The 93219-nt window shown below is 70.5% G+C and carries 89 protein-coding genes and 2 tRNA genes (1 of these 91 running past the window's edge); 44 read left to right on the forward strand and 47 right to left on the reverse strand.

Annotated elements, in window-relative coordinates; genetic code table 11:
- The 6 genes from ABD419_RS11865 to ABD419_RS11890 form a co-directional block, all read right to left on the reverse strand.
- Window positions 1-165: the 5' end (the start) of a SulP family inorganic anion transporter gene (locus ABD419_RS11865; RefSeq protein WP_344486384.1), read on the reverse strand. It extends 1542 nt beyond the left edge of the window; 165 of the gene's 1707 nt are visible here — the first part of the coding sequence; it begins with the start codon at window positions 163-165; its stop codon lies off the left edge, out of view.
- Window positions 166-256: 91 nt separating this feature from the next.
- On the reverse strand, window positions 257-859 hold the full coding sequence (locus tag ABD419_RS11870; RefSeq protein WP_344486387.1) for a hypothetical protein: 603 nt from the start codon (window positions 857-859) through the stop codon (window positions 257-259).
- Between the two features lie 94 nt (window positions 860-953).
- A complete protein-coding gene (locus tag ABD419_RS11875) occupies window positions 954-1358 on the reverse strand; it encodes a hypothetical protein (RefSeq protein ID WP_344486390.1) in 405 nt (134 codons plus the stop codon).
- 109 nt (window positions 1359-1467) lie between these two features.
- Window positions 1468-2655 carry a sulfotransferase family protein gene (locus ABD419_RS11880; RefSeq protein WP_344486393.1) on the reverse strand — a complete coding sequence of 396 codons (1188 nt, stop codon included), beginning with the start codon at window positions 2653-2655 and terminating at the stop codon, window positions 1468-1470.
- A 325-nt stretch (window positions 2656-2980) separates the two neighbouring features.
- Window positions 2981-3844, reverse strand: coding sequence for a haloalkane dehalogenase (locus ABD419_RS11885; protein WP_344486396.1), 864 nt, complete (start codon window positions 3842-3844; stop codon window positions 2981-2983).
- 29 nt (window positions 3845-3873) lie between these two features.
- A complete protein-coding gene (locus ABD419_RS11890) occupies window positions 3874-4311 on the reverse strand; it encodes a nuclear transport factor 2 family protein (RefSeq protein ID WP_344486398.1) in 438 nt (145 codons plus the stop codon).
- Between the two features lie 96 nt (window positions 4312-4407).
- Between ABD419_RS11890 and ABD419_RS11895 the strand changes: the two genes are divergently transcribed.
- Window positions 4408-4881 carry a MarR family winged helix-turn-helix transcriptional regulator gene (locus ABD419_RS11895; RefSeq protein WP_344486401.1) on the forward strand — a complete coding sequence of 158 codons (474 nt, stop codon included), beginning with the start codon at window positions 4408-4410 and terminating at the stop codon, window positions 4879-4881.
- A 12-nt stretch (window positions 4882-4893) separates the two neighbouring features.
- Here ABD419_RS11895 and ABD419_RS11900 read toward each other — a convergent pair whose 3' ends face one another.
- Window positions 4894-6285, reverse strand: coding sequence for an aldehyde dehydrogenase family protein (locus ABD419_RS11900; RefSeq protein ID WP_344486404.1), 1392 nt, complete (start codon window positions 6283-6285; stop codon window positions 4894-4896).
- Window positions 6286-6433: 148 nt separating this feature from the next.
- Between ABD419_RS11900 and ABD419_RS11905 the strand changes: the two genes are divergently transcribed.
- Entirely contained in the window at window positions 6434-7531 is a 1098-nt protein-coding gene (locus ABD419_RS11905; protein ID WP_344486407.1) for a calcium:cation antiporter, read from the forward strand.
- On the opposite strand, the gene ABD419_RS11910 is transcribed toward ABD419_RS11905, so the two are convergent.
- On the reverse strand, window positions 7528-8304 hold the full coding sequence (locus ABD419_RS11910) for a TSUP family transporter (RefSeq protein ID WP_344486630.1): 777 nt from the start codon (window positions 8302-8304) through the stop codon (window positions 7528-7530). The two genes, ABD419_RS11905 and ABD419_RS11910, sit on opposite strands and share 4 nt — an antisense overlap.
- Window positions 8305-8405: 101 nt before the next feature.
- Here ABD419_RS11910 and ABD419_RS11915 point away from each other — a divergent pair, with 101 nt between their 5' ends.
- A complete protein-coding gene (locus tag ABD419_RS11915; RefSeq protein ID WP_344486410.1) occupies window positions 8406-9005 on the forward strand; it encodes a helix-turn-helix domain-containing protein in 600 nt (199 codons plus the stop codon).
- A 221-nt stretch (window positions 9006-9226) separates the two neighbouring features.
- Here ABD419_RS11915 and ABD419_RS11920 read toward each other — a convergent pair whose 3' ends face one another.
- The gene (locus ABD419_RS11920) at window positions 9227-10696 is read right to left on the reverse strand and encodes a catalase (RefSeq protein WP_344486413.1); all 1470 of its coding nucleotides are present in this window, start codon (window positions 10694-10696) and stop codon (window positions 9227-9229) included.
- A 187-nt stretch (window positions 10697-10883) separates the two neighbouring features.
- On the opposite strand from ABD419_RS11920, the gene ABD419_RS11925 reads away from it, so the two are divergent.
- Genes ABD419_RS11925 through ABD419_RS11935 form a run of 3 tightly spaced genes read left to right on the forward strand, consistent with a single transcriptional unit; the run spans window position 10884 to window position 13201 of the window.
- Window positions 10884-11300 carry a Fur family transcriptional regulator gene (locus ABD419_RS11925; protein WP_344486416.1) on the forward strand — a complete coding sequence of 139 codons (417 nt, stop codon included), beginning with the start codon at window positions 10884-10886 and terminating at the stop codon, window positions 11298-11300.
- 48 nt (window positions 11301-11348) lie between these two features.
- On the forward strand, window positions 11349-12779 hold the full coding sequence (gene nhaA, locus ABD419_RS11930) for a Na+/H+ antiporter NhaA (RefSeq protein WP_344486418.1): 1431 nt from the start codon (window positions 11349-11351) through the stop codon (window positions 12777-12779).
- A gap of 32 nt (window positions 12780-12811) precedes the next feature.
- Entirely contained in the window at window positions 12812-13201 is a 390-nt protein-coding gene (locus ABD419_RS11935) for a DUF3151 domain-containing protein (RefSeq protein WP_344486421.1), read from the forward strand.
- Window positions 13202-13377: 176 nt separating this feature from the next.
- Here ABD419_RS11935 and ABD419_RS11940 read toward each other — a convergent pair whose 3' ends face one another.
- From ABD419_RS11940 to ABD419_RS11950, 3 genes are all read right to left on the reverse strand, one after another.
- Window positions 13378-13857, reverse strand: coding sequence for a Rieske (2Fe-2S) protein (locus tag ABD419_RS11940; RefSeq protein WP_344486424.1), 480 nt, complete (start codon window positions 13855-13857; stop codon window positions 13378-13380).
- A gap of 208 nt (window positions 13858-14065) precedes the next feature.
- Window positions 14066-15193, reverse strand: coding sequence for an acyl-CoA dehydrogenase family protein (locus ABD419_RS11945; RefSeq protein ID WP_344486427.1), 1128 nt, complete (start codon window positions 15191-15193; stop codon window positions 14066-14068).
- A gap of 12 nt (window positions 15194-15205) precedes the next feature.
- A complete protein-coding gene (locus ABD419_RS11950) occupies window positions 15206-16729 on the reverse strand; it encodes an acyl-CoA carboxylase subunit beta (protein ID WP_344486633.1) in 1524 nt (507 codons plus the stop codon).
- Window positions 16730-17249: 520 nt separating this feature from the next.
- Here ABD419_RS11950 and ABD419_RS11955 point away from each other — a divergent pair.
- Complete coding sequence (locus tag ABD419_RS11955) at window positions 17250-19355, forward strand: acyltransferase family protein (protein WP_344486430.1); 2106 nt, start codon at window positions 17250-17252, stop codon at window positions 19353-19355.
- On the opposite strand, the gene deoD is transcribed toward ABD419_RS11955, so the two are convergent.
- Window positions 19304-20116: a purine-nucleoside phosphorylase gene (gene deoD / locus ABD419_RS11960; protein ID WP_344486433.1), complete on the reverse strand. Its 813-nt coding sequence runs from the start codon at window positions 20114-20116 to the stop codon at window positions 19304-19306. The genes ABD419_RS11955 and deoD overlap by 52 nt on opposite strands.
- A 108-nt stretch (window positions 20117-20224) precedes the next feature.
- Between deoD and ABD419_RS11965 the strand changes: the two genes are divergently transcribed.
- The 3 genes from ABD419_RS11965 (at window position 20225) to ABD419_RS11975 (ending at window position 22300) form a co-directional block, all read left to right on the forward strand.
- Window positions 20225-20315, forward strand: a tRNA-Ser gene (locus ABD419_RS11965).
- 116 nt (window positions 20316-20431) lie between these two features.
- On the forward strand, window positions 20432-21361 hold the full coding sequence (locus ABD419_RS11970) for an endonuclease/exonuclease/phosphatase family protein (RefSeq protein WP_344486435.1): 930 nt from the start codon (window positions 20432-20434) through the stop codon (window positions 21359-21361).
- 228 nt (window positions 21362-21589) lie between these two features.
- On the forward strand, window positions 21590-22300 hold the full coding sequence (locus ABD419_RS11975; protein ID WP_344486636.1) for an ABC transporter ATP-binding protein: 711 nt from the start codon (window positions 21590-21592) through the stop codon (window positions 22298-22300).
- Window positions 22301-22442: 142 nt separating this feature from the next.
- On the opposite strand, the gene ABD419_RS11980 is transcribed toward ABD419_RS11975, so the two are convergent.
- Window positions 22443-22673, reverse strand: a complete 231-nt coding sequence (locus ABD419_RS11980; RefSeq protein ID WP_344486438.1) for a hypothetical protein — start codon at window positions 22671-22673, stop codon at window positions 22443-22445.
- A 541-nt stretch (window positions 22674-23214) separates the two neighbouring features.
- On the opposite strand from ABD419_RS11980, the gene ABD419_RS11985 reads away from it, so the two are divergent.
- The 3 genes from ABD419_RS11985 (at window position 23215) to ABD419_RS11995 (ending at window position 30673) form a co-directional block, all read left to right on the forward strand.
- Entirely contained in the window at window positions 23215-27060 is a 3846-nt protein-coding gene (locus tag ABD419_RS11985; protein ID WP_344486441.1) for a golvesin C-terminal-like domain-containing protein, read from the forward strand.
- 442 nt (window positions 27061-27502) lie between these two features.
- Entirely contained in the window at window positions 27503-29983 is a 2481-nt protein-coding gene (locus tag ABD419_RS11990; RefSeq protein WP_344486444.1) for a glycoside hydrolase domain-containing protein, read from the forward strand.
- Between the two features lie 27 nt (window positions 29984-30010).
- The gene (locus tag ABD419_RS11995; RefSeq protein WP_344486447.1) at window positions 30011-30673 is read left to right on the forward strand and encodes a hypothetical protein; all 663 of its coding nucleotides are present in this window, start codon (window positions 30011-30013) and stop codon (window positions 30671-30673) included.
- Window positions 30674-30752: 79 nt separating this feature from the next.
- Here ABD419_RS11995 and ABD419_RS12000 read toward each other — a convergent pair whose 3' ends face one another.
- Window positions 30753-33227, reverse strand: coding sequence for a penicillin-binding protein (locus ABD419_RS12000; protein WP_344486450.1), 2475 nt, complete (start codon window positions 33225-33227; stop codon window positions 30753-30755).
- A 341-nt stretch (window positions 33228-33568) separates the two neighbouring features.
- On the opposite strand from ABD419_RS12000, the gene ABD419_RS12005 reads away from it, so the two are divergent.
- Window positions 33569-33895 (forward strand): WhiB family transcriptional regulator, encoded by a 327-nt coding sequence (locus ABD419_RS12005; protein WP_344486453.1) that lies wholly within the window; start codon window positions 33569-33571, stop codon window positions 33893-33895.
- An 809-nt stretch (window positions 33896-34704) separates the two neighbouring features.
- Here ABD419_RS12005 and ABD419_RS12010 read toward each other — a convergent pair.
- The 3 genes from ABD419_RS12010 to ABD419_RS12020 are packed head-to-tail and all read right to left on the reverse strand — an operon-like array spanning window position 34705 to window position 37383.
- A complete protein-coding gene (locus ABD419_RS12010) occupies window positions 34705-35829 on the reverse strand; it encodes an ArsA family ATPase (protein WP_344486456.1) in 1125 nt (374 codons plus the stop codon).
- Window positions 35819-36784, reverse strand: coding sequence for an ArsA-related P-loop ATPase (locus ABD419_RS12015; protein WP_344486459.1), 966 nt, complete (start codon window positions 36782-36784; stop codon window positions 35819-35821). The genes ABD419_RS12010 and ABD419_RS12015 overlap by 11 nt, the downstream gene beginning before the upstream one ends.
- A gap of 14 nt (window positions 36785-36798) precedes the next feature.
- Window positions 36799-37383, reverse strand: a complete 585-nt coding sequence (locus ABD419_RS12020; RefSeq protein ID WP_344486462.1) for a hypothetical protein — start codon at window positions 37381-37383, stop codon at window positions 36799-36801.
- A gap of 114 nt (window positions 37384-37497) precedes the next feature.
- On the opposite strand from ABD419_RS12020, the gene sp36 reads away from it, so the two are divergent.
- Window positions 37498-37656, forward strand: coding sequence for a Sp36 family protein (sp36, locus tag ABD419_RS12025; protein WP_091049070.1), 159 nt, complete (start codon window positions 37498-37500; stop codon window positions 37654-37656).
- Between the two features lie 2 nt (window positions 37657-37658).
- Window positions 37659-38156 carry a RidA family protein gene (locus tag ABD419_RS12030; protein ID WP_344486469.1) on the forward strand — a complete coding sequence of 166 codons (498 nt, stop codon included), beginning with the start codon at window positions 37659-37661 and terminating at the stop codon, window positions 38154-38156.
- A 66-nt stretch (window positions 38157-38222) separates the two neighbouring features.
- Here ABD419_RS12030 and ABD419_RS12035 read toward each other — a convergent pair whose 3' ends face one another.
- Genes ABD419_RS12035 through ABD419_RS12050 form a run of 4 tightly spaced genes read right to left on the reverse strand, consistent with a single transcriptional unit; the run spans window position 38223 to window position 41265 of the window.
- Window positions 38223-39314: a fumarylacetoacetate hydrolase family protein gene (locus ABD419_RS12035; RefSeq protein ID WP_344486472.1), complete on the reverse strand. Its 1092-nt coding sequence runs from the start codon at window positions 39312-39314 to the stop codon at window positions 38223-38225.
- A gap of 56 nt (window positions 39315-39370) precedes the next feature.
- On the reverse strand, window positions 39371-40237 hold the full coding sequence (locus ABD419_RS12040) for a tetratricopeptide repeat protein (RefSeq protein WP_344486475.1): 867 nt from the start codon (window positions 40235-40237) through the stop codon (window positions 39371-39373).
- A 22-nt stretch (window positions 40238-40259) separates the two neighbouring features.
- A complete protein-coding gene (gene ispF / locus ABD419_RS12045; RefSeq protein WP_344486478.1) occupies window positions 40260-40742 on the reverse strand; it encodes a 2-C-methyl-D-erythritol 2,4-cyclodiphosphate synthase in 483 nt (160 codons plus the stop codon).
- Between the two features lie 25 nt (window positions 40743-40767).
- Entirely contained in the window at window positions 40768-41265 is a 498-nt protein-coding gene (locus tag ABD419_RS12050) for a CarD family transcriptional regulator (RefSeq protein ID WP_205325932.1), read from the reverse strand.
- Between the two features lie 408 nt (window positions 41266-41673).
- Here ABD419_RS12050 and ABD419_RS12055 point away from each other — a divergent pair, with 408 nt between their 5' ends.
- Entirely contained in the window at window positions 41674-42402 is a 729-nt protein-coding gene (locus ABD419_RS12055; protein ID WP_344486480.1) for a hypothetical protein, read from the forward strand.
- A gap of 51 nt (window positions 42403-42453) precedes the next feature.
- Here the strand turns inward: ABD419_RS12055 and ABD419_RS12060 are convergent, their stop codons facing one another.
- Window positions 42454-43131 carry an exonuclease domain-containing protein gene (locus ABD419_RS12060; protein WP_344486483.1) on the reverse strand — a complete coding sequence of 226 codons (678 nt, stop codon included), beginning with the start codon at window positions 43129-43131 and terminating at the stop codon, window positions 42454-42456.
- A gap of 130 nt (window positions 43132-43261) precedes the next feature.
- Between ABD419_RS12060 and recD2 the strand changes: the two genes are divergently transcribed.
- Window positions 43262-45472 (forward strand): SF1B family DNA helicase RecD2, encoded by a 2211-nt coding sequence (gene recD2 / locus ABD419_RS12065; protein ID WP_344486486.1) that lies wholly within the window; start codon window positions 43262-43264, stop codon window positions 45470-45472.
- A 9-nt stretch (window positions 45473-45481) separates the two neighbouring features.
- On the opposite strand, the gene ABD419_RS12070 is transcribed toward recD2, so the two are convergent.
- Both ABD419_RS12070 and ABD419_RS12075 read right to left on the reverse strand, forming a co-directional pair.
- Complete coding sequence (locus ABD419_RS12070) at window positions 45482-45655, reverse strand: hypothetical protein (protein WP_344486489.1); 174 nt, start codon at window positions 45653-45655, stop codon at window positions 45482-45484.
- 4 nt (window positions 45656-45659) lie between these two features.
- Entirely contained in the window at window positions 45660-46151 is a 492-nt protein-coding gene (locus ABD419_RS12075; protein WP_344486492.1) for a YajQ family cyclic di-GMP-binding protein, read from the reverse strand.
- 221 nt (window positions 46152-46372) lie between these two features.
- On the opposite strand from ABD419_RS12075, the gene ABD419_RS12080 reads away from it, so the two are divergent.
- A tRNA-Tyr gene (locus ABD419_RS12080) sits at window positions 46373-46457 on the forward strand.
- A gap of 90 nt (window positions 46458-46547) precedes the next feature.
- Here ABD419_RS12080 and ABD419_RS12085 read toward each other — a convergent pair.
- The gene (locus tag ABD419_RS12085; protein WP_344486495.1) at window positions 46548-47750 is read right to left on the reverse strand and encodes a sensor histidine kinase; all 1203 of its coding nucleotides are present in this window, start codon (window positions 47748-47750) and stop codon (window positions 46548-46550) included.
- Window positions 47751-47864: 114 nt separating this feature from the next.
- Here ABD419_RS12085 and ABD419_RS12090 point away from each other — a divergent pair, with 114 nt between their 5' ends.
- The 5 genes from ABD419_RS12090 to ABD419_RS12110 all read left to right on the forward strand — a co-directional run bounded on the left by ABD419_RS12090 (window position 47865) and on the right by ABD419_RS12110 (window position 52792).
- Window positions 47865-47993, forward strand: a complete 129-nt coding sequence (locus ABD419_RS12090) for a hypothetical protein (RefSeq protein WP_344486498.1) — start codon at window positions 47865-47867, stop codon at window positions 47991-47993.
- Window positions 47994-48001: 8 nt separating this feature from the next.
- Complete coding sequence (locus ABD419_RS12095; protein ID WP_344486501.1) at window positions 48002-48772, forward strand: ABC transporter ATP-binding protein; 771 nt, start codon at window positions 48002-48004, stop codon at window positions 48770-48772.
- On the forward strand, window positions 48769-50736 hold the full coding sequence (locus ABD419_RS12100; protein WP_344486504.1) for an FtsX-like permease family protein: 1968 nt from the start codon (window positions 48769-48771) through the stop codon (window positions 50734-50736). Before ABD419_RS12095 ends, ABD419_RS12100 begins: the two co-directional genes overlap by 4 nt.
- A gap of 813 nt (window positions 50737-51549) precedes the next feature.
- The gene (locus ABD419_RS12105; RefSeq protein WP_344486507.1) at window positions 51550-52407 is read left to right on the forward strand and encodes a siderophore-interacting protein; all 858 of its coding nucleotides are present in this window, start codon (window positions 51550-51552) and stop codon (window positions 52405-52407) included.
- 127 nt (window positions 52408-52534) lie between these two features.
- Window positions 52535-52792: a hypothetical protein gene (locus ABD419_RS12110; protein WP_344486510.1), complete on the forward strand. Its 258-nt coding sequence runs from the start codon at window positions 52535-52537 to the stop codon at window positions 52790-52792.
- A gap of 103 nt (window positions 52793-52895) precedes the next feature.
- Here the strand turns inward: ABD419_RS12110 and ABD419_RS12115 are convergent, their stop codons facing one another.
- The 3 genes from ABD419_RS12115 to ABD419_RS12125 form a co-directional block, all read right to left on the reverse strand.
- A complete protein-coding gene (locus ABD419_RS12115; protein WP_344486513.1) occupies window positions 52896-54014 on the reverse strand; it encodes an LCP family protein in 1119 nt (372 codons plus the stop codon).
- 80 nt (window positions 54015-54094) lie between these two features.
- On the reverse strand, window positions 54095-55234 hold the full coding sequence (locus ABD419_RS12120; RefSeq protein ID WP_344486516.1) for an LCP family protein: 1140 nt from the start codon (window positions 55232-55234) through the stop codon (window positions 54095-54097).
- A gap of 178 nt (window positions 55235-55412) precedes the next feature.
- Complete coding sequence (locus tag ABD419_RS12125; protein WP_344486519.1) at window positions 55413-56357, reverse strand: hypothetical protein; 945 nt, start codon at window positions 56355-56357, stop codon at window positions 55413-55415.
- A 163-nt stretch (window positions 56358-56520) separates the two neighbouring features.
- Between ABD419_RS12125 and ABD419_RS12130 the strand changes: the two genes are divergently transcribed.
- Window positions 56521-58101: a GGDEF domain-containing protein gene (locus ABD419_RS12130; RefSeq protein ID WP_344486522.1), complete on the forward strand. Its 1581-nt coding sequence runs from the start codon at window positions 56521-56523 to the stop codon at window positions 58099-58101.
- On the opposite strand, the gene ABD419_RS12135 is transcribed toward ABD419_RS12130, so the two are convergent.
- A complete protein-coding gene (locus ABD419_RS12135; RefSeq protein ID WP_344486525.1) occupies window positions 58083-58991 on the reverse strand; it encodes a glycoside hydrolase family 191 protein in 909 nt (302 codons plus the stop codon). The genes ABD419_RS12130 and ABD419_RS12135 overlap by 19 nt on opposite strands.
- Before the next feature lie 55 nt (window positions 58992-59046).
- Window positions 59047-59871, reverse strand: a complete 825-nt coding sequence (locus tag ABD419_RS12140; protein ID WP_344486527.1) for a P1 family peptidase — start codon at window positions 59869-59871, stop codon at window positions 59047-59049.
- Between the two features lie 323 nt (window positions 59872-60194).
- Between ABD419_RS12140 and ABD419_RS12145 the strand changes: the two genes are divergently transcribed.
- The gene (locus tag ABD419_RS12145) at window positions 60195-60413 is read left to right on the forward strand and encodes a hypothetical protein (RefSeq protein ID WP_344486530.1); all 219 of its coding nucleotides are present in this window, start codon (window positions 60195-60197) and stop codon (window positions 60411-60413) included.
- Between the two features lie 146 nt (window positions 60414-60559).
- Here the strand turns inward: ABD419_RS12145 and ABD419_RS12150 are convergent, their stop codons facing one another.
- The 4 genes from ABD419_RS12150 to ABD419_RS12165 all read right to left on the reverse strand — a co-directional run bounded on the left by ABD419_RS12150 (window position 60560) and on the right by ABD419_RS12165 (window position 66233).
- Window positions 60560-61375: a hypothetical protein gene (locus ABD419_RS12150; RefSeq protein ID WP_344486533.1), complete on the reverse strand. Its 816-nt coding sequence runs from the start codon at window positions 61373-61375 to the stop codon at window positions 60560-60562.
- Between the two features lie 99 nt (window positions 61376-61474).
- Entirely contained in the window at window positions 61475-63031 is a 1557-nt protein-coding gene (locus ABD419_RS12155; RefSeq protein WP_344486534.1) for a hypothetical protein, read from the reverse strand.
- Window positions 63032-63197: 166 nt separating this feature from the next.
- The gene (locus ABD419_RS12160) at window positions 63198-64763 is read right to left on the reverse strand and encodes an LPXTG cell wall anchor domain-containing protein (protein WP_344486537.1); all 1566 of its coding nucleotides are present in this window, start codon (window positions 64761-64763) and stop codon (window positions 63198-63200) included.
- A gap of 195 nt (window positions 64764-64958) precedes the next feature.
- Window positions 64959-66233 (reverse strand): serine hydroxymethyltransferase, encoded by a 1275-nt coding sequence (locus tag ABD419_RS12165; RefSeq protein WP_344486540.1) that lies wholly within the window; start codon window positions 66231-66233, stop codon window positions 64959-64961.
- 190 nt (window positions 66234-66423) lie between these two features.
- Here ABD419_RS12165 and ABD419_RS12170 point away from each other — a divergent pair, with 190 nt between their 5' ends.
- On the forward strand, window positions 66424-67707 hold the full coding sequence (locus tag ABD419_RS12170) for a hypothetical protein (RefSeq protein WP_344486543.1): 1284 nt from the start codon (window positions 66424-66426) through the stop codon (window positions 67705-67707).
- Window positions 67708-67761: 54 nt separating this feature from the next.
- Here the strand turns inward: ABD419_RS12170 and ABD419_RS12175 are convergent, their stop codons facing one another.
- Window positions 67762-69129 carry a glutamate-cysteine ligase family protein gene (locus ABD419_RS12175; protein WP_344486548.1) on the reverse strand — a complete coding sequence of 456 codons (1368 nt, stop codon included), beginning with the start codon at window positions 69127-69129 and terminating at the stop codon, window positions 67762-67764.
- Between the two features lie 377 nt (window positions 69130-69506).
- On the opposite strand from ABD419_RS12175, the gene ABD419_RS12180 reads away from it, so the two are divergent.
- A complete protein-coding gene (locus ABD419_RS12180) occupies window positions 69507-70208 on the forward strand; it encodes a CDP-alcohol phosphatidyltransferase family protein (RefSeq protein WP_344486550.1) in 702 nt (233 codons plus the stop codon).
- Here the strand turns inward: ABD419_RS12180 and ABD419_RS12185 are convergent.
- On the reverse strand, window positions 70205-71362 hold the full coding sequence (locus tag ABD419_RS12185; protein ID WP_344486553.1) for a glycosyltransferase family 4 protein: 1158 nt from the start codon (window positions 71360-71362) through the stop codon (window positions 70205-70207). The two genes, ABD419_RS12180 and ABD419_RS12185, sit on opposite strands and share 4 nt — an antisense overlap.
- Window positions 71363-71560: 198 nt before the next feature.
- Here ABD419_RS12185 and ABD419_RS12190 point away from each other — a divergent pair, with 198 nt between their 5' ends.
- From ABD419_RS12190 to ABD419_RS12205, 4 genes are all read left to right on the forward strand, one after another.
- Window positions 71561-73126: a sugar transferase gene (locus ABD419_RS12190; RefSeq protein WP_425556025.1), complete on the forward strand. Its 1566-nt coding sequence runs from the start codon at window positions 71561-71563 to the stop codon at window positions 73124-73126.
- Between the two features lie 82 nt (window positions 73127-73208).
- Window positions 73209-74177: a UDP-glucuronic acid decarboxylase family protein gene (locus tag ABD419_RS12195; protein WP_344486556.1), complete on the forward strand. Its 969-nt coding sequence runs from the start codon at window positions 73209-73211 to the stop codon at window positions 74175-74177.
- 69 nt (window positions 74178-74246) lie between these two features.
- Entirely contained in the window at window positions 74247-75392 is a 1146-nt protein-coding gene (locus ABD419_RS12200) for an LCP family protein (protein WP_344486560.1), read from the forward strand.
- A 209-nt stretch (window positions 75393-75601) separates the two neighbouring features.
- Window positions 75602-76420, forward strand: a complete 819-nt coding sequence (locus ABD419_RS12205; protein WP_344486563.1) for an SAM-dependent methyltransferase — start codon at window positions 75602-75604, stop codon at window positions 76418-76420.
- A gap of 149 nt (window positions 76421-76569) precedes the next feature.
- Here ABD419_RS12205 and ABD419_RS12210 read toward each other — a convergent pair whose 3' ends face one another.
- On the reverse strand, window positions 76570-77457 hold the full coding sequence (locus ABD419_RS12210; protein ID WP_425556026.1) for a helix-turn-helix domain-containing protein: 888 nt from the start codon (window positions 77455-77457) through the stop codon (window positions 76570-76572).
- A 110-nt stretch (window positions 77458-77567) separates the two neighbouring features.
- Window positions 77568-77813 carry a DUF397 domain-containing protein gene (locus ABD419_RS12215; RefSeq protein WP_344486569.1) on the reverse strand — a complete coding sequence of 82 codons (246 nt, stop codon included), beginning with the start codon at window positions 77811-77813 and terminating at the stop codon, window positions 77568-77570.
- 554 nt (window positions 77814-78367) lie between these two features.
- Between ABD419_RS12215 and ABD419_RS12220 the strand changes: the two genes are divergently transcribed.
- Window positions 78368-78658, forward strand: a complete 291-nt coding sequence (locus ABD419_RS12220) for a hypothetical protein (protein WP_344486571.1) — start codon at window positions 78368-78370, stop codon at window positions 78656-78658.
- 126 nt (window positions 78659-78784) lie between these two features.
- Here ABD419_RS12220 and ABD419_RS12225 read toward each other — a convergent pair whose 3' ends face one another.
- Together ABD419_RS12225 and ABD419_RS12230 are read right to left on the reverse strand one after the other, a co-directional pair.
- Entirely contained in the window at window positions 78785-79030 is a 246-nt protein-coding gene (locus tag ABD419_RS12225) for a hypothetical protein (RefSeq protein WP_344486573.1), read from the reverse strand.
- 23 nt (window positions 79031-79053) lie between these two features.
- On the reverse strand, window positions 79054-79983 hold the full coding sequence (locus tag ABD419_RS12230; RefSeq protein WP_344486576.1) for a 5'-methylthioadenosine/S-adenosylhomocysteine nucleosidase family protein: 930 nt from the start codon (window positions 79981-79983) through the stop codon (window positions 79054-79056).
- Between the two features lie 141 nt (window positions 79984-80124).
- On the opposite strand from ABD419_RS12230, the gene ABD419_RS12235 reads away from it, so the two are divergent.
- Window positions 80125-80817, forward strand: coding sequence for an NUDIX hydrolase (locus ABD419_RS12235; protein ID WP_344486579.1), 693 nt, complete (start codon window positions 80125-80127; stop codon window positions 80815-80817).
- Between the two features lie 13 nt (window positions 80818-80830).
- Here the strand turns inward: ABD419_RS12235 and ABD419_RS12240 are convergent, their stop codons facing one another.
- Window positions 80831-81997, reverse strand: coding sequence for a hypothetical protein (locus tag ABD419_RS12240; protein WP_344486582.1), 1167 nt, complete (start codon window positions 81995-81997; stop codon window positions 80831-80833).
- A 1111-nt stretch (window positions 81998-83108) separates the two neighbouring features.
- Between ABD419_RS12240 and ABD419_RS12245 the strand changes: the two genes are divergently transcribed.
- Window positions 83109-84341, forward strand: coding sequence for a S8 family serine peptidase (locus tag ABD419_RS12245; RefSeq protein WP_344486585.1), 1233 nt, complete (start codon window positions 83109-83111; stop codon window positions 84339-84341).
- An 11-nt stretch (window positions 84342-84352) separates the two neighbouring features.
- Here the strand turns inward: ABD419_RS12245 and ABD419_RS12250 are convergent, their stop codons facing one another.
- Window positions 84353-85600 (reverse strand): WXG100 family type VII secretion target, encoded by a 1248-nt coding sequence (locus ABD419_RS12250; protein ID WP_344486588.1) that lies wholly within the window; start codon window positions 85598-85600, stop codon window positions 84353-84355.
- Window positions 85601-85653: 53 nt separating this feature from the next.
- Entirely contained in the window at window positions 85654-86241 is a 588-nt protein-coding gene (locus tag ABD419_RS12255) for a hypothetical protein (protein ID WP_344486591.1), read from the reverse strand.
- A 274-nt stretch (window positions 86242-86515) separates the two neighbouring features.
- Here ABD419_RS12255 and ABD419_RS12260 point away from each other — a divergent pair, with 274 nt between their 5' ends.
- From ABD419_RS12260 to ABD419_RS12285, 6 genes are all read left to right on the forward strand, one after another.
- Window positions 86516-86872 carry a hypothetical protein gene (locus ABD419_RS12260; RefSeq protein ID WP_344486594.1) on the forward strand — a complete coding sequence of 119 codons (357 nt, stop codon included), beginning with the start codon at window positions 86516-86518 and terminating at the stop codon, window positions 86870-86872.
- Entirely contained in the window at window positions 86862-87149 is a 288-nt protein-coding gene (locus ABD419_RS12265) for a hypothetical protein (protein ID WP_344486596.1), read from the forward strand. Before ABD419_RS12260 ends, ABD419_RS12265 begins: the two co-directional genes overlap by 11 nt.
- Window positions 87136-87510: a hypothetical protein gene (locus ABD419_RS12270; protein ID WP_344486599.1), complete on the forward strand. Its 375-nt coding sequence runs from the start codon at window positions 87136-87138 to the stop codon at window positions 87508-87510. The genes ABD419_RS12265 and ABD419_RS12270 overlap by 14 nt, the downstream gene beginning before the upstream one ends.
- Before the next feature lie 9 nt (window positions 87511-87519).
- Complete coding sequence (locus ABD419_RS12275; RefSeq protein ID WP_344486601.1) at window positions 87520-89328, forward strand: alpha/beta hydrolase; 1809 nt, start codon at window positions 87520-87522, stop codon at window positions 89326-89328.
- 16 nt (window positions 89329-89344) lie between these two features.
- Window positions 89345-89974 (forward strand): hypothetical protein, encoded by a 630-nt coding sequence (locus tag ABD419_RS12280; RefSeq protein ID WP_344486603.1) that lies wholly within the window; start codon window positions 89345-89347, stop codon window positions 89972-89974.
- A 195-nt stretch (window positions 89975-90169) separates the two neighbouring features.
- Window positions 90170-90436: a hypothetical protein gene (locus ABD419_RS12285; protein ID WP_344486606.1), complete on the forward strand. Its 267-nt coding sequence runs from the start codon at window positions 90170-90172 to the stop codon at window positions 90434-90436.
- A gap of 183 nt (window positions 90437-90619) precedes the next feature.
- On the opposite strand, the gene ABD419_RS12290 is transcribed toward ABD419_RS12285, so the two are convergent.
- Complete coding sequence (locus tag ABD419_RS12290; RefSeq protein ID WP_344486641.1) at window positions 90620-90994, reverse strand: low affinity iron permease family protein; 375 nt, start codon at window positions 90992-90994, stop codon at window positions 90620-90622.
- Window positions 90995-91028: 34 nt separating this feature from the next.
- Between ABD419_RS12290 and ABD419_RS12295 the strand changes: the two genes are divergently transcribed.
- Window positions 91029-91241, forward strand: coding sequence for a hypothetical protein (locus tag ABD419_RS12295; RefSeq protein ID WP_344486609.1), 213 nt, complete (start codon window positions 91029-91031; stop codon window positions 91239-91241).
- Window positions 91242-91451: 210 nt separating this feature from the next.
- Here the strand turns inward: ABD419_RS12295 and ABD419_RS12300 are convergent, their stop codons facing one another.
- Window positions 91452-91784: a sigma factor gene (locus ABD419_RS12300; RefSeq protein WP_344486612.1), complete on the reverse strand. Its 333-nt coding sequence runs from the start codon at window positions 91782-91784 to the stop codon at window positions 91452-91454.
- Between ABD419_RS12300 and ABD419_RS12305 the strand changes: the two genes are divergently transcribed.
- On the forward strand, window positions 91783-91935 hold the full coding sequence (locus ABD419_RS12305) for a hypothetical protein (protein WP_344486615.1): 153 nt from the start codon (window positions 91783-91785) through the stop codon (window positions 91933-91935). The genes ABD419_RS12300 and ABD419_RS12305 overlap by 2 nt on opposite strands.
- Before the next feature lie 94 nt (window positions 91936-92029).
- Window positions 92030-92371: an ATP-binding protein gene (locus tag ABD419_RS12310; RefSeq protein ID WP_344486644.1), complete on the forward strand. Its 342-nt coding sequence runs from the start codon at window positions 92030-92032 to the stop codon at window positions 92369-92371.
- Between the two features lie 20 nt (window positions 92372-92391).
- On the opposite strand, the gene ABD419_RS12315 is transcribed toward ABD419_RS12310, so the two are convergent.
- On the reverse strand, window positions 92392-92901 hold the full coding sequence (locus ABD419_RS12315; protein WP_344486618.1) for a hypothetical protein: 510 nt from the start codon (window positions 92899-92901) through the stop codon (window positions 92392-92394).
- Window positions 92902-93219 lie beyond the last annotated feature (318 nt).

A 93219-nucleotide genomic window follows, 5' to 3' on the forward strand; every position in this document is an offset into this window, starting at 1 on the left:
CGACCACAGCCCCAGCGGAGCGGCGAACCCGCCGACCGTCGCGTACGCCATGCCCTCGGGGATCGAGAACAGGCCGGTCGCGAACCCGGCGACCGCGTCGCGCACCGTCGGCCGGGGGCGCCGCCGCGCCGCCGCCTCGGCGGCGGTTTCGTCCACCTCGGCCATCGGAGCACCTCCGCGCGCAGCGGACCCGCGTCGTCGCTGGTCCTCGCCCGGACGGTACACGGCCCCGGGCCGGCCGGTGCGGGGTTCGGGGTCAGTCGCAGGCGACGTGGAGGAGGGCGATCACGGCGTCGCCGGTGTCGACGGTGTCGAGCTTGACCTGGCAGCCGCCCGCGTCGCCGTTGTAGGAGATGCGGTGCGAGGTCAGGTCGCCGGTGGTGAGGTCGGCGTCGGGGTAGCGTTCGCCGGTGGACGCGAGCTCGGCCATGGCCTCGATGTCCGCGAGCGCCGCCTCGTCCTCGACATGGAAGACCGCGTGGACTCCGTACATCCCCCACGGGTTGTAGAGCGGCGCGAGGAGCCGGGTCCCCTCGGGGACGCGCCCGAGCACCTCTCCCGTACCGAAGAAGGGGACGTCGGTGCCCGGGCCGAGTTCGTCGCCGGCGGTCTGCGGCAGGTCGTAGCCCGATTCGCCTTGGGGCGCTTCGAAGTCGATCCAGTCGTCGCGGATGGGGTCGAGGGAGGTCCAGGCGCCGATCTCCAGTTCCAGGAAGGGGAACGGGTCCTCCCTGTCGGGCTGCTCGATCCCGACGAAGTGCGCGGTGACCTTGGTCAGGCCGTCGTCGGCGACGCCGTACAGGCGGCACGTGAAGCCGTGGTTGACGCGCAGGCGATCGCGGACTTCGCCGGGCGGCACACCACCGGGAAGCTCGTGGTGCGCCTCTGAGCACGGGTCGAGGGGCCGACCGGTGTGGTCGGCCCCTTCGATCGGGGTGGGGTGGTGGTGTGGGTTAGGCGTCGAGGGCGTGGGTGATCTTGCGGGCCATGTCGGCGAGGGTGGGGGAGGGTTCGCCCTTGTGGGCGCGGTTGGCGGCGTCGATGACCACGGCGATGGTGGTGCGGAAGTTCTCGGCCTCGGCCGCATCGTGCGCCTGGAGGATCTGGACGGAGGCGGTGAGGGCGGGGAGGACCTGGTCGGCGATGTCGGCGGCGTTCTTGCCCTTGATGTTGGCGGCTTTGGGGTGGTCGGCGATGGCGTGGCCGACGGCGCCGGTGGCGGCGTTGAGGGCGAGGGCGGCGTCGGTGGCGACCTTGTGGGCGGAGCCGGCGATGCCGGCGAAGGACAGGAGGGTGACGGTGCCCCAGGCGGCGGTGGCGATGGTGGTCTGGTCGGCGGTGGAGAGGGCGGCGGTCATGGTGGTGCTCCTTCAAGCAATTCGTGTGTGTCTCGGCGGTTCGCCTCGATGCAGCAACTATCGAGGGCCGCCCTGACACGCCACTGACACCACACTGACGCGATGGATCTCAGCCGCGGAGGTCGGCGACCTCCTGGCGGTAGTCGCCGAACGCGGCCGCGACGGCGGCCTTGTCGAGCCCGTACCGCTCCAGCGTCGACGAGTGGGCCCTGCCGCGGGCGGGGTCGTCGAGGATCGTGTTGAGCCCGTTGCGGTCCGAGGCGGTCCACTCGGCGCCGACGCGTTCGAACAGGAGCGGGACGAACTCGTGCGGGTACCCGGTGAACCGGTGGTGGTTGACGTCGGCGACCGCGCCCTCGGGCAGGGCCCGCCGGAGCTTGCGGCCGCGCTCGACGAGGTCGGCGAGGGCCGGCAGCCACACGCTGCCGATCTCGACGGGGTCGATGTCCTTGCAGTGCAGGGCGGTGAGCCGCTCGGCGACGGCGCAGAACGAGGGGACGGCGAACACCGGGTCGCGGTGGGTCCACACGAACACGGCGTCGGGGAAGACCTGCCGCACGACGTCGAGGTGCGCGAGGTCCCAGGGGGAGCGGAGGATCCACCGCCGCGGGCGCTCACCGTACTGGAGCACCTGCAGGACCTGCTTGAGGTGCTCGTAGTCGCCGGCGGCGTCGGCGCGGTCGAGCCGGAACCGGTACTCGTCGGGCAGCGGCGCGCAGGCGAGCGGGGCGAGCGTGCGCGACATGACCTCGGCGGACTCCTCGGGCCGATCGGCCCGGAGGGGGCGGACCGCGTCGTAGTCGGGCGCGAGGCGCCGCAGGGCCGCGAGCTGGCGTTCGACGGCGGCGCGGCTGCGGCCGGCGTCGTCGAGGCCGGTGCGCTGGAGCTCCCACAGGGTCGGGCCGCGGTGGCCGGGGGAGGCTGCGAGGACGCGGTGCGCGAGGGCGGCCGCCGACCGCGGCAGGCCCACGATGAACACCGGCCGCTCGACCGGCGCCTCGCCGACGAGGGGGTTGCGGGCGTGGATCCACTTGACGCGCAGGCGGTTCTCGAACTTCTGCTGGGCGGACCGGAGCTGGATCGTCCAGCCCAGCGGGGTCAGCTCGGGGACGGTGGCGAGGCACTGGAGGAGGAACCCGAGGTCCTCGGCGAACGCCCAGTCGCCCGCGTCCGGTTCGATGTCGGCGGCGTCGAGGGTCGCGCGGATGCGCTCCCGCCAGGCCGCGAGCGCCTCGGCGGGGTCGCGGCGGGCCCGCGAGGTCCGGCCGAGGGCGGCGTTGAGCACCATTCGTCGCATGGGGCGTCCTAACGACACAACGTCCTAAAAGGAATGGATTGTCACTCCCAATCGGCACAATATTACCGATGGGCTCCTATCCTGTACAGACCCGGTCTCAGGGGTTCGAACCGTCGCCCCTCGTCTAGAAGTCCCCTTTAGACTCGTGACGGTCCGGATTGGAACCAATCTGCTTGGGAGCGTTGAACATCGCTCGCCGCCCTCCGCGCAGTAGCGCGCGCAAGGGGTGCTAACCTGGTCGCAGACTTGTCTTCGAGGGGTACGGGCCCTGACCGGCGCTTGCGCCGGTCAGGGCCCGTTTTTTCGCCCGTCGCCTTCCGGCGCTTCACGACAGCCGGTCGAGCAGGCCTGCGACGGCGTCGGCGATGGCCTCCGGGGCGTCCTCGGGGGCGTGGTGGCCGACGTCCTCGCCGATGCTGCGCACCTCCAGGTTCCGCGAGCGCTCCGCCGCCCACGCGACGATTGCAGGGGAGCCGAGCCCGTAGGGGCTGGCGGTGAGCAGCAGCTTCGGGGTCTCGGCGGTGGCGAGCCAGTCGCCGTAGGCGTCGAAGCGGGCCGCGGTCTCGGCCGGCTCGAACGGCCCGCCGACCTCGGCGAGCGGGATCTGCCTGGGCCAGGCCAGGAGCGGCCGGCGCGAGGCCGGGTCGGGGTAGGGCTTGCGGTAGACGGCCAGGTCCTCGTCGGAGATGCCGCCGTTGGTGGCGCGCAGCGCGGTCTCGATGAACCAGTTCTCCTCCAGCGCCATCCGCTCGCCCTCGCCGGGCGTGCGCAGGGCCCGGAAGAACCCGACGGCCCCGGCCGGGTACTCCTCCCAGGTCATCGGCCGCAGGAAGGTCTCCATGACGACGACGCCGCGGATGCGGTCGGGATGTCTTGCGGCCCAGTCGAGGGCGAGCGCGCCGCCCCAGTCGTAGCCGACCAGGACGGGCCGGTCGGCGCCGACCGCGTCGAGGAACGCCTCGAGGTGCGCGGCGTGCTCGGCGAAGGTGTACTCGATGTCGGGCCGGCCGGACTCGCCCATCCCGACGAGGTCGGGGGCGACGACGCGGACGCGGTCGGCGAGGCGCGGGATCACGTGGCGCCAGATGTGCGAGGAGGTCGGGTTGCCGTGCAGCAGCACGACGGTGGTGTCGCCTGCGCCGGCCTCGGTGTAAGCCAGGCGGGTGCCGAGGACGGGAACGGTCTGCATGGGAGTGCCTTTCGGGTGGGCGGCGCGGGTCAGAGGGACGCGCGGTCGATGGGGGCGGTCAGGGCGGCGGGGGCGATCTCGAGGTCGGCGATGCGCCATCCCGCGCCGGTGCGGCGCATGCCGTAGCGGGCGACGCCGGCGGCGAGGGACACGGTCGCGTCGTCGACGACGAAGAGGGCGACGTCGGTGGCGCGCACGGCCGCGGTGTCGCCGTCGAGGTCGATCACGACGTTGGCCTTGTTGTGGACGGTCTGCGCGAAGGTGTCGTGGCCCCGCGCGACGAGGGCGAGGAGCTGGTCGACGCCGCGGGCCTCGCCGCGGGGCGAGCGGGTGGTGACGTCCGCGGTGAAGATCCGGTCGGTCTCGTGCCAGCGGGCCTCGTCGATCCAGACGCTGTGGCGGGCGACGAGGTCGGCCAGTTCGGCGCGGTCGGCGAGCTCCCGGACGAGCTGCTCGGCGGTGGTCATGGCGGTCTCCCTTGATTCGTTAGTTGAGCTAACGTTCGTGTTGCTAATGAACTTACATCGTTAGTTCCACTAACGCAACTGGGGTAGGGTGTTCCCATGGAGACCAGCGGTGAACTGCGGTTCGACTACGGCGAAGCCACTCCCGAGCGCCTCAAACGCCAGATCTCGCGCCTCACGGGCATGACGAGCGCCCAGATGAGCCGGACCGCGTCGGAGGCCCTCGCGCCCATCGGCGCCCACAAGGCCCACTTCGTGGTCCTCGCCGTCCTCGACGAGGCCGGGCCCGCCAGCCAGGCCGCGATCGCCGACCGCACCCGCATCTACCGCTCGGACCTCGTCGCCGTCCTCAACGAGCTCGCCGACGGCGGCTGGATCGTCCGCGCCCCCGACCCGGACGACAAGCGCCGCAACGTCATCACCATCACCGACGGCGGCCGGGCCCGCCTCGCCGAGATCGAGGCCGTGCTCGACGGCGTCAACGAGACCATCCTCGCCCCGCTCGACCCCGGCGAGCGCGCCCAGCTGTTCGCACTCCTCGGCCGCGTCAACGCCCACCTCGCCCAGCGGTGACGGCCGCGCCGCCTACCGCAGGCGGCGCATCACCTGCTCCTTCAACGACGTGAACGGCGGGTACACCACCCGCAGCGTGTCGGGCGCGAGCGGCTTGTCCAGCACCGACTTCGCATGGCTGAACGCCTCGATCGACGCCTTCCCGTGGTACGCCCCCAGCCCCGAGCTCCCGACCCCGCCGAACGGCAGCCCCGGCACGTCGATGTGCGCCATCGGCACATTGAACCCGACCGCGCCCGACGACGTCCGCGTCAGGATCTTGCGCCGGGTCGCGTCCGAACCGGTGAACGCGTACAGCGCCAGCGGCTTCTCCCGCGCGTTCACGAACGCGACCGCCTCGTCCAGCGACTCGACCGCCAGGACCGGCAGCACCGGCCCGAACACCTCCTCGCCCATGACCGCGTCGTCCGGCGACACGTCCGCCAGGACCGTCGGCGCGATGTACCGGTCGGAACGGTTGTGCCCGCCCCCGCACACCAGCCGCCCCTCCCCGAGGAACCGCGCGATCCGGTCGAACGACCGCTCGTCCACGATCCGCCCGAAGTCCGGGCTGTCGGCCGGCGCGTGCCCGTACATCTCCCGCACCGCCTCCGCGAGGTGCCGCTCCAGCTCCGGACCGACCCCGCCCACCGCGAGCACGTAGTCCGGCGCGATGCACGTCTGCCCCGCGTTCATGAACTTCCCCCACGCGATGCGCCGCGCCGCCGCCGCCAGGTCCGCGCCCGGCTCCACGATCGCCGGGCTCTTCCCGCCCAGCTCCAGCGTCACCGGCGTCAGGTGCTCGGCCGCCGCCTTCGCGACGATCCGCCCCACCCGCGGCGAACCCGTGAAGAAGATGTGGTCGACGCGCTCGGCCAGCAGCGCCGCCGTCGCCTCCGCGCCGCCCTGCACGACCGCGACCGCCGCCGGGTCCAGGTACCGCCCGATGAGCCGCTCCAGCACCGACGCCGTCGCCGCCGACGCCTCGCTCGGCTTCACCACCACCGCGTTCCCGCACGCCAGCGCCCCCGCGAGCGGCGCCAGCAGCAGCTGCACCGGATAGTTGAACGGCCCGATCACCGTCACCACCCCGAGCGGCTCCCGCAGCACGTACGCCCTCGCGGGCTGCAGGTGCGGCGGCGTGTAGACCCGCTTGGGCCGCAACCAGGACCGCAGGTGCTTGCGCAGCGCCCGCACCTCCGCCGACACGAAGTCGATCTCCGCGAGGAACGACTCCGGGGCGGCCTTCCCGAGATCGGCCCGGAGCGCGTCGGCGAGCTCCTCGCCCGCCTCCCGCAGCATCCGGTCGAGGCCCTTGAGCTGCTCCAGCCGCCACGGAACCGGCTTCGTGCGCCCGGTCGCGAAGTGCTCCCGGAGGCGGGACACGGTGTCTGAGGGGGACTCTGGTCCGTACGCGCTTGACATGGAACGACTCTAGCGACTCCGAGCCCCCGGCGGTCCGCTGCGCCGGGCCGGACCGCGCGCCGCAAGCCCTCCGAACAGGTGTGTCACGGTCCATGCCCAGGCCTCGGTCCCCGGGGCGGAGGCGCCCTCCCGTGACAGGATGGCGCACATGAGCGCCGCGAAACGATCCCCGCTGCTGTCCTGGACCGTCATCGCGCCGCTGGTCGGCGTCATCGTCCTCGCCCTGACCTGGGGCCGCGAATCGGGGCCCGTGCTCGTCACGATCGCCGCGGTCGCCCTCGGGGCCACCGTCCTCGCCGCAGTCCACCACGCCGAGGTCGTCGCCCACCGCGTCGGCGAACCCTACGGCTCCCTCGTCCTCGCCGTCGCCGTCACCGTCATCGAGGTCGCCCTCATCCTCACCGTCATGGCCTCCGGCGGCCACGACGCCGAGACGCTCGCCCGGGACACCGTGTTCGCCGCGGTCATGATCACCACCAACGGCATCGTCGGCATCGCGCTCCTGGTCGGCGCCCTGAAGTACGGCGTGACGCTGTTCAATCCGGAGGGCTCGGGCGCGGCCCTCGCGACCGTGGCGACGCTCGCGACGCTGGGCCTGGTGCTGCCGTCGTTCACGACCAGCGCGGCCGGCCCGGAGTACTCGACGCCGCAGCTGGTGTTCGCGGCGCTGGCGTCGCTCGTCCTGTACGGCCTGTTCGTGTTCACGCAGACGGTGCGCCACCGCGACTTCTTCCTGCCGATCACCGAGACCGGGGTGGTTACGGAGGAGGAGCACGCGGACCCGCCGAGCGGGCGCCGGGCGCTGCTGAGCGTGGGCATGCTGATGGTCGCGCTGGTGGGCGTGGTGGGGCTGGCGAAGGTGGAGTCGCCGGCGATCAAGGCGGGCGTGGACGCGGCCGGGTTCCCGGCGTCGTCGGTGGGTGTGGCGATCGCGCTGCTGGTGCTGCTGCCGGAGTCGATCGCGGCGGTTCGGGCGGCGTCGCGCGAGCGGATCCAGACGAGCATCAACCTGGGGTACGGGTCGGCGATGGCGTCGATCGGCCTGACGATCCCGGCGATCGCGATCGCCTCGTTCTTCATGGACGGGCCGCTGCTGCTGGGCCTGGGCTCGACGCAGATCGTGCTGCTGGGGCTGACGCTGGTGGTGAGCGTGTTGACGGTGGTGCCGGGCCGGGCGACGCGCCTCCAGGGCGGCGTCCACCTGGTGCTGCTGGCGGCCTACCTGTTCCTGGCGATCAACCCTTAGCGGGCGCCCGCCCACACGTCCCAGCTGAGCCGGGCGAGGAGGGCGAGCACGACGACGACCAGGACGATCCGCACGAAGCGGGACCCGCGGGCCAGGGCGGTGCGGGCGCCGAACCAGGCGCCGGCCATGCAGCCGGCGCCGAGGACGAGGCCGAGGAGCCACGACACGTTCCCCTGGGCGGCGAACACGATGACGGCGCCGATGTTGGTGGTGGCGTTGACGACCTTGGTGTGGGCGGCGGCGGTGACGTAGTCGAAGCCGACGATCGTCGTGAACGCGACGGACAGGAAGATCCCGGTGCCGGGGCCGATGATGCCGTCGTAGAACGCGACGGCGACGCCCGCGGTGAGCATGAGCGCGGCGGCGCGCAGCGGGGTGCGGAGCTTCGGCTGGGGTTCGAGGCCGAGCTGGGGCCGGGCGATGACCAGGACCAGGACGGCGAGGAGCACCGCGATGATGATGGGCTTCAAGGCGCTCGCGGAGACGGCGAGGGCGGCCACGGCCCCGGCGCCGGAGCCGAGGAGGGCGAGGCCGACGGTGGGCCAGAGCAGCCGGTGCTCGAGTTTGATCTTGCGCGAGTACGTGATCGCGGAGATGGTGGTGCCGCACACCGAGGCCATCTTGTTGGTGCCCAGCATGAGCTGCGGTGGCGCTGTGGGGAAGGCCACCAGGAGCGCCGGGAGCTGGATCAGCCCGCCGCCGCCGACGACCGCGTCGACCCATCCGGCGAACACGGCCGCGACGATGAGCAGGGCGAACACGCCGGGGTCGATGTCGAAGGGCACCAGGCCAAGTTACTTGCCGCGCGGCAGGGAGACACGCCGATGAGGTGAGGAACACGTGGCGGTGCGTAATCGTCTGATATCAACAGGTCATGGACATGACGAAGCCTATGACCCACTTGGTGAAACGCGGGTACGAGTATGCGTTCGACCCCGATGACCAGCAGCGGAGGAACCTGGAGGAGACCCTCGAAGCGGTTCGGGCCGTGTACAACTGGTCGCTGTCGGTCTTTCAGCGCGAATGGCGCGCGAAGGGGGAGAAGATCTCGTACGCGGAGATCTCGGCCCGCTTGACGAAGTGGAAGAACCAGCCGCAGAACCGGTGGGTCAAGTCGTATTCGTCGGTCCCGCTCCAGCAGATCGCCCGGCAGCTGCACACCGAGTACCACGCGTTCCTCAACGGCCGCAGCCGCGAGCCGGCGCCGAAGGAGCACGGCGAGCAGGAGCAGCTGGTGTACTCCCGCGCCGGGTACTACCTGAAGGGCCGCGAGGTGAAGCTCGCGAAGCACAAGGCGCCGTTGGACATCATGTGGGGGTTGGAGCGGCCGAGCCGTGACGACATCACCTCGATCACGGTGATCCGCGAGGCCGGGGAGCGGTGGAAGCTGTGGATCGTGGCCGAGGAGTTCGTGGAGGTCCCGCGGCAGAAGCCGCCGGAGTGCGGCGAGTGCGGGCGCGAGCTCGACGAGTAGGGGTGCACGGCGGCCCCCGTGCGGGTGCACGGGGGCCGCTGCGCGCCCGCCCGGGAAAGCCCTTCAGAACCCGGGCGGGCGGTCGGCTCTCACCGGCGCTCCTGTTGACAGGGGGCGCGCCGGCGCGGCTAGAGCCGGTGTCGAAGCGGTCGCGGGCCCCGGCGGCTTCTTGTTTGGGGCCCGTCCCCGCTCGGCGTCTTCGGTTGTGCGCTGCGGCCTTTCTACGCCCGCAGTTCGGCCACGGCTTCGGCGAGCCGCTTCCCGTACTGCTCGTCGGCCTTCGCGAAGTTCGCGACGGCGCGGTCGACGATGTCGTCGCGGGTGACCTTGGCGAGGAACCCGGCGAGGTTGGCGACGAGCCGCTCCTGCTCCTCGGGGGTCATGAGCCGGTAGAGGTCGCCGGCCTGCACGAAGTCGTCGTCCTCGGCGTGGCGCGGGGTCTCCCACGCGCCGGTCGCGCCCGTGACCTGGACCGGGGCCCACAGGGGCCGACCGGTCTCGTCGGGCCCGCCGAAGGAGTTCGGCTCGTAGTTCTTCGCGCGGCCGTGGCGGCCGTCGTAGCCGGTGCCGTCGCGGTTCCCGTTGCGCGCCACGGTGGCGTGCGGGCGGTTGACCGGCAGGTGGTCGGCGTTGATCCCGACCCGGTAGCGGTGCGCGTCGCCGTAGGCGAACAGGCGGCCCTGCAGCATCTTGTCGGGGCTCGGCCCGATGCCCGGCACGAAGTGCGCGGGGGAGAACGCGGACTGCTCGACCTCGGCGAACACGTTCTCCGGGTTGCGGTTGAGCTCGAGCCTGCCGATCGTGATGCGCGGGTAGTCGGCGTTCGGCCAGACCTTGGTGAGGTCGAACGGGTTGAACCGGTACGTCGCGGCCTCGGCGGCGGGCATGATCTGGACCTGCACGGTCCACGACGGGAACTCGCCGCGCTCGATCGCCTCGCGCAGGTCGCGCTGGTGCGAGTCGGGGTCGGCCCCGGCGATCCGGTCCGCCTCGTCCTGCGTCAGGTTGCGGATGCCCTGGTCGGTCTTGAAGTGGTACTTGACCCAGAACTGCTCGCCGGCCTCGTTGACCCACTGGTAGGTGTGGGAGCCGAAGCCGTCCATGTGCCGGTACGAAGCGGGGATGCCGCGGTCGCCGAACAGCCAGGTGACCTGGTGGGTGGACTCGGGGGAGAGGCCCCAGAAGTCCCACACGTTGTCGGCCTCCTGCGAACCGGTGTACGGGTCGCGCTTCTGGGTGTGGATGAAGTCGGGGAACTTGATTGCGTCGCGGATGAAGAACACCGGGGTGTTGTTGCCGACGAGGTCGTAGTTGCCCTCCTCGGTGTAGAACTTCAGCGCCCAGCCGCGCGGGTCGCGCACGGCGTCGGCCGAGCCGAGCGAGCCGGCCACGGTGGAGAAGCGCAGGAACGTCTCGGTCTCCTTGCCGGGCGCGGAGAGGAACGCGGCCCGCGTGTACGCGGAGACGTCGGCGGTGGCGGTGAAGGTGCCGTAGGCGCCCGCGCCGCGGGCGTGGACGACGCGCTCGGGGATGCGCTCGCGGTTGAAGTGGGCGAGCTTCTCCAGCAGGACCTGGTCCTGGACGAGCAGCGGCCCGCCCGGGCCGGCGGCCTCGCTCTGGTTGTTCGAGGCGATCGGCGCGCCGGACTCGGTGGTCAGCGGCCCTGCCGTGTTGTCGAATTCAGTGCTCACGGTGCGAGCCCCTTCCTGCTGTCGTGCCCCGGCGGCGTCGGCGGCGTCGGCGGCGGCGTCCCTGTCATCGGACTCGATCCTAACTTAGACTATGTCTAAACTAAGAAGCCGTCCAGTGTCAGTGGTGCCACAACCGTTTGTCCTGCTAGGGTGGTATTCGACTTCCTGACCGTGTGAGAGAAACAGCATGAGTGACCTCGTAACCCGACTGCGCCGCCACAACTGGCGCATCACCCCGCAGCGACGCGTCATCGCCGAGACGCTCGAGGGCTCCCACGTGCACTTCACCGCCGAGGAGATCCTCGAACGCGCCTGCGAGCGCATGCCCGAACTCTCCCGCGCCACCGTCTACAACACCCTCAACGAGATGGTCGCCCTCGGCGAGATCCTCGAACTCACCCTCGAAGGCCGCTCCAAGCGCTATGACCCCAACGCCGACCACGAGCACCACCACCTCATCTGCGAGGGCTGCGGCCTCATGAAGGACGTCCACACCGTCGCCGACCCCGTCGACTGGCTCCCCGGCGACGAGCGCCACGGCTTCGCCGTCAACCGCGCCTCCATCACCTACCGGGGCCTGTGCCCCGACTGCCGCGCGGCATAGTCCTGCAAGGAGTGGTTCCGCTCCCCCCGCCCGGATAGGCTCCGGTGCATGACGCTGCCCGAGGAGCCCTGGAAGTCGGACATCTGGCGGAACCGGCCCGCGTTCCTCTACTCGCGCCGCCCCATCGCCCGCTACGTCGGCCGCCCCGCCGCCGAGTTCCTCAAGATCGAGCCCGCCGCCGGCGTCGTCCTCGTGTTCTGCGCCGTCCTCGCCATGGCCTGGGCCAACTCCCCCTGGTCGGCGTCCTACGACGCCGTCTGGAACCTCGACGTCACCTTCACCTTCGGCGACTTCGCACTCCACCACACCCTCCGGGACTGGATCAACGACGGCCTCATGGCCGTCTTCTTCTTCGTCGTCGGCCTGGAGATCAAGTCGGAGATCGTCTCCGGCGAGCTCTCCAGCCCCCGCAACGCCGTCACCCCGATCGCCGCCGCCTTCGGCGGCATGGCCGTCCCCGCCCTCGTCTACGCCGCGCTCAACGCCGGCGGCCCGGGCGCCCACGGCTGGGGCATCCCCATGGCCACCGACATCGCCTTCGCCGTCGGCGTCCTCGCCCTCTTCGGCTCCCGCATCCCCTCGCCCGCCCGGATCTTCCTCCTGACGCTCGCCATCGTCGACGACCTCGGCGCCATCGCCGTCATCGCCGTCTTCTACACCGAGGACCTCTCCTCCTCCTGGCTCCTCGCCGCCGCGGCCCTCACCGCGCTCGCGGTCCTCATGCGCATGCTCAACGTCTCCTCCGGCCCCGTCTACCTCGTCATCGGCGTCCTCCTGTGGGTCGCCATGCTCGAATCCGGCGTCCACGCGACCATCGCGGGCGTCATCATGGGCCTCATCATCTCCGCCAAGCCCCTCCTCGACCCCGCCGTCGTCCACGAGGAGGCCCAGGAGCTCGCCAAGGAGGGCCTCACGGTCGAGGAGACCGAGCGCCTCATCAAGCTCACCCGCGACGCCCAGCCGCCCTCCGAGCGCATCCAGCACCAGCACCACCGCTTCTCGTCGTTCCTGGTCCTGCCGCTCTTCGCGCTCGCGAACGCGGGCGTCCCGCTCTCCGCGGACGTCGTCGACGCCGCCCTCGGCTCCACCGTGACGCTCGGGATCGTGCTCGGCCTCGTGCTCGGCAAGACCGCCGGCATCACCCTCACCACCTGGATCGTCGTCAAGCTCGGCCTGGGCCGGATGCCGCGCGGCACGAGGTGGCCGCTCCTCGCCGCGATCGCGGCGGTCGCCGGCATCGGCTTCACCGTCGCGCTGTTCATCACCGAGCTCGCGTTCCACGGCGACCGGTCCCTCACCTACGAGGGCAAGATGGGCGTCCTCGCCGCGTCGCTCCTCGCCGCGGTGCTCGGCGGACTCGCCGTCCACCTCACGGCGCTCCGCACGCCGCAGGAGGACGATTCCGACCCGGTCCTGGAGGGCGCCTCCGAGGCGGGGTTAGGCTTGGCCGACTGCATTTCACGAGCGACTCGACCCTAGAGTGAGGACCCGCATTGGCTCCGCAGAATCTGATGTCACAGCCTCCGGCGACGCACATGCCCGAGGACACCGAGGCCAGGAACTACCTCGACGGGCACTCGCCCGAGGACACCGTCCGCCACTACCCGTGGTTCTGCGCCGCGTGGGCGCGGCTGGCGAAGAACGCCCTGGAGTCGGGCGACGACGTCGCCGCGTACGCCTTCGCCCGCACCGGGTACCACCGGGGGCTCGACCAGCTGCGCCGCAGCGGCTGGAAGGGGCACGGCCCGATCCCCTGGGAGCACAAGCCCAACCGCGGATTCCTCAAGTCCCTGCACCAGCTCTCCCGCGCCGCCGCCGCGATCGGCGAGGCCGACGAGGCCGCCCGCTGCGCGCAGTTCCTGCGCGACTCGGACCCGGCCGCCGCCGACGCCCTGACGTGACCGGCGGCCCGCGGCCCGCGCACCGCGCCCCCTGACGGGCCGGGGCGCCCGCGGGCGGCGCTCCAGTGCGATCCGGCGGCGCGCGGGCGTCGCCGCGACGGACGGCGAAGCGGGCGGGGAGGAGTCTCCCCGGCCGCTTCCGCGTGTCGGCGCGTTCGCCGTGTTCGATTGCGCCCCTAGGCGAGGAAGATCTGCCCGTCCTCGACGGTGATCTCCACCGGGCTGAGCCCGGTCTCGGCCGGGCCCTGCTCGAGTTCGCCTTCGAGGGAGAACTCGGAGCCGTGGTTGGGGCAGATGATCGTCCCGTCGGCGTCCGGCGGGTTCACGGTGGTGCCCATGTGCGGGCAGGCCGCCGAGAACGCGAGGAACTCGTCGGCGCTGGGCTGCACGAGCACGGTGTCGTCGACGACGATCCCGCCGCCCTCGGGCACGTCGGCGGTCGCGGCGAGCGCCGCGCCCCCGCCCGAGTCCCCCGTGGACCCCTCGGACGTCCCCCCGGTCGTCGCGTCGGAGTCGGCGTCGCCGGACGGCGACTCGGCCGTCCCGCACGCGGCCAGGGCGCCCGCGGCGCCGAGCCCGGCCAGCCCGCACATCAGCCCGCGCCGCGAGGCGAGGACCCGCTGCGCGAGGTCGCTTCCGGTCTTGCTGTCGGTCATGTCTGAGCTCCTTATCGAGCGGCCCTCCCGTCCAGCGGACGGTCCCATGGCAGCCTGCGAGCCATGCGAGAGGTTTCAGGCCGCGGCGGCAACGCTACTGCCGAAGAGCCGAGCTTGTCACGATTCGGGGCGGAAACTCAAGACCTTTAGTTGAAGTTTTCAGTAAACTCTCAGGCGGCGACCGGGGTCCCGGTCGCCGCCTGAGCCGCTACAGCCCCAGGGACCTCGCGATGAGCATCCGCTGGACCTCGTTGGTGCCCTCGCCGATCTCCAGCACCTTGCTGTCGCGCCAGGCGCGGGCCACGGGCGTCTCGTTCATGAACCCGTAGCCGCCGAAGATCTGCGTGGCCTCGCGGGCGTTGTCGACCGCGGCCATGGACGCGTGGAGCTTCGCGAGGGCCGCGTCGGTGCCGAACGGCTCCCCGGCCTCGGCCTTCACGGCCGCGTCCTGCCAGGCGAGGCGGGAGGTGTGGGCGCGGAGCTTCATGTCGGCGAGCATGAACGCGATCGCCTGGTTCTCGGCGATGGGCCGCCCGAACGCCTCGCGGTCCTTCGCGTGGGCGAGCGCCTCGTCGAGGCAGCCCTGCGCGGACCCGGTGGCGAGGGCCGCGATGGCGACGCGTCCGGAGTCGAGGAGTTCGAGGAACTGGACGAAGCCGCGCCCGCGCTGCCCGATGAGGTTCGCCTCGGGCACCCTGCAGCCGTCGAAGTAGACGGGCCGGGTGTCGGAGGCGCGCCAGCCGACCTTGGAGTACTCGGGCCCGATCTGGAGGCCGGGCGTGCCGGGCTCGACGGCGATGCAGGTGACCTCGCCGGGCCCGGTCTGGGCCGTGGTGATGATGAGGTCGGTCATGGCGGTGCCGGCGTTGGTGATGAAGCACTTCGCGCCGTCGATGACCCATTCGCCGCCTTCGAGGCGGGCCTTGGTGTCGGTGTGCCCGGCGTCGGTGCCGCCGCCGGGCTCGGTGAGCGCGAACGCGACGAGGCCCTGCCCGGCGGCGAGGTTCGGCAGCCACTTCGCCTGCTGCTCGGCCGTCCCGTACTTGGCGATGGCCTCGGCGCCGAGGGTCACCGACGCCTCGACGGTGACGGCGACGGACGCGTCGACGCGGGCGATCTCCTCCAGCGCGAGGCCGAGCATGAACAGGCCCATGCCGGCGCCGCCGTGCTCCTCGGGAAGGGTGACCCCGAGGACGCCCAGCTTGCCGAGCCCCCTGACCAGCTCGATCGGGAACTCGCCGCGCTCGTAGAAGTCCCCGATGACGGGGCGGATCTGCTCCTGCGCGTAGGCGCGCACGGCGGCGGCGAATTCGGTCTGCTCGATGTCGAGTCTCATTGCGGGCTCCTCTTACACCGGTGTGATCGGGTGTCGGCGGTCGGCGAACCGGCGGTCCTTGTGGGACAGCCGGCGGTATCGGGCGATGAGGTCATCGCGGAGCTCCTCGGGGGCGAGGACGTCGTCGACGACGAGTTCCCCTGCGAGCCTTCGCAGGTCGACGTCGGCTTCGTATTCGGCGCGCCGGTCGGCGACGAACTGCTCCCGCTGGGCGGGGTCGTCGATGGCGGCGATCTTGTTGGCGTACACGGCGTTGACGGCGGCCTCGGCGCCCATGACGGCGATGCGCGCGGTCGGCAGCGCGAGGACGGCGTCGGACCCGAACGCGGGCCCGGCCATGGCGTACAGGCCCGCGCCGTAGGCCTTGCGGACCACGACGCAGATCTTCGGCACGGTGGCCTCGGCGACGGCCGCGATCATCTTGGCGCCGTGGCGGATGATCCCGGCGTGCTCGACGGCGGAGCCGACCATGAACCCGGGGACGTCGGCGAGGAACAGCAGCGGCACGTTGAACGCGTCGCAGGTGTTCACGAACCGGGCGGCCTTGTCGGCGGAGTCGGAGAAGAGGACGCCCCCGCGGATCGCGGAGTTGTTGGCGACGATCCCCACGGGCCGGCCGTCGAGGCGCGCGAACGCGGTCGTGAGCTCCCCGGCCCACCGCGCCTGCACCTCCAGGATCGAGCCCTGGTCGACCACACCCTTCACGAAGTCGCGCATGTCGAACGGCGCGGACTCGCTCGGCGGGACGACGCCGGCGAGGTCGACCGGGAGGGCGGGGCGGGCGGCGCGCACCGGCGCGGGCTGCGTCCAGTTCGACGGCAGGTAGGACAGCCAGCGCCTGACGTCGGCGATCGCCTCGTCCTCGTTGCGGCACAGGAAGTGCCCGACGCCGGACTGCTCGCAGTGGACGCGGGCGCCGCCCATGTCCTCCAGGGTCGTCTTCTCGCCGGTGACCATCTCGACCATGCGGGGGCTGCCGAGGTACATGGAGGCGTTCCCGTCGACCATGGCGACGATGTCGCAGAACGCCGGGATGTAGGCGCCGCCGGCCGCGCTGGGGCCGAACAGCGCGCACGCCTGCGGGATCTTCCCGGAGGCGCGGACCTGCTCGTGGAAGATCCGCCCGGCGCCGCGGCGGCCGGGGAACAGCTGCACCTGGTCGGTGATGCGGGCGCCCGCCGAGTCGACGAGGTAGACGATCGGGTGCTGCTCGAGCTGGGCGGCCTCGATGGTCCGGATGATCTTCTCGACGGTGCGCGCGCCCCACGACCCGGCCTTGACCGTGGAGTCGTTGGCGACGAGCCGCACCGGCCGGCCCTGCACGGTGGCGGAGCCGACGACGACGCCGTCGGCGGGCAGCGACGGGTCGGGGTTCGCCCACAGGGCGTCCTCGCGGAACGAGTCGGGGTCGCACAGCCGCCGGATGCGCTCGCGGGCGTGGTACTTGCCCGCGGCGGCCGCCGCCTGGTGGTACTTCTCGGCCCCGCCGCGTTCGATCCGCTCGCGTTCGGCCGGGTAGTCCCCGCTGAAGTCCACGACGCCGTCCTCCTTGACGATCAATCCCTTAACGATCGTTAAGGCATCGTAATCGTGGCATGGCGCCGCCCCCCTGTCAACGGATCTCCGACCCCCGCAATTCATTGAATCCACCTCGCGTCCGCACCGCCGAAACCCCATGTCGCACCCCCGCGGCACCCTTGGATCCGGGGGCGCTTGCGAACGCCCGATTCGCCCGCATTCACGTTCGCGCCGCGACCACCGAAGCGCCCCGTGCCGCCCCGCCCCGCCCACTGTCGGACCCCTCGGGCACTGTTGATCCGGGGGCGCCTCGCCGCGCCCGATTCCTCCGCATTCACATTCCACTCGCGCCCCGCCCACCGAGCCCGGCCCCATGTCGCACCCCTCAGGCACTGTTGATCCGGGGGGCGACCGCGAACGCCCGATTCCTCCGCATTCACGTTCCGCCCCGGACCACTCCCGCCGCACACCGCCTTCTACGCTCGATGCGTCACCCCGCCACCCCGGCCGCACCCCGCCGCCCCGCCCCCGGAGACCCATGAGCGCCACCTCCACCGCCGAACCCGCGGCCGAGCCGGACCGGACCGCCCCCGCGCCCGCCGCCCGGCCGCCGCGCCTGCGCGAGATCGACGGACTCCGCGGCCTCGCCATCGCCGTCATCGCCGTCTACCACATCTGGTTCGACCGCGTCTCCGGCGGCGTCGACATCTTCCTGCTCATGTCCGGCTTCTTCATCACCGCCGGCTTCCTCCGCTCCGCCGACGCCGGCCGCGGCCTCGGCCACCTCCCCTACGCCGCCCGCATCGTCCGCCGCATCTTCCCGCCCGCGCTCATCGTCGCCGCCGCCACCGTCCCCATGGTCCTCATCTGGCTCCCCCGCGCCACCTGGACCCAGCAGCTCGGCGACATCACCGCCTCCGCCCTCTACTACGGCAACTGGAACCTCGCCGCCCACTCCGTCGACTACCTCTCCTCCAACAACGGCGCCAGCATCGTCCAGCACTACTGGTCCCTCGCCGTCCAGACCCAGTTCTACGTCCTCTGGCCGATCCTCATCGGCCTCGTCCTCTGGACCGCCCGCCGCACCGGCCTGCCCCCGATGCGCACCGTCGCCGCCGTCCTCGCCCTCGTCCTCGCCGCCTCCTTCGCCTTCGCGCTCTGGGAGACCGCCACCAACCAGGCCTACGCCTACTTCGACACCCGCGCCCGCATCTGGCAGTTCGCCGCCGGCGGCCTCCTCGCCCTCACCCTCCGCCCGAGCGCCCGCGCCTGGACCCGCCGCCTCACCGGCCCCCTCCCCGCGATCCTCGGCTGGTCCGGCGTCGCCGTCCTCGTCCTCGCCGGCGCCTTCCTCGAATCCACCCAGTTCCCCGGCTGGGCCGCCCTCGCCCCCGTCGCCGGCGCCTGCGCCGTCATCCTCGCCGCGACCGCCGCCCCCGGCACCGGCGCCGGCCGCCTCCTCAACACCTGGCCCCTCCAGCGCCTCGGCACCCTCTCCTACACCCTCTACCTCTGGCACTGGCCGATCCTCGTCTGCTACCTCGTCCAGACCGGACGCGACACCGCCACCCTCCCCGGCGGCCTCGCCATCCTCGCCGCCGCCACCGCCCTCGCCGCCCTCACCCACTGGGCCGTCGAACAACGACTCCCCGCCACCGGCCTCGGCCAGCGCACCGCCCGCGGCGCCTTCACCCTCGGCGCCGCCTGCATCGCCCTCGTCCTCGCCGCCTGCGCCTCCACGACCTGGTACATCGCCCACGAACGCGCCCGCCTCGCCGAAGCCGCCACCGACCCCGCCCGCTACCCCGGCGCCGCCGCCCTCGATCCCGCGTTCAACACCGACCTCCCCGACGCCGACTTCGCCCCCTCCACCCTCGACGCCGCCCAGGACTACGACCCCGCCCTCTCCGGCGACTGCAACACCACCATGGAGGGCTACGAACCCCTCCGCTGCGACTTCTACGACGGCGACCAGGTAGCGACCGGAGACGTCCAGGACCAGGCGGCCGCCACCGTCGTCATGTACGGCGGCTCCAAGATCTGGCAGTGGCTCCCCGCCGTCCTCGACGCCGCCGAGACCCGGAACTGGCACGTCATCGCCTACACCAAGAACGCCTGCATCATCGAGACCGGCCAGGAGGACCTCGGCGAAGAGCGCTACCGCTCCTGCGCCGCCTGGAACGACGCCGTCGTCGCCGAGATCGCCGACATCCGGCCCGACCTCGTCCTCACCTACGGCTCACGCGTCGGCTACGAGGCCTACGAGACCTTCCCCGACTACACCGACCGCTACGAGCAGCTCCTCGCCACCGGCACCGCCGTCGCCGTCGTCCGCGACACCCCCAGCCCCCGCTTCGACATCCCCATGTGCGTCGACCTCCACGGCCCCGGCGCCGCCGAGTGCACCGTCGACCGCGACGCCTACTTCGACGAGGGCGCCTTCGACGCGCTGGCGGTCCCCGAGGGCGTCCACAAGATCGACCTCACCGACCACATCTGCGGGCCGGAGGCCTGCGCGCCCGTCGTCGGCAACGTCCTCGTCTACCGCGACGACGCCCACCTGACGAACACGTACGCCGCGACACTCGGCCCCTACCTCGGCGCCGGGCTCGACGCGGTCCTCGCGGCCGCGCCCGCCGGGTGACCCCGGGCAGCCGAAAGGCCCGGTCCGACCGGACCGGGCCCTCCGGAAGCGGCTAACGCGGTGACGGCGTCGAGGGCGATCTCGACCATCTCCGAGAACGACTCCTGCCGGTCCGCGGCGGGCAGCTCCGTGCCCTTGAGGATGTGGTCCGAGATCGTGCACAGCGCCAGCGCCCGCGCCTTGAACTTCGCGGCGAGCGTGTAGATCGCGGCGGCCTCCATCTCGATCGCGAGGATGCCGTAGTCGGCGAGCTTCGCCTCGACCTCGGGCGCGTCCGTGTAGAACGTGTCGGAGGAGTACAGCTGGCCCACGTGCAGGTCGATGCCGCGCGCGGCGGCCGCGTCGACGGCCTGGCGCAGGAGTCCGAAGTCCGCGACGGGCGCGTAGTCGACGACGCCGTTGAAGCGGATGCGGTTCATCGACGAGTTCGTCGAGGCGCCGATGCCGGCCACGACGTCGCGCAGCTCGATGTCGTCGTGGATCGCTCCCGCGGAGCCGACCCGCACCACCGTCTTGACGCCGTACACGTCGAGCAGCTCGTGCGTGTAGATCGAGGCCGACGGCTGGCCCATCCCCGTGCCCTGGACCGAGACGCGCTTGCCCTTGTACGTCCCGGTGAACCCGAACATGTTCCGCACCTGCGAGTAGCACTCGGCGTCGGTGAGGAAGGTCTCGGCGATCCACTTCGCGCGGAGCGGGTCCCCGGGAAGGAGGACGCTCTCGGCGATGTCGCCCGGCTCGGCGGAGATGTGTGCAGTCATGACGCCAGCCTCTCATAAACATCCCATGTATTTGCGGAGACGGTCTGTGAGGTGGATCGCGCGATCCCGGTGACGGGGCCGCGAGCGCGATCCGGTAACGTTTTCGGCGGTGGCGTGTCCGAGCGGCCGAAGGAGCTCGCCTCGAAAGCGAGTGTTGGGTAACCCTCAACCGTGGGTTCAAATCCCACCGCCACCGCCAACCGAACGCCGGGTCTCGCAGAGGCCCGGCGTTCGCCGTTCCTGGCGGGCTCCCGCTAGGCTGTCGAAACTCCGAAGCGGCCGGTGCGGGCCGCTCGACCTCGAAGGGCGGACCGGGTGGGCAAGACGGGCGCGAAGTTCTACAGCGGCGTCGTCATCGCCGCGTCCCTGCTCCTGGCCGGCGTCCTGCTCCTTCACCGGTTCATCCCCAACCGCTGGTACAACCTCGGCAGCCTCATCGAGACGTTCCTGCCCTGGTTCGGCATCGGCGTCCCGGTCCTCGTCCTCCTCGCCGCGATCCGCCGCCGTCCGCTCGCGATCGTGTGCTCGCTCCTGCCCGCGCTCGTCTGGTTCCAGATGTACGCCGCGCTCATCCCGGACAAGCACGACGGCGACGGCGACTTCCGGGTCGTCGCCCACAACGTCAACGCCGAGAACACCGACACCGAGGCGACCGCCGCGACCCTCCTCGCCGCCTCGCCCGACGTGATCGTCCTCGTCGAGCTCACCGAGGACCAGCGCCTGGCCTGGGCCGACGCCCTCGACGGCGACTACGAGTACTCCGCGGCGTACGGCACGGTCGCGCTGTGGTCGGTGTACCCGATCACCGAGTCGAACGAGGTCGACCTGAACCTGGGCTGGGCCCGCGCCTTCCGCGCCGCCCTCGACATCGACGGCGAGCCGGTCGCCTTCTACGTCGCCCACCTCCTGTCGGTCCGCGTCAACTCGGAGGGCTTCACCTCGGAGCAGCGCAACGAGACCGCGACCCTCCTCGGCGAGGCCATCGCCGGCGAGGAGCTCGACCGCGTCGTCCTCGCCGGGGACCTGAACGGCACGGTCCAGGACCGGTCCCTCGCCCCGATCACGTACCAGCTGGAGTCCGCGCAGGCGTCCGCCGGGAAGGGCTTCGGGTTCACCTGGCCCGCGGACACGCCGCTGGCCCGCATCGACCAGGTGCTCTACCGGGGCCTGGACGCCACGGGCTCGGACGTCCTCGACGCGACCGCCTCCGACCACCGGCCCGTCCAGGCCGACTTCGCGTTCTGACGCCGCGCCCGCGCCGTCCCGATCCGTCCGGTCGCCGGGGTGTGCAACTCCCGGCGGGGGCGACGGCGTCTCACTGACGTGACCCAAGACGACGCCACGCTGATCCTGCCCACCGTCACCGCGGAGGGCTCCGTGGACGACACCGCCGTGTTCGCCCGCGTCGCCGCGGCACCGGACGCGGCGCGCGAACCGGGTCCGCGCGCGCTCATCGAACTCGACGGCGTCGGCATGACCTACCCGGGCCCGCCCCCGGTCGAGGCCCTGAAGCCGGTGCGGCTCACGGTCGCCGACGGCGAGTACGTCGCGATCGTCGGCCCCTCCGGCTCCGGCAAGTCGACCCTGCTGAACCTCCTGGGCCTCCTCGACGCGCCGACCTCCGGCACGTACTGGCTCGACGGGCACGACACCTCGACGATGAAGGAGTCCCTGCGGACGCGCCTGCGCGCGGACAAAATCGGCTTCATCTTCCAGTCGTTCCACCTCATGGCGCACCGGACCGCGACCGAGAACGTCGCGATGTCCCTGGTGTACCAGGGCATCCCGCGCCGCCGGCGCCGCCAGGTCGCCCGCGAGAAGCTCGAGCTCGTGGGCCTCGGCCACCGCCTCGACGCCCTCCCGACGACCCTCTCCGGCGGCGAGCGCCAGCGCGTCGCCATCGCCCGCGCCCTGGCCGCCGAGCCGAGCCTGCTTCTGTGCGACGAGCCGACCGGCAACCTCGACTCCCACACGGCCGAGGCGGTCCTCGCGACCATCGACGAGCTGCACTCCGGCGGCCTGACGGTCCTCATGATCACCCACGACCACGACGTCGCCGAGCGCGCCCAGCGCGCCGTCACCATCCGCGACGGCGAACTGCGCGAGGGCAACCACGTCGGCGACGACCGCGTCCCCACCGACGTCCCCGGCCCCGGCACCCTCGTCATGCCCAGGGCCGACTGAGCTTTACACCCTCCCAAGGAAAACGAGGGCCCGCGCCCACCCGCGCGGGCCCTCTCCCGTCGTCCTCTCCGCCCGGACCCGTTCGGTACTGGGAAATGTGCGGGGCATTGGCGGCGAGCGCTCAGGTCATGAAGTCGGGTCCTCAAACCGCGGAGGAGATCGAGTGCGGCAGGACCTTGCTCGGGTCGATCGCGCCGTGAACCGACGCAAGGACGATCAATTGCAGATTGTTTTCGACGTCGAATCGCTCCCGCATCAGTTTCAGCAGGCGACGTAGGTGCGTGGCAGAACAGCCTAGCCATTCGGCGGCGACTTGATGGGACGGTGCCGCGATAATGCAGCTCAACAGTTCAGAATCCGTTTTGGAGAACAAAGAAGAGGGTCCTGGAGGGATGGGATTCACGATCGACCTCTGCACTGCTCGTCGAGATGGGGGCATTGAAATGCAGCCTATGTGATGTTTGTCCATCGTAGCATGTCGACCGGATACAGCGCTTGCCCCAAATCGACCAGAGTCGATGGCGTGGTGACCCGGACCGCCGTCTGCGCCGGTCCGCGGCTCACGGCGACCAGCCTTCCACCAGTGTGTTCGCGAAGCATGTTCGGAATCGAACATGCTTGTTGACCAAACGTGACCATCTGGATAGTTTGATTGCAGCCGAGTGCCGCGGACACCCGGCTCGCAGGACGCCGACGTCGAGGAAGACCGCCGCGCGCTCGAATCCTCACCCGATACGCGAAGACCGGACCCCCGGTGACATCGCGAACCCCCATTGCTCACCCCGTCCGGACCTCATGAGGCGACTGGCCCGCGAAGTCTCCTCGATCGGTCCGCTCACTCTCCCCGGACTCGACAGCACCAACGCAACCGTGATCTCCGATCGCGTGCTGAAGTGCGCTCGCAGGAGGACTGTTTGCGCTCCCGGAAACTGAAGAACCTCGTCGTCATATCGACCTTCGCCCTGGCGACCGTGGTCAGTACGACCGCTGCGAATGCGGCTTCCGTCCAGTCCGAAGCGCCCCCAGCACCCCAAGTCGCCGCCGATGCGGACGACATCGGGATCACCGGGAACGGAGACGAGAACGGGTTCCACCTGATGACGGCCGACGCGGCGTCACCTGAGGCGTGGACCGAAGTCGCGACGCTGGTCGAACCCGGATTCGGCACCGACCGCTGGATCGGCCAGTACTGCATCACCGACGACCGGGGCCACGCCGTGGTCGTATATGCGCCACGCGAGTACACCAATGCGCCGGCGGGAATGTACGCAGGCGCGTTCGCGGCGGTCGTGGACTTGGAGACCGGTGCCGTGTCGAAACTCGACGAACGCACCAGCCTCGCCTACTACAACCCCTCTTGCGGCGAGGAGGGCGCCGTGCTCTCTGCGCTCATCGGGGACGACGGAGTGGCGCGCACGCGGATCCAGGAGGTCGACATCGCGAGCGCCGAGATCGAAGCGGTCGAAGTCGACGGGCAGCTGTCGTCTCCCGTCTCATATGAAGACGGCTTCGCCGCAGTGAGCGGCGGCCAGATCGTCACCGTCGACCGCGAGGGCGCCGCCGTACCGCTGCTCAACACCGGGTCCACCGCATTCGATCTCAACGTAGACACAGACGGTGGATTGGGTTTCCTGGTGCTCGACGGCGAAGCCACTGCGGCCGTGCGGTACGCGGACGGTGAAGCGACCGAGCTCGCCCGTGCTGCCACCGGCCAGATCGACCTGCACCGCAATGCCGACGGCGAAGTGCTCGTCAAAGGACTTGCAGATGCCGTGGACGTCGAGGACCTTCCCCAAAGTTGGGAGGCCGCAGACATTCCGGTCGGTGTCGAACTCTCCAGTGACGGCGGCATGGCGGTGGTCGCCTCCGAGATCGGGGCCGACGGATCGACCACGTCTGGCGGTGCCACAGCCGACCTTCTCGTCTACACCACCGCCGACGGCGACGCGGCCGATGCGACCGTGCCGCTCGGCGCGACGACCGGCGCGGACGAGATCTCGCCGGTACTCGCCGAGGAGCTCTCCCAAGACACCGCATTCGGTGCGCTGGATGCCGAGGACCCCGCGACCGTACCCTGGGATCCCGACAGGTCCTGCGCGATGCCGCGCAACGACCCGAACCTGATGTCGTACCAGCCGAACGCGGACCAGGTCGAGTGGGCGACCGATCTCGCGGTCAGGGGCGCCCTCACCCAGAGCCGACCCGCCGACTGGAACAACCTGGGCCTACCCGCCTTCGCTCCGCAGGTCCAATTCCCTCCGGTCGCGCTCGACGGTGGAGGTACCGTTCCCGCCCAGATCATGCTCGGGATCATCGCCCAGGAATCCAACGGCTGGCACGCCTCCAACCATGCCGCCGACGGATACTCGGGCAACATCCACCAAGGCGGCTTCTACGGCAACCGGACCGCCGACGGCGACACGCTCTGGGAGGTGAACTGGGACGACGTCGACTGCGGATACGGGATCGCACAGATCACGACCGGAATGCGTCGCGATGACACGGTGTACACCGAACTCCAGCAGCAGCTCATCACCGTCGACTACGCCTCCAACATCGCCGCGGGCCTCCAGATCCTCCAGGACAAGTGGAACCAGACCCGCGAAGCCGGATTGATCTTCGACGACGGTGATCCGGCCTACCTCCAGAGCTGGTGGTTCGCGCTATGGGCTTACAACACCGGGTTCTACCCGGAAAGTGACAAGGCTCAGCACCACGGCCAATGGGGTGTCGGCTGGGCGAACAATCCGGCCAATCCCATATACATGCCCGGACGTGAGATGTTCCTGCTGACCGAAGACATCCCTGCCGACTGGGAAGGACTGCCTGACAACTGGGATTCGGAGTCCATCGGGTACGGCAACTCCAAGCACCCCAATCTGTGGTCCTACCCCGAGCGCGTCATCGGATTCGCCTTCAACCCGTTGCGGCGCTACGACTTCGGTACGGGTGAGTACCCCGCCGCGTATCTGGGAGCCACCGGTGTCACTGGTGTCGCCGCGTTGCCCGATCTCGGCGTGTTCTGCACCCTCTCCGGAAACAACTGCGACGTCGACGGCGACTGGAACGAGGGGCTGTGCGAGGTTGAGACTGACGAATGTCTCAAGACCGAACCAGGGCCCTGCTCGTACAGCCACCTCCACTGCTGGTGGCACCTTCCCGTGCTGGCGGACGTCTGTCCGAGCAACTGCGGCACCGAGCGTCTGGAGTACGAGGCGGGGGATGCCGAGCCCGCTAGGCCGACGTATGCATCGTTCGCTCCGAACTGCGCTTCACCAAACGTGCCGAGCAGCGGCTACATCCGGGTGATCGACAGCGTCGCGGAGACCCAAGGCGGGCCCAACTCCTGTTCCGGCGCGCCGGTTTCGCAGTCGGGCACGTTCTCGTTCGAGTTCCCCGCGGCTGCGACGGATCCCCCGACCTACCCGTCGAAGATCGATCTCCACCAGATCGGCGGCGGCTTCCGCGGCCACTTCTGGTTCACACACACCCGCAACGAATCCCAACCGGCCATGGAGATCACCGGAACGTGGGAACTCGACGCTGCCGACCGCATCGACGGCTGGGCGAAGGTCTACGTCCACATCCCCTCGCGCCAGTCGCACACCCAGCAGGCCCCGTATCAGGTCCACGGCACCACCCTGGGCACCCGTGATCGGTATCTGAACACCGTCCTCCGCGCCAACACCTGGGTCGAGATCGGCGCGTACGAGTTCGACCCGACCCAACCGCAGTCCGTCACCCTCTCCAACCAGACGGCGGACGGCGTCGGACTCGACGGCATCGCCTACGACGCGGTCGCCTTCGCACCTTTGCCGGCAAAACCCAAGCACATGGTCGTCGCGATGGGCGACTCCTTCATCTCCGGCGAAGGCGCTGGGAACTACTACACCGAGACCGACCGTGATTACGGACTCCGCACATGGAATGCCTGTCGGCGCAGCAAGGACGCCTGGCCGCGCGAGGTCGTCCCTCCCGGCTGGAACTACTCCTTCGGCGACAACGCGGACGTGAACAACAACGGCATCGACTTCCAGTTCGTCGCCTGTTCGGGGGCGAGGGCCAGCGATTTCGACCGTTTCCCCGACTACTGGGAACCCGGAGGCGGCGACGATCGCGAAAGCGGCCAGTTCAACGAGTACCCGCAGCTCTACTCGGGTGTGCTCAGCGCCGACACCACGCTCGTGATGCTCTCCATCGGCGGCAACGACGCGAACTTCTCCGCACATGTCAATGAATGCGTCGACTTCCGCAATCCGAACTGCGCCACCGCCGAGAACGAGTCCCTCATGCAATCGGATGTGGCGTCGGCACTGGACAAGGTGGCCGACCTGCTGCCGCAGATCAGATCGCGCGCCCCGAACGCCGAGATCCTGCTCGTCGGATACCCGAGCTTGTTCTCGGAGGACCCCTTCGAGCAGTGCTTCTACTCCGACGGCAAGATCACTGTCGACGACGCCGAGTCGATACTCCTCTACGACATGGCGCAGCAGCTGCGGACCGGCATGGTCGACATCGTCGACGGCCTCGACAGCGAGGTCTCCTACGTGTCCGCGATCGAATCCTTCGCAGGTCACGAGATCTGCAACGGAGAGGACAATCCGCTGTACTTCAACACCGGGATATTCGAGACGACTGGACCGGGGGACTTCGGCGACTTCGCCAATCCGAGCAGAGAATCCATGCACCCCAACCTCCTAGGCGTGACGGACGGATACGTGCCGGCCGTCGAGAACGGGATGGTGGTCGCCGGTGTCTGAGGGAGACCGCAGCAGGTTCAGCTTCATGACCTGCGGATGGATCGGCCTGATCTATGCGGCGGTCGTGTTCGCGGCGACGCTGGCATTCGTGATCCTGCTCTGGGTGAACCTGGACTTCCCCGACTGACCGAAATCCCGGCCGCACGGGCGGGAACCGTGCGCAACAACGTGCACGGCGACTGCGGAAACGTCGATTGCCACCCCACCTACGGCGGTTGGTTCGTGAACGGCGCGCTCGGCACCAACACGGCCGCCGGCCAACGACTCCGCCACGGTCCCCGGTCACCGGTCTACAGGAGCCCGAGGACCTGCTCCAAGCGTGACGCCACCAACGGCTACTGGTACTTCCAGAGCAGGCGTGACGGAGGCCACTGGAAGGCGATGAGCTTCTAGCTCGGGTCGGCTGCAGGCCTGCATCAACACACGGCACTCGGAGGAATACATGGATATCAAGGTCAAAGAAGCGCAGATCTGGGTGAACGACCTATGCGAAGGCGTCGCCGGATACATACCCTGCGGCGAGGACGGCGTCGTCGGGCAGGGCACGATGCGGTCGCTCATCATGGGGCTCCAGCATGTCCTGTTCACCTCCGCGGAGTACCCCGCGCAGGTCTCCGGAGTCTTCGGGCCGACCACGCTGTCGCTGCTCGAAGGCTGGGGCGACATCGGGATGTCGACGACCAGCCCGAACATCTGCAACCTGGTGCGGCACGGCCTGTGGTGCAAGGGGTACAGCGGCGGATTCACGGACGGCGTGATCGATCAGGAAGTTGCGGACTCGATCTACGCGCTCCGCGCCGACATAGGCGTGGTGTCCGGCAGCTTCGTCTCCCCGAAGGTCTTCAAGGCCCTTCTCACCACCGACCCGTACAAACTCGCCGATGGCGGAAACGACTGGCTTCGGTTGGCGCAGAAGCACCTCAATCTCAACTATGTGGACATCCCCGCATTCAGCATCTGTCCCACTGACGGACTGCCGTCCAGGAACTACCAGCAGTCGCTGATGATGGGGATCCAGTCGGAGATCGGCATCGCACCGAGCCAGATCACGGGGCTCTTCGGTCCCGGAACGCAGGCCGGGCTGAAGACGGCCCCCTTTCAGCTGTCGCAGACCAGCTACAGCGTTCCGATCACCGCGCTGTTCGTCGCGGCCTGCCTCATGAACGAGGGCTACTTCGACGGGACGAAGTACACGATCGACTGGCGCAAGCAATACACCCAGGAGGTCACGGAGTTCGTCACCGCGTTCCAGAAGTTCTCGAAGCTCGCGAACACGAACGGCAGCGCCGACTTCGACACCTGGGCCCAACTGCTCGTGTCCTCCGGAAATCCCGATCGGCTCCACCGCCGCATCGCCTCCGACTGCATCTCGGAGATCACGCCCTCACGCGGTGCCGCCCTGTACAACGCCGGATACCGCACCGTCGGCCGCTACCTCGACGAGGACACCGAGCGCATCCCAGAAGAGGACTGGCTCTACAAGTGGATCCAGGAAGGCGAACTCGAATCGATCTTCGGTGCGGGTCTGCACTGCTTCCCGATCTCCCAGTATTATGGCGGCGCCATCGGCGAGTTCACCTACGCGAACGGCGTGAACGAGGCCACCAAGGCGCACTTGAAAGCCGTCGAGTACGGCTTCGAGGCCGGCACCTGCATCTACTTCGCGGTCGACTACGACGCACTCGACTCCGAGGTCACCTCCAACATCCTCCCGTACTTCCGTGGCGTCCGCGAAGGGCTGCAATCACAGGGCGGCAGATACACCGCCGGGGTGTACGGATCCCGGAACGTCTGCATCAGGGTCTCGGCCGCCGGTCTCGCGAAGTGGTCCTTCGTCTCCGGGATGTCATGGGGATTCTCGGGCAACCAGGGCTATCCGCTTCCTCCGAACTGGGTGTTCAACCAGATCAAGGAGGCGAACTTCGTCGTCAGCTCCTCAGACTCGTTCGGACTCGACAGCAACATCGCCCGGTACGACTCCGTCCTCGGCGTGGACCACGTCCAGGCCGATACGAGCCGGGAGGAATATCTGGACCGCCTCGACGCGATCTACGATGCGATCTTCAGCGGTGGCTGGGTCGACCATTTCGATCCTGACTCGACTGACGACACCGGCCGGAACTGGAACGCGAACGTCCTGGCGCACTTCTATCTGAAGCAGTCCCAGTTCGGCGAGGCGCTGGACGGGGATCCTTCAGCCGGAGACGTCGATCGCGCCCTTCCGCTGCTGGACGTCAAGGGCTGGGTCGAGCACGCAATGGGCGTCTTCGGCAACGGACGCTCCACCGCAGTCCATGTCTTCGAAGACCTGAACGTCAACTTCGCCAAGGCTTTCGCAGCCGTCAGCCCGCTGACGGTGATGCGTACCAACCCGATTCCTCTCGGCGGCGAGCCGATGATCAGTACCCGGCGAGGACCGATCGGAGACATGGCGCGACTGTACAACCAATGGAGGAACCGACGCGGCGAATACCCGTCGGGATTCGACTTCTGCCAGCAGTACATGGGTCGGTTCGGGGTGCCCTCGTTCCTGACGGTCGCCGACTACATGGCGACGAACTACGGTCGCATGATCAGGTACTTCTCAACTCCGTCCGGCGATGAGAACGCTGCGCGGCCCCTGTACAACGCCGCGCTCCGGTCGGCTTGGGAGTACTCGCTCACCGACGCGATCGGCTTCTTCGCGAGTGGGACCGCCGCGGGAATGGCGGCGTCCCTCCGCGAGGAGTTCGTCGAGGTCAGTCAGATCGACAGCAATGCCACCGATGTCCATGACTCGTGGAGGAAGGAACTCCTCCTCGAGGTGGGCAGCGCCCAAGGCCAGATCGACAAGCTTCCACACCAGCTCGCCGCGGCGGAACTCGACGGGTTCATCTCAGGCTATGTCGATCGGATGATCGCGATGTCCAACGGCGACTTCTGACCCCGACCACTCGACCAGGAGCTACACATGAGAAGAGAAACACAGCAAGCGGTGACTCGCCGGGGACTGCTCGGTGGCGCGTTCGCCGGCGGCATCGCGGGCCTCGGCGGGGCGGTTCCCGCACAGGCCGACCCTCCGACCGGTCTCGCAGACTCCGGCCAGTGGATCGGATCGACCAGTGCGAACGGCTGGCCCATCCTGGCGAGCGCGCCGTTGGTCTCCGTCGAGGGTGTCGAAGGCGCTGAGGTCGCCCTCGCTGAAGGATGGCCGCAGGTCGTGTTGACGCACTTCATCAGGCGCTATGCATACGAGCTGGGAGTGAAGCTCGAAGTCGGAGATGTTGCAGGGCACCGGACGTCGCGTACCGTCACGGCGGCGTTCGAATCGAACTACCTCTCGGGCACCGCGGTGGAGATCCGCCCGACGCTGTACCCGATCGGTGCGGGGGACGGGTTCTTCCCCGCCGAGATCGCGATCATCGAGAACATCCTCGACGACTTCGGCGGCGTCATCGCCTGGGGCCGGCACCTGGATCCGGCCAAGGACTCGCACTTCGAGATCGCAGTCGCACCGACGAACTCCGGGCTCGCCGAGGACGTCGGGGAAGCGGTGGCGCCGGATCCCAAGAACTCCCGGTCGTTCGGGCTCAGTCTCGTCCGCCGTGAAGAGGTGATCATCGCATCGAGTTAGATCCACAGCCAGTGGAGAGGGCCCGCGCCGTACGGCGCGGGCCCTCTCCCGTTGCGGTGCAAGCCCTTTAGGGCCGCGGTCAGTCGCCCCCGCCGCCACCTCCACCGCCGCCCCCGCCTCCGGGGCCGCCGGTCGTCTCGTCGTCTCCGGGTTCTTCCTCTTCATATCCGGAGCCGTTGGACACCAGGATGTAGACGGACGCGCCGTCGGGCGCCGAGCCGGTCGGAGAGGTCGCGAACGCCTCGCCCTCCTTGCAGTCGGAGTCGAACTGGCCGGCGGCGATGGAGGCCTCGAACCCGGCGTTGGCGACGCGGGAGCGGGCGTCGTCGGGGTCCATGCAGTCGATCGAGGGGATCGAGGTGAGGTTCTTGCCGTTGACCATCGCGTCGCTGGGCTTCGGCCAGTCCTCCTCTTCGAGGTCGCGCACGGCGTCCTTGAGGATCGCGATGCCGGCCTCCTTCACGGAGGTCTTCAGGCTCTGGGTGGCGACGTCGTCCCGGTGCGTCGCATCGGGGTCGCCCACGAACGTCGCGGTGGCGGCGTTGGGGGTCGCGCCGATGAACCAGTAGGAGCGGTTCGAGTCGGCGGTCCCGGTCTTGCCGAACAGGGGCCGTCCGAAGCCGCTGGCGGCCGATGCGGCGGTCCCGGAACCGGAGCACTGGGTGCCGTCGGCGCTCTGCCCCACGACGCAGCGCCCGGCGCTGACCGCCGCGTACGCGACCTCTTCGGGGAACGCCTGGTTGCACTGCGGCGCTGCGGCGTCGGTCCATTCCTGGCCGTCCGCGCCGATCACGGTCATGACCGGCAGCGGTTCGCAGTGGAGCCCGCCCGCCGCGACCGTCGCGTAGGACTCGGCCATCTCGAGCGGCGTGGTCGAGTGGAGGCCGAGGGTGAAGGTGCCCTGGGACTCGTCGATGGTGCCGTTCTCGTACGCCTCGTTCAGGGGCGAGTTGTAGAAGTCGACGCCGGAGGCGACGGCCGCCTCGTATGCGGCGCTGACGCCGACCATCTCCTGGAGCCGCACGAACGCGGTGTTCGAGGAGCGGCCGAACATGCCCCACATGTTCAGCGGCGCGGCGGACCAGCTGCCGTCGTTCTTGGGGCACCAGTGGCCGTACCGGACGTTGTCCCTGGTGAAGTGCTGGCAGTCGGATTCCGAGTCGTCGAGCGCGTCCCCGCTCATGAGGTACTGGGAGGCGTACTGCCCCGGCGACGGGACCCGGGTCTCGAGCGGCCAGCCCTTGTCGAGGGCCGCGAGCATCGTGAACATCTTGAAGGTCGAGCCTCCCGGATACCCGTTGACCTTCTCGTTGCCGCTCAGCAGCGGGATGGTCGTGTTCGGGTAGTTGGAGGGCTTGGAGTCGTCGCCGTCGGAGCGCGGGCCGTTGTCGGTCTGGTCGAGGCTGTAGACGCGGTTGACGGCCATGGCCCTGATGTGGCCGGTGCCCGGGGTGATGGTGACCGAGCCGAGGGCTTCGGGCCTGTCGACGTCGACCTCGTCGGCGAGCTCCTCGGTGGCCTCGTTCTGGAGTTCGGCGTCGAGGGAGGTCACGATCTTGAACCCGCCGCGGTTGAGGAGGCTGATCCGGTCGCGCTCGGTCTCGCCGAAGGCGGGGTTGGACGCCCACCACTCCTTGAAGTAGTCGCAGAAGAAGCCCCAGCTGGAGGGTGAGACGTCGACGCACTCGTTGCGCTCGGCCCGCGGGTTGAGCCCCAGCGGGAGCGCGATCGCCTCGTCGGCCTCCGCCTGGGAGATGCTGCCGAGGTCGGCCATGCGCTGGATGACCCAGTTGCGGCGCTCGACGATCTGGGTGTCGTCGCCCTCGCCGCCGAGGAGCCCGTCGGCGAAGGAGGGGAACTTCGGCAGCGAGGCGAGGGTGGCCGCCTCGGCGAGGGTGAGCTCGCTCGGGGACTTGTTGAAGTAGGTCCAGGAGCCCGCGTTGACGCCGTACGCCTGGTTGCCCAGGTAGATGACGTTCAGGTAGCCCTCGAGGATCTCCTCTTTGGACATGTACTCCTCGATCGCCATGGCGTACCGGGCTTCGCTGAGCTTGCGCTCGTACGTGTCCTCGGACGCGGCGATGACCTCGTCGATGGTTGAGGCGGAGTAGATCAGGGTATTGCGGACGAACTGCATGGTGAGGGTCGATGCGCCCTGCGAGTCGCCGCCCTGGTTCGCCACCGCGGCCCGGACGATCCCGGCCCAGTCGACGCCGTTGTGCTCGTAGAACTTCGAGTCCTCGGCGGCGAGGAGGGCCTCGACCATGAGCGGGGAGACGTCGGTGAGCGCCACCTCTCGCCGGTTCTCCTCATAGAAGGAGGTGATCAGGGTTTCGCCGTCAGAAGCGTACACATAGGACGTCTGCGGGAGCACGGGCTGGGTCAGCTCCGTCGGCAGCGATTCGAACGACTGGATGCTGTTCTCGGCGGCCATGCCGAAGAGCCCCGCCAGGGGGAAGGCGGCCGCGGCCGCGAGAATCCCGGCCAGGACGCCGCAGACGAGCAGGGCTACGGCATCCCCGAGGGGACTGCGGTCGCGTTTCAAGGTCTCCACCGCCTCAGATTAGAACGGACGTCGGGAAGCGCGGGGACTGCCGGGCACGTGTGCTGAGCCCGGACACGTGAACCGGCGTGAACGGCGCCCGAGAGTGGTACGCCGCGAACGCGGGCCGAGGGTGCCCCCGTATTGGAATCGTTATTATCGCGAGCCGCATTCGCATGGCGAACCGTAGGGGTGACGCCGTCCCAGGGAGTCCGATTTTCGTCTCGGAGAGTAGTCAAACACTTACAAGAGGTGTAGGGTCCGTTCTGACGGCGACGTTGTGTGATCGAGAGGTCACTCGACTGTAGTCGTCGGGGGGTATGAAGGGTAGATCTCACGGGGAGGTCATGCAGATGGCACTGCTGATCGACTGGACGACCAAGGCGCTCTGTCAGGACAATGATCCTGATGCCTTGTTCGTTCAAGGGGCCGAGCAGAACAATGCGAAGAAGGTGTGCCGGGGCTGTCCAGTCCGGCTCGAATGCCTCGCAGACGCACTCGACAATCGCATCGAGTTCGGCGTCTGGGGCGGCATGACAGAACGGGAGCGGCGGGCGCTGCTGCGCAAGCACGCCGACGTCCGATCGTGGAGGGCGGTCTTCGAAGTCGCCCTCGAGGAAGAGCAGCGCAACGCTCGCAGGAGCAGCCGGCGCCGGATACCGGTGGACATCAACTTCTGACCGGCCGGCCGCCCAATGGCGGCCACTACACGCTTACGGGCCCAGACGGCGGAGCCGTCCGGGCCCGTTCACGTCCCCACCCCTGTGGAAAACTCTTCCACTCACCACCAGACAAAATGTCCACCCCTCACGAAGTTATCCACAGGTGGAAAACCCATCCTGTACAGGTCTTCCGCAACCTGTGATTGTTGGTAGCAAAAACACCTTCCTCCTGGTGGTGGTTTGGAGGAGGAGGGAGGTGGTGCCGGTGTCGGCAGGACTGGCGGTGAATGTGGGATACCCCGGGGGCCGCCCCCGAAGACCGCGCGGGAGTGCACTCCCGCGCGGCTCCTGCCGACACACACCTCGCGAGGTGACACGAAGGAAACGCGGGCGCATCGACACCCAGCCGATGCGCCCGCACCAAAAACTCGACAACCGCACAACCGCCACGAAAACGCCCGCACGCAAATCGAACAAACAACCGAACGCAAAGCAATCGGCAAGGCGAAAACCCGGTAAACCGCCGAGGCACAAGAGGATCAAGTCAAGAAACATCGTCGAACAAGCGCACGAACGCAAAACCGAATCCAGGCGGCAAGAATGCAATTCCCTATTCGGGTCCGGTCCACTCACTACTCGATCAAACGTCGAACAGGCCCAGAAGAACCGAAGCACGACTCACACGACGAATCCGCCCACGACGATTCCGCTACGGAAGGTGATCGACGGACCTCGGTCCAAAAACGGCTGGGAGCGCCCGCGCCCCAGCCGTGAACGGTCGTCGATCGGCCCTGACGGGTCCAGCCCGTCAAGCGATGGGAGCGTCGCTACCGATCGGTGTTGGCCGCTGCCGCGCCGAAGGCCCGTAGGTCGTCGAGGTCGACGACTTCGACGCCGAGGGCCGGGAGCCAGCGTTGGGGGACTTTCGGGCAGGCTGCGGCGTAGCGGGCGGCTACGCGCTCTTCGGCGGTGCGCCGGCGGGTCAGGTCGGCGTGGGTGCGGAGGACGGCGGCGACCGCGTCGTCGGGGTCGGCGTCTTCGAGCTGGGCGGCAGCGCCGAGGGCCCGTTCGGCCAAGAGGTCGGCGGCGACGGGGGTGAGGCGGTTGAGGATCATCCCGTCGAGGGGCATGTGCTCCTCGGTGAGGCGGCGGGTGAAGTAGACGGCCTCGCCGACCGCGGCCGGCTCGGGGGCCGCGATGACCAGGAACGACGTCTGGTCGTCCTGGAGGGCCCGGAAGGTCGCCTCGGCGCGCTTCCGGAAGCCGCCGAAGGTGTCCTCCAGGCTCGCTGTGAACTCCGCGACATCGGTGAGCAGGTGCCCGCCGAGGACCTTGTTGAACACCCGGGTGAACACCGCCGCGCTCGCGCCCATCAGGGAGAGCATCGAGCGGCGGGCGCCCGGGGTGGACGCCGAGAGGAGGCGGATGATGCGGCCGTCGAGGAACCGGGCGAGGCGGGCGGGCGCGTCGAGGAAGTCCAGGGCCGAGCGCGAGGGCGGGGTGTCGAGGACGATCAGGTCCCACCGCCCCGTGGCCCGGAGCTGGCCGAGCTTCTCCATCGCCATGTACTCCTGCGTGCCCGAGAACGTCGACGACACCGCCTGGTAGAACGGGTTCGCGAAGATCTCCGCGGCCCGGTCCTTCGTCGTGTGCGAGGCCACGACCTCGTCGAACGTGCGCTTCATGTCGAGCATCATCGCGTCGAGCGAGCCGTCGCGGACCCCCGCGACCGGCCGCGGGGTGTTGTCCAGGGCCTCCATGCCCAGCGACTGCGCCAGCCGCCGGGCCGGGTCGATCGTCAGGACCACCGTGCGGCGCCCGTGGACCTCGGCGGCCCGCAGCGCCAGCGCCGCGGCCGTCGTGGTCTTCCCCACGCCGCCCGAGCCGCAGCACGCGATGACGTGCTTGCTCTGGTTGCCGAGCAGCGCGTCGACGTCGAGTTCAGTGCTCATTCGAACCTCCGAGTCGCGGCCGCAGCTCGCGGGCCAGCTGGTACAGGCCCGACAGGTCGACGCCCTCGGGGATCAGCGGCAGCTCCTCGACCGGGCGGCCCAGCTGCTCGAGCCGGTCCCGGTAGGCGTCGACCGCCCGGATCTCGGTCCGCGCCGCCTCGTACTCGGCCATGAGGCCGCCGAGGAGCGCGGCGTCGGGGGCGATGCCCGCCCGCGCCAGGCCCGCGTCGAGCTCCTCCGCGGTGATCTCCGCGGGCTTCGCGCCGGTGACCTTGTTGAGGACGATGCGGCCCACCGGAAGATCGGCCGCCACGAGCTCGCGGTACGCGTCGACGGTCTCCTGCACCGGCATCGCCGCCGGAGTCGTCACCAGGTGCACCGCCGTCAGCGACGAGTGCAGCATCCGCGCCACCGACCGGGAGTGCTTCCCGATCGGGCCGGTCTTCGCGAGGCGCCCGGACTCGACGGTGACGTTCAGGAACTTCACCACGCGGCCCGTCGGCGGGGCGTCGAGGACGACCGCGTCGTACGCCATCCGCCCGGTCTCCGTGCGCGACACGGCCTCCTTGAGCTTCCCGGTGAGCAGGATGTCCCGCAGGCCGGGGGCGATCGTCGTCGCGAAGTCGATCGCGCCGAATTTCTGGAGGACCCGCCCGGCCGAGCCGAGCCGGTAGAACATCGTCAGGTAGTCGAGGAGGGCCTCGTCGGCGTCCACGGACTGGCCGAAGACCTCGCCGCCGCCCGCGCCCGCCGCGAGGTGCCGCTCCTCGTAACCGAGGGACGAGGTCTCGAACAGGGGCGCGATGCCCTGGCGCCCTTCGACCTCCACCAGCAGGACCCGCCGGCCGGGGCCGGCCAGGGCCAGGGCGAGCGCCGCCGCGACCGAGGTCTTCCCCGTGCCGCCCTTCCCGGTGACGATGTGCAGGCGCGGCACCGGGAGCGCAGAGGCAGTCATTCATCGGAGTCTAGTCATCCGGCGGCGATTCCGCAGATGAGCCATTGGGGAGCGCCTTCCTCGGCCACGAGCGTGAACTCCCAGGTCGCCGGGGACGCGCTGCCGTCGATGCCGATCTCGGCGGTGACGGTCGCCGCACCCACGGAGCGGCCGGTCTCGGCGACCTCGGCCCATTCGAAGCCGCGGCCGCCTTCGGCGGCCGACATCGCCGCGACGGCCTCGCTCAAGTCCCGGTCCGCCTTGTCGGTGCACAGCCAGGCCGCGGCGGCGTCGGCGTCGCGCTCGTCCAGGAGCGCGCCGAGGAACGCGGCGACGGTCCGCTCGGGCGAGTCGGTGACGTCGCCGGCGGTGTCGCCGATGAACAGGCGGGTCGCGCCGAACACGAGCGCGGCGCAGAACAGGACCGCAGCGGCGGCCGTGACGGCCGTCCACAGCAGGCCCGACCGGTCGCCGCGGCGTCCGGGGCCCGCATCGGGTGCGGCGGGCCGGCGCGGGGCGGGCTCCTGCCTCGGGACCTGCGCGGACGGGCGCTCGGCGGTGTCTTCGCGCACGGGCTCGGCGGCGGCGTCCGGCGACTGCGCCGCAGTGTCTGCGGACATGGGGACTCCCTGGTTCACTGGTGCAGCCTGAGGCCGCGGGACTCTTCGGGGAGGCGACGCACTCTGAGCGTAGCGGTGCGCCGCGGGCGAATCAAGACGCCGTACTGTGGGCGCATGGAGAAATGGGAGTACCTCACGGCACCGCTGCTGATCCACAACACCAAGATGATCCTCGATACGTTCGGTGAGGACGGCTGGGAGCTGGTCACGGTCCTGCCCGGCCAGAACTCGGAGCAGCTGGTGGCGTACTTCAAGCGCAAGAAGGAGCAGTAGCCGTGGCCGCTGTCGAGAACGGCTCCGTCGAGGAGGCGCTCGCGCGCCTCGGACTGGAGCTCCCGGCGGTCGTGCCGCCGGTGGCCGCGTACCAGCCGGCCGTGCTGTCGGGGGAGTACGTGTACACCTCGGGGCAGCTGCCGATGGTCGCCGGGGCCCTGGTCGCGACCGGGAAGGTCGGCGCGGAGGTCGACCCCGGCCAGGCGTACGACCTGGCGCGGATCTGCGCGCTGAACGCGCTCGCCGCGGTGGCCTCGGTGGCGCCGCTCGACCGCGTCGTCCAGATCGTGAAGGTCGTGGGCTTCGTGGCGTCGGCGCCGGACTTCACCGGTCAGCCGAAGGTCGTGAACGGAGCTTCGGAGCTGCTGGGGGAGGTGTTCGGGGAGGCCGGGACGCACGCGCGGAGCGCGGTGGGGGTCGCGGTGCTGCCGCTGGACGCCCCGGTCGAGGTCGAGCTGATCGCCCGGCTCGCCCCGAGCGCGAAGACCGTGCTGGTCTAGGCGCCTCCTGATCCGGATGTCACCGGTCGGTCCCGTCTCGGGACCGACCGGTTTTCACCATCCGGTTCAGGTGATGGACGGGAGGACGCGGGTCTCGACCTCGCCGAGGGCGACGGTGGTGCCGCGCGGTCCGGGCGCGGACGCGGTCACCTTGACGACGTCGCCGTTCTCGAGGTTCCAGCGGCCGGTGACGGCCTCGCCGGAGCCGAACATGAGGCCGGAGCGCAGGAGCGCGCCGCTGGCGGTGAGCTGCGCGAGCTGCTGCGCGGGCGTCCAGCACGCCTCGGCGAAGTCGGCGCCGGCGACCGCGACCCCGTTGACCTCGATGTTCAGGTGCAGGTCGAAGCCGTACCGGTCGGACTCCTTCAGGTAGGAGGCCATGTCGGCGGCGGGCTGGGGTGCGGCCGTGCGGGCCGCGCTGAGCGACTCGATCGGGGTGACCCAGGCGCTCATGGAGGTCGCGAAGGACTTGGAGGCGACCGGGCCGAGGCCGTCGGTCTCCAGCTCCTGGAAGTCGCGGGCGGTCCAGTCGTTGAGGAGGACCGCGCCGAACACGTAGTCCTCGAACTCGTCGGGGGACACGGGGCGGCCGATCTCGGACTCGCCGCCGACGATGAACCCGACCTCGGCCTCGATGTCGAGGGCGCGGGTGGGGCCGAACACGGCCCGGCCGTCCTCGAGGCGGTGCCCGGCGGGGCGCACGAGGTCCATCCCGGAGGGGATGAGCGTCGAGGGGCGGCCGTTGGAGGCGCGCGGGTACACCCGGTCGGAGTCCTTGGCGCGCATGGTGAAGTCGACGTAGTCGGTGACCAGGAGCGGGGCGTGCATGATCGCCTCGCCGATCGGGGTGAGCCACTCGGACGCGACGTCCTGCAGGCTCGGTTCGGTCAGGGCCTCCTGGACCTGGGCGCGGACCTGCTTCCACGCGGGCTTGCCGAGCGACAGCAGCCGGTTGAGCGCGGGGTCGCGCAGGGCGGTGCACGCGGCGCAGGTCTGGCAGTCGCCGGAGAGGACCGCCTTGTGCATGTCGAGGATCTGGTCGCCGATGCGCACGCCGATCCGCGGCAGCGTCTCGTCGGCGGTCGAGAAGACCCCGAACGGGAGATTGTGGATGTTGAAGGGGCTTTCGTCGGCCCCGGGAACCCAGCACGTGGTCACTTGTCGTCCTCCATCGGATCGGTGGTGATGGAGTAACGAGCGCGGGCGGCCGGAGGTCACTCGGGGTTGCGGTGACGGCGCATAACTGTGAACCAACCCACCCATGCGGCGGCGGCGACGGCCGCGAAGCACACGCGCGGGCCGGTGGCGATCTCGGTGCCGAGAAGTGCGGGGACGGCGAACACGACGGCGAGGCCGAGGAGGATCGAGCGGCCGAGGGCGCCGCGGAAGACCCCGGGCCCCCAGATCTTCTCGCGCCAGTGCGGGTCGTCCTTCGAGGCGTCGACCCAGGCGGGGCGGCGGGCGGACCTGACGGCGGGGGCGATGCCGCCGGTGAGTCCGGCGCCGTCCTCGACGGCGCCGCTCCAGCGGTGCCTCGCGGGCTCGGTCCCGGTGTGGCCGAGGTCGGCGGCGGCGCGGCGGGAGCGCTTGGCGAGGTCGTCCATGCCGAGGTCCTCGGCGATCGCGGCGAGCGCGAGGTGGGTGCGGGGCTGCTCGGGGGCGAGGTTGACGGCGTTCCACGCGGCGTCGAGCGCGGGCTGGGCGGCACCGGCGCGGCGGGTGATGAGCGCGTAGTGGATGTGGTGCTGCCAGGAGGCGGGGTCGAGCTCCAGGAGGCTCGCGGCGGCCTGCATGGCCTCGTCGCGGCGGCCGGCGTCGGCGAGCGCGTAGCCGCGGGTGACGAGCGCGCGCGGGTGCCCGGGGGTCTGGGCGAGGGCCGCGCCCGCGTACACGAGGGCCTCGTCCGGGTCGTGGTCGGCGAGGGCGCAGGCGGCGGCCATCGCGTTCGCGTCGGCGTCGAGGGGGTCGAGCCGCAGCGCGGTGTCGACCTCGGCGCGCGCGTCGGCGACCTGTCCGACCTCGAAGAGGAGCTCGGCGCTGCGGAGGTGCTCGCCCACCGTGCGCTTGGGGTCTTCGTCCATGGGTCTACTCCCGGACAGGTGATCAGGGCTGGTACAGCAACGCTACCGCGGTCGCGGCCAGACCCTCGCCGCGTCCGGTGAAGCCCAGGCCGTCGGTGGTGGTCGCGGCGAGCCTGACGGGGGCGCCGACGGCGTCGGCCATCGCGGCCTCCGCCTCGGATCGGCGCGGCCCGATCTTGGGGCGGTTGCCGATGACCTGCACGGACACGTTGCCGATCGCCCATCCGGCGTCGCGGACGCGGCGGGCGGTCTCGGCGAGGAGCGCGGTCCCGGACGCGCCGGCCCATTCGGGCCGGTCGGTGCCGTAGTTGGAGCCCAGGTCGCCGAGGCCGGCGGCGGAGAGCATCGCGTCGCAGGCCGCGTGCGCGGCGGCGTCGCCGTCGGAGTGCCCGGCCAGCCCGGCCTCGCCGGGCCATTCGAGGCAGGCGAGGCGGCAGGGCTGGTCGGCGTCGAACCGGTGCACGTCGGTGCCGTGCCCGACGACGTAGGGCAGGTGGGTGCTCACGGTGGCGGTCTGCTGGCGGAGCCGGCTACTTGACCGGGGCCTCCGAGAGCAGGACCTTGTCGAGGATGTTGTCGGCCTCGTCCTTCACGCAGTCCTCGGCGAGGGCGATCTCGCCGGTGAGGATCTCGCGTGCCTTGGAGAGCATGCGCTTCTCCCCGGCCGACAGGCCGCGCTCGCGGTCGCGCCGCCACAGGTCGCGAACGACCTCTGCTATTTTCAGCGGGGAGCCGGACGCGAGCTTCTCGACGTTCGCCTTGTACCGCCGCGACCAGTTGGTGGGTTCCTCGGTGTGGGGGGCGCGCAGCACCTCGAAGACCTCTTCGAGGCCCTCGGCGCCGACGACTTCCCGGACGCCGACGAGCTCGACGTTCTTGGCTGGAACCTTGACCGTGAGGTCACCCTGCTCGACGCGCAGCACGAGGTATTCCTGTTCGATACCACCGATGGTGCGAGTCTCTACAGCTTCAACGAGTGCGGCCCCGTGGTGGGGGTAGACAACGGTCTCGCCGACACTAAAACCCATAGGATCGAAACCCCTTTCGCTGTGTCTAGCCTAACACGTCATCGGGGTTTTCCCCGACAGCGGATCGCCACGAATTCCCTGGTCAATTGGTATGTGACTGATTACTCTACGGCACCTTGGGCTTTCGGGCGGCCTGCAGATGAGACAAATGAGGCCTGGGTCGCTCCGCTGTGCCGGGCGTCTCCCCCGGGGCGCGCCCGCCCGGGCCGCGGTCGCGGCCGCGGACGAGGCGTTCCGGTCCGGAACCGGCCGCCTCCACTCCGGCCGCGCCGGATGCCGCTCGCGCCCAACGGGACCGGCGTCCCCGTGAGACCCAGGTTCCACCGCCGCACCGGCCCGGGGGAGAGGTGAGAGCGAGTCGTCTACGCTGTCGTCAGCATTCCTGTCGGAACTCGGAGAGGACCAGCAGTGGCCAAGGGGATCAGGACGGCGATCACGGCCCGTCGCGCGGCCGCCATCGCGATCGCGGGCGCAGCGGCCGCGACGCTTTCGGCGTGCGGCGCGGGCCAGGAGACCCAGACCGACCTGAAGGTGAGCGCGATCGCCGGAGTGAACGTCGACGAGGGCGACCTCGCGCTGCGCGACCTCCAGGTCGAGTTCGACTCCGCCGAGGGCTACGCCGTCGGCGACGACGCCGCCCTGCGCGTGTGGATCGGCAACGAGGGCACCGAGGAGGTCAGCCTCACCGGCGTCGCCGTCTTCGCCAGCGAGGACGAGGCCGCCCAGGGCGCCGCCGAGGTCGGCACCGTCACCTACGTCGACCCCGCCGCCCCCGTCGAGGAGCCGACCGAGAGCCCCGGCGGCGCGACGCCCACCGGCGAGGACGGCCAGACCGACGGCACCGAGACCGCCTCCGAGGCCCCCTCCCCGCAGGAGCCGGAGTTCGAGGGCGACACCGCCATCGACATCGCGATCGCCCCCTCCGAGTACGCCCGACTCGACCAGGCCGTCGAGAACGGCCCCTACCTCCTCGTCGAGGACCTGGCCGTGGACCTCCCCGTCGGGAGCACCATCTGGGTCGTCTTCGAGTTCTCCGACGGCAGCACCGCCGAGGCCGCGCTCCCCACCGGCCAGGACGTCACCGGCGAGGAAGAGCGCGAGTACTACGAGCCCGAGGAACCGGCCGAAGGCCACTGATCGGTTTTCGAGTCGAGGCCCCGGTCCTGTTCGGACCGGGGCCTCGGCCGTTCACCGGCACAGCGGCCAGCGCCGGTCCACCGCCTCGTCGCGCCCCTTGCGCTTGAAGTACGCCTCCAGGCTCGCCGCGTCCTCGGCGTGCCAGCGGATCTGCGACACGTGCAGCTCCTGCGGGGTCAGGTCGCCGACCTCCGGGTAGAGCGCCCCGATCGCGCGCGCCAGCGCGACCGTGGCCGCCGCGTCGCCCGCCGCCGAGTGCGCGCCGTCGAGCACGACCCCGTACTGCTCCGACGTCGCCCCGAGGGTGCGCTTGCCGCGCCGGTACCTGTCCACGCGCTTGTCGAGCACCGACGGGTCGATGATCGACATCCGCTCCCACGCGGGCTGCTCGATGCCGTGCCGCTCCAGCTCGTACGAGAGGAGCGTGCAGTCGAAGCCAGCGCGGAAGGCCACCACCGGGGTGCCCGCGTCGACGGCCGCGCGCAGCGCCGCCGCGACCTCCGCGAGCGCCTCGGCCGCGGGCCGGCCCTCCGCCTTGACGCGCTCGTCGGTGATGCCGTGGACGCGGGTCGCGCCCGGGGGGATCGGCACGCCCGGGTCGATCAGCCACACCAGGTCGCCGCTGCCGGTCGTCAACGCGGCCTGGACGATCCGGTCCCGGTCCAGGCCGACGCCGGTCGTCTCCGTGTCGAACCCCAGCAGGGGCCCCTCAAACCATCGCTCGCTCATGTCCACACCGTACCGGGGGGCGCCGACATACCCGCCGATGCGCTGCGGGGCGCGATGAACCGCCACGAAGCACGCAAGTCCGGCCCGGTGTTCGAAAGAGCGTGACGGACCCCGCGGATAGCGTTGCCGGATGGCGGAGCAGCAGGGGCAGCCGGGCACGGTCCTGGAGGCGGTGCTCGAACGCGTCACGTACGCGAACGAGGAGACCGGGTACACGATCGCCCGCGCCGCCCCCGCCCGCGGCGGCGCCGACCTCGTCACCGTCGTCGGGCCGCTCCTGGGCGCCCAGGTCGGCGAGTCGCTGTCGCTGACCGGGCGCTGGTCGAGCCACCCGAAGTACGGGCGCCAGTTCGAGGTCCGGTCCTACCGGACGGTCCTGCCCGCGACCGTCCAGGGCATCGAGCGGTACCTCGGGTCCGGGCTCGTCAAGGGCGTCGGGCCGAAGACCGCCGCCCGGATCGTCGCCCACTTCGGGACCGCCACCCTCGACGTCATCGACGCCGACCCCTCCCGCCTCGCCGAGGTGCCCGGGCTCGGACCCAAGCGCACCAAGGCGATCGCGGCCGCATGGGAGGAGCAGCGGGCCATCAAGGAGGTCATGGTGTTCCTCCAGTCCGTCGACGTCTCCACCTCGCTCGCGGTGCGCGTCTACAAGCAGTACGGGGACGCGTCGATCGGCGTCGTCAAGAACGAGCCGTACCGGCTCGCGAACGAGGTGTGGGGCATCGGGTTCAAGACCGCCGACGCCATCGCCCGCGCCGTCGGCGTCCCCGAGGACTCGCCCGAGCGCATCAAGGCGGCCCTCCAGTACACGCTCTCGCAGGCGTCCGACGGCGGCCACTGCTTCCTGCCCGCCCCGAACCTCGTCGCCGACACCGTCGAGCTCCTGGCGCTCCCCGCCGGGCCCGTCGCGGCCGCGCTCGAAGCGCTCGCGGAGGCCGGCGACCGCGTCGTCGCCGAGGACGTGCCCGTCGGCGGGTCCACCGTGCCCGCCCGGTACCTCGCGCCGTTCTTCCACGCCGAGCGCGGCCTCGCCGCCGGGCTCCTCGCGCTGCTGCGCACGAGCGAGGACCGCCTCGGCGCCTTCCGCGGCGTCGACTGGGACAAGGCGTTCGCGTGGCTCCGGCGGCGCGGCGACGCCGAGCTCGCCCCCGAACAGGCCGAGGCCGTGCGGCTCGCGCTCACCGAACGGGTCGCCGTCCTCACCGGCGGGCCCGGGTGCGGCAAGAGCTTCACCGTGTCGTCGATCGTGGCGCTCGCGAGGGCCAAGGGCGCCAAGGTCATGCTCGCCGCCCCGACCGGGCGCGCCGCCAAGCGCCTCGCCGAGCTCACCGGGTTCGAGGCCCGCACCCTCCACCGGATGCTGGAGCTGCGGCCCGGCGGCGACGCCGCCTACGACCGCGACCACCCGCTCGACGTCGACCTCCTCGTCGTCGACGAGTCGTCCATGCTCGACACGATCCTCGCGAACAAGCTCGTCAAGGCCGTCCCGCCGGGCGCGCACCTCCTCCTCGTCGGCGACGTCGACCAGCTGCCCAGCGTCGGCGCCGGCGAAGTCCTCCGCGACCTCCTCGCCGCCGACGCGATCCCGCGCGTGCGCCTCACGCAGATCTTCCGGCAGGCCGCCGAGTCCGGCGTGGTCGCCAACGCCCACAAGGTCAACCAGGGGCGGTTCCCCGAACTGGAGGGCTACGGCGACTTCTTCTGGTTCGCGTGCGACGACAACGAGGCCGTCGCCGACCGGATCGTGGAGATCGTCGCCCGCCGCATCCCCGCCCGCTTCGGCCTCCACCCCGTCCGCGACGTCCAGGTCCTCACCCCGATGCACCGCGGCGGCCCCGGCGCCGGCAACCTGAACGCGCGCCTCCAGGAGGCGCTCACGCCCTCCCGGGACGGCCTGCCCGAACGCCGCCACGGCGGCCGCGTCTTCCGCGTCGGCGACAAGGTAGTGCAGATCCGCAACGACTACCAGAAGGGCCGCGCCGGCGTGTTCAACGGCACCGGCGGCATCGTCCAGGGCGTCGACGCGGTCGCCCAGACCCTCACCGTGCGCACCGACGAGGACGAGGACGTCGACTACGACTTCGCCGAACTCGACGAGCTCCAGCACGCGTACGCCGTCACCGTCCACCGCTCGCAGGGCTCCGAGTACCCCGCCGTCGTCATCCCCGTGACCACGAGCGCGTGGACGATGCTCCAGCGCAACCTCGTGTACACGGCGATCACGCGCGCCAAGCGGCTCGTGGTCCTCGTCGGGTCCAGGGAGGCGCTGGCCGTCGCCGTGCGCACCGCGGGAACCGGGAAGCGCCACACCGGGCTCACGCACCGCCTCGCCGCGTAGGCGCGGCGGTCAGTCCTTCGGGGCGGCCTCGATCGGCCGCTCGCCCTTCGCCGTCGGGTAGACCACCCAGAACTCGGAGCGCTCGTCCTTCTTGTACGAGCGCTGCGTCACCACGACCATGAGGCCGACCAGGCCCCCGCCCACGACGAACAGGGCGAGCGCGAGGACGTTCGAGAACTCCACGGCGCTAGCGGTAGTTCGTGAACTGGAGCGCGACCTCGAGGTCCTTGCCCTTGAGAAGCGCGATGACCTCCTGGAGGTCGTCGCGCTTCTTCCCGGTCACGCGCAGCTTGTCGCCCTGGACCTGCGGCTTGACGCCCTTGGGGCCCTCGTCGCGGATGATCTTGCCGATCTTCTTCGCGTCCTCGGTGGAGATCCCCTGCTTGAACGCGACGTCGATCTTCGTCTCCTTGCCGGACTGGCGCGGCTCGGACGCGTCCAGGGCCTTCAGCGAGATCCCGCGCTTGACGAGCTTCTCCTTCAGGACCTCCAGGGCCGCCTTCGCGCGGTCCTCGGTCTCGGCGGAGATCACCGCCGCCTCCTCGCCGCTGCGGTCCACCGCCGCGCCCGTGCCGCGGAAGTCGAACCTGGTCCCCAGCTCGCGCTGGGCCTGGTTGATCGCGTTGTCGAGCTCGGCGAGGTCGATCTCGGAGACGATGTCGAACGAGGCGTCGGCCATGGCGTCCGGTCCTTCCAGTGTCGTGGGCGGCTCAGCGCCGCGAACCGCACCGGAGCGGTAGGGAGGCGACGCAGGGGGCGCGACCGCCAAGCTTAGTCCGGGCCCGCCGCGCCGTGCGCCCGCGCCCGGACGGGACGGCAGTGAACGCGGTCTCAACGGGGGAGAACCCGCTTGCGCACCCCCAGGGAGGGGACGCTATTCTTGCTCTCGCTACAAGCCACGGCAGGTTACCCAAGTGGCCAAAGGGAGCTGACTGTAAATCAGCCGTCATCGACTTCGCAGGTTCGAATCCTGCACCTGCCACCAGTAGCGGACGGCCCGCCCGGGGAGACCCGGAGCGGGCCCTTCGCGTTCCCCTAGGCGGCGCGGTGACGCCACGGGGCCGCACGCGGCCGCTCACACCCCGACCGGGGCCGCCTCGCGCGGCAGCCACGCCGCCGTCTCCCAGCCGCCCTCCGGCCGCTCCTGCGCCCGCAGCTGACCCCCGACCGCCTCCACGCGCTCCCGCAGCCCCACCAGGCCCAGACCCGAACCGGACTGCGCCAGGGACTCGCGGCCGAACCGGCCCCGCGCCTGCCTGCCGTCGTCCCGCACCGACACCTCCAGGCCGTGCCCGCCCGCCGACGCGACCACCACCCGCACCCTGCTCGCCCCCCGGGCGTGCTTGCGCACGTTCGTCAACGCCTCCCGCACCACCCGGTGCGCCGTCGCCGCGATCTCCGGCGCCACCTCGCCCGCCAGCTCCGGCGAGATGAAGCACGTCGCGTCCGTCCCCTCCCGCGAGAACCGGTCCACCAGGTCCTCGATCTGCGACAGGTCCCCCAGCGGGTTCACGCCCCCGCCCGCGTCGTCGTCGCGCAGCATCCGCACCATCCGACGCATCGACGCCAGCGCCGCCAGCCCCGCCTCCTCGATGTCCGCGAACGACTTCCGCGGATCGGTGTCCGTGACCTGCCCCGCCTGCGCCAGCACCACCATGCCCGTGACGTGGTGCGCCACGAAGTCGTGCATCTCCCGCGCCAGCTCCAGCCGCTCGGCCCGGCGCACCTCCTCCTGCGTCTCGCGCCGCAGCTTGTCCATCGACCGCAGATACGCGCCGAACCCGACCACCGTCGAGATGCCCAGCCCGATCAGCACCGTCCCGCCGACCGCCGAACCCGGATAGACGAACAGGCGCCAGCCGATCACCAGGATCGCCGCGCCCAGCGCGAACGCCACCCACCGGCCCGGCGCCGCGTCCCAGTGCCGCACCGCGAACAGCAGCAGCAGACCCAGCGCCATCAGCTCCGCCGTGCCCACGCCGCGCGGCCCCTGGTCGTACACGACGTCGATGCCCGTCGCCGCCAGCGACGCGATCGCCGCGACCGCGATCCAGTGCTTGCGGCCCGGCCGGTACCAGACGTACACGCCGATCGCGAACAGCGACGTCGCGAACTGCACCCACGACACCCACGAGAAGTACGGCGGCTTCTCGTCCGGCATGTGCGACGACATCTCGGCGATCAGCGCGAGCATCAGCATGAAGACGACGCCGATCTTCAGCAGGCGCATCACCAACCGGCTGAAGCGGCCCGGCATGGCGGTCTTGGACGCGTTCATGGGCTCGAAGGTAACCCGGAATCCGGGCCCCTCGGTCGAACGGCCGACCCGCGGCGCCCGAAACCCGTCGCCGAGCCGAAGCAGGCCAGGGGCCTCCCGGGCGAGGCTTGCGGCATGAACGACGTGCTCCTGAACCTCAGCCTGGGGATCGGCACCGCACTGGGCCTCGTGCTCACCGCCGTGTTCCTCATCGCAGGCGTCGCCCTGCCGTTCCTGCCCGACCACCGAAAGGCCCGCCGATGAGGCCCCCCATGCTCAGCGCCCGCTCCCTCGTCAAGCACTTCGGGACCGCGCCCGCGCTCGACGGCGTCGACTTCGCCGTCGCCCCCGGCGAATCGGTCGCCGTCACCGGGCCCAGCGGCTCCGGCAAGTCCACCCTCCTCCACTGCCTCGCCGGGATCATCCGGCCCGACTCGGGGGAGGTGCGCCTCTACGACGAGCGCATCGACACGCTCTCCGAGCGGTCCCGCAGCCACCTGCGGCGCACCAGGTTCGCGTTCCTGTTCCAGTTCGGGCAGCTCCTGCCCGAACTCCCCGCCGAGGAGAACGTGGCGCTGCCGCTCATGCTCGGCGGCACGCCGCGCAAGGCCGCGCTCGAACCGGCCCGCGCGCAGCTGCGGCGGCTCGGCCTCGAAGGCAAGGAGCACCGGCGCCCCGGCGAGCTGTCCGGCGGCGAGGCGCAGCGGGTCGCGCTGGCGCGGGCGCTCGTCGTCCGTCCGGCGGTGGTGTTCGCCGACGAGCCGACCGGCGCGCTCGACCGGACCACCGGCGACCAGGTGATGGGCGTCCTCCTCGACACGGTCGCCGAACTCGACGCGGCGCTCGTCGTCGTCACGCACGACCCGCGGATCGCGTCCCGGTGCACGCGCACGATCGAGATCCGCGACGGCCGCCTCAGCGGGACCCCGCGCACCGGCGACGGCGCGTCCACCGGCCTCGCCGACGCCGCGGCCGCCTCGCGCCCGGTGATCGACGGCGACGGCCGGTTCGGCGCCGAACCGGTCGTGGAGGTCTGGCGATGACCGAGCTCGCCTGGCGCCTGACCCGGCTCGGCGGGCGCAGCGCCCTCCTGAGCACGGGCCTGACCGCGCTCGCCGTCGCCGTCGCGACACTGCTGCTCCAGTTCGCGGTCGCCGGGAACTTCGCGTTCGACGCGCGCGGCGACCGGACCTCGTGGCGCGACGCGCCCGAGGCCGACGGCACCGGGACGGCGATCCTCGCGACCGCCGTCGACCACCTCGGCGGGGACTCGATCACGCGGGTCGACCTCGCGGCGCTCGACGGCGACGCGCCCGCGCCTCCCGGCATGGACGCGTTCCCCGCACCCGGGGAGGTGTGGCTCTCCCCGGCGGCGGCCGACCTGCTCGACGGCGTGCCCGAATCGGAGTTTCTCGCCCGCTACGGCGACGTCGAGGTCGCGGGAGAACTGGGCGCGGACGCGCTGGCGCACCCGAACGAGATGGTCGCGGTCGTGGGCCGGGCCGCCGACGACCCGGCGATGACCGCGGAGCGGTTCAGCGCGGACGGGGTGTCGCCGCGCGAGATCGACGGGTTCACCAGGGGGCGGGCCGACGCCGTCTACGGCTTCTACATGATCCTGATGGTGCTGGCGGCGATCCTCATGGCGGTCCCGGCGGCGGTGTTCGGCGCCGCGGCCGCCCGGTTGACGGTGTCGCGGCGCGACGAGCGCCTGGCGACGCTCCGCCTCATCGGCGCGACCCCCGGGCAGGTCGTGCGGTTGACGCTCATCGAGACGGTGCTCGCGGCGGTCGCCGGGTCGGTGGCCGGCACGGTCGCGTGGATGCTCGTGACCCCGCTGGTCGCGCTCATCCCCATCGACGGCGGCCGCTGGTTCGTCGCCGACCTGTGGGCCGGCGCGCCTTGGACTGCGGTCGTGGCCCTCGGGGTGCCGGTCCTCGTCGCCGGCTCGGCCCTCATCGGCCTCCGCAGCGTCGTGATCAGCCCCCTCGGGGTGGCCCGGCGGGTGAAACCCAAGGGCCTCAGGGCGATCCGGGCGGCGGTGTTCGTGGTCCTCTCGATCATGTTCATGGTCGCGACCCAGCTCGTCGGCGGGAGCATGGTCGCGGTCGCGATCCTCATCGTCCTGTTCGCCGCGACCCTCGCGGCCGTGAACCTCATCGGCCCGTGGACGGTCCAGCGCCTCGGCCGGATCCTGGCGCGCACCGCGAAGGGCCCCGCGCGGCTCCTCGCCGCCCGCCGCCTCGCCGAGGACCCGAAGGCCGCCTGGCGCACCGTGTCCGGTGTCGCGATCGCGGGCTTCATCGCCGGTTCGGTCGCGCTGTTCCCGATGCTCGTGACCGACACCAGCGCGCAGTCCACCGAGCAGATCGCCGCGATGGTCCCCGCCGCCGACGCCGAAGCGCTGGCGGCGGCCCTGTCGGCCGAACTCGGCGACCGGGCCGAAGTCGAGGTCGTCGACAGCAGCGGGTACTTGACGGCCGACGGCGATTCGGCCGTCATCGAGGCGACCACCTCGGGCGCGGACCTCGAATCGGTGCGCACCACCATGACCGCGGCCCTCCCCGGCGACCCGCCCGAGCGGGAGATCGACTCCAGCATCATGTCGAACCGGCTCGTCGGCTCGGTCCGCATCGGCGTGACCGTGGTCCTCGCGGTGGTCTTCGCGACCGCGGCCGTCTCGGCCGCGATCAGCGCCATCGGCTCGGTCCTCGACCGCCGCCAGACCTACCGCCTCCTCCACCTCGCCGGCACCCCGCAACGGGTCCTCGACCAGGCCCGCCGCCAGGAGACCGTGCTGCCCTTGGCATTCCTCGGCGGGGCCTCGGTCCTGACCGGGATGCTCCTGACCGCCCCTGTCATCGGCGCGATGGGCTTCGACGTCAGCGGGGCCCTGATCCTCGGGGCCACGCTCGCAATCGGCACCGCATCGGTGATCGCCGCCGGGGCCCTCTCCCGGCCGCTGCTCCGCTCGGTCATGGAAGACGTGAGCCCTCGGCCCGACTAGCGCCGAGAAGCTCGGCCCGGCCGGGTTCGGCTGGTACGACCGAGCCCCACTACGGGCGGGCCCGACCCGGCCCCGCCCGGTGGGGCCGGGCCGGGTCTGCCCGGGCTTGGTTGGGCGAGCCGGGCCTGGCGGGGCAGGTTCGACTTCGACCTAGCCCCACCGGGCGGGCGAGGCCGGGTCGGGTCTGGCACGGGTTATGCCGGCCTGGTTCGGCCGGGTCGGGCCTGGCGGGTCTGTGGTCGGGCTCGGATCGGCTGGTTGCCTGGCGCGGGGCTGATTGGGCCCTGTGGCTGGTTCGGGTTGTGGTGTGCTGGTTTGGTGCGGGCGCATCGGCTGGGTGTCGATGCGCCCGCACTTTCTTCTGTTCACCTCGCGAGGTGTGTGTCGGCAGGAGCCGCGCGGGAGTGCACTCCCGCGCGGTCTTCGGGGGCGGCCCCCGGGGTATCCCACATTCACCGCCAGTCCTGCCGACACCGGCACCACCTCCCTCCTCCTCCAACCACCACCAGGAGGAAGGTGTTTTTGCTACCAACAATCACAGGTTGCGGAAGAGCTGTACAGGATGGGTTTTCCGCCTGTGGATAACTTTTGTCCGGGCTGGTGGCGGCGGTATTGGGGCGGAAGGTCCGACTAAGGCGGGAGTGAGGACCGGATTCGGGCGGGTCGGGGCGGGCGGGGTGGTGGGGCGGCGGGGTACAACTGAGAGTGTGATGGTTAGGGGGACCTAACCACGATCGTCTCGACGGGGCCGACCTCGCGGCTCGAGGGCCTCGCCGAGTGGACGTGTGAGCCGCTTTGAGCAAGGGAGCCGGTATGGCTGAACGCCGTGAGCGCAGGAGTCCGAACCTGAAGACTGCCGAGGTCCTGCGGACCGAGCGGGTCACTCCGCACATGATCCGCGTGGTCCTGGGCGGGGAGGGGCTCGCGGACTTCGAGTGCGGCGACTTCACCGACCACTACGTGAAGCTTCAGTTCCCGGTGGAGGGCGTCGCGTACCCCGAGCCGTTCGACCTCGGCCGGATCCGCGAGGAGTACCCGCGCGAGCAGTGGCCGGTGACCCGCACCTACACCGTGCGCCGCTGGGACCCCGCCGCGCGGGAGCTGTGGATCGACTTCGTCTACCACGGCGACGAGGGCGTCGCCGGGCCCTGGGCCGCGAGCGCCCGGCCGGGGGCGCTGCTGCGGTTCGCCGGGCCCGGCGGCGGGTACGCGCCCGGGGCCGACGCCGACTGGCACCTGCTCGCCGGCGACGAGAGCGCACTGCCCGCCATCGCCTCCGCTGTCGAGCGGCTCTCGCCCGGCGCGCGCGCGTTCGTGTTCCTGGAAGTCGAAGGGCCCGAGGAGGAGCAGCAGCTCAAGTCCGCCGGGGACGTCTCCGTCTTCTGGCTCCACCGCGGCGAGGCCGCCGTGGGGAGCCGGCTCGTGGACGCGGTGCGGGGCTTCGAGTTCCCGTCGGCCGAGGTGCAGGCGTTCGTGCACGGCGAGGCCGGGTTCGTGCGCGAGATCCGCCGCTACCTGCGCTTCGAGCGGGAGGTCCCGCGCGAGCGCCTCTCGATCTCCGGGTATTGGCGGGTCGGGCACAACGAGGACGGCTGGCAGTCCTCCAAGCGCGACTGGAATGCCGTGGACGAGGCTGATGAGGCCGACAAGGCCAAGGGCGGCAAGGCGTAACGCGCCCTGGTCCATTGTGGATGCCGGTTGCGGGGGCTGCGCTCGGGGCCGGTTTCGGGTAAGGTCGCCGGTGCTGAACGTGCGCGGCGCGGGCGGCCCCCCGGACCCCTGAGAGAAAGGCCCGACAGTGGCGAGCATCGATGAAGTCCTCACCTCCATCAGCGCGAACGTCGATGCGGTGAACGAACTCCAGGGTCAGATCGAGGCCAGCAAGGCCCAGGTCGACGAGGTCCTCGGGCAGCTCCAGTCCCTCGGGATCGAAGCGGCCGCGAACGCCCTCAACCTCGGCAAGGAGCAGCTGGAGGAGACCAGCGCCATGGCCGCCGCGCTCGTCACGAAGCTCGAAGAGGCCCGCAACTCGGCCGAGATCGCCAAGCACTCCTGACACCGGAGACCGCGGTCCGCGGGGGTCGCGACGACGCCGCCCGGACATGCGAGCGGGGCCGCCTCGGAAGAGGCGGCCCCGCTCTGCTGCTCGGGTGTGCGGCTCAGTCGGTGGTCGCCTCCGAGGAGGTCTCCTCGCCCGCGGGCTCCTCCGTCGTGGGGGCGGTGTTGTTGCCGGTCTGCTTGACCCACTCCGGGTACTGGGCGATCCACTCGGTCATCGTGTCGTTCTGGAGCGCCTCCCACAGCGCGTCCGCCGCGATCTGCTGCTCGCCCTCGGCGATCACCTCGGAGGAGCCGACCTCGGTCTCCTGGGACGTCGCCGGGACGCGGATCGAGGTGATGTCCTCGGGGTTGAGGTCGCGCAGGTTCAGGGCCAGGTCGACGGCGCTCAGGCCGTCGGGGAGGTCCATCGTCAGCTTGCCCTCCAGGCCCTCGAGGACCTGGGTGAGGCGCGTCGGGTCCGAGGCGTAGCCGTCGGCCTTCAGCTCCTTGATGAGCGCCTTGATGGCCTGCTGCTGCATCGCCTGGCGGCCGTAGTCGCCCCACAGGCCGCTCTCGTAGTCCTCGGGGTCGTCCCACGGGTAGCGCTGGCGGATGAGGTCGAGGGCCTCCTCCTTGTTGTAGTAGTTGCAGCCCTCGGGGAAGACGCGGTTGTCGCCGTGGATCGAGGTGATCTCGTGCCACGGGCACAGCTCGATCTCCTCGACGAGGTCGACGAGGTCCATGAAGCCCTCGAAGTCGACCGTGGCGCCCATGTGGAACTCGACGCCGGTGAGGTTGTAGATCGTGTCGACGACGTTCGCGCGGGTGACGTCCCAGTCGTCGGAGATCGACGCGGCGTGGTTGAGCTTCTGGAAGCAGGTGTTGTTGCCCCAGTCGGGGCCGCAGTCGGGGATCTCCACGTACAGGTCGCGGGGCAGCGACACCATCGAGACCTCGGTGAGGTCCGCGTTGACGTGCACCATGATCATGGTGTCCGACCGGGTCGAGCCGCCCTGCTTGTCGACGCCGAGCACGAGGATGTTCAGCGGACCGGAGATGTCCTCGACGTCCATCTCGGCGCGGTTGTCGCCGAGGATGTCCTCCGCCTCGATCGTGTTGTTCGCGGTGTGGAGGGCGTACTGGGCTATCCCCGCGGTGGCCCCGGCGACGACCATCGTCACGCCGCCGGCGTACATCATCAGGTGGGCCCACCAGGGTGCGCCGCTCTTCACTGCCATGCCTCTCCCAGAGGTCGGTCGAGCATCATCCCGTATTGATAACGCTTTGGTAACGCCCCCCGGTTGCGTCGCGATCCAGGCTAATCGGCGGTCTCGGTGGCGGCGTCGCTAGGGGTCGCGGAGGTGGCGGTCGTCGGCGGCGCGGCGCAGTCGGGGGCGGAGTCGCCGCTGAGCCAGTCGGGGTACGCGCACGCCCACTCGTTCACGGTGTCGGTCGCGATCGCCTCCCACAGGGCGTCCGAGGCGACCTCCTCGTCGGTGCCCTCGTGGATGAGCACGTACGACGTGCCGTTGATGCTGCCCTCCGAGGACGGCGTGCCGATCGACAGGATCTCGTTCGGGTCGACGTCGCGCATCTGCGTGATCATGTCCACCAGGTTGTACCCGCCGACGTCGACGGTGAGCGCGTCGCCGAAGGAGTTCAGCAGCTCCACGGCCTTGACGGGGTTCGTCGCGTACCCCTGCTCCTTGGCCCGCTCCAGGATCTTCTTGATGGCCTGCTGCTGCATCTTCTGGCGCCCGAAGTCGCCCCAGGTGCCGTTCGCGTAGTCCTCCTCGGAGTCCCACCCGTACCGCTGGCGCACCAGGTCGAGCGCGTCCTTCTTGTCGTACTCGGCGCACCCCGCCTCGAACGTCTTGTCCGTGTGGATCGAGGTGATCTCGTGCCACGGGCACAGCTCGATGGTGCCCAGCTCGTCGACCATCTGCAGGAAGCCCTCGAAGTTCGCGATCGCGCCGCCGTCGAACTGGATGCCGGTCAGGTTCGTGATGGTCTCGGCGGTGTTCTGGAACGACTCGCCCCAGTCCTCGGAGTACGCGAACGCCTCCGTGAGCTTCGTCTGCTCCGCCGGGATGCCCGAGGGGATGTCCACCAGCAGGTCGCGCGGGAGGGAGATCATCGAGACCTGCGTCAGGTCCGCGTTGAGGTGCACGATGATGTCGGCGTCGGTGCGCGCCTCGCCGCCCGCGTCCACGCGCTCGTCGGTGCCCAGGACCAGGAAGTTCAGGGGCCCCTCGATCGCGGCGCCCTCCTCGGCCTCGACGCGCTGGTCGCCCAGGAGGTCCTCCTGGTTCACCGAGTTGTTCACCAGGTTGAGGCTGACCTGGGCCGCGATCGCGCCGCCGCCGGCGACGACCATGACCATCGAACCGCTGATGACCATGGCCTTCGCCCACCAAGGCGAGGACGCCTTGGCGGCATGCTTGACCGGTTCGCTCATTGCCTCTCCCGGGAACTACAGGTGGGGTGTCGCGGCGCAGCCGGGGGAGGCTGGCCCGCTCTCCGGGGAACACGCACGGTTCACCAGCGGGGTTGCGTTCACCCGACAGTAGTTCATGTTCATCCGGTAACCGCTTCGCATACCATCCCGTCCGGCTCCCGGTCCGGACGAAAACGGATTACACGACCGAATACAGTATGACGCCTGCCACAGTTGCTGCGAGCGTGAACGCGATTCCGAGCTTCGTCCCGCTCCACGGACGCTCGGCCACCACCCGGCCCGTCTCCCCGTGCACCGCCACCATCCGCCGCCGGCCCCGGTACGGGTACGACGCCAGCCACACCGGCAGCAGCACCAGCCGGTACCCCAGCCCCGCGTACGCCGTCTCGATCACCGGCACGTGCTGCGCGTCCCCGCCGACCAGGCCGCGCACCTCCCGCTCCACCTCGGCCGCCATCCGCGCCTTCGCCAGCTCCAGGCCGACCTCCGGCTCCAGGTCGTACCGCTGCACCCACCGGCCCTCCAGGAGCGCCGGCGCGAACGGCACCGCGGCCCCCAGGTCCCAGTCCCGCAGCAGGTCCGCGAGCATCGCCGCGTCCACCCGCACCGTCGCCGGCACCACCACGTCGGCGAACGCCCGGTCCACCGTCCCCGCCGCCGGACGCCACCGCACGCCCCGCACCCGGCTCCCGTGCGCCGCCCCCGACCGGCCCGCCCGCGACCAGTGGAAGTCCCCGCGCGCCGCCCGGTACCGCGACCGCGTCCACGCCCCCCACACCCAGTGCGGCAGGTACGCCGCCCGGAACGACTCCGACTCGTCCACCCGCCGGAACGCCCGCGGCGCGAACCACCGCCGCGCCGAGTCCCGCAGCAGCCGCCGCGCCGTCGCCCGGTCGATCCTGAACGGCACCATCGCGTCGGGGAGGGTGAGCGGCTCCGGCGTGTCGTCCGCGTACCGGCCCGTCGCCTTGGGCGGCAGCGCCGTCCAGTCCGGGTCCACCAGCCGCCGCGCCGCGGGCCGCCCGTACAGCGCCGTCCCGCAGGCGTCGCAGGCCAGGACGGTCGCACCCGGGGCCACCGGCAGCGGCTCGCCGCAGGACGTGCACGGACACGCAGGGAGCAAAGCCCACCATCCTTCCATTTCGGGCAATGCCCCAACTCTAAGCGCCCGACGCGCCCCGAGGGGGGAGAACGGTTCGGGCCCATGCCCATCCGAGTCGGGACGCGGCCGGGCCCGGCACCTGCGGCACTGGATATATCCGCGCAGCGGTGGCAGGATAGAGCGCGTGACGCCACGGAGGGAGCTCACGTCAGCGCGTGATTATGCCGACCAGTACCGGCGTCTGCGCGGACTCGTGCGGTCCGGCCAGGTGGCCGAGGCCGTCAGCGAGGCGACCTGGATCGTCTACAACTCCGAGACCGCCCAGCAGCGCGCCCAGGCCTGGCTGTTCATCCTCCAGGGCCAGATCAGCCAGCGCGCCATCGACAAGATCCCCAGCACCATCGACCAGGCTGGCACCGCCGTCGCGCGCTGCCGCGACCCCCGCCTGGACGGGAAGTACCACGCGCTCGCGGCCTGGTACTACCACCACCACATCAAGTCGCTCGACTTCACGGCCCAGCGGCTGGTGCTGTCGTCCCGCGCGCTGCGGTCGATGACGGAGGCGAGCCAGGCCGCGGTGGACGCCTGGTACGACCTGGCGGTGATCCTCTCGAACTGCGGGTACCAGCAGCAGGCGGCGGGGGCGCTCGACCAGTGCCACACGCTGGCGGAGCGGGCCGGGGTGACGCGGTCCTCTGTGGAGGGCGTGGAGATCCGGGTGCGCGACGCGCTGCTGCGGTACTACACCGGCGACCCGCGGGCGTGCACGGGCCTGCTGCGGCAGGAGCTGCGGCGGGTGAAGCCGAACCTGCACGACCTCGACACGCGGGAGCTGGAGTGGGTGCACTACGCGCTCGCGCGGCTGTCGCTGCTGGGGTTCAGCGAGCAGTGGTCGGTGGAGCACCTGCTGCCGGAGGAGACGTCGTCGGTGGAGGCGATGGACCTGCGCACGATGGCGCGGGCGTCGCGGCTGATCGCGCAGGCGCGGGGGCTGGAGGCCCTGGAGGTGCTGGAGGCGCGGGAGATCGGGGACGAGACGCTGGGCGTGATGGAGCCGCAGCACCTGCGGTCGCTCGCGCTGGTGGCGAAGGGCGACCACGCGGCGTCGATCCTGGCGGCGCACGCGACCACGTACGCGCTGTACAAGCAGATCAACGAGTTCCACACGATCTACCTGGCGTCGGCGGCGGCGCTGGTCGACCACGACCAGCTGCGGCGGGCGGCGGCGGGCTGGGCCGACCGGGCGAACACCGACGAGTTGACGGGGCTGCCGAACCGGCGGCGGCTGGACGCGTTCCTGTCGGACGTCGACGGGGACGGGATGATCGCGGTGCTGGACCTGGACGGGTTCAAGGCGGTGAACGACACGCACGGGCACCAGGCGGGGGACGCGATCCTGCAGCGGCTGGCAGCGCTGCTGTCGAGCGTGGTGCGGTCGGGCGACCTGCTGGCGCGGACGGGCGGCGACGAGTTCATCATGGTGCTGCCGGGGGCGACGGAGTACGACGCGGACGCGGTGTCGCAGCGGATCAGGATCGCGGTGGCCGCGGAGAACTGGGAGTACTCGGTGCCGGGGACGCCGGTGGACGTGTCGATCGGGTGGGCGCGGCTGGCGACGGGCGGGAATCCGGCGCAGACGCTGTGGGCCGCGGACCAGGCGATGTATCAGATGAAGCGGTCGCGGAAGGGCCTTTTAACGGCTGACGGCGAGGTCGGGGGCGTCGGCGGGGAGGACTTCGGCGAGGTCTACTGGCAGGGTTCGTAGACGGTGTCGAGGTCGACGCCGGCGACGGCGCCGCTGAAGCCCTCGTCGGCGTAATGGGCGCAGGCGGCGGCCTTGTTGGCGGGGTCGGCGGCGTAGTCGACGGCCAGGATCAGCTTGCCGGCGTCGCGGATCGCGCGGGTGTTCGCGAGGTTCTCGGCGCACCAGTCCTCGTCGCAGGGGGTGTCGGCGTTGAGGAACCAGAGCTCTTCGATGCCGATGCCGTCGACGGCGTCGAGGTAGCCGTCCTGCTCGATGAGCTCGGGTGAGTTCTGGGGGAGGACGGCGAGGCCGCCGGCGGTGTACTCGTCCACCGCGATGACGAGGTCGGCCATCTTGCGGGCGAGGGTCTCGCGGGTCTCGCCGGGGACGAGGGCGAGGTCGATCTCCTCGTAGGCGTTGGGGACGTCGAGGTAGACGCCGTCGAATCCGGCGGCGGCGGCCTGGTCGAGGCGGGGGCGCATGACGAGGTCCCACCAGTCCTGCTCCCAGTACTTCACGAAGTACTCGTCGGGCCAGTCGCCCCACTGGTTGAGGACGAGGTCGGAGCCCGCGGCGGCGACGGCGTCGTATTCGGGGCGGTAGGTCTCGATGGAGCCCATGGTGAAGTAGGCGTAGACGGTCTTGCCGGCGTCGTGGAGGGCGGTGATCTCGGCGGCGGTCCAGTAGTCGTCGCCGCCGTCGCGGGCGAGGTCGACGACGGCGGTGGGCTGGGGTGCGGCGGCGACGGCGTCGAGGGTGTCGTCCTGGTAGCCGCTGAGCTGGTAAAGCCAGCCGTCGGCGGTCGCGGCGGCGTCGTCGGGGAGGGGTTCGCCGAGGGGGTCGGCGTCGGCGCCGGTGCAGCCGGCGAGGAGGAGGGGGAGGGCTGCGATGGCGGCGCCGATGCGTCTCATGGGTCCGAGGGTATCCGGTTGGGGCGAGCGTGCCGGTTTCGTCCGGGGGTGCGGTTCAGGCGGCGTCGCCGACGGCTTCGGCGACGGCTTCGACGGCGAGGGCGCGGACGACGTCGACGGAGGCGGGGAGGGCGCCGGTGGCGGCGGCGATGAACGCGTCGCCGTCCATGCGGGTGTGGACGGGGCTGATGGCCTTGGCGAGGCCGTCGTGGGCGCCTTGGGCGACGAGGGCGCACTCGACCTTGTCGAGGCGGGCGTTGGTGACGACGACGCCGATGGTGGTGTTGCGGCCGAAGCCGCCGGCGGCGAAGCCCTCGGGGCGGAGGAGGCCGCGGTCGAGGGGGCCGGGTTCGCCGAAGGCGTTGACGGCGGCGAGGGCGGTGACGGTGACCGGTCCGGCGCTGACCGTCGCGGTCCGCAGGCCCGACGGCAGGGTGACGCCGCGCCACTGGCCGACGGTGGCGCCGCGGCCGGCGCCGACGGGGCCGTCGAGGGCGGGTTCGAAGGGGGCCATGGCGGCGTCGCAGGCCTCGTAGCCCTGGGCGGCGGCGGGGACGTTGCCGGTGCCGTCGAGGTCGTAGAGGCCGAGGGTGGGGACGATCGGGACGGTGCCGCCGGGGGTGGGGACGCCGCGGCCGCGTTCGGCGAGCCACTGCATGACGCCGTCGGCGGCGGCGAGGCCGAAGGCGGAGCCGCCGGTGAGGAGGACGGCGTCGACGCCGGTGTTGGAGCGGAGGGGGTCGAGGAGCTCGATCTCGCGGCTGGCGGGGGCGCCGCCGCGGACCTCGCCGGAGGCGAGCACGGCCTCCTCGAACAGCAGCACCGTGCAGCCGGTGTGCTCGCCGGTCCAGTGGCCGACGCGAACTCCCATGTCCCGCATCAGGACAGCGTACCGTCATGGGGCTCGGGGGCGCCTCTGGAATTCGATAACCGAACGATAACTCAGTGCTTTGTGGACAGTGTCCTGGGACACCTGTGACCCACGCGAAATACCTGGATTTCCCTCGTGCGGCGGGCTTAACATTGACGCAGAGGCCCAGAGCGGCGGAACCGGAACGGCGAACCCGAACCGCTTCCGCGAACGGCCTCCCGAAGCGGTCCAAGGCGATCGCGACGGTTCCCCGCCGTCGACAATGGCGTCATCGACGAGCGGTCCCCCTTCAGAATCCACGATCCGGCGCACCCCGCCGGGAAGGAATCACCATGTACGAGTTCGTAGGTGCATACCTCGCAGTCGACGCCGCCAACACCGCCGCCACCTCGGCCCTGCCGAACGCGCCGGTCGTTGACGACGGTCGGGCCGACAAGCCGTACGCTTTCGGCGTCACCCGCCCCGAGAAGGTCCGCCTCTCGACCGCCGGCGTCCTGCGCCGCGTGGCCGACCGGGTCGAGGGCCGCGCCCTCGCCGGCCTGGCCCGCTAGGTCCCGAGGCGAGCGCGCCCACAAGGCGCCGAGCCGACTGCAACACTCCGATCGCTGAACGCGCCGCAGGCCCCCGGGCCCGGCGCGTTTCGCACGCCCGGACACGGGCACGGGCCCCGGCCGATGCGGCCGGGGCCGCTTCGCGTCTACCTCCCGGCCGGGCGGCGGCGCGCGGCGGCGGCGGCGAAGACCATGCCGAGCGCGACGAGCGCGGCCGCCCCGCTCACGACCGGCCCGACCGGCGCCCCGGTCTCGGGGAGCTTCGGCGCCGCGGACGCGGGCCCGGACGCCTCGGGCGTCGGCTCGGCGGTCGGCTCGTCCGGGCCGCCGGCGGTCGTGATCGCGATGTCGCCGCCGAGGTCCGGGTTCGGGCCGCTGCCGGGCCCGTCCCAGGCGTCCGCGGTGGTGAGGCCCACGAGGTTCTCCGACTCCGGGTCCCACGTGAAGCCGGGGAAGTCCGTCGCCAGGTCCTCGGCGGTGACCGCGGAGACGCCGTACGCGCACGCGCACGCGTCCGCCAGGGCCGGCGCGTCCGCGTCGACGGTGTACACGACCGGGCCGGTCAGGGTGAGGATCGCGCCCGGCAGGTCCGTGAACTCGGTGACGATGCAGGTCGTGCCGCGCGGGTCGTCGAAGTAGCCGGGCCGGCAGTTGTCGTAGTCCGCGTCCGCGCGGGCCCCCGCGGTCGTCTGCCCCTCGTCGTCGAAGGAGCCGCTGAAGGCGATCACGATCGCCGCGGTCTCCGGGGACAGCGCCGCCTCCTGCGTGAAGCGCGGGTTCACCTCGACCGCGCCGCCCGGGGCGACGCCGGTGAAGGCCAGGTCGGCGTGCAGGAACGGGTGGTAGGGGTCGCCGTCCTGCGCCTGCGCGGGCGCCGGAGCGGCCAGGGCCGCGCCGATCAGGGCCGCGGCCGCCGCCGCGAGGCGGGCCGTCCGTCGGGTTCGGGTGGTCGCCTGCGCCATCGCGGGCTCCTTTCGTCCGTACCTGACTGAAACGTGCGAGACGTCCCCGCGGTTGCGGCCGCCCGTGCGAATCCCGGGCGGACGGGCGGCCGCGGCAGGTCAGGCCCGTGCTCGGCGGCGCGGGGCGAGGAGCAGGACCGCGCCGGCGGCGAGCGCCGCGAGCGCCGCCGCGAGGACCCCGGTCAGGGACGCGCCCGTGTCGGGGAGCGCCGTGCCGTTCACGGTGATCGCGCCGGTGTTGTTCGCCAGGTCGTCCTCCAGGACCCCCGGGTAGATCCCGGCGTTGTTGCGGCCGTGGACCTCCAGGACCCCTCGGGCGGTCGAGTCCGGGTCGGTGACCGCGACGGTGAACGCGAACTCGATCTCGCCGCCCGCGTCGAGGCGGTCGAACATGCACACGAAGTCGCGGCCGTCCGGGTCGAGGTCGGGCAGGATCTCGGCCGCCTCGGCGTCGCTCAGGCAGTCCCAGTGCTCGGACGCGTCGCTGTCGACCTCCACGAGGTCGAGCCCGTCGGGGAGGGTCCCGGTCACGTAGTAGGAGTGGACGCCGAAGAGCCCGAACGCGGTCGCGGGCCCGCCGTTGCCGACCGGGACGGTGAGCGTGCGCTCCTCCCCGCGGCCGCCGCGCGCGTCCGCGTCGCCGATCTCCAGGTCGTAGAAGTGCTCGCGGGTGACGATGTCGAGCTCGCCGACCGTCGGGTCCGAGTACTCGCGCGCCGGCTCGGCGGCCTCCCGCAGCCCGATGAGGTGCCCCTCCTCGTCCCAGGTGATGTCCCCGTAGACGGCCTCGCGCTCGTCTTCGCTGACGGTGTACGCGCTGATGTAGCAGACGCACACGTCGAACGGGCCCGGCGCGAGCGCGTCGACCTCGTACGGGATCGGTGCGGTCGTGGTGAGCGCCGTCCCCGGCGCGTCCTCGAAGTCGGTGATCACGCAGACCACCCCGCGCCGGCCGAGGAAGTCGTCGGCGCAGTTGTCGTAGGCCGCGGACGCGTCGACGCCCTGGTCGAACTCGGCGTACTCGGGCTCGGTGAAGGTGACCACGACGGCGCCCGTGCCCGGGTCGAACGCGTCGGCCTGCACGAACTCCGGACTGACGCCGACCACGGCGCCCGGCTCGACGCCGGTGTACTCGAGGTTCGCGTGCCGGAACGGGAACGCCTGCGACGGGAACGGGTTCACGATCTCGATCGCGCCCGAGGCGGTGTCGACGGCCTCGCCGTCGACGGCCGCGGTCACCGTGTACCCGTAGACCCCGGTCGGCGCGTCGAGGGGCGCGCCGAACCCGAACGGGAAGTACAGCTCGGCCGCGGCGGCCTCGCTGACGCAGTCGACGCGCGTGTGGTCGGCGTCGTTCGTGCACGGCAGGCCCGCGCCGAGGTCGCCGGTCGTGAACCGGAACGTGCCGGGCGCGGCGTCGACCTCGAGCGCGACCGACACGGTGTGGGCGCCGGGCGTGAAGCCGTCGCCGAAGACGAGCGTGAAACCGCCCGGCAGGCCCTCGTCGCCGAGGTGCACCGGGCCCTGGAAGTCGTAGGTCGCCTCGGCGGGCGGCTGCGCCTGGGCGGACGCGGGGACGGTGAGCGCCCCCGCGAGCAGGGCCGCGAGGACGGCCGCCAGGCGCCCGCCCGCACGACGCGGGAGAGGCGGAGTCATGGGAGTTCCTTAGCGAGGGCCCGGCCGGCGGCCGGACGGCGGACTATATGAACTCAACGCGAACGGCCGGTGACGCGTTGCGATCCCCGCCGGAGTTTCTCGGACGCGGACGAGCGCCCGGCCTGTGGGGGCCGGGCGCTCTGCGGGTGTCCTGGTGGTGGCGGGCCTACTCGGCGGTGTCGCCGGCGGTCTTGCGGCGGCGGGTGGCGATGTAGAGGACCACGCCGAGGACCAGGGCGGCGGCCGCTCCGGCGAGGATCCACGTCATCGAGGAGCCGGTCTTCGGCAGGTGGCCGGAGCCGTTCAGCGTCAGGTCGGCGGTGTTGTTGCCCAGGTCGCCGTCCAGCGCGCCGGGGTAGTCCTGGTCGCCGAAGGCGACGACCTGGAGCAGGCCCTTGCCGGACGCGTCCTCGTCCACGACCGTCACCGTGAGCTCGACCTCGATCTCGCCGCCGCCGGGCACGTCGGTGAAGATGCAGACGAAGTCGGCGGCGTCGGGGTCCTCGATCGCGGGCATCGTGTCGCGGAAGTACTCCTCGGAGTCGTCCTGGCAGTAGAACGAGTCGTCGGACTCGACCGACACGAACTCGGTGCCCTTCGGGAGGTCGCCGACCAGGGCGTAGGAGCCGGGGCCGTCGAAGAAGCTCGGGGCCTCGGCGGACTCGCCGTTGGTGACCGGCACGGTCACGGTGACCTCGTCGCCGTCGTCGCCCTTGATCGCGGTGTCGGCCACGGCGAGGTCGTACGGGTTGGGCACGGTGGTGAGGTCGATCCAGCCGTTGTAAGGGTCGCCGAACTCGTCCGTCGCGCCGGTCGAGGCGAGGCCGAGCAGGTTGGCGGAGCCCTCGTCCCAGAAGACGCCGCCGTACTCGGACTCGAGCGTGTCGGCGTCGACCGCCCGGACCCAGTAGGAGCAGCCGCAGGCCTGGATGGGACCGGGGGCGCTGTCGCCGACGCTGTAGGCGATCGGGTCGCTGAAGGTGAACCCGGTGCCCGCGGCGTCCTCGAACTCGGTGAAGGCGCAGGCGACGTCGCCGTACTCGAGCTCCGTGCAGTTGTCGAAGTCCGCCTGCGGAGCGGCGAGGCCGTGCGGGAGGCGCTCGGCGTCCGTGAAGACGGCGACGACGGCCGCGGTGTCCTCGGGCAGGGCGTCCTGCTGGTAGAAGTCCGGCTGGACGCCGACGGTGTCGCCGGGGGCGACGCCGTCGACCGCGGTGCTGCCGTGGAGGAACGGGCCGTCCCAGTCGGGCACGGTGATCTCGGTGGTGCCCTCCTGGACCGCGACGGTCTCCTCGTCGACCAGGACGGTGAGCGTGTAGCCCCACTCGCCGGCCTGCGCCTCGGGGAGCGCCCCGTACTCGAGCTCGAAGTGGAGCGAGCCGTCGGCCTCGTGGGAGACGCAGGAGAGCGTGTTGTGGAACGCGTCCATGCCGCAGAAGCCGTCGTCGGTGGAGACGCCGCCGTAGTGCATCTCCTCCTGGTTCTCCCACCTGAGGACGGCGGTCACGGTGTGGGCGTCGGGCTCGAAGTCGTCGCCGAACTCGATGTCGAGGGTGGCCGGGGCGAAGCCCGCGCCGGCCTCGAGGACCTCGGGGGCGGCGAAGTCGATCTGGGGGGCGGCGGGCTGCGCGTGGGCGGGGAGGGCGAAGGCGAGAGCGCCGAGGGAGGCGGCTCCGGCGAGGGCGGCCAGGCGCATCGGGGCGCGCTCGACCGCGGAAAAGGGTGCAGGCATGGCAGGGTTCCTTGACAGGTGAGAGTGGACAGTCCCTTGTGGTGTTCGCTCCTCGGGGACTCGATGACTACTAGACGCCCGCCCCCGCGGACCTGACGCACCCCGATGCGGAAATTTCTCCAGATGTTGCGCAGCACACACGGAACGGGCGCCCCTCCGCATGGAGGAGCGCCCGTTCGCGCAGGTCAACGCTGCTTACGCGTGCCAGCCCGGGATCGGGAAGGACTTGGTGTGCTCGCGGATCTCGCCCGCGACCACCTCGAGCTCGGCGTCCTTGCCGTCCTTCGCGGCCGCGACCGCGCGGTCGATCCAGCCCGCGATCAGGTCCATGTCGCCCTCGGTCATGCCGCGGGTCGTCACCGACGAGGTGCCGATGCGCAGGCCCGACGGGTCCATCGGCTTCCGGGTGTCGAACGGGATCGAGTTGAAGTTCAGCTCGATGCCCGCCGCGTCCAGGGCCTTCGCCGCCGGCTTGCCGCCGATGTCCTTGGGGGTCAGGTCGACCAGGATCAGGTGGTTGTCGGTGCCGCCCGAGACCAGGTCGAACCCGCGCGAGCTCAGGCCCTCCGCGAGCGCCTTCGCGTTCGCGACGATCTGGGCCGCGTACGTCTTGAACGAGTCCTTCGCGGCCTCGCGCAGCGCCACGGCGATCGCCGCCGTCGTGTGGTTGTGCGGGCCGCCCTGGAGACCGGGGAACACGGCCTTGTCGATCGCCTTGGCGTGCTCCTCGTTCGCGAGGATCATCGCACCGCGCGGGCCGCGCAGCGTCTTGTGCGTGGTCGTGGTGACGACGTCGGCGTGGCCGATCGGCGTCGGGTGCGCCCCGCCGGCCACCAGGCCCGCGATGTGCGCGATGTCGGCCATGAGGACCGCCCCGACCTCGTCGGCGATGGCCTTGAAGCCCGCGAAGTCGACGGTGCGGGGGATCGCGGTGCCGCCGCAGATGATCATCTTCGGGCGCTCGCGGCGGGCGATCTCGGCGACCTCGTCGAGGTCGACGCGGCCGGTGTCGCGGCGGACCCCGTAGTGCACGGCGTCGAACCACTTGCCGGTGGCCGAGACCTTCGCCCCGTGGGTCAGGTGCCCGCCCGCGGGCAGGCCCATGCCCAGGACCTTGTCCCCGGGGGACAGGAACGCCAGGTAGACGGCCAGGTTCGCGGGGCTCCCCGAGTACGGCTGCACGTTCGCGTGGTCGGCGCCGAAGAGCTCCTTGGCCCGGTCCACCGCCAGCTGCTCGACCGGGTCGATGAACTGCTGGCCCTCGTAGTAGCGCCTCCCGGCGTACCCCTCGGAGTACTTGTTCGTCAGGATCGAGCCCGTGGCCTGCATGACCGCTTCGGACACGTAGTTCTCGGACGCGATGAGGCGGATCTTCTCGGACTCGCGGCGACCCTCGGCCTCGATGAGCCGCTCGATCTCGGGGTCGGCGGCCGCCAGGTTCGCGGTGAGGGCCTCGTAGGCGTCGGACATGCAATGCTCCTCGCTGATCGGCATGATCTCGCACGGCGACCGGGCAGGTGGCCTTGATGGTCCGAGCATAGCCGGGGGCCCCGCCCGGAGCCCCGTCCGTTTCCTCACGTGTGAGACGGCGCGACCGCCCGCACCCTCACGCGATCGGCCGTTCGAGACTCCATTGCGTACACGCAGTAGCGTGCGACGTATGTCACCTAGATCCGCCGCGAAGACCGTCGGCGCCGGGTTCGCGGTCGCGGCGCTCGCCGCGCTCGCCCAGCTCGGCCTGGCCTACGGCTTCGGGCTCCTCTCCTGGGCCGACGCGGCCCCCGGCGCCGCCGACCCCGTCCTCGACTACCGCTGGAACGCCAACCTCGCGTGGGTCGCGTGGTTCTCGGCCGCGTCCTGCGTCGTCGGCGGCCTCGCCTCCGGCGCGATCGGCTCCCGGGCCGCCGCGCACGCCACCCCCGCGACCCGCGTCGCCGCGGTGTTCGCCTCCGCCGCCGGCGCCTTCGCCGTCGGCCCGCTCGTCTCCCTCTCCGCCGAGCAGGGCGCCGTGTTCACCAGCTTCCCCACCGACCCGCTCATCGCCGCGGGCCTCGGCGCGGCGGTCGGGTTCGCCCTCGCCCTCATCGGCCTCTCCTCCCGGTCGGTCGCCGTCAACGTCGGCGCCTCCGCCGCCCTCGTCTGGCTCCTCGCGATCCTCGCCGTCTTCGTCGAGGTCGGCGACCGCGTCTCCCCGGTCACCGAGCTCGGCGTGTGGGGCTCGTGGGCCGGGTCGGACACGTTCCTGGGCACGCGCGGGTTCTCCATCGCGATCCCGTTCGTGACCGGCTCGATCGTCATCGGCGCGGTCGTCGCCGCGTTCGCGCGCCGCAGCCACATCTCCAGCTCCGGGTACCGCATCGCCGCGGCCTCCGGCATCGCCGGGCCCCTCATCGTCACCGTCGCCCACCTCGTCGCCGGGCCCTCCCGCCTCGACAACGCCGAGTCCCTCGCCGTCATGCTCGTCGGCCCGTACGCCGCGATCGCCGGGCTCCTCGGCTCCCTCGTCGTCTGCGCCCTCCCCAAGGGCGGCGGGCAGATCGACGACCGCGACGAGCCCCGCGACGACTCCCGCGAGACCCCCGCCGGACTCGTCGAGACCGTCCCCGGCTGGACCGTGCCCGCGCCCGCCTCCGCCTACGAGGACGAGTCGGACACCAAGGACCTCGCCCCCGCCCCCGCCCGGCCCAAGCGCCCCACCCGCCGCGAGAAGCAGCAGGCCAAGGACTCCGAGCGCGCCGCCAGGCAGGAGGCCCAGAAGCGCGCCGAATGGGAGCCCCAGGCCGGCGACGACGCGCCGAACCCCGACGTCGACTGGGTCCAGGAGCTCAAGGCCGTCGACATGGACGAGCCCGCGGAGGAGACCCCCAAGCCCGCCCGCCGCGCCAAGAAGACCACCGCCCGCACCCGCCGCAAGATCAACTCGGACGAGACCGCCGAGGAGTAGGCGCCGCAGACGAGGGGGGGCGGGGCCGGGGGGGCCGCCGGCNCCGTCATCCGCTCACACGTCCCACTCGTGCACCGGCCGCCCGTCCGCCGCGCGCGCGGCGTAGTCGAGGACCATGGCCCGCAGCGCGTCCCGCCGCTCCAGCCGCTGCCGGTGCTCGGCGACCTGCACCCGCGCGACCTGCCAGGTCGCGCCGTTCACCCCCCGGCGGCACCGCGCCTCGACCACCCCCAGGTACCGGTCCACGTCCCGGCCGCCCACGCCCAGGGACGCCAGGCCCTCCGCGGCCTTCGGCAGCAGCTCCTCCAGCACCAGCCGCCGCACCGGGACCAGGCCCAGGCCCGGCCACACCTGGTCGGCGTTGATGCCGTGCCGCGCCGCCGCCCGGAAGTTCGCCGCCGCGTCCGCGAACGAGAACCGCTCGCTCAGGGGCACCTCCGCGTCCGCGAAGTGCGCGACCAGGCCGTAGAACAGCGCCATGTTCGCGCAGATGTCGACCGCCGTCGGCCCCGCCGCCACCACCCGGTTCTCCACGCGCACATGGGGGCGCCCCCGGTGCACGTCGTACACCGGGCGGTTCCACCGGTACACGGTCCCGTTGTGGTACCGCAGCTCCTGGAGGTGCGGCACCCCGCCGCCGGCCATGACCGCCTCGGGGTCCTCCTCGTCGCACAGCGGTAAAAGCGGCGCGAAGTGCCGGTAGTTCTCGTCGAACAGGTCGAGGACGCCGCCGATCCACCGCTCCCCGAACCACGCCCGCGGCTTCGCGCCCGCCGCCCGCTGGTTCGCCCGCCGCGTGTCCGTGCCCTGCTCGAACAGGATCACCCGCGTCTCGGCCCACAGCTGCCGCCCGAACAGATACGGCGAGTTCGCCGCCGTCGCCACCTGCACGCCCGCGAACGCCTGCGCCGCGTTCCAGTACCGCGCGAAGTCCTCCGGCGCGACCTGGAGGTGGAACTGCACCGACGTGTTCGCCGACTCCGGCGCGATCGTCGACGACGTGAAGTCCACCGACTCCGCGCCGCGGATGTCGATCCGCAGGTCCTCGCCCCGCTGCGACATGATCTCGTCGTTCAGGATCCGGTACCGCCGCGCCCGCGACAGCGCGTCCACCCCCATGTGGTCGGTGAACAGCGTCGGCATCGTCCCGATCGGGCAGATCAGCACCTCGGCCTTCCCGGCCGCCTCCCGCACCTCCGCGAGCACCGCCGCCAGGTCGCTCTCGTACCAGGAGAGCCCGGCGCCGTCGAGCAGCCGCGGCGGCAGGTTCAGCTCGATGTTGAACGCGCCCAGCTCGTGCTGGGCGCCGTAGAGCGCGTCCTCCTCGCCGGAGGTGTGCAGGTGCTCCAGCACCGCGTCGTTCGCGAACGCCGGACTCCCGTCGGGCTCAAGGAGATCCAGCTCCAGTTCGAGCCCCGTCATCGGTCTTCCGCGGTCCAGGCGCTCCTCGGAGAGCAACTGCGCGAGGGCCGCTCGTCCCGCCTGGAGCCTCGCCGAATACGCGGGGTGATCCCAGTGCTTCAAGGCAGAGCCGGTCACCTCGTCGCCCATATGTTCCTCCCCAGGAATCGAACGTCCATCAACTCTAGGACTCTTGGTCATGCGCTGGCTACCAAAGGAGAAGTGGTTTCGTCCCAAATGGTGTACGTCGCGCTCATATTAGGGAGCCGCCCGGCGCGGTGGTGTCGGGATCTTGACACAAGGGGGTCCCGCCCGGCGACGCACCGTCGCCGACCGCGTCGCGAGCGTCGCGACCGCCGCCGCCCGGGGGCCCGCGGCCGCACCGATAGGATCGCCGCGTGTCCGATCAGCGCCCGCCCCACCGGCCCGCCGACTTCCTCGCCGCCAACCGCGGCGGCGGCCTCGTCACCCTCCTCGACCAGCGCGGCGGCGCGCTCTTCGCTTACGCCGCATGGCGAGCCGGCCTCAAGCCGACCCACCTCACCCTGCTCAACCTGCTCGTCGGGCTCGCGACCAGCGCCGCCGTCATCGCCTACATCCCGGCCGCGAAGGACGGCGCCCCGTGGTGGCCCCTCGCCCTCGGCGCGCTCGTGCTGTGGCACGCCGCCTACATGCTCGACTGCGCCGACGGGCAGCTCGCCCGCGTCACCGGCACCGGCTCCGACGCCGGCGCGCGCGTCGACATCCTCTGCGACGTCGCCATCCAGGCGTCGGTCGTCGCGGTCGTCGTCGCCGTGGCCGACGCCTACACCCCGTGGCTCCCCGCCTGGTGCGGCGCCGCGTTCGCGGCCCTGTGGATGACGAACCTCGTCACCGCCGTCATGGCGAAGGAGGACGCGTCGGTGTCGATGGTCAGGTCGACGAGCCTCGCGGTGCGCCTCGTGAAGCTGGTGCGCGACTACGGCTTCGTCGTCGCCGTCGTCGCCCTCGCGCTGCTGTGGCCGGCGTCGATGGCGGCCGTGATGCTGTGCTTCGGGGCCGTCAACGGGCTGTTCCTCCTGGCGAGCATCGCGGTGAACGCGCGGGCGACGCTCCGCTAGTCCGCGAGCACTTCCTCGTAGATCTCGACGAGCCGGCGCAGCGTCACCTCGGGCGCGAACACCGCCTCGTAGCGGGCGCGGGCGTTCGCCGCGTACGACGGGTCCTTCGCGACCTCGCGGATCGCCGCCGCGAGCGCGTCCGCGTCGGGCGCGGCCACCACCCCGGCGGGCGCGGGGGTGCCCTCGCCGGCGATGAACGGCGCGCCGCCCATGCGGGTCGCGACCACGGCCCGCCCGGCGGCGAGCGCCTCGATGCCGGAGGTCGGCAGGATGTCCTGCCAGATCGAGGGCACGACGACGGCGGCGGAGGCCGCGACGGCGGCGTCGCGGGCGGCCGGGTCGAGCTGGCCGAGGTAGTGGACCTCGGGGTGCGCGGCCGCGGCGTCCTCGACGAGCCCGCGCAGGGGGCCGTCGCCGGCGATGCGCAGCGGCACCGCGGGCCGGGCCCGCTTCCAGGCGTCGAGCAGCAGCTCGACGCCCTTCTCGGGGACGAGCCGGGCGCTGAACAGGAAGCCCTCGCCGAGGGGTGAAACGCCGGGGTCGGCGACGGCGTTGGGCTTGACTCGGATCCGGTCGTCGGCGATGCCGATGCTCCTGAGGTACCCGGCCATGGCGTCGGTGAGCGCGATGAACCGGTCGACCGAGCGCCAGGTGTCGCGGTGGGCGCCGAGGGCGACGGCCATGACGGCGCTCTGGGCGCGCGAGCCCCGGTAGCAGGCGTGGGCCACGCCGGGCCCGTTCCACCGCTTGCCGTGGCAGTCGCGGCAGTCGTGGCCGTCCCTGAAGTAGAGCCCGTTCATGCAGTCGTGCCGGTAGTTGTGGATGGTCTGGACCACTTTGATCCCCGCGCGGTGGGCGGTGCGGACCACGGACGGCGACAGCAGCGGGTACGGGTTGTGGAGGTGGAGCAGGTCGGGGCGCTCGCGCTCGATGAGCTCGGCGAGGCGCCGCTGGGTGCCGGCCGCGTGCACGGGCGAGGCCGCGAGGAGCGCCTTGCGCTGCGGGGGAAGGGAGGCGATCTCGTCGGAGGAGCGCAGGAAGGGGACGACCTCCACGCCCGCCTCGCGCAGGGCCCCGATCTCGTAGTCCACGATGACGTTCTCGCCGGAGGGCTGCGCCGAGGCGTACCGGTTGTGGGCGATGACGATCTTCACAGGGCTTCCTTCAAGTGACGGCCCGACGACGGGGTGGCGGGGGCGGCTTTCAGCTCGGCCGAAGATACCGCAGGAGCCGAATAGGTGTAGGTTGTCGGGTACCGTGTCGGCGGGCCGCCCGGTGTCTGGAGACGCAGCGTCGATCTCCGCCCGCGGACACTCACCTCCACCGTAAGCTGACGACCGCAGGGATGTGCAGTGGCTACGAGCCTGGAACGTCCAGCAAACAAACTCCACGGAAGTGTTCCGTACGGACGGACGGGGACGCAGGTGGCCGGTGCTCGCGTAGGCGGTGACCCCCAGCTGGTCACGAACGGCGCCACCCGACGCACCTGGCGACGCCTGGTCCGCGCCTCCAACTGGCACCGCTACTACCAGGGGGCCCTGGTCGGGGTCGACCTGCTCGCCGCCCTGCTCGCCACGGTCATCGCCGTCAACTTCACCCACGCCCCGAGCGCCGGCTTCGACACCGAGAACCAGCAGCACTTCTTCTACCTGACGGTGTGGCTGGTCCTGCCGCTCGCGTGGCTGCTCGCCCTGTGGGGCACTGGCTCGTACGACCGCCGCTACTTCGGCATGGGCAACGAGGAGTTCAAGCGCGTCATCCGCGCCTCCATGTTCATGCTGGCCCTCGTCTCGTTCGCGGCCCTGACGTTCAAGGCCGACGTCTCCCGCGTCGCGGTCGCGGTCATCCTCCTCGCCGCGGCCGTCCTCGTCTGCGGGTTCCGCTACGCCGCCCGGTACGGCCTGCACAAGATGCGCCTGGCCGGGAAGGGCGTGCAGCGGGTCCTGCTCATCGGCGCCTACCCCGAGGCGCTGGAGGTGTACCGGACGGTGCGCCGCGCGCCCGCCGCGGGCCTGGTCCCGGTCGGGATATACGTCACCGAGGGCGCCTCCTCGGTCCGCAACCTCGACACCCCGGTCCCGGTCTTCGCCGGGACCGACGTCGTCACCTGCGCCGAGCGCCTCGAGGCCGACACCCTCGCGGTGTGCGGCTCGGCCTCGGCCGACGCCGCCGACCTGCGCCGCCTCGCCTGGCAGCTGGAGGGCACCGGCCGCGACCTGGTCGTCGCTCCCGCGCTCACCGACATCGCCGGCCCCCGGGTGCACATCCGCCCCGTCGAGGGCCTGCCGCTCCTGCACGTGGAGGAGCCCAAGATCTCCGGCATCGGCTGGCTGATCAAGAACGTCCTCGACATCTCCTCGTCGGTGTTCGGCCTCATCCTGCTGTCGCCGCTGTTCCTGGCCGTGGCGATCGCCATCAAGGCCGACAGCCCCGGCCCGGTGTTCTTCCGCCAGAACCGCGTCGGCCGCGACGGCGAGACGTTCTCGTGCTGGAAGTTCCGCACCATGTACATCGACGCGGAGGAGCGCCAGGCCGCGCTCATGATGCACAACGAGACCGACGGCCTGCTGTTCAAGATGAAGGACGACCCGCGCATCACCAAGGTCGGCAAGTGGCTGCGCCGCACCTCCATCGACGAGTTCCCGCAGCTCGTGAACGTGGTCCGCGGCGAGATGAGCCTGGTCGGGCCCCGCCCGCTCCCGGCGGAGAACGGCGACTTCCTCGGCGACGTGCGCCGCCGCCTGCTCGTGCGCCCCGGCATCACCGGCCTGTGGCAGGTCTCGGGCCGCTCGGACCTGTCCTGGGACGACGCGGTCCGCCTGGACCTGTACTACGTCGACAACTGGTCCCTCACGACCGACCTCCAGATCCTTTTCCGCACCGTCGCCGTAGTATTGCGCCGAAAGGGCGCGTACTGACGGGCACACGGGCGTGCATTGAGCGAACGCACAGCCTGCGCCCAGGTGAACGCCAGGCCAACCCTGATAATCTGGGATCTTGATGACTTCTTACGGAACCGGCAGCCGCATCCTCGTGACGGGCGGCGCGGGCCTGGTGGGCAGCCACCTGGTCGACGCGCTCCTCGCGAAGGGCTGCGACGTGACCGCTGTCGACAACTTCTCCACCGGCTCCCGCGCCAACCTCGAGTCCCACGAGCGCCTCACGGTCGTCGAGGCCGACGTCACGGAGGGCCTCCCCGTCGGGGACGAGCCCTTCGACGCGGTCCTGCACTTCGCGTGCCCGGCCAGCCCGGTCGACTTCGAGACCCTCCCCGTCGAGATCCTCCGCGTCGACTCCGTCGGCACCCTGCACGCGCTCGACCGCGCGCTCGCCGACGGCGCCCGCTTCCTCATGGCCTCCACCTCCGAGGTCTACGGCGACCCGCTCGTGCACCCCCAGCCGGAGTCCTACTGGGGCAACGTGAACCCGATCGGGATCCGGTCCTGCTACGACGAGGCCAAGCGCTTCTCGGAGGCCGCGGTCGCGGCCTACCACCGGCACAAGGGCCTCGACGCGGCGATCGTGCGGATCTTCAACACGTACGGCCCGCGGATGCGCCCCGACGACGGGCGCGTCATCCCGAACTTCATCTCGCAGGCGCTCGCCGGCGAGCCGCTGACGGTGTACGGCGACGGTTCCCAGACCCGGTCCCTCTGCTACGTCGACGACCTCGTCGCCGGCCTGGTCCTGCTGCTGGAGTCCGGCGAGTACGGCCCGGTCAACCTCGGCACCGAGTACGAGCTGACGGTGGGGGAGATGGCCGAGGTCATCCTGCGCCTGACCGGCTCGCCGTCGACCGTGGAGTACACCGACCGGCCCTCCGACGACCCCGAGCGGCGCCGGCCCGACCTCACCGCGGCCCGCGAGCTGCTCGGCTACGAGCCGCAGGTCCACTATGAGGCCGGTCTCAAGGCGACGATCGACTACTTCGCGGCGCAGCGCGCTGCGGGGAAGCTCACCGCCGTCTGAGCGTTCTCTGATGTCCCGCCCCGCGTGCGCGGTCCCGGCGCGCGGGCGGACACCACGTAAGCTGGCACCATGACGTATTCCGGTTCCAACTACCGCGGCAGCGCCTCGGTGCCCCCCGCGGGTGGCGGGGGCGGCGCCCGCGTCGCCTCGGCGGCGGCCGGCGGACCGACCCGGCGGGGCCTCATCGGCTCCGGGATCGGCCTGGTGGCCTCTATCGCGGCCACCGGCGGCGGTTTCGCGATCTGGTCGACCGCCAAGACCACCGACGCGGATCTCGAGCGCCCCTTCGACCTGGAGGCGATCCCCGAGGACGAGCGGCCCGACCGGCTCAACGGGGCCCTGAACATCCTCGTCATCGGCTCCGACCACCGCGAGGGCAACTCCGAGGAGGACGCGCGCTCCGACACCGTCATCCTCATGCACGTGAACGAGGACGGCACGGAGGCGTACGGCGTCTCGATCCCGCGCGACCTGTACGTGCACATCCCCGAGTACGCCGAGGCCAGCTACTACCCCGAGTACACCGGCGACGACGCGAAGTTCAACTCCGCGTACGCCTGGGGCGGGGTCACGCTCACCGTGCTCACCGTCGAGGAGCTCACCGGCGTCCGCATCGACCACGTCGTCGAGATCGACTTCGCGGGCCTGGTCCAGGTCGTCGACGCCCTCGGCAGCGTCACCCTCGACATCGAGCCCGCCGACGCCCCCGACTACTACGACGAGACCGGTGTCACCTCGATCCACGGCGACCACCGGTTCTTCCCGGCGGGGCCGACCGAGCTCGACGGCGAGGCGGCCCTGGACTACGTGCGCCAGCGGTACCAGTGGAACCGCGGCGACTTCGCCCGCATGCAGCACCAGCAGGAGCTCATCAAGGCCATCATGGACTCCGCGCTCAGCGCCGGCGTCCTCACCGACCGGGGCAAGCTCACCAGCTTCATCGACTCCACGTCGGACGCCGTCAAGGTCGACACCGAGTTCAACGTCGTGTCGACCGCGATCAGCCTCATGGACCTGCGCAGCGACGACCTGGTCTTCATGACCACGCCGAACCTCGGCACCGACGACATCGGCGGCGAGTCGGTCGTGGTCTACACGTACGACCTCGAGAACCCCGAGAGCGACAACCCGGAGGCGACGAGCCTCTGGGAGGCGATCCGCGAGGACACCGTCAGCGCCTGGATCGAGGCGAACCCCGCCGACGAAGGGGAATAGCCGCCGCGCGAAGGGCCCGACCGGACGGTCGGGCCCTTCGCCGTTCTCCGGTGCCGGTGCGTCCCAGATCGTCCGAAGTGGCTGCTGTGCACACCGATTCGGTTGCGTCCATTGGGACTTGAGAGTCTGGGCGTGAAGATCCCGAAGTCCGGCAGTGTGATCAAGGTCGTACGATGTGCGCAACGTACCTTCGACGAAGAGGCTGAGCCATGGCAGAGAACGACGAATACGTGCCCGACTTCGACATCTCCAGGCCGACCATCGCCCGCGTCTACGACGCGATCCTCGGCGGCAAGGACAACTTCGCGGCCGACCGCGAGGGCCGGGACGCCTACATGAAGTACGTCCCCAACGCCCGCGACGTCGCGCTCGACAACCGCGAGGGCCTGCGCAAGGGCGTGGAGTACATCGCCAAGCAGGGTGTGGACCAGTTCCTCGACGTCGGCGCCGGCCTCCCGACGATGCAGAACACCCACCAGATCGCCCAGGCCGTGAACCCGGACGCCACCGTGGTCTACGTGGACAACGACCCGATCGTGCTCGCGCACGGCCGGGCTCTGCTCGCCACCAACAAGTCCACGACGATCGTCACGGCGGACCTGCGCGACCCGCACAGCATCCTGAACAACGACGAAGTGAAGGCGGCCCTGGACTTCACTCGCCCCATCGGGCTGATGGTCGTGGGCCTCCACATGCACTTCCACGACGACGAGCAGCCCGACGAGTGGGTGCGCGTCCTCGTCGACGCCTGCCCGAGCGGGTCCTACCTGCTCATCACCGACTTCGTCGACACCGGCGAACCGCTCCAGAAGGCCATCGAGCAGGCCGGCCTGGAGTCGCTGGGCAACGGCTGGATCCGCACGCCGGAGCGCATCAAGGAGCACTTCCTGGGCCTGGAGCTGGTGGACGACAAGATCGACTTCATCCCCCGCTGGTTCCCCGGCGAGCCGGAGAAGGAGGTCCCCGCGGTCGAGGACATCGAGCCGTGGCACAAGATCATGATGGGCGGCGTCGCCTACAAGGCGTGAGCACGCGATTCGACGGCGCGCGACCGCGGTCGCGCGCCGTCGGCGTGTCCGGAGGCTACCGGCGGGTCTCACTCTTCAGGGTGAATTCCCCGCGATCGGACGAGTCCGTCCAGCGCGCGTTCCGGGCCTCTGGGCCCGAGGAGTGATCACTAGGAGTAGTGGTCCCGGATGATCCGGCCGATGATGTCCTGCGTCTCGCGCGGCTGGGCCGCCTGGACGCACAGGTGCTCCATCGCCGCCTGGTAGGCGTCCACATCGGCGTCGCGGTCGAGGTACAGGCCGCCCGTGAGGTGCTCCATGTAGATGACGTCCTTGAGCTCCGGGTACGCGAAGCGCAGCCACGTGAAGGGCGCGCCGGCGCCGGAGTGGGCGCCGCTGGAGAACGGGACGATCTGGATGCGCACGTTGGGGCGGTCGCAGGCCTCGGCGAGCGAGTTGAGCTGGTCGCGCATGACGCCGCGCCCGCCGAAGGGTCGGTGCAGCGCGGCCTCGTCGATGACCGTCCACAGTGTGGCCGGGTCGTGCTCCCGGTCGAGCACCTTCTGCCGTGCGATCCGCACGTCGATCCGGTAGTCGATCTCCTGGAGCGGGGTGTGCCCGTAGCCCAGCATGAGCAGCGAGCGGGCGTAGTCGCGGGACTGGAGCAGGCCCGGCACCAGCTGCACCTCGTAGGTGCGGATGGTGGACGCGGCGGTCTCCATGTCCAGGTAGGTGCTGAACCAGTCGGGCAGCGCCTCGCCGTACCGGTGCCACCAGCTGGGCCGGTTGGCCTCGCGGCACAGCTCCAGGACCCGCTCGACCTCGACCTCGTCGGTGACGCCGTACATGACCATGAGGTCTTCGACGTCCCTGAGCCGGAACGAGACCCGGCCCAGCTCCATGCGGCTGATCTTCGACTCGGAGCCGCGGATCTCGTAGGCGGCCTCGCCGCGCGTGATGTTCGCGCCCTCGCGCAGCCGGCGCAGCTGCCCGCCGATGATCATCCGCAGGGCTGTGGGCCCGGTCGGGGTGTCCTCTTTGCTCGCCATACCGCCCACCTCCTCTCGCGGTGATCCGTCGGGAAGGAACGACGCACCCTGACAGGGTAGCCCGTCGGGCCGCTCCTGCCAGGGTGAGAGTGCAGCCCTTGGGCTTTCGTCTTCCGGCCCTAAGCGATCAGGTCGTCGAACTCGCCGTCCTTCGCGCCCTCGACGAGGGCGCGGATCTCGGCGACCGTGTAGACGAGGGCGGGGCCCTCCGGGAAGCGGGAGTTGCGCACGGCGATCTCGTCCCCGCCGGGGAGCGGCGCCAGCTCGACGCAGTTGCCGCCGTTCGGACCGCTCCGGCTGCTCTTGCGCCAGATCAGCGACGAGGGGAGCTCCCCTGCCGGGATTCCATTGCGTGCCTTGTCCATAGAGATTCCTTCCACCAGTGGCCGGTCGGTCCGGCCGGATCTCTCTTGCCGTCGGCCGACTGCCGGAGGCGCGGGACCGGGTCCCGCGGGAGTACCAGACGGCCCTCCTGACGGACGATTCCGACATCCCCGTAGTCGATCGGATCAAGTGTCGCACATTACACACAGTCACTGCACGGGAGGATGGCCGCGCAGATGCACGTGCATCTGCCCGGTGTCGATGCATGTTACGATGAATGTGACAATGCACATAGACACGGCCGCGGAAGGTGTGCGACCGTTGTCACGGACTCAAATGCCGCTAACCGACGTTCCGGGCAGCGACAGGCGGAACCGTCCGAAACCTCCGGGTCTTCGGGGCGGCAGTCGCCTTCGCGAACGAGCGTCGCGCATCGCACAACCGAACACGCCAGTCGTCGTCATGCAGAGCCTGGCCGGGCCCCGCGCTCCGGTGAGGCCCGATCGTCGCCCGGAGAGGGGTTGGGTGCCATATGGAACGTCTCGAAGCGCAGACGTTGCTCCAGGCAGCCGCCGCAGGCAAGCTGCGGAGCTCGATGTGCCAGCAGGTGATGGCGATCGAGTACGACCGCAGCGGCCAGGTGCTCTACCGGTGCGCCCGCTCCTGCGGCAAGCACACCGCGGACGCCGCCCAGGTCCAGGCAGGACTCCTGTGGCACTACCGCGGACGCAGCATGGGGGAGCACTACGGGCTCCCCGACGAGGACATCGTGGACGACATGCTCGCCTCGCTCCAGCTCGCCTGGATCCGCGACGGCGACATCTATACCGCGCGCTTCCGCTTATCGCGACGCGCACCGAAGACCTTGCTCTGTTTGGTGGGATAGAGCTTCGGGGAGGCCGGTGGGGGCCTCCCCGAGCTCTTCACCAAGACCAGAACACATCGCGAACAGTGCTGACACACTGAAAAACGGGCGGGACCCCAGGGGCCCCGCCCGTTCTCGCACCCGGTCTCACCGTCCACGCCCGACCGGGCCCGCCTCCGATCGCCGGTGCCGGCCGTCGGCGCTGCCGCCGAGCGAGTCGCGCAGCTGCCGGACCAGCTCGGCCAGTCCCTGGTCTCCGCCCGGGCCGACGTACCCGCGCGCCCCGTCGCCCATCGCCCCGATCGTCGCCGTCGCGCCGGCCCCGACCACGCCGATCTGGACGCTTCCGATCCGGGCCCCGGCGAACAGGTCGAATCCCTCTGCCTCGTTCATCTCGACACCTCTTCCATGTGCGGTCACGGTCCCTCGTAGGGGCGGTAGACGCGACCGGTGGAGTTGGCGCCGATCGAGCCGATATGGGTGGTGGTGTTGTCCCCGATGCTGCCGACGTTCATGTTCCCGCCCTGCCCGGGCGAGAAGTTGTAGGTCGAGCCGGACTGCGGCGCCCGCGGCGCCGGAGCGCGCTCGGCCGGTTCGGGGTCGTACCTGTCGAGGAGCGCGAGGGCGAAGGCGGCGGCCCGGCGGGCGGCCATGGGCTGGGTCTGCCGGTCGGTCTCCTTGTCCTTGTCGTCGAGGAGGTCGGAGACGCCGCGGATGACGGTGGCCTCGACGCCGCGGGCCCGGCGGGCCGCGGCCATGGCGCCGTAGCCCTCCATGTCGATCGCGGTGGCGTCGCCGCAGTGCTCCCGGATGAGCTCGGCGGTGTACGAGGTGCTGCCGGTGACCACCTTCCCGCCGGAGGCGATCGGCCGGTGGTGGACCGTCGGGGCGGAGAGCGCCTCGGGGTCGGCGCGCCAGATCCAGGTGCCCTCGATGCTCACCCGCTCGCCCTGCTCCTTGAGGATCCTGGAGGTCGGCAGCGAGTCGATGCGCGGGCGGAGGCCGAGGTCGGTGTCCTGCCCGCCCTCGTACCCGTAGACCTTGGTCGCGGCCACGACGTCGCCGACCCTCGCGTCGCGGAGGCCGCCGCCGACGCCGACGAGCAGGAGGACCTGCGGCCGCCACGTGTCGAGGGCCTCCCCGACCGCGGCCGAGGTGTCCTCGTTGCGCCTCCCGGTGAGCGCGAGGACGAGGCGCCACTGCACCTTCCGGCCCCGGAAGTCGTGCAGTTCGTAGACGGAGTCGCCGCGGCGCTCCTCGGCGGGGCTGCCGCCGAGCAGATCGCGGACGGCGCGGTGCTCGAGTTCGAGCGGGGTGCAGATGACGGCGGTCGGACTGGTGGTCATGCGGTGCTCCCTCAGGGGGTAAGGGGGATCGGGCTCAGCGCCCGGCGACGTGAGGACCTATATTGTTTATTGTCCAATTGACTGTTACGATCGTAGGCGCGTTCGCGAATTATTGTCAAGTCACCAAGAAGGGGGACTTCGATGAGGGACCTGATCCCGCTCGTGCAGCTCACGGCCGACGTGGTCATCCTGACCGTCCGCCAGGAGCTGGAAGTCCTGCTCGTCCGGCGCGGCAAGCCGCCGTTCGAGGGGATGCTCGCGATCCCCGGCGGCTACATGGAACCCGGCGAGAACCTGTGGCAGACCGCGGTCCGCGAGCTCCAGGAGGAGACCTCGCTCGACGGGATGGCGCACCACCTGGAACTCGTGGGGATCTACACCGATCCGGACCGCGACCCGCGCGGGCAGGTGGCCTCCGGGGCGTGGGTCGCGATGATCCCCGACCCGCCGGTCGCGCGACCCGGCGGCGACGCCGCGGCCACGCAGTGGCTCCCGGTCGAGCAGGCGCTCGAGTCGGCGCTCGCGTTCGACCACCGGGTGATCCTGCACGACGCGGTGGAGCGGGCGCGGCGCAGCCTCGACCAGTCGACCGCGGCGGTCTCCTTCTGCCGCAAGGAGTTCACCGTCTCGGAACTGCGGCGCGTCTACGAGACCGTGTGGGGAGGGAAGCTCGACCCCGGGAACTTCCACCGCAAGGTCACCAGGATCGAGGGGTTCATCGAGCGGACCGGCCGCACCACCACGCGCGACGGCGGCCGCCCCGCCGCCCTGTACACCGCCGGGGCGAGGAAGTGGCTGCCGCCGTCGATCCCCCGCCCCGAGATGAGCGCGTAGCGCGCCTGCGCCGCTAGTGGTTCCGGGCCGTCCGGACGGCGAGGGCGCCGCCGGCGAGCGAGAGGAGGGCGGCGATCCAGAGGCCGGCGCCGGGGCCGGTGACCGGGAGGGCCGGGCGGGCGTCGTCCTCATCGGTCCCGTCGTTCGCGGCGGGCTCGGCCTGCGCGGGCTCCGGGACGCATTCGACGGAGAAGGACGGGCCGGCGACGTCGCCGTCGGCGACCTCGAGGTCCTGGACGGTCGCGCCGTCGACCGGGTAGTGCTCGTCGGTGACGATGCGGACCCGGTACGAGCCGGGGAAGACCTTCGCGAAGCGGAACGAGCCGTCCTCGCCGAGCTCGGCGGTCACCGGGTCGCCGTTCTCGTCGGCGACCGGTTCGCCCCCGGCGTCGAGCAGTTCGAGCCGCACCTCGCCGGCCATGTCGCTGCACCGCCCCAGGACGTCGCCGGGGCCGGAACCCGGGTCGGGCTCGCCCGGGGCGCTGACGAGGACCGGCTCGACCGCCGTGACGACCTCATAGGCCTCGGCGGCGACCCAGAGCTGGAACATCGGGATGCCGGAGAAGTCGGCGAAGGTGAAGGTCAGCGAGGCGACGGCGACCGCGGGCTCGAACCAGCCCGTCGCGCCGACGGTGTCGCCCGAGTTCGTGCCCGTCAGCGTCCGGGCCGCCTCGTCCCAGGCCGGTTGGTCGGTGGCCGCGGACTTGCAGCCCCCGGGGCGGGGCGAGTTCTGGCAGAGGTTGAACGCGCTCTGGAAGCCGAGGTCCGAGCCGGTGAGGGCGTTGCCGTCGGCGTCGGTGCCGGAGATCTCGACCATGTCGACGTCGATGTCGCCCAGGGCGAACGCCCACTTCGAGGCGGGCGTGGGCGTGTCGAAGGTGAGGACCGTCGTGGACGGCAGGTTCCCCGACGTGGTGCCGATGCCGATGTACCCCTGGCCCCTGGAGGAGCCGTACGCGGCGCCAAAGGGCGTGCCCTCGCCCATCCACACCGACGTGCCCGACGGAGTCGTCACCGGCGAGCCGTTCGTGCTGAGCTCGGCCCCCGGGAAACCCGCGGCCGGGCTCGCCATGCGGAACGCCCCGCTCCCGCCGCTCCACCCCGCATACCCCGGCTCGGCCGCGAAGGCCGCCGAGGGCACCAGCACCGCCACGACCGCCACGGCGGCGACCGCGCCCACGCGAATCCATTGTGAACTTTGTTTCCCCATGGGCACGATCGTCGCAAACCCCCACCACGGAACGACCGCACGACACGCGACAGCGGAGGAGGGGGCGTCGGGGGAAGACGGGAGTGCTTGCGGCCAATCCCTAACAAGCTCGTCGACAATGGCACTTTCTAGATTGTGTGACCGTGATAACATTCACGAGTCGTCTTCGATGGGAACCCCTCCATGGCAAAGACACCTTCATCGCGACCAGTTGATCGCTACTGCGTGCAGTGTGAGGCCCTGGTGTTGTTCCCTGACTGGTCTGCCTGCAAATACTGCGGCGGCAGGCTGACCGCGAGCAAACCACTGCGCGGAGCCTTGTCTCGGGCGGGCACGCTCCAGAGAAAGCAGCACGCCACGCGTGAACGGAAGCCGAGCAGCGGAGCAAAGCCGGCCAGAACCCAATCGCACAGTCGGGCCACCGAGGCTCGACCGGCATCGAGTGGCTCGCTCTCGCCCCTCTGCGAGCTCTGCGGGAGGTGCGCGAAGAAGAACAGTGTGCGCTGTCGGCCCTGCGAAAACGGGCCGAGGGTGGCAAAGCAGTCTCAGCCCAAGGTTGTTGCTCAACCGGCGAGTCGCAAGCAACGGGCAAAAGCGCGGAAGGCTGCCCAGCAAGCCGATACCGCGCGGGGGATCCGGGCTTCCGGTCGGTGCGAATGCTGCGGTATCAACGCCAAGGCCGGACGGCAGTACTGCGCAAGGTGTACCGACCTGCTCCGCTCCGGAACTCGCGCCACTGCTGTCCAGGTGGTGCCGGCCCCACGGAAGCCGCCGCGCTCGGGACGCAAGACCACGGGTCCCATCAAGTCTCGCACCTACACCCCGCCCGAGAACGACCCTCGGGTCACCAACGACTACGCGAAGGGGATGCGGGGAAGGCCAGCCGGCGAGTTCGGGGATTGAACTCCGATCCGCGCTGCTCCGGTGCCGCGTTCGCCCGAAACGGCTTGACCACCAGTCAGGAAGGTTGAACGGAAGAGGCACTTCGCGGCAGGGTTTGGGTGCGATGCGGTCCGGCTTGTGGCGATATCGTGGTGCCGAACCGTTCTCACTGCCACCGTGCACCTGCTGAAGGGCCGCCATGACCACACCCCTCAACACGGCCAGGCTCGCGATCGGCATTGCGGCCTCAGTCGTTGCGATAACCGCCGTACCTCATGCTGCGCTGGCGGACGAGGAGCTGGACCTCTACGCCGAGAACGCCTGGGTCGTCGACCAGACCGGCGCTGAGGCGGCCTGGGAGACCACGACGGGCGAGGGCGTGACGGTCGCGGTGGTCGATACCGGCATCGCCGAGGAGCATCCTTTCCTGGAGGACAAGAGCATTCTCGACGGGAAGTCGTTCATGGGCGACGATGAGGCGAACGCCCGGGTGGACACCGACGGCCACGGCACCGGCGTCTCGGCGGCGGTCCTCTTCGCCGCGCCCGAGGCGACGATCCTGCCGGTCCGAGTGGGTTCGACCAGCGCTGACATCGGCTTCGGCACCGGGGTCACGCAGATCGACATCGACGGAATCCGGTGGGCCGCCGACAACGCCGCGGACGTGATCGTGATTCCCTGGGGTGAGGTCACGCAAGCCGAACCGAACCCCGAGTTCTTGGAGGTCGTGCAGTATGCGATCGACAAGGACGCGGTGGTGATCGCCGCAGGCGGCAACGACCCCGAGCTTGATCAGGTGCCGAACCCGGCGTCGTTCCCCGGGGTGGTCGCAGTGAGCGGCACCGATCGCAGCGGCGACGCCTGGAGCACGAGCACCACCGGGCCGCAGATCACGCTGGCGGGACCGGCGGACACGATGCTGTTCCCCATCCCCCAGATCGCCGATTTCGGTGACGAGGACCTGTACTTCGAGGCGGCCGGGACCTCGGCGGCCGCCGGGGTGGTCGCCGGCGTGGCCGCGCTCGTGCGCGCGGCACACCCGGACCTGGACGCCAGCAATGTGCTCCAACGGCTCATCGCCACAGCCGACGACCACGGGCAAGCCCGTACAGACACGCTCGGGTTCGGCGCGATCGACGCCGACCGGGCGGTGAACGCCACCGATGTCGAGACCGTCACCGAGAACCCGCTGGGCTACCCCCTCGGCTCGGCCGGGGCCTCTGACGCAAGCGAGGATCCCGCATCATCGGAGGAGGGCTCCGCCGCACCGGCGACCACCGGTGAACCGGCTGCAGCCGGCACTGACTCCGGCCAGGATGAGTTGATGCCGGTGGTCCTCACCGCCGCGGTGGTGGTCCTGCTGGCTGCCGCAGTGTCGGTGTGGCTCGTGCTCCGGTCGCGGCAGCGAAAGACCGTCCAGCCCTGGCAGTAGCGAGGGCCGGGTCAGTCCTCCGTCTCGCGGCGCCGCTCCTCCCAGGCGTCGTGTTCCTTGTCCCAGGCGCGCTGGTGTTTCGGGCCGTCATGGGCTGGTCCGACCGCTCGGTCGAACGGGGCGGAGAACACGTCCTCCGCCTTGACGTACTTCGACTCCCGCGGGGCGGTCTCCTCTTCCTCAGCGTCATCTGCGTTTCGGCGGCCATGTACCGGCCCGGTCGCGCCTGTACGCCCGGCAGCGCCCCTGCTGGCTGCACCGATCGGCCGCTGACCGGGAGGCAGCGGCCCGTGCGATCCAGTGGCACCCGGACTCCTGGTCGAGACCGGTCCGGGCCCGAAGCCGCCGGCGCCGAGCGTGTTCGTCCCAGGTGGGAGCGCAGTGCCGCCACTGGTCGGGACCGCCCCATAGGTGGATGGAGCGCCGGGCAGGTTCACTGCGGTGCCGCCTGCGGCGAGACCGCCGGAGGGCTCGTCGAAGTCGTCGTGCGAGGTGAAGTTCCACGAACCAGCCAGCTCGTCCTCATCGTCCTCGTCCGGGTAGAACACCGGCTCGGTCGGAGCGCTGTTCGCGATCACAGGAACACGACCTGAGTCTGCCGGAGTCTCGGCGAAGACCCCGGTCGCGGGTCGCTCGAACGTCGTGCCGCCCGGCATCCCTTCAGGTTCTCGCGGCAGCGGCTCGGCAAAGTACGCCTGCGTGATCGCCGCATACTCAGCGCCGAGGTCGGCGATGATCTCCGCGAGCTCGTCGTGGCGGTCTTCGCGCCAGGCGGTGTGCTCGTTGGTGCAGGCGACCCACTGGTTGGAGGTGAGCCCTGCGACGTCCGCCCGGGACAGGCCCTTGACCTGCTCCAGCCACTCCTCGAGTTCGGGGATGTCGTTGGCGGGGTTCAGGTCCTCACCGAGCTGGTTGTCCCCGCGTGCCCGTGCCTGCGCCGACGCCAGCTTTGCGGCGATGCCGGGAAGGTACTCCTGTTCTGCCGCTTGCATGTAGGACTCGGTCGCCGCGCTGTACTGGATGATCAGCAGCGTCCGGTTCTGGAACTCCTCGGAGGCCGGTCCCCGCCAGTGGTCGACGAGGTCCGTCACGTTGGCGTTCAGGGCCTCCCTGGTCGTGGCGAGCTTGCCGCGGGCGGTCGCCCAGACGGCCGCAGAGAGTTCGACGCTGGTCGGATTGCCCTGGGTGATGAGCATGTCCCAGAGCTGTTCGGTCGAGTAGCTGTCGCGGTAGTGGGCGAAGCCGAGCGGTTCGGCCATCAGAGGGGTCCTTCCCGGGGGCGGCTCGTGCAGGGGTGGGTCACGAACGGCGGCTACAGGATCCTGGGCGAGTCGTCCTCACGACCGCCGTCTGCGCCGGAGGAAGGGGCCTCCGGTTCGGCGGCGCGGGTCTGGATCTCGGCCAGGTGGGATGCGGTCAACGTACCGGTCGAAGAGTCGAACTCGGAGACGAGCACGCCGACATCCGCCGCGACGTTGCCGTCCGTATCGGTGTAGGCGGCCATCGTGTCGGCCGCGACCGTGCTGGCGGTGTCGATGCCGTGCCAGACGCGTTCGACCGCTTCGGCACCCGACTTGTAGAAGTGCTCCAGGTACCCGGTCGCAAGGGCCTGCGCCTCCGGGAACGTCCCGACACGGAGCTGCTGGGCATCGATCTGGGAGAACACGATGTCGGGTACGAGACCGAGCCCGGCGACCGAGCCGAGATCACCCATGGTCAGGACCGACCGGGCCTCGTCCAGGTCGGTCAGCGACGCGCCGGTACGCAGTGTGAAGACCGCGAAGGCGTCCTCGTCGGCGACGACCAGCCGTTCACCGTTCCGGTACAGGGTCTGGCCGTCTGCGGTGTCGTCGGCGCTGACATTGATGATCTCGCCGTTGCCGTCGACGATGTCGCTCACGGTGATGCACCTCAAGGGGTCGGTTCACTGGGGGGAAGCGGCTGGGACCGTGCGGATCAGGTGGGTGTACGACACGATACGCACCGCTACCCCATGCTAGCCAGACGATGTCGGGCCATGGGACAGGACGCCCAGACACGACAAACTGACCGGACCCCATGATGTCCCGCATTTGTGACATCATATTCTGACCGCCCGTGATCCCATGCGCACCAATCGTGCTCCAATGCCGAATCCGCCATCGTCACCTGCACGACAAGGAATCCCCATCCCCATGTCGGTGAACCTGCCCAGCCTCGACCAGATCCTCACGGAGGCCGCCCGCCGCCTCGAAGACCTCACCCCCGACCTCACTCCCGAAGAAGTCGACCGGGTCGTCGAGCACAGCCTCGCCACCACCTTGGTCACCGCGACCATGCCCACGTACGCGATGACCGCCACCATGGCCCTCACCCTGCGGCTCAAATCGATCCAGCTCCCGGCTGACACCGCTCGGCACTGGTCCTACTGCGACCAGGTCGGCCAGGCCGCCGGCTTCCTCCTGACCGAGCTGCGCGCCGCCTGCTCCGAAGCCCGCAGTCAGATCCTCACCGCACTCGGCCGGCACCGCGGAGGCTCCAATGCCCGATGACCCGGAACTCCACACCGGCCCCGGAATGCGCCGCCTCCTCGACGTCCTCGCCCAAGGCGCGCCCGCGCCCGAGGCCCCGAAACGCTTCGACCGCACCAGCCCCGACGGTCTGGTCCGGCTCGTCCTCGAACCCAGCGGCGCCTGCACGGTCGACATCGATCACTTCGGCGCTGAAGCAGAGGACGGCATCGCCCGCGCTGAAGCCGCCATCAAAGCCCTCTACAACCGCGCCAACGCGAAACTCACCGAACAGGAGTCGCCCCATGTCCGGCGCTGACGTCTTCTCCATGACCCCTGAGAAGGTCCATGAGGCCGTGGAGGTGCTCTTCGGCATCGAAGCTGAGATCGACACGCTCACCGGTGGCCTGCGCACCGAGACCGACAGCGCTGCAACGACGTTTGCTGCCGCCAACTGCGCGATCGGCGACGCCTTGACGACCGCCTCGGACTTCTGGTGCGTACAGCGCGTCCTGGGCTTCACCGGCCTGGTCGGCAACCTCGGCGAATACCTCGCGGTCTGCGCGGAGCAGGCGGTCGAGATCGACGACTTCACCGCCCACGACTTCGCGACCCTCGCCGACCTCGACCGCTATCCCGGTCGGGCCGCCGAAAACGCCTCCGCACGCCCCGACTGGTAGGAGCAGCCGATGAGCGACATGCACTGGAAAGACTTGAAGGAGACTGACTTCAGTGCGCTAAAGACCCTGGCCGACCGGTGGGGAACCTACATCAACGACATGACCGCTCAAGCCGAGATCATCACCGAAGACGTCGTCAAGAAGCGCCTCAGCGTCGAGAACTTCGAATCCGAGACCGCGGACGATGTCCGCCACCAGGCCGACCTGCTGGCAGACTCACTCCAGGACGACCTCCACGAGTACGCGATGGTGAAGATCAAGGCGACCCTCGAAGACACCCATGACGAACTCATCGAATGCCAAGCCCAGCTTCTTGAACTTATCGACGTCGTCACCGGCGAGTACCGGTTCGAAGGCGGATCCAGCGATCCGTACGTCGTCGTCTCCGACGGGCATCGCGAGCGCATCGCTGCACTCGACGTCTCGGATGCGCTGGCGGAGCGGACCGGCATCAGCGGCTTCAACCTGAACGATGACGCCGGCCGCCGTGAGGCCAAGGTGGCGCTGTTGGAGACCGCCGAGGCGATCGCCGCCGAGTTCACAGAAGTGCTCAAGGCCATCATGACCCGCGCGCATCATGCCGACGATGACGCCGCATCGATACTGAAGTCCATCGTCGACTCCCCGGCTGAGCAGCCGCCGCCACTAGGCGCCACCTACGACGATCTGCTCGACGACTACGAGGCCGCCGACGCCGAACGCAACGCGGTGCTCCTCCAGGAACTTGCCTCCGGCGACTCGGAAGCCACTGCCACCGGGGTCAACGACTGGTGGAACAGTCTCAGCGACGACGAACGCGTCGGACTCATAGAAGCTCACCCCGAGCTGGTCGGCGGCCTCGACGGCATCCCGTCCGCGACCAGAGACGGTGTCAACCAGGACCTGCTGGCGAACGAGATCACCGCGACGGGCGACCGCATCGCGGAGATCCAGGCTCGCCTGGACCAGATGCTGGCAGACGGCTCGAACTCCTCGAATGCGGAGGAGTACCGCGATCTCCAACTCGAGCTCGGTGAACTCCAGACGCAACACGACAATGCCACATCATTGCAGGCGGCACTCGCGGCCGGCTCCGAATCAGGCGAACCACTGCTGCTCATCGATTTCGATACCAGCAGTGACGGAAACGCCGTGGTATCCGTCGGGGATCCCGACACCGCTCATCACACGGCCGTCTATGTCCCCGGCACCACCTCGGACCTCGGCAATGTCGGAGGTCTCGTCGGCGACGCGTCGACCCTCCAAGCCGACGCAGAGCGCTTCGGCATCGAGGGCGAACAGACCGCCGTGGTGATGTGGCTCGACTACGACGCCCCTGACAACGCGGTTCCAGTAATGCAGGACGGCCCTCTATACCCTGAGGCATGGCGGGATGAGCAAGCGATTGATGCGCGCCCAGGCTTGAACTCCTTCCTTGAAGGCATGGATGCAGCTCATGGCGGGGAGTCACACACGACACTGGTGGGGCACTCGTACGGAACCGTGGTCACGGGAGCGACGGCAGCCGAGTACCAGATCGCCGCTGACCAGATCATCGACGTCGCCAGTCCCGGTCTCACCGTCGAAACCGCCGACGAACTCAGCGTCGGCGGAGACGATGTCTGGTCGACGCGTGCAGAAGGGGATGTCATCGAACTCGCCGTCGACACGGGCGCGATGGGGGCTGATCCCACCTCGTCGGAATTCGGCGGCAACGTCTTCGATGCGGAGGCTGTCGGCGACAGCGGCACCGGCATCCACAGCGGGTATCTCGCTGACGGCAACGAGAACGCCGCCCGCTTGACCATGGCCGAGATCATCACCGGACAGCGAGGGTAGGCCGACCATGAGACGAATGCTGCTCGCTCTCTTTTCCGTATTCATGCTCGCCGTACAAGGATGCTCGATGGACCAGGACCCGCCGCCCGAACGCGACTTCGATGAAGCCGCAGCGTATCCGCTGATGGAGCAGGCCGTGCTCGACACGATCGCAGGGCTCCCCGACTTCCCCGGCTTCAAGACCCGGACGTACTACTCGCCTGAAGACTGCGAGGAAGCGCTGGGAGAGCAGTACAAGGGATGGGTGTCGTTGGAGATCGCCTATACCTTCGACGGCCCGGACTCCGAATCCGAACTCGTTCGGACCACCTACACCGACCTGCTGCGGGAGCAATGGACTGCGGCGGGCTACGACCTGCACCAGGACTCCATCGACTCGGCCACAGGTCGAGGTTCGCTAGAGGCCAAGCGTCAAGACGGCATCAACCTGTGGTGGGCGGTATCAGGCAGCGTCTCCCTCGCGGTCCAGACCGGCTGCATCCCTGCCACCGAGGGATTCGACAAGCCTGACTACCTCCCCCCGGCGGGCGGCGTACTTCCCGAGAACGACCAAGCCGCCCAGAATCGGATGAACCCTCCCGAGGACTCGACCGGCGAGGTCATCGACCCGTTCGCCAGCGGCTCTGCGAGCCCCTCCGTTGACTGACGTCAGCAACTCCCGGCCTTCGAGCTCAGGGGCCGCGTACAGCAGCGAATTGATCGTTGACCGGTGCCGGTCGGCGTTTGCGAAGCCCGACGTGTGAGTCACGCCGTCAAAGACATGCAAGCGACTCGATAGCTTGAAGCATCACACCGGACTGGTGGATGATGGGTGCCCCGTTTGGTCGCTTATTCGAACACATTGACGCAGGTCGTCGCCCTGCACGAGGCGTTGGAACGCCGATTGAGCGTGCCAATCGCCCAAGTTGCGTCCAGTCCCTCCTCCACGGAGGAGCCCCACCGGCCGCGCTCGCTACATCAGCGCCTGACCCCGTCTGAGATCGATGCGCTGGTGACAGCCTATCGCGCTGGCGTGCGCCAACCGGTACTGGCCGAGCAATACGGCATCGGCCTGACCAGCGTCAAGAAGCTGATCCGCCAGGCTCGCCAGGCGACTCTTGCCCGATGACCGCAGGCTTGCCGCCATCTCCTAGAGCCTCCCGGGCACAAGGCGCCTGGCGAACCCATCCACCCTTGATCTATATCAGATGCCTTGTGCACCAACTGAGACCAGCTCAGAGACGGTCGTATTTGACGTTGCACGCGCCCCTGCTTGCGACCGGCGATACCGTCGTGCACTCCGGTGCAGGATTCAGGCGCTCTCGTCGTCTTCGAGGCCGACGGCGCGGCGCAGTTCTCTCCGAGACTGGTCGAGGCCGTGCGATTCGGGCCCGTGCCTCTGTTGCGCGGTGTGCTGCATGAGGTCGGCGAGGCCGTCGGCGAGCGCGTTGAGCTTGTGCTGGACCGCGGCGTCGTTGCGCGATTCGGTGTTCTGCAGCAGCGCCACCATGAGGAAGGTGATGATCGTGGTGGTGGTGGTGTTGATGATCAGCTGCCACAGCTCCATCGGCAGCCAGACGATCGACGGTGCCCAGATCACCACCAGGAGCAGGCAGTACAGAAAGAACGGCGCCCGGGAGGCCTTCGTCGCGAACTTGTCGAACGGGGACGACGTGTGAGAGGAAATCGGTGCCGAAGCCGGGGGCGAAGCGGTCGACGGCGTGGATCAGGCCCGCCGAGGCGACCTGGAGCAGGTCGTCCCAGGCGATGCCTTTGTGCGAGTAGCGGGCGGTGATGTGCTCGGCCAGCGGCAGTTGACCGGTGATCAGCTCCGCGCGGACCACCGCATGCTCGGGATCGTCGGTGTCGAGCCGGGTTATCTGGGTGAACAGCGGCGCGAGGTGCCGGTAGGCGTCGCGGTCGCTACGGCCTGAATCGTGGTGTCGCTGTCGGGTCATGGCTCTCATCCCCGTTGTCATTGCCTGTAGCGTGCCTGCGCGGAGCCACTGGATGACCCTGCCGGCCCGGGTGCGCCTCGGCAGCCCCATGAACACTCACACCATAGGATGATCTGCCTGGGAATTTCGGGGGTCTCCCGGCTCGGCGGAGTACGAGTCAGTGGTGCGATGCGGGTCGCGGCGTCTTCAGCGGGCGGCGCGGCAGCGGCGGCGGATCTCGCCGGTGATGCGGGGGATGGCCCAGGCGAGGAAGTCGCCGTCGCGGGTGCCGTCGTAGCGGTCGACCGCGGCGTTGAGGCTGGCGGCGGCGATCTCCATGACCTGGTCCTGGGGCAGGCCCTGCCCGGTGAAGCGGTAGGCGATATGGTGCAGCAGCGGCACCGAGGCGATCACGATCTCCTCGCGCACCACCCCCGCGCCCGGGTCGCCATCGCCAAAAGCCGGGAGCTGGTCGAGCAGGGTAGTGAACTCATCGGCCCGCAGGCGAGAGCGCGGTGTGCGGATGTGCTGCATAGTCATGATGTCGCCCTCCTGGGACGCGGTCCTGTTGAGCGGCCGGAGCGCATCGATCCTGTGCCCCTACGACCTGGACGGACTCGACGCCCAGGCCATCGCCGACGCGCAGGCGACCCATCCGGTCCTGATCGACCGCACCGGACCGCGCGAGTGAGCACTTCGACCCCGCGCTGGCCATCGCCGACTACAACCAGCCGCTGCCCCCGGGGCCCGTCACGGCGATCGAACGCGAATTCGACTGCGGCACCCTGGAGAACGCCCGCTGGTTCGCGACCTCCTTCGGCCGTCACGCCGGACTGTCGGCCCTCCAACTCGTCGACCTCGAGATCGCGGTCACCGAGCTGGCCACCACCAGCGTCTTGTACGGCGGCGGGACGGGCATGCTGCGAACCTGGGTCGAGGCGGGGCTCCTCGTCGTCGAAGTCGTAGATCGCGGCGTGCTCTCCGACCCGCTCGCCGGCCAGCGTCCCTTCGAGGAAGAACCCGAGTACGGCCGCGGCCTGCTCTTGGTCAACCAAGTCGTCGACCTGATGCGCACCCATACCGGCACTCAGGGCACCACCAGACGGGTCCACCTCCGGCTGCACTGACCCCGCCGTTCGAGCTCACTTCACCCTTCGCGACGGGCGCCATCGGGCCAGATCACCGTCACCGGCAGACGACGACGCTCAGCCTCGGCGACGGCATCGGCGGTACCGCCGCGGACCGCGGCCGGCCCGCCATCCCACACGGCCAGCAAGAGGTCAATGCGCTCGAGCATCCGCACGTTCGCCGCCACGTACGCTTCGGGCCCCGCCTGGGCGAACGGCAGGACGTCAACGGACCTCGCCCGCGCGAGGAATCCGTCGAAGATGGGGAGGTGCTCGGCCCACACCCGCCGCTCGCGGTAATCGGCCGCCGCCAGAATCACTTCAAGCGTCCCGCCGAGCGCGAGTACGGACTGGGCGAAAATCTGGTCGGCTCCGAAGGCGAGGCACGTGACCCCCGTCAGATCGCCCTCGACCTCACGCAACGACCGATCGATACCGGACTTGACCAGTCTCGCAGTCGACTCGGACACATCCATGTGACCGGAGATCCCCACCCTCACGATCGCTTCCCCCGTCTCGACCATGGCCATCCGCTCGAACCGGTCGGCCGAATACCCTCGGCCCGGGCGCTCATGCGCCCCGACCGGCACTGCCGCTAGCTCCCGGACCCGCGACGAAGGCGCCGCACCCGCCCTTCGCTTCGCCGCTGAACATCGGCGCCTGAGGTCGGCGGTCAAGAGCTCGCCGGCAACGAGCCCGGTGAGGAGCGTCCGGAGCGCAGGATCTTGATACGGCCCCCCGCCTTGCGATCCTCAAGGACGGTATGCGCTGAATCTGGCATAACGTCTTGGTTTAGGAAAATCCGTATCGGTCACCTGGGGGACATTTGTCGGGATCGGGGTTACGGT

The organism is Glycomyces endophyticus (assembly GCF_039531525.1).
Taxonomy (GTDB): domain Bacteria; phylum Actinomycetota; class Actinomycetes; order Mycobacteriales; family Micromonosporaceae; genus Glycomyces; species Glycomyces endophyticus.

Coding starts and splice junctions, on each gene's coding strand:
- ABD419_RS12265 (WP_344486596.1), top strand. CDS start 86,862: ATGCCCGATGACCCGGAACTCCACACCGGCCCCGGAATGCGCCGCCTC.
- ABD419_RS12235 (WP_344486579.1), top strand. CDS start 80,125: ATGAGGGACCTGATCCCGCTCGTGCAGCTCACGGCCGACGTGGTCATC.
- ABD419_RS12050 (WP_205325932.1), bottom strand. CDS start 41,265: ATGGGTTTTAGTGTCGGCGAGACCGTTGTCTACCCCCACCACGGGGCC.
- ABD419_RS12040 (WP_344486475.1), bottom strand. CDS start 40,237: ATGGACGAAGACCCCAAGCGCACGGTGGGCGAGCACCTCCGCAGCGCC.
- ABD419_RS12165 (WP_344486540.1), bottom strand. CDS start 66,233: ATGTCCGACGCCTACGAGGCCCTCACCGCGAACCTGGCGGCCGCCGAC.
- nhaA (WP_344486418.1), top strand. CDS start 11,349: ATGACGCTGCCCGAGGAGCCCTGGAAGTCGGACATCTGGCGGAACCGG.
- ABD419_RS11885 (WP_344486396.1), bottom strand. CDS start 3,844: ATGCAGACCGTTCCCGTCCTCGGCACCCGCCTGGCTTACACCGAGGCC.
- ABD419_RS12135 (WP_344486525.1), bottom strand. CDS start 58,991: ATGAGACGCATCGGCGCCGCCATCGCAGCCCTCCCCCTCCTCCTCGCC.
- ABD419_RS11895 (WP_344486401.1), top strand. CDS start 4,408: ATGGAGACCAGCGGTGAACTGCGGTTCGACTACGGCGAAGCCACTCCC.
- ABD419_RS12260 (WP_344486594.1), top strand. CDS start 86,516: ATGTCGGTGAACCTGCCCAGCCTCGACCAGATCCTCACGGAGGCCGCC.
- ABD419_RS11990 (WP_344486444.1), top strand. CDS start 27,503: ATGGATATCAAGGTCAAAGAAGCGCAGATCTGGGTGAACGACCTATGC.
- ABD419_RS12205 (WP_344486563.1), top strand. CDS start 75,602: ATGGCAGAGAACGACGAATACGTGCCCGACTTCGACATCTCCAGGCCG.
- ABD419_RS11940 (WP_344486424.1), bottom strand. CDS start 13,857: ATGACCGACAGCAAGACCGGAAGCGACCTCGCGCAGCGGGTCCTCGCC.
- ABD419_RS12300 (WP_344486612.1), bottom strand. CDS start 91,784: ATGACTATGCAGCACATCCGCACACCGCGCTCTCGCCTGCGGGCCGAT.
- ABD419_RS12020 (WP_344486462.1), bottom strand. CDS start 37,383: ATGTCCGCAGACACTGCGGCGCAGTCGCCGGACGCCGCCGCCGAGCCC.
- ABD419_RS12120 (WP_344486516.1), bottom strand. CDS start 55,234: ATGAGCGAACCGGTCAAGCATGCCGCCAAGGCGTCCTCGCCTTGGTGG.
- ABD419_RS12225 (WP_344486573.1), bottom strand. CDS start 79,030: ATGAACGAGGCAGAGGGATTCGACCTGTTCGCCGGGGCCCGGATCGGA.
- ABD419_RS12245 (WP_344486585.1), top strand. CDS start 83,109: ATGACCACACCCCTCAACACGGCCAGGCTCGCGATCGGCATTGCGGCC.
- ABD419_RS11905 (WP_344486407.1), top strand. CDS start 6,434: ATGAGCGCCGCGAAACGATCCCCGCTGCTGTCCTGGACCGTCATCGCG.
- sp36 (WP_091049070.1), top strand. CDS start 37,498: ATGGAGAAATGGGAGTACCTCACGGCACCGCTGCTGATCCACAACACC.
- ABD419_RS12220 (WP_344486571.1), top strand. CDS start 78,368: ATGTGCCAGCAGGTGATGGCGATCGAGTACGACCGCAGCGGCCAGGTG.
- ABD419_RS12145 (WP_344486530.1), top strand. CDS start 60,195: ATGTACGAGTTCGTAGGTGCATACCTCGCAGTCGACGCCGCCAACACC.
- ABD419_RS12315 (WP_344486618.1), bottom strand. CDS start 92,901: ATGGCCATGGTCGAGACGGGGGAAGCGATCGTGAGGGTGGGGATCTCC.
- ABD419_RS12200 (WP_344486560.1), top strand. CDS start 74,247: ATGACGTATTCCGGTTCCAACTACCGCGGCAGCGCCTCGGTGCCCCCC.
- ABD419_RS11890 (WP_344486398.1), bottom strand. CDS start 4,311: ATGACCACCGCCGAGCAGCTCGTCCGGGAGCTCGCCGACCGCGCCGAA.
- recD2 (WP_344486486.1), top strand. CDS start 43,262: ATGGCGGAGCAGCAGGGGCAGCCGGGCACGGTCCTGGAGGCGGTGCTC.
- ABD419_RS12090 (WP_344486498.1), top strand. CDS start 47,865: ATGAACGACGTGCTCCTGAACCTCAGCCTGGGGATCGGCACCGCACTG.
- ABD419_RS12060 (WP_344486483.1), bottom strand. CDS start 43,131: ATGAGCGAGCGATGGTTTGAGGGGCCCCTGCTGGGGTTCGACACGGAG.
- ABD419_RS11995 (WP_344486447.1), top strand. CDS start 30,011: ATGAGAAGAGAAACACAGCAAGCGGTGACTCGCCGGGGACTGCTCGGT.
- ABD419_RS11935 (WP_344486421.1), top strand. CDS start 12,812: ATGTCACAGCCTCCGGCGACGCACATGCCCGAGGACACCGAGGCCAGG.
- ABD419_RS11875 (WP_344486390.1), bottom strand. CDS start 1,358: ATGACCGCCGCCCTCTCCACCGCCGACCAGACCACCATCGCCACCGCC.
- ABD419_RS12155 (WP_344486534.1), bottom strand. CDS start 63,031: ATGACTCCGCCTCTCCCGCGTCGTGCGGGCGGGCGCCTGGCGGCCGTC.
- ABD419_RS12095 (WP_344486501.1), top strand. CDS start 48,002: ATGCTCAGCGCCCGCTCCCTCGTCAAGCACTTCGGGACCGCGCCCGCG.
- ABD419_RS11900 (WP_344486404.1), bottom strand. CDS start 6,285: ATGTCAAGCGCGTACGGACCAGAGTCCCCCTCAGACACCGTGTCCCGC.
- ABD419_RS12015 (WP_344486459.1), bottom strand. CDS start 36,784: ATGACTGCCTCTGCGCTCCCGGTGCCGCGCCTGCACATCGTCACCGGG.
- ABD419_RS12175 (WP_344486548.1), bottom strand. CDS start 69,129: ATGACGGGGCTCGAACTGGAGCTGGATCTCCTTGAGCCCGACGGGAGT.
- ABD419_RS12140 (WP_344486527.1), bottom strand. CDS start 59,871: ATGCGGGACATGGGAGTTCGCGTCGGCCACTGGACCGGCGAGCACACC.
- ABD419_RS12280 (WP_344486603.1), top strand. CDS start 89,345: ATGCTGCTCGCTCTCTTTTCCGTATTCATGCTCGCCGTACAAGGATGC.
- ABD419_RS12195 (WP_344486556.1), top strand. CDS start 73,209: ATGACTTCTTACGGAACCGGCAGCCGCATCCTCGTGACGGGCGGCGCG.
- ABD419_RS11975 (WP_344486636.1), top strand. CDS start 21,590: ATGACCTACCCGGGCCCGCCCCCGGTCGAGGCCCTGAAGCCGGTGCGG.
- ABD419_RS12010 (WP_344486456.1), bottom strand. CDS start 35,829: ATGAGCACTGAACTCGACGTCGACGCGCTGCTCGGCAACCAGAGCAAG.
- deoD (WP_344486433.1), bottom strand. CDS start 20,116: ATGACTGCACACATCTCCGCCGAGCCGGGCGACATCGCCGAGAGCGTC.
- ABD419_RS12215 (WP_344486569.1), bottom strand. CDS start 77,813: ATGGACAAGGCACGCAATGGAATCCCGGCAGGGGAGCTCCCCTCGTCG.
- ABD419_RS12105 (WP_344486507.1), top strand. CDS start 51,550: ATGGCTGAACGCCGTGAGCGCAGGAGTCCGAACCTGAAGACTGCCGAG.
- ABD419_RS12075 (WP_344486492.1), bottom strand. CDS start 46,151: ATGGCCGACGCCTCGTTCGACATCGTCTCCGAGATCGACCTCGCCGAG.
- ABD419_RS11945 (WP_344486427.1), bottom strand. CDS start 15,193: ATGAGACTCGACATCGAGCAGACCGAATTCGCCGCCGCCGTGCGCGCC.
- ABD419_RS11955 (WP_344486430.1), top strand. CDS start 17,250: ATGAGCGCCACCTCCACCGCCGAACCCGCGGCCGAGCCGGACCGGACC.
- ABD419_RS12270 (WP_344486599.1), top strand. CDS start 87,136: ATGTCCGGCGCTGACGTCTTCTCCATGACCCCTGAGAAGGTCCATGAG.
- ABD419_RS12005 (WP_344486453.1), top strand. CDS start 33,569: ATGGCACTGCTGATCGACTGGACGACCAAGGCGCTCTGTCAGGACAAT.
- ABD419_RS12100 (WP_344486504.1), top strand. CDS start 48,769: ATGACCGAGCTCGCCTGGCGCCTGACCCGGCTCGGCGGGCGCAGCGCC.
- ABD419_RS12085 (WP_344486495.1), bottom strand. CDS start 47,750: ATGAACGCGTCCAAGACCGCCATGCCGGGCCGCTTCAGCCGGTTGGTG.
- ABD419_RS12160 (WP_344486537.1), bottom strand. CDS start 64,763: ATGCCTGCACCCTTTTCCGCGGTCGAGCGCGCCCCGATGCGCCTGGCC.
- ABD419_RS12250 (WP_344486588.1), bottom strand. CDS start 85,600: ATGGCCGAACCGCTCGGCTTCGCCCACTACCGCGACAGCTACTCGACC.
- ABD419_RS12230 (WP_344486576.1), bottom strand. CDS start 79,983: ATGACCACCAGTCCGACCGCCGTCATCTGCACCCCGCTCGAACTCGAG.
- ABD419_RS12150 (WP_344486533.1), bottom strand. CDS start 61,375: ATGGCGCAGGCGACCACCCGAACCCGACGGACGGCCCGCCTCGCGGCG.
- ABD419_RS11915 (WP_344486410.1), top strand. CDS start 8,406: ATGGACATGACGAAGCCTATGACCCACTTGGTGAAACGCGGGTACGAG.
- ABD419_RS11925 (WP_344486416.1), top strand. CDS start 10,884: ATGAGTGACCTCGTAACCCGACTGCGCCGCCACAACTGGCGCATCACC.
- ABD419_RS12115 (WP_344486513.1), bottom strand. CDS start 54,014: ATGGCAGTGAAGAGCGGCGCACCCTGGTGGGCCCACCTGATGATGTAC.
- ABD419_RS12170 (WP_344486543.1), top strand. CDS start 66,424: ATGTCACCTAGATCCGCCGCGAAGACCGTCGGCGCCGGGTTCGCGGTC.
- ABD419_RS12305 (WP_344486615.1), top strand. CDS start 91,783: ATGATGTCGCCCTCCTGGGACGCGGTCCTGTTGAGCGGCCGGAGCGCA.
- ABD419_RS11880 (WP_344486393.1), bottom strand. CDS start 2,655: ATGCGACGAATGGTGCTCAACGCCGCCCTCGGCCGGACCTCGCGGGCC.
- ABD419_RS12275 (WP_344486601.1), top strand. CDS start 87,520: ATGAGCGACATGCACTGGAAAGACTTGAAGGAGACTGACTTCAGTGCG.